Origin of the sequence: Chryseobacterium sp. GVT01B (assembly GCF_019970045.1) — a bacterium.
Taxonomy (GTDB): Bacteria; Bacteroidota; Bacteroidia; order Flavobacteriales; family Weeksellaceae; genus Chryseobacterium.
The window spans coordinates 115,344-230,686 of record NZ_JAHXYI010000003.1 but is presented as its reverse complement, the minus strand read 5'-3'; the positions used below and the strand labels follow the sequence as shown (position 1 = coordinate 230,686).

103 protein-coding genes, 2 tRNA genes and 1 riboswitch (2 of these 106 cut by a window edge) are annotated in these 115,343 nt (G+C 36.4%); of the genes, 41 read left to right on the top strand and 64 right to left on the bottom strand.

Features of this window, described 5'->3' with window-relative positions:
* Positions 1–74, bottom strand: the 5' end (the start) of a protein-coding gene (locus LC457_RS07810; RefSeq protein WP_223599327.1) for a 5-(carboxyamino)imidazole ribonucleotide synthase. The gene continues 1,039 nt to the left of window position 1, outside the view; 74 of the gene's 1,113 nt are visible here — the first part of the coding sequence; the start codon lies at positions 72–74; its stop codon lies off the left edge, out of view.
* 25 nt (positions 75–99) lie between these two features.
* On the bottom strand, positions 100–651 hold the full coding sequence (locus tag LC457_RS07805; protein WP_223599326.1) for a DUF1543 domain-containing protein: 552 nt from the start codon (positions 649–651) through the stop codon (positions 100–102).
* A 97-nt stretch (positions 652–748) separates the two neighbouring features.
* On the opposite strand from LC457_RS07805, the gene LC457_RS07800 reads away from it, so the two are divergent.
* Both LC457_RS07800 and LC457_RS07795 read left to right on the top strand, forming a co-directional pair.
* On the top strand, positions 749–1,579 hold the full coding sequence (locus tag LC457_RS07800; RefSeq protein ID WP_089690192.1) for a sulfite exporter TauE/SafE family protein: 831 nt from the start codon (positions 749–751) through the stop codon (positions 1,577–1,579).
* The gene (locus tag LC457_RS07795; protein WP_223599325.1) at positions 1,579–1,962 is read left to right on the top strand and encodes a DUF1634 domain-containing protein; all 384 of its coding nucleotides are present in this window, start codon (positions 1,579–1,581) and stop codon (positions 1,960–1,962) included. Before LC457_RS07800 ends, LC457_RS07795 begins: the two co-directional genes overlap by 1 nt.
* A gap of 3 nt (positions 1,963–1,965) precedes the next feature.
* Here LC457_RS07795 and LC457_RS07790 read toward each other — a convergent pair whose 3' ends face one another.
* Both LC457_RS07790 and LC457_RS07785 read right to left on the bottom strand, forming a co-directional pair.
* A complete protein-coding gene (locus LC457_RS07790) occupies positions 1,966–2,343 on the bottom strand; it encodes a VOC family protein (RefSeq protein WP_223599324.1) in 378 nt (125 codons plus the stop codon).
* Positions 2,344–2,376: 33 nt separating this feature from the next.
* Entirely contained in the window at positions 2,377–2,817 is a 441-nt protein-coding gene (locus LC457_RS07785; protein ID WP_223599323.1) for a nuclear transport factor 2 family protein, read from the bottom strand.
* Between the two features lie 110 nt (positions 2,818–2,927).
* Here LC457_RS07785 and LC457_RS07780 point away from each other — a divergent pair, with 110 nt between their 5' ends.
* Positions 2,928–4,010, top strand: coding sequence for an endonuclease/exonuclease/phosphatase family protein (locus tag LC457_RS07780; protein ID WP_223599322.1), 1,083 nt, complete (start codon positions 2,928–2,930; stop codon positions 4,008–4,010).
* Between the two features lie 44 nt (positions 4,011–4,054).
* Here LC457_RS07780 and LC457_RS07775 read toward each other — a convergent pair whose 3' ends face one another.
* From LC457_RS07775 to LC457_RS07730, 10 genes are all read right to left on the bottom strand, one after another.
* Positions 4,055–5,113: a diphosphomevalonate/mevalonate 3,5-bisphosphate decarboxylase family protein gene (locus tag LC457_RS07775; protein ID WP_223599321.1), complete on the bottom strand. Its 1,059-nt coding sequence runs from the start codon at positions 5,111–5,113 to the stop codon at positions 4,055–4,057.
* A gap of 123 nt (positions 5,114–5,236) precedes the next feature.
* The gene (locus LC457_RS07770) at positions 5,237–7,006 is read right to left on the bottom strand and encodes a long-chain fatty acid--CoA ligase (RefSeq protein ID WP_223599320.1); all 1,770 of its coding nucleotides are present in this window, start codon (positions 7,004–7,006) and stop codon (positions 5,237–5,239) included.
* Positions 7,003–8,016: an NAD-dependent epimerase/dehydratase family protein gene (locus LC457_RS07765; RefSeq protein ID WP_223599319.1), complete on the bottom strand. Its 1,014-nt coding sequence runs from the start codon at positions 8,014–8,016 to the stop codon at positions 7,003–7,005. The genes LC457_RS07770 and LC457_RS07765 overlap by 4 nt, the downstream gene beginning before the upstream one ends.
* Positions 8,017–8,275: 259 nt before the next feature.
* The gene (locus LC457_RS07760) at positions 8,276–9,280 is read right to left on the bottom strand and encodes an MvdD family ATP-grasp ribosomal peptide maturase (RefSeq protein ID WP_223599318.1); all 1,005 of its coding nucleotides are present in this window, start codon (positions 9,278–9,280) and stop codon (positions 8,276–8,278) included.
* Positions 9,273–10,229: an MvdC family ATP-grasp ribosomal peptide maturase gene (locus LC457_RS07755; RefSeq protein WP_223599317.1), complete on the bottom strand. Its 957-nt coding sequence runs from the start codon at positions 10,227–10,229 to the stop codon at positions 9,273–9,275. Before LC457_RS07755 ends, LC457_RS07760 begins: the two co-directional genes overlap by 8 nt.
* Before the next feature lie 71 nt (positions 10,230–10,300).
* Positions 10,301–10,525 carry a microviridin/marinostatin family tricyclic proteinase inhibitor gene (locus LC457_RS07750; protein WP_223599316.1) on the bottom strand — a complete coding sequence of 75 codons (225 nt, stop codon included), beginning with the start codon at positions 10,523–10,525 and terminating at the stop codon, positions 10,301–10,303.
* Between the two features lie 52 nt (positions 10,526–10,577).
* Positions 10,578–10,814 carry a microviridin/marinostatin family tricyclic proteinase inhibitor gene (locus tag LC457_RS07745; RefSeq protein ID WP_047421157.1) on the bottom strand — a complete coding sequence of 79 codons (237 nt, stop codon included), beginning with the start codon at positions 10,812–10,814 and terminating at the stop codon, positions 10,578–10,580.
* Positions 10,815–10,928: 114 nt separating this feature from the next.
* Positions 10,929–11,708, bottom strand: a complete 780-nt coding sequence (locus LC457_RS07740; protein ID WP_142718625.1) for an alpha/beta fold hydrolase — start codon at positions 11,706–11,708, stop codon at positions 10,929–10,931.
* A 103-nt stretch (positions 11,709–11,811) separates the two neighbouring features.
* Positions 11,812–12,531, bottom strand: a complete 720-nt coding sequence (locus LC457_RS07735) for a pyridoxine 5'-phosphate synthase (protein WP_047421153.1) — start codon at positions 12,529–12,531, stop codon at positions 11,812–11,814.
* Between the two features lie 177 nt (positions 12,532–12,708).
* The gene (locus LC457_RS07730; RefSeq protein ID WP_223599315.1) at positions 12,709–13,977 is read right to left on the bottom strand and encodes a mechanosensitive ion channel family protein; all 1,269 of its coding nucleotides are present in this window, start codon (positions 13,975–13,977) and stop codon (positions 12,709–12,711) included.
* Positions 13,978–14,250: 273 nt separating this feature from the next.
* On the opposite strand from LC457_RS07730, the gene LC457_RS07725 reads away from it, so the two are divergent.
* The 3 genes from LC457_RS07725 (at position 14,251) to LC457_RS07715 (ending at position 16,533) form a co-directional block, all read left to right on the top strand.
* Complete coding sequence (locus LC457_RS07725) at positions 14,251–15,438, top strand: carboxypeptidase-like regulatory domain-containing protein (RefSeq protein ID WP_223599314.1); 1,188 nt, start codon at positions 14,251–14,253, stop codon at positions 15,436–15,438.
* 76 nt (positions 15,439–15,514) lie between these two features.
* Positions 15,515–16,006, top strand: a complete 492-nt coding sequence (locus LC457_RS07720) for a DUF456 domain-containing protein (protein ID WP_213280233.1) — start codon at positions 15,515–15,517, stop codon at positions 16,004–16,006.
* Positions 16,007–16,023: 17 nt separating this feature from the next.
* Entirely contained in the window at positions 16,024–16,533 is a 510-nt protein-coding gene (locus LC457_RS07715) for a hypothetical protein (protein ID WP_223599313.1), read from the top strand.
* Here the strand turns inward: LC457_RS07715 and LC457_RS07710 are convergent.
* From LC457_RS07710 to LC457_RS07695, 4 genes are read right to left on the bottom strand one after another with little or no spacing between them, the layout of a single operon-like run.
* Positions 16,520–17,161 (bottom strand): uracil-DNA glycosylase, encoded by a 642-nt coding sequence (locus LC457_RS07710; RefSeq protein ID WP_047378498.1) that lies wholly within the window; start codon positions 17,159–17,161, stop codon positions 16,520–16,522. The genes LC457_RS07715 and LC457_RS07710 overlap by 14 nt on opposite strands.
* Before the next feature lie 36 nt (positions 17,162–17,197).
* Entirely contained in the window at positions 17,198–18,202 is a 1,005-nt protein-coding gene (locus LC457_RS07705) for an acyltransferase (protein WP_223599312.1), read from the bottom strand.
* A gap of 45 nt (positions 18,203–18,247) precedes the next feature.
* Positions 18,248–18,772 (bottom strand): GNAT family N-acetyltransferase, encoded by a 525-nt coding sequence (locus LC457_RS07700; protein WP_223599311.1) that lies wholly within the window; start codon positions 18,770–18,772, stop codon positions 18,248–18,250.
* Positions 18,773–18,816: 44 nt separating this feature from the next.
* The gene (locus tag LC457_RS07695) at positions 18,817–19,155 is read right to left on the bottom strand and encodes a hypothetical protein (RefSeq protein ID WP_223599310.1); all 339 of its coding nucleotides are present in this window, start codon (positions 19,153–19,155) and stop codon (positions 18,817–18,819) included.
* 235 nt (positions 19,156–19,390) lie between these two features.
* Here LC457_RS07695 and LC457_RS07690 point away from each other — a divergent pair, with 235 nt between their 5' ends.
* Positions 19,391–21,538 carry a DNA mismatch repair protein MutS gene (locus tag LC457_RS07690; RefSeq protein WP_223599309.1) on the top strand — a complete coding sequence of 716 codons (2,148 nt, stop codon included), beginning with the start codon at positions 19,391–19,393 and terminating at the stop codon, positions 21,536–21,538.
* An 83-nt stretch (positions 21,539–21,621) separates the two neighbouring features.
* On the opposite strand, the gene LC457_RS07685 is transcribed toward LC457_RS07690, so the two are convergent.
* Positions 21,622–22,710, bottom strand: coding sequence for a GEVED domain-containing protein (locus LC457_RS07685; RefSeq protein ID WP_223599308.1), 1,089 nt, complete (start codon positions 22,708–22,710; stop codon positions 21,622–21,624).
* Positions 22,711–22,968: 258 nt separating this feature from the next.
* Here LC457_RS07685 and LC457_RS07680 point away from each other — a divergent pair, with 258 nt between their 5' ends.
* Positions 22,969–23,766: a hypothetical protein gene (locus tag LC457_RS07680; RefSeq protein ID WP_223599307.1), complete on the top strand. Its 798-nt coding sequence runs from the start codon at positions 22,969–22,971 to the stop codon at positions 23,764–23,766.
* A 34-nt stretch (positions 23,767–23,800) separates the two neighbouring features.
* A riboswitch (cobalamin riboswitch) is annotated at positions 23,801–23,981 on the top strand.
* A 117-nt stretch (positions 23,982–24,098) separates the two neighbouring features.
* Complete coding sequence (locus tag LC457_RS07675) at positions 24,099–24,482, top strand: acyl-CoA thioesterase (protein WP_002977578.1); 384 nt, start codon at positions 24,099–24,101, stop codon at positions 24,480–24,482.
* A gap of 58 nt (positions 24,483–24,540) precedes the next feature.
* Here LC457_RS07675 and LC457_RS07670 read toward each other — a convergent pair whose 3' ends face one another.
* Positions 24,541–25,131 carry an HD family hydrolase gene (locus LC457_RS07670; RefSeq protein ID WP_142718617.1) on the bottom strand — a complete coding sequence of 197 codons (591 nt, stop codon included), beginning with the start codon at positions 25,129–25,131 and terminating at the stop codon, positions 24,541–24,543.
* A 1-nt stretch (position 25,132) separates the two neighbouring features.
* Positions 25,133–25,834: a hypothetical protein gene (locus LC457_RS07665; RefSeq protein ID WP_223599306.1), complete on the bottom strand. Its 702-nt coding sequence runs from the start codon at positions 25,832–25,834 to the stop codon at positions 25,133–25,135.
* 554 nt (positions 25,835–26,388) lie between these two features.
* Here LC457_RS07665 and LC457_RS07660 point away from each other — a divergent pair.
* The 5 genes from LC457_RS07660 to LC457_RS07640 all read left to right on the top strand — a co-directional run bounded on the left by LC457_RS07660 (position 26,389) and on the right by LC457_RS07640 (position 30,944).
* Complete coding sequence (locus tag LC457_RS07660) at positions 26,389–26,718, top strand: PadR family transcriptional regulator (RefSeq protein WP_047421133.1); 330 nt, start codon at positions 26,389–26,391, stop codon at positions 26,716–26,718.
* Between the two features lie 11 nt (positions 26,719–26,729).
* Positions 26,730–28,451: a PspC domain-containing protein gene (locus LC457_RS07655; protein WP_223599305.1), complete on the top strand. Its 1,722-nt coding sequence runs from the start codon at positions 26,730–26,732 to the stop codon at positions 28,449–28,451.
* A 316-nt stretch (positions 28,452–28,767) separates the two neighbouring features.
* The gene (locus tag LC457_RS07650) at positions 28,768–29,355 is read left to right on the top strand and encodes a 1-acyl-sn-glycerol-3-phosphate acyltransferase (protein ID WP_213280243.1); all 588 of its coding nucleotides are present in this window, start codon (positions 28,768–28,770) and stop codon (positions 29,353–29,355) included.
* Between the two features lie 34 nt (positions 29,356–29,389).
* On the top strand, positions 29,390–29,818 hold the full coding sequence (locus LC457_RS07645) for a PaaI family thioesterase (protein WP_047378514.1): 429 nt from the start codon (positions 29,390–29,392) through the stop codon (positions 29,816–29,818).
* A gap of 157 nt (positions 29,819–29,975) precedes the next feature.
* Positions 29,976–30,944, top strand: a complete 969-nt coding sequence (locus LC457_RS07640) for a chorismate-binding protein (RefSeq protein ID WP_223599304.1) — start codon at positions 29,976–29,978, stop codon at positions 30,942–30,944.
* Positions 30,945–31,298: 354 nt separating this feature from the next.
* Here the strand turns inward: LC457_RS07640 and LC457_RS07635 are convergent, their stop codons facing one another.
* The 11 genes from LC457_RS07635 to LC457_RS07585 all read right to left on the bottom strand — a co-directional run bounded on the left by LC457_RS07635 (position 31,299) and on the right by LC457_RS07585 (position 41,668).
* A complete protein-coding gene (locus LC457_RS07635) occupies positions 31,299–31,499 on the bottom strand; it encodes a hypothetical protein (protein ID WP_223599303.1) in 201 nt (66 codons plus the stop codon).
* A gap of 5 nt (positions 31,500–31,504) precedes the next feature.
* Entirely contained in the window at positions 31,505–32,107 is a 603-nt protein-coding gene (locus LC457_RS07630; RefSeq protein WP_047421122.1) for a MarC family protein, read from the bottom strand.
* Between the two features lie 44 nt (positions 32,108–32,151).
* Entirely contained in the window at positions 32,152–33,891 is a 1,740-nt protein-coding gene (locus tag LC457_RS07625; protein ID WP_223599302.1) for a BatD family protein, read from the bottom strand.
* Positions 33,891–34,634, bottom strand: coding sequence for a tetratricopeptide repeat protein (locus LC457_RS07620; RefSeq protein ID WP_223599301.1), 744 nt, complete (start codon positions 34,632–34,634; stop codon positions 33,891–33,893). The genes LC457_RS07625 and LC457_RS07620 overlap by 1 nt, the downstream gene beginning before the upstream one ends.
* Before the next feature lie 99 nt (positions 34,635–34,733).
* Complete coding sequence (locus tag LC457_RS07615; protein WP_223599300.1) at positions 34,734–35,741, bottom strand: VWA domain-containing protein; 1,008 nt, start codon at positions 35,739–35,741, stop codon at positions 34,734–34,736.
* Positions 35,741–36,733: a VWA domain-containing protein gene (locus LC457_RS07610; RefSeq protein ID WP_223599299.1), complete on the bottom strand. Its 993-nt coding sequence runs from the start codon at positions 36,731–36,733 to the stop codon at positions 35,741–35,743. The genes LC457_RS07615 and LC457_RS07610 overlap by 1 nt, the downstream gene beginning before the upstream one ends.
* Complete coding sequence (locus LC457_RS07605) at positions 36,726–37,622, bottom strand: BatD family protein (protein ID WP_223599298.1); 897 nt, start codon at positions 37,620–37,622, stop codon at positions 36,726–36,728. Before LC457_RS07605 ends, LC457_RS07610 begins: the two co-directional genes overlap by 8 nt.
* 56 nt (positions 37,623–37,678) lie before the next feature.
* A complete protein-coding gene (locus LC457_RS07600; protein ID WP_047421113.1) occupies positions 37,679–38,542 on the bottom strand; it encodes a DUF58 domain-containing protein in 864 nt (287 codons plus the stop codon).
* Positions 38,543–38,610: 68 nt separating this feature from the next.
* On the bottom strand, positions 38,611–39,069 hold the full coding sequence (locus tag LC457_RS07595) for a GNAT family N-acetyltransferase (protein ID WP_223599297.1): 459 nt from the start codon (positions 39,067–39,069) through the stop codon (positions 38,611–38,613).
* Entirely contained in the window at positions 39,069–40,073 is a 1,005-nt protein-coding gene (locus LC457_RS07590) for a MoxR family ATPase (RefSeq protein WP_047378533.1), read from the bottom strand. Before LC457_RS07590 ends, LC457_RS07595 begins: the two co-directional genes overlap by 1 nt.
* 287 nt (positions 40,074–40,360) lie before the next feature.
* Positions 40,361–41,668 (bottom strand): hypothetical protein, encoded by a 1,308-nt coding sequence (locus LC457_RS07585; protein ID WP_223599296.1) that lies wholly within the window; start codon positions 41,666–41,668, stop codon positions 40,361–40,363.
* Positions 41,669–41,904: 236 nt separating this feature from the next.
* Between LC457_RS07585 and LC457_RS07580 the strand changes: the two genes are divergently transcribed.
* The 9 genes from LC457_RS07580 (at position 41,905) to LC457_RS07540 (ending at position 51,589) form a co-directional block, all read left to right on the top strand.
* Positions 41,905–43,239: a peptide-N-glycosidase F-related protein gene (locus tag LC457_RS07580; RefSeq protein ID WP_223599295.1), complete on the top strand. Its 1,335-nt coding sequence runs from the start codon at positions 41,905–41,907 to the stop codon at positions 43,237–43,239.
* A 259-nt stretch (positions 43,240–43,498) separates the two neighbouring features.
* Positions 43,499–43,972, top strand: a complete 474-nt coding sequence (locus LC457_RS07575; protein WP_047421104.1) for a DinB family protein — start codon at positions 43,499–43,501, stop codon at positions 43,970–43,972.
* A 113-nt stretch (positions 43,973–44,085) separates the two neighbouring features.
* On the top strand, positions 44,086–44,835 hold the full coding sequence (rlmB, locus tag LC457_RS07570) for a 23S rRNA (guanosine(2251)-2'-O)-methyltransferase RlmB (protein ID WP_077418341.1): 750 nt from the start codon (positions 44,086–44,088) through the stop codon (positions 44,833–44,835).
* Between the two features lie 2 nt (positions 44,836–44,837).
* A complete protein-coding gene (locus LC457_RS07565) occupies positions 44,838–45,959 on the top strand; it encodes a serine hydrolase (RefSeq protein ID WP_223599294.1) in 1,122 nt (373 codons plus the stop codon).
* Positions 45,960–45,972: 13 nt separating this feature from the next.
* Positions 45,973–47,022 carry a DUF6263 family protein gene (locus LC457_RS07560; RefSeq protein ID WP_223599293.1) on the top strand — a complete coding sequence of 350 codons (1,050 nt, stop codon included), beginning with the start codon at positions 45,973–45,975 and terminating at the stop codon, positions 47,020–47,022.
* A 65-nt stretch (positions 47,023–47,087) separates the two neighbouring features.
* Positions 47,088–47,318, top strand: coding sequence for a hypothetical protein (locus LC457_RS07555; RefSeq protein WP_213280258.1), 231 nt, complete (start codon positions 47,088–47,090; stop codon positions 47,316–47,318).
* A gap of 31 nt (positions 47,319–47,349) precedes the next feature.
* Positions 47,350–49,890 (top strand): YfhO family protein, encoded by a 2,541-nt coding sequence (locus LC457_RS07550; protein ID WP_223599292.1) that lies wholly within the window; start codon positions 47,350–47,352, stop codon positions 49,888–49,890.
* A gap of 54 nt (positions 49,891–49,944) precedes the next feature.
* Positions 49,945–50,253, top strand: a complete 309-nt coding sequence (locus LC457_RS07545) for a GIY-YIG nuclease family protein (protein WP_223599291.1) — start codon at positions 49,945–49,947, stop codon at positions 50,251–50,253.
* 49 nt (positions 50,254–50,302) lie between these two features.
* Positions 50,303–51,589 carry a glycosyl transferase family 1 gene (locus tag LC457_RS07540; RefSeq protein WP_223599290.1) on the top strand — a complete coding sequence of 429 codons (1,287 nt, stop codon included), beginning with the start codon at positions 50,303–50,305 and terminating at the stop codon, positions 51,587–51,589.
* 83 nt (positions 51,590–51,672) lie between these two features.
* On the opposite strand, the gene LC457_RS07535 is transcribed toward LC457_RS07540, so the two are convergent.
* The gene (locus LC457_RS07535) at positions 51,673–52,314 is read right to left on the bottom strand and encodes a hypothetical protein (RefSeq protein WP_223599289.1); all 642 of its coding nucleotides are present in this window, start codon (positions 52,312–52,314) and stop codon (positions 51,673–51,675) included.
* A gap of 131 nt (positions 52,315–52,445) precedes the next feature.
* On the opposite strand from LC457_RS07535, the gene LC457_RS07530 reads away from it, so the two are divergent.
* The gene (locus LC457_RS07530) at positions 52,446–53,414 is read left to right on the top strand and encodes a YpdA family putative bacillithiol disulfide reductase (RefSeq protein WP_223599288.1); all 969 of its coding nucleotides are present in this window, start codon (positions 52,446–52,448) and stop codon (positions 53,412–53,414) included.
* 80 nt (positions 53,415–53,494) lie between these two features.
* On the opposite strand, the gene LC457_RS07525 is transcribed toward LC457_RS07530, so the two are convergent.
* Positions 53,495–54,676 carry an MFS transporter gene (locus LC457_RS07525; protein WP_223599696.1) on the bottom strand — a complete coding sequence of 394 codons (1,182 nt, stop codon included), beginning with the start codon at positions 54,674–54,676 and terminating at the stop codon, positions 53,495–53,497.
* 298 nt (positions 54,677–54,974) lie between these two features.
* Here LC457_RS07525 and LC457_RS07520 point away from each other — a divergent pair, with 298 nt between their 5' ends.
* Both LC457_RS07520 and LC457_RS07515 read left to right on the top strand, forming a co-directional pair.
* Positions 54,975–55,853, top strand: coding sequence for an AraC family transcriptional regulator (locus tag LC457_RS07520; RefSeq protein WP_223599287.1), 879 nt, complete (start codon positions 54,975–54,977; stop codon positions 55,851–55,853).
* An 89-nt stretch (positions 55,854–55,942) separates the two neighbouring features.
* Positions 55,943–57,883, top strand: a complete 1,941-nt coding sequence (locus LC457_RS07515; protein WP_223599286.1) for an oleate hydratase — start codon at positions 55,943–55,945, stop codon at positions 57,881–57,883.
* 140 nt (positions 57,884–58,023) lie between these two features.
* On the opposite strand, the gene LC457_RS07510 is transcribed toward LC457_RS07515, so the two are convergent.
* Entirely contained in the window at positions 58,024–59,694 is a 1,671-nt protein-coding gene (locus LC457_RS07510; protein ID WP_223599285.1) for a glutamine--tRNA ligase/YqeY domain fusion protein, read from the bottom strand.
* A 152-nt stretch (positions 59,695–59,846) separates the two neighbouring features.
* On the opposite strand from LC457_RS07510, the gene LC457_RS07505 reads away from it, so the two are divergent.
* Together LC457_RS07505 and LC457_RS07500 are read left to right on the top strand one after the other, a co-directional pair.
* Positions 59,847–60,977, top strand: a complete 1,131-nt coding sequence (locus LC457_RS07505; RefSeq protein WP_223599284.1) for an alpha/beta hydrolase — start codon at positions 59,847–59,849, stop codon at positions 60,975–60,977.
* 447 nt (positions 60,978–61,424) lie between these two features.
* Positions 61,425–61,592, top strand: coding sequence for a hypothetical protein (locus LC457_RS07500; RefSeq protein ID WP_156118473.1), 168 nt, complete (start codon positions 61,425–61,427; stop codon positions 61,590–61,592).
* Between the two features lie 8 nt (positions 61,593–61,600).
* Here LC457_RS07500 and menC read toward each other — a convergent pair whose 3' ends face one another.
* A complete protein-coding gene (gene menC, locus LC457_RS07495) occupies positions 61,601–62,611 on the bottom strand; it encodes an o-succinylbenzoate synthase (RefSeq protein ID WP_223599283.1) in 1,011 nt (336 codons plus the stop codon).
* Complete coding sequence (gene fbp, locus LC457_RS07490) at positions 62,612–63,628, bottom strand: class 1 fructose-bisphosphatase (RefSeq protein WP_213280267.1); 1,017 nt, start codon at positions 63,626–63,628, stop codon at positions 62,612–62,614.
* A gap of 324 nt (positions 63,629–63,952) precedes the next feature.
* Between fbp and LC457_RS07485 the strand changes: the two genes are divergently transcribed.
* From LC457_RS07485 to LC457_RS07470, 4 genes are all read left to right on the top strand, one after another.
* Positions 63,953–65,191, top strand: coding sequence for an aspartate kinase (locus LC457_RS07485; RefSeq protein WP_223599282.1), 1,239 nt, complete (start codon positions 63,953–63,955; stop codon positions 65,189–65,191).
* A gap of 22 nt (positions 65,192–65,213) precedes the next feature.
* Positions 65,214–67,055, top strand: coding sequence for a lysophospholipid acyltransferase family protein (locus LC457_RS07480; protein WP_142718592.1), 1,842 nt, complete (start codon positions 65,214–65,216; stop codon positions 67,053–67,055).
* Between the two features lie 108 nt (positions 67,056–67,163).
* Positions 67,164–67,236 (top strand) — tRNA-Phe (locus tag LC457_RS07475).
* 225 nt (positions 67,237–67,461) lie between these two features.
* Complete coding sequence (locus LC457_RS07470) at positions 67,462–68,808, top strand: DUF3472 domain-containing protein (protein ID WP_223599281.1); 1,347 nt, start codon at positions 67,462–67,464, stop codon at positions 68,806–68,808.
* Positions 68,809–68,899: 91 nt separating this feature from the next.
* Here the strand turns inward: LC457_RS07470 and LC457_RS07465 are convergent, their stop codons facing one another.
* From LC457_RS07465 to tssD, 7 genes are all read right to left on the bottom strand, one after another.
* On the bottom strand, positions 68,900–70,033 hold the full coding sequence (locus LC457_RS07465; RefSeq protein ID WP_223599280.1) for a hypothetical protein: 1,134 nt from the start codon (positions 70,031–70,033) through the stop codon (positions 68,900–68,902).
* A 126-nt stretch (positions 70,034–70,159) separates the two neighbouring features.
* Positions 70,160–74,392, bottom strand: a complete 4,233-nt coding sequence (locus LC457_RS07460; RefSeq protein ID WP_223599279.1) for a hypothetical protein — start codon at positions 74,390–74,392, stop codon at positions 70,160–70,162.
* An 18-nt stretch (positions 74,393–74,410) separates the two neighbouring features.
* A complete protein-coding gene (locus tag LC457_RS07455; protein ID WP_223599278.1) occupies positions 74,411–75,205 on the bottom strand; it encodes a hypothetical protein in 795 nt (264 codons plus the stop codon).
* A 32-nt stretch (positions 75,206–75,237) separates the two neighbouring features.
* Positions 75,238–75,720 carry a hypothetical protein gene (locus LC457_RS07450; RefSeq protein ID WP_223599277.1) on the bottom strand — a complete coding sequence of 161 codons (483 nt, stop codon included), beginning with the start codon at positions 75,718–75,720 and terminating at the stop codon, positions 75,238–75,240.
* A gap of 45 nt (positions 75,721–75,765) precedes the next feature.
* Entirely contained in the window at positions 75,766–77,124 is a 1,359-nt protein-coding gene (locus LC457_RS07445) for a DUF3289 family protein (RefSeq protein WP_223599276.1), read from the bottom strand.
* A 1-nt stretch (position 77,125) separates the two neighbouring features.
* Positions 77,126–79,006, bottom strand: coding sequence for a type VI secretion system Vgr family protein (locus LC457_RS07440; protein ID WP_223599275.1), 1,881 nt, complete (start codon positions 79,004–79,006; stop codon positions 77,126–77,128).
* 127 nt (positions 79,007–79,133) lie between these two features.
* Complete coding sequence (tssD, locus tag LC457_RS07435) at positions 79,134–79,538, bottom strand: type VI secretion system tube protein TssD (protein WP_223599274.1); 405 nt, start codon at positions 79,536–79,538, stop codon at positions 79,134–79,136.
* 539 nt (positions 79,539–80,077) lie between these two features.
* Here tssD and LC457_RS07430 point away from each other — a divergent pair.
* Positions 80,078–80,150, top strand: a tRNA-Phe gene (locus LC457_RS07430).
* 162 nt (positions 80,151–80,312) lie between these two features.
* Here LC457_RS07430 and LC457_RS07425 read toward each other — a convergent pair.
* The 7 genes from LC457_RS07425 to LC457_RS07390 form a co-directional block, all read right to left on the bottom strand.
* Positions 80,313–81,074: a LytTR family DNA-binding domain-containing protein gene (locus tag LC457_RS07425; RefSeq protein ID WP_223599273.1), complete on the bottom strand. Its 762-nt coding sequence runs from the start codon at positions 81,072–81,074 to the stop codon at positions 80,313–80,315.
* A gap of 79 nt (positions 81,075–81,153) precedes the next feature.
* Positions 81,154–82,473, bottom strand: a complete 1,320-nt coding sequence (locus tag LC457_RS07420; protein WP_223599272.1) for a RagB/SusD family nutrient uptake outer membrane protein — start codon at positions 82,471–82,473, stop codon at positions 81,154–81,156.
* Positions 82,474–82,485: 12 nt separating this feature from the next.
* Entirely contained in the window at positions 82,486–85,818 is a 3,333-nt protein-coding gene (locus LC457_RS07415; RefSeq protein WP_223599271.1) for a SusC/RagA family TonB-linked outer membrane protein, read from the bottom strand.
* Between the two features lie 6 nt (positions 85,819–85,824).
* On the bottom strand, positions 85,825–88,398 hold the full coding sequence (locus LC457_RS07410; protein ID WP_223599270.1) for a zinc-dependent metalloprotease: 2,574 nt from the start codon (positions 88,396–88,398) through the stop codon (positions 85,825–85,827).
* Between the two features lie 130 nt (positions 88,399–88,528).
* A complete protein-coding gene (locus tag LC457_RS23360) occupies positions 88,529–90,112 on the bottom strand; it encodes a histidine kinase (RefSeq protein WP_262904054.1) in 1,584 nt (527 codons plus the stop codon).
* 219 nt (positions 90,113–90,331) lie between these two features.
* Positions 90,332–90,898 (bottom strand): cysteine hydrolase family protein, encoded by a 567-nt coding sequence (locus tag LC457_RS07395; protein WP_223599269.1) that lies wholly within the window; start codon positions 90,896–90,898, stop codon positions 90,332–90,334.
* Between the two features lie 22 nt (positions 90,899–90,920).
* A complete protein-coding gene (locus LC457_RS07390; RefSeq protein ID WP_223599268.1) occupies positions 90,921–91,865 on the bottom strand; it encodes an alpha/beta hydrolase in 945 nt (314 codons plus the stop codon).
* A 143-nt stretch (positions 91,866–92,008) separates the two neighbouring features.
* On the opposite strand from LC457_RS07390, the gene LC457_RS07385 reads away from it, so the two are divergent.
* The 4 genes from LC457_RS07385 (at position 92,009) to LC457_RS07370 (ending at position 94,585) form a co-directional block, all read left to right on the top strand.
* Positions 92,009–92,368, top strand: coding sequence for a helix-turn-helix domain-containing protein (locus LC457_RS07385; RefSeq protein ID WP_223599267.1), 360 nt, complete (start codon positions 92,009–92,011; stop codon positions 92,366–92,368).
* Positions 92,369–92,550: 182 nt separating this feature from the next.
* Entirely contained in the window at positions 92,551–93,726 is a 1,176-nt protein-coding gene (locus LC457_RS07380) for a thioredoxin fold domain-containing protein (RefSeq protein ID WP_223599266.1), read from the top strand.
* 15 nt (positions 93,727–93,741) lie between these two features.
* Positions 93,742–94,374 carry a DUF3575 domain-containing protein gene (locus LC457_RS07375; protein ID WP_223599265.1) on the top strand — a complete coding sequence of 211 codons (633 nt, stop codon included), beginning with the start codon at positions 93,742–93,744 and terminating at the stop codon, positions 94,372–94,374.
* A 4-nt stretch (positions 94,375–94,378) separates the two neighbouring features.
* A complete protein-coding gene (locus tag LC457_RS07370) occupies positions 94,379–94,585 on the top strand; it encodes a hypothetical protein (RefSeq protein WP_047387374.1) in 207 nt (68 codons plus the stop codon).
* On the opposite strand, the gene LC457_RS07365 is transcribed toward LC457_RS07370, so the two are convergent.
* Entirely contained in the window at positions 94,586–95,782 is a 1,197-nt protein-coding gene (locus tag LC457_RS07365; RefSeq protein ID WP_223599264.1) for an exo-beta-N-acetylmuramidase NamZ domain-containing protein, read from the bottom strand. It lies immediately after the preceding gene.
* Positions 95,783–95,786: 4 nt separating this feature from the next.
* Here LC457_RS07365 and LC457_RS07360 point away from each other — a divergent pair, with 4 nt between their 5' ends.
* Complete coding sequence (locus tag LC457_RS07360) at positions 95,787–97,016, top strand: FtsX-like permease family protein (RefSeq protein WP_223599263.1); 1,230 nt, start codon at positions 95,787–95,789, stop codon at positions 97,014–97,016.
* A gap of 160 nt (positions 97,017–97,176) precedes the next feature.
* The gene (locus LC457_RS07355; protein WP_047387369.1) at positions 97,177–98,175 is read left to right on the top strand and encodes a PLP-dependent cysteine synthase family protein; all 999 of its coding nucleotides are present in this window, start codon (positions 97,177–97,179) and stop codon (positions 98,173–98,175) included.
* Between the two features lie 57 nt (positions 98,176–98,232).
* Here the strand turns inward: LC457_RS07355 and LC457_RS07350 are convergent, their stop codons facing one another.
* The 3 genes from LC457_RS07350 to LC457_RS07340 are packed head-to-tail and all read right to left on the bottom strand — an operon-like array spanning position 98,233 to position 100,017.
* Positions 98,233–98,760: a hypothetical protein gene (locus LC457_RS07350; RefSeq protein WP_223599262.1), complete on the bottom strand. Its 528-nt coding sequence runs from the start codon at positions 98,758–98,760 to the stop codon at positions 98,233–98,235.
* Positions 98,761–98,796: 36 nt separating this feature from the next.
* Complete coding sequence (locus tag LC457_RS07345) at positions 98,797–99,099, bottom strand: chaperone modulator CbpM (RefSeq protein ID WP_213280285.1); 303 nt, start codon at positions 99,097–99,099, stop codon at positions 98,797–98,799.
* A gap of 3 nt (positions 99,100–99,102) precedes the next feature.
* Positions 99,103–100,017 (bottom strand): DnaJ C-terminal domain-containing protein, encoded by a 915-nt coding sequence (locus LC457_RS07340; RefSeq protein ID WP_223599261.1) that lies wholly within the window; start codon positions 100,015–100,017, stop codon positions 99,103–99,105.
* Positions 100,018–100,110: 93 nt separating this feature from the next.
* Between LC457_RS07340 and LC457_RS07335 the strand changes: the two genes are divergently transcribed.
* Entirely contained in the window at positions 100,111–101,310 is a 1,200-nt protein-coding gene (locus LC457_RS07335) for a dicarboxylate/amino acid:cation symporter (protein ID WP_223599260.1), read from the top strand.
* Positions 101,311–101,331: 21 nt separating this feature from the next.
* On the opposite strand, the gene LC457_RS07330 is transcribed toward LC457_RS07335, so the two are convergent.
* The 3 genes from LC457_RS07330 to LC457_RS07320 all read right to left on the bottom strand — a co-directional run bounded on the left by LC457_RS07330 (position 101,332) and on the right by LC457_RS07320 (position 104,641).
* Positions 101,332–101,715 (bottom strand): DUF779 domain-containing protein, encoded by a 384-nt coding sequence (locus LC457_RS07330; RefSeq protein ID WP_223599259.1) that lies wholly within the window; start codon positions 101,713–101,715, stop codon positions 101,332–101,334.
* Positions 101,716–101,801: 86 nt separating this feature from the next.
* On the bottom strand, positions 101,802–102,836 hold the full coding sequence (gene adhP / locus LC457_RS07325) for an alcohol dehydrogenase AdhP (RefSeq protein ID WP_223599258.1): 1,035 nt from the start codon (positions 102,834–102,836) through the stop codon (positions 101,802–101,804).
* Between the two features lie 275 nt (positions 102,837–103,111).
* Positions 103,112–104,641 (bottom strand): aldehyde dehydrogenase family protein, encoded by a 1,530-nt coding sequence (locus tag LC457_RS07320; RefSeq protein WP_223599257.1) that lies wholly within the window; start codon positions 104,639–104,641, stop codon positions 103,112–103,114.
* A gap of 182 nt (positions 104,642–104,823) precedes the next feature.
* Here LC457_RS07320 and LC457_RS07315 point away from each other — a divergent pair, with 182 nt between their 5' ends.
* Positions 104,824–105,747 (top strand): AraC family transcriptional regulator, encoded by a 924-nt coding sequence (locus LC457_RS07315; RefSeq protein WP_223599256.1) that lies wholly within the window; start codon positions 104,824–104,826, stop codon positions 105,745–105,747.
* 73 nt (positions 105,748–105,820) lie between these two features.
* Here LC457_RS07315 and LC457_RS07310 read toward each other — a convergent pair whose 3' ends face one another.
* The 6 genes from LC457_RS07310 to LC457_RS07285 form a co-directional block, all read right to left on the bottom strand.
* Complete coding sequence (locus tag LC457_RS07310; RefSeq protein WP_223599255.1) at positions 105,821–107,281, bottom strand: RagB/SusD family nutrient uptake outer membrane protein; 1,461 nt, start codon at positions 107,279–107,281, stop codon at positions 105,821–105,823.
* 14 nt (positions 107,282–107,295) lie between these two features.
* Complete coding sequence (locus LC457_RS07305; RefSeq protein ID WP_223599254.1) at positions 107,296–110,091, bottom strand: SusC/RagA family TonB-linked outer membrane protein; 2,796 nt, start codon at positions 110,089–110,091, stop codon at positions 107,296–107,298.
* 619 nt (positions 110,092–110,710) lie between these two features.
* Positions 110,711–112,039, bottom strand: a complete 1,329-nt coding sequence (locus tag LC457_RS07300; RefSeq protein ID WP_223599253.1) for a hydroxymethylglutaryl-CoA synthase family protein — start codon at positions 112,037–112,039, stop codon at positions 110,711–110,713.
* A 167-nt stretch (positions 112,040–112,206) separates the two neighbouring features.
* Complete coding sequence (locus LC457_RS07295; RefSeq protein WP_223599252.1) at positions 112,207–114,717, bottom strand: M1 family metallopeptidase; 2,511 nt, start codon at positions 114,715–114,717, stop codon at positions 112,207–112,209.
* A gap of 25 nt (positions 114,718–114,742) precedes the next feature.
* Positions 114,743–114,961, bottom strand: a complete 219-nt coding sequence (locus tag LC457_RS07290; protein WP_149833180.1) for a hypothetical protein — start codon at positions 114,959–114,961, stop codon at positions 114,743–114,745.
* A gap of 226 nt (positions 114,962–115,187) precedes the next feature.
* A protein-coding gene (locus tag LC457_RS07285; RefSeq protein ID WP_223599251.1) for a thymidylate synthase crosses the window boundary here: on the bottom strand, positions 115,188–115,343 show its end. It continues 639 nt past the right edge of the window; 156 of the gene's 795 nt are visible here — the last part of the coding sequence; the start codon falls outside the window, past its right edge — the gene reads right to left on this strand; it ends in the stop codon at positions 115,188–115,190.

The following is a 115,343-nucleotide window of genomic DNA, read 5'->3' as shown; positions in this document are numbered from 1 at the left end:
TCATCATCATACTTCAATGCACTTTGTATCAGCATTCTTCCCAGTTGTCCGCCTCCCAGAATTCCTATTTTCATTTTTTATTTTTATTAGATTTACTTCTTATTGAATTTTATCGATTTTTAAATACCCAAGTCCCATCGGGTTTTCCTGATTTTCTGCATCAGATTTTTTAAGAACGATAGAATATTTTTCTTTCATACTGGCAGGAAGAATATCGCTCACATTGAAAATATCATCAATATCTACCCCATGCTTATCATCAATATGGCTTACAGCGCCTTCAAATCCCATGGTCTGATAAAATTCGGTAGCTTTTGCTCTTTTTACAATCTCTCCCATAGACTGTCCCACCATTAAGTGCTGCTCATGGAATTCTTCAAAGAAACCCGGCTTATAACCTCCGAGATTAAGGAAAAACAACTGATTTTCTGATGACTTCTCTCCTTTCTCTACAATTTCCACTTCATAGCCGTCAGCAAATTTAACTTCCTGATAACAATCCAGATGAATTTTACCTTCTGCTTCCTTCCAAAACTCTTTCATATCCGGAATCAAATCTTTCAGATTCTCTGCTATTCCGAAGAAAACATCGTGCTGCTCAATATTTCTTCCTTTAGGAGTTGCCCCAAGGATAACATAAAATAATTTCATTACATTTTTCATGCATGCAAAAATACGTTAAATTTATCTTTTTCAAATGTTTGGCAGACTACTACAATAATTTTATATTTGTAACATTATTTGTAGTATGTCAGAAATCATCATACTCTTCCTTGGCGCAATTTCCGCTGGTCTTTTAGGTTCACTTACGGGTTTAGGAGGAGGAGTTATTATCATTCCTTTATTAACGCTGGGATTCGGCGTTCCAATGCATTATGCTATCGGTGCTTCACTCATTTCTGTGATCGGGACCTCTTCCGGTGCGGCCGTAGCTTTCGTTAAAGAAGGCTTTACCAATATGAGAATCGGGATGTTTCTCGAAATTGCCACCACAGCAGGAGCTATTGTAGGTGCCTTGGTTTCTGGGATGCTTAACCCAAATACGATCGGAATTATTTTCGCTAGTATTCTTCTTTTAACAGTTATTTTAAACCTTAAGGGTAAACCTGATCATCAGGAACCTTTGGTAAAAGGAAGTCTGGAAGAGAAGCTGAAATTATACGGAACATTCCCTGATAAAGGAGTATTGAAAAGCTATTCTGCCAGAAATACAGTTCCTGGATTTTTGATGATGATGTTTGCAGGTGCAATGTCCGGACTTTTAGGAATAGGTTCCGGAGCATTGAAGGTATTGGCAATGGACAATATGATGAAACTGCCTTTCAAGGTATCTACAACAACGAGTAACTTTATGATTGGGGTAACGGCTGTAGCCAGTGCACTGATCTATTTCCAGAGAGGAGAAATTATTCCTGTGATTGTGGCTCCGGTTTTAATTGGAGTTGTTATCGGAAGTTTTATCGGCTCAAAAACGCTGATGGTATCAAAAACCAAAAAATTAAAAGTATTTTTTGCCATTGTAATTACCATTCTGTCAATTTACATGATGTATAACGGTATCAACAAAAGTTTCAGATAATGAGAAAGAATTTTACAGATGTAGATCTGAACCGCTCCGTAGGAAACCTTCTGAGACTGGGTGTTATTCTTTCTGTGGCAACCTCTCTGATTGGTTTTATCAAGTTATTTTTTGAGGGCTTTAAAATGCCTGAAAAATATACAAGCCTTGTAGTAGGTACTTCTTCTGAAAAAGTATGGGGACATTTCTGGGATTCTCTGTGTAAAGGAGAAGGAATGGCTATTATTCAGCTGGGAATTCTTCTGTTGATCTTCACGCCTTTGATGAGGATTGTTTTCGCTTTAATAGGGTATTTAAAAGAAAAAGACTACGTATATGTAGTCATTTCTTCTATTGTTTTAGCGATTATGGCAGTAAGTTTCTTTGCAGGCTACGCCCACTAATTTTTACATTTCATAAAACTCTAACGGCAGTTGATCGGGATCCTGGGTAAAGAAAAACTCTTTTCCGGTGAATTCGTCTATGCGGATTTCTTCGCAATTCAATCCTTTTCCGATTAGCTCATTTCTTTTTTCTGTAACATTTTCTACTGAAAAAGCAAGATGTCTTAAACCACATGCTTCAGGTCGTGACGACCGTTGTGGAGGATTGGGAAAAGAAAACAACTCAATCACATAATGATCCCCGATAGCCAGATCAAGTTTATAAGACTGTCTTTCTTCGCGATATACTTCCCGGATGATATTCAGATCTAAAATTTCTGTATAAAATTTCTTTGAAACGGCGTAATCTGAACATATGATTGCAATATGGTGAATCTTCATTTTATTTTTAAACTAATTTTCAATTGAACTTTATTATTGTATTTCTTTACAGTTATCCTTTCTTCTTGTGTCAATAATATACTGGATTTTCCATTCATTATTCTGCTTTACCAGCTGAAAGCTATTAGCACCGCAATGTGATAATTTTCCTTTTAAATAAAAAGAATAAGGAGTAAATACACTTGCCAGATTTCCGTCTGTATGAACAGCTTCTACTATGATTCTTTCATCCAGATCTCCTTTTGTAAATTTTGAAACCGAAGCAACGAAATCCTGTATGCTGTCACTTTTCACAGTCCCATCTTTAGTAATGGTCTGCAGCATTGCATTCTCTGCAAAAGCTGATTTTACCAGCTCAGAATCTGCATTTTTCATGCCAAGGAACAGGTTACGGATAGGTTTTTCAATATCTTTATTCTGCTGACCGAAGCTTGAAATACTTATAAGAACAAGAAATACAATTATTTTATTCATAGTATAGATTTAGATATTTAAAAATAGATAAAATAAAATTTAAATTGATTAACAAATTTTAAAATTCATTTTCCTTAAATTGTGGTCAAAATTATTTCAGAGCTTTTTATATGTGGATTATCTATCTGACTTTGGCCATACTTCTTCTGGTCATGACAATACTGCCAAAAATTCAGCATTCTCACTGGGTATTCAGGGTTCCGGAATTTGCTAAAATACAGGTTACTTACCTTATATTTTTCACTTTTCTATTAGGTTTTTTTACTGATTCTAAAGAATATTTATGGTATTATCAGGTACTTCTGCTGGTTTTGTTTGTTCATCACAGCCACACCCTTATCAAATACACCCGTTTTTATCCTGTAAAAAAACACAGACAACGCCACAAATCTTCCGATAAACTGCATTTTATTTCTGCCAATGTTTATCAGTTCAATAAAGAATATGAGAAATTCATCAGGCTTGTTAAAAAGCATAACCCTGATTTTTTCATGACTATGGAAAGCAATGGGGATTGGGAAAAAGCAATGATACCTTTAGAAAAAGAATATGGCTTCCAGCATAAAGTGACTCTTGAAAACACCTACGGAATGCATTTCTATTCCAGAGTTGAAATCAAAGAAGCAAAGACTCATTATTTTGTAGCTGATGATATTCCGAGTATTGAGGTACATATGAAAACTGCTGATGGTTTTTCTTTTGTTTTCTTCGGGGTTCATCCACCGCCACCAAGTCCTACGGAAGAGGAAACATCGAAGGAAAGAGACGGTGATCTTTTAAGTACTGCCAAACGTGTAAAGGATATTAAAAAACCTGTTATTGTAGTGGGAGACTTCAATAATGTTGCATGGTCAAGATCATCTGTCCTTTTCAGAAAAACAAGTCATCTGATAGATCCCAGGATCGGACATTCTTTTGTTTCTACCTTCCATGCGAAATACCGTCTTTTAAGGTTTCCTATTGATCTGATGTTTCACAGTGAAGATATTTTTATTAAGCAGCTGAAGACATTGGAAAATTTTGGTTCAGACCACCTTCCGGTATACTGCGAGTTTTTCATAGATCATCACAACAATGAACAGGAAGAATTGATTGAAACAGCGACTTCCGAAGAGAAAGCAGAAGCCGAAATCATGATAGAGGAAGGAAAGAAAGAAGATGGCGAACGGGAAACTGTGGTTACTGAAGATTAATAAAAAAGTGGGCTAAAGCCCACTCCTATTGAATATTTTTAATTTTAGAATTTCATTATATCCTTCACTACCCCGTTTTTCTGGGTGTGCTGTAATAATTCAGCTTCGATGAAGGTTTTAATCTGTTCTTCAGAACCATTATTAGGGAATAGAAGGTGAACATTAGCTCCTGCATCCAGCGTAAAGAATAAAGGCAATCCTGTTTCTCTTCTGAAATCCCAGATTTTGTTGATGACTTCCAAAGTACCTGTTTTCATCAGGATAAAAGCAGGATCACTCATCATCATCATCGCATGCAGTGTAAGTGCTTCATGCTCTACTAATTTGATAAAGCTTTCCATGTCACCGTTTTTCAGGATTTCTTTCATGGGAACAAAGTTCTCTCTTGCTTCCTGAAATCTTCTTTCTGCATAAGGATTCGTATTCATTAGACCGTGTCCTACCGTTGAAGAAACACTTTTCTGTCCTTCATGGATCAATAAAACCCAATCGTTAAAATTTCTGAATACCTCATGAACTTCAGCATTCGGAAACTGTACTCCAAATAAATCTGAGCTCCCTTCTACCTCATCAGTTTTTCCCCACACCACAAGTCCGTTGTATAGACTTCGGCAAGCGCTTCCACTTCCTAATCTTGCTAAAAATGAAGCTTTTCTTAAAGATTCTTCTTCAGAAGTTTTTCCTGTAAATGAAGCATCCAATGCCATCAGACATTTTGCAATAGCTCCAAATCCTGAAGCTGAACTTGCAATCCCTGAGCTGTGCGGAAATGTATTCTCTGTTCTGATGATATATTTCCCTTTTAAAATCCAGGGAAGATACTGTTCTATATTTTTGAAATATTTCTCAATTTTTTCAGCAAATTTCACTTCTTCATTACCAACCAGAAAGGTCTTTACTGAAAAAGCTTCGTTTGCAATAAATTCCATTGAAGTATTGGTTTTACAATGGTTTAAAGTGTAACTGATACTTGGATTGGCAGGAATCTGATCAGCATATTTCCCCCAATATTTAATCAGGGCAATATTAGACGGACAGCTTTCTGAAACCGTTTGAGTATGAATATTGAAATTTTCTTTTCCTATAAAATCTTGTGTTGTCATAGTTTAATTTAAGTCATTATTTTAAACCACCCCGTCAAAAATTCTTTGAATTTTTGCCCCCCTCCAAAAGAGAGGAATTTTCACACCTTCATTGTATTTGACGTGAAAAGGAGGTCAAAATTTTTAATACATCTTCTCTATAATATCCGCATATTTTTTGATCACCACATTTCTTTTGACCTTTAAAGTCGGAGTAATTTCTCCTGTATTGATATCAAATTCTGCCGGCATCAAAGTGAATTTCTTCACTTTTTCATAGTCCGCCAGGTGATCCTGCAATTCTTTAATTTTTTCTTTATAAAGGTTGATTACCTTTTCATTTTTTACAGCATCTTCCCAGTTGGTAAAAGGAATATTATTTTTCTTAATGTAATCCTGTAAAAATTCAAAATTAGGAACAATCAATGCTGAAACAAACTGTCTTCCTTCTGCAATCAGCATAATCTGCTGGATAAAATTATTGTTGGTCAAAAGGTTTTCTATCTGCTGTGGAGCGATATATTTTCCATTGGAAGTCTTCATCAGATCTTTGATTCTGTCTGTGATAATCAGGTTTCCTTTATCATCAAACTTTCCTGCATCACCGGTTTTAAACCAACCGTCTTCTGTGAACACTTTCTGCGTTTCTTCAGGTTTATTGTAATAGCCTTTCATGATTCCGTTTCCTCTCGCCTGAATTTCATCGTTTTCACCGATACGCATTTCTACTCCCGGCAATGGTTTTCCACTGGTACCATGTTCAAAATGAGTTAAAGGGAAAAGAGTCAATGTTGCGGTAGTTTCCGTTAATCCGTATCCTACAGTTACATGGATTCCCACTGATTCAAAGAAACGGGTAACTTCTGGTGACAATGATGCTCCACCACAAGGTAAGAACCACAGTCTGCCGCCCATTTTTTCTTTTATCTTACTGAAAACCAATCTATCTGCAACAGCTTCTTTGAATTTTAATCCAAAAGGAATTGGTTTTTCATTTCTTCTTAATTCTGCAGTTTCCCATCCGGTTTTAAGTGCCCAGTCAAATATTTTCTTCTTCAGTGATGAACCTTCCTCTGCTTTTTCAAGAACTCCTGCATATACTTTCTGGAAAAATCTCGGTACGGCGCACATAGCAGTAGGTTTTACTTCTTCCAGTGCTTTGGCTACATTTTTAGGATCTTCCAGGAAATAAACGCGGGCACCGCCATACAGGCAAAGTAAACTCCAGCTTCTTTCAAAAACGTGGCTCAATGGTAAAAATGCCAGTGAAAGCTCTTCTTCAAAGTTTTTAAACTTAAAAAATTCAAAATGAGAATCAAATGCTTTGATAAAGTTCCCGTGAGTTAACATTACTCCTTTTGGAATTCCGGTAGTTCCTGAAGTATAGATTAATGTGGCTGTATCATCGTTTTCCTTCTTACAAATCTCCAGTTCCGGTGAAGCTTTAGCAATAAAATCTTCAAGATAAAAACTATTGAATTCTTTCTTGATCCACACTGCTTTTTTAGAAACAATAATGGTTTCAAGATTGTTTTCTTCTTTATGTAAAAACTCAAGACAGGCATCATACTGCATCTGATTTCCCACTAAAACAGCTTTAGCTCCGGAATCGTTAATGATATGTTCTGCCTGCTCAGCATTATTGGTTGAATAAATAGGTACCGTAACAGCACCGATGGCCATTGAAGCCAGGTCAACGATCATCCATTCGGACGAGTTATCTGAATAAATAGCGACTCTGTCATTCTCCTGAACTCCAGCTTCCTTTAGGGCATTGGCTGTTTTAAAAATAACCTCACTGAATTTTTTCCAGCTCAGCTCTTTCCAGGCTGCATCTTTCTTTTTAAATCCAATAGCCGCTTTTATAGGATGTTTTTCTACATTTTTAAGGATAATTGCCTCTGCAAGATTCATTTCTTCAGCTTTTTGTCGTTAATATAATTATTCAGGTGAAAGTCGATACTTTCTTTTACAGGAATAAACTGATAGTTCAGTTTTTCTTTGACTTTGTGATTGGAAATGGTGTTGAATGAAGAAATGGCTTCAATATTTGATTTGGTAACCATTTTCAGTTTGGGAATCAGCCATCCGAAAAGGGTGTTGGCTACTCTTCCGATATTTAATACAGATTGTGAAAGAATTCTGGCATCTTTAAGTCCCAGACGGGTTCTTACCTGTTTTGCAAGGTCAGCATATCTGTTATTTTCAGCAACAATGATAAAACGTTCTCCGAAAAGATTATTTTCCATCAGCCCGATTGCTGTATTGGCCACATCTCTTACATCAACGTAAGCAGAACCGCCGGAAAAGGTAAAACTATTGTCCTCAAAAGTAGAGAAAAGTTCGCCGCTGCTTTGACTCCAGTTTCCGCTTCCTACGATCATTCCCGGATTGATAATCACTGCATTCAGGCCTTCTGCTGAAGCTCTCCATACTTCCATTTCAGATAAATGTTTTGAAATAGCATACGCAGAGTGTTCCAGTTTAGGATTAAAGTCAGAATCTTCATCCAGTTCTCCTTTTTCATTGAAATTATCAAGAACGGCAACAGAACTTACATGGAGAAATTTTTTAATGTCTGATCCTTCGCAGGCAAACAGGAGGTTTTCTGTACCTTTAATATTTGTACGGTACATTTCTTTTTCATCTTTGGGATGGAAACTTACTTTTGCAGCACAATGATACACCTCATCTACACCTTGCAGTGCAGTTTTCAAAGAATCGAGATCATCAAAATCTACGTTTACCCATTCGATTTTGTTAAAAAAATCGTCAGGATTCTCCGTATAAAAGCTGTATGAATGCTTTACTTCGTTTAAATTGCTGCCCGGTCTTTTGGAAGCACGTACATTTTTACCTCTTTTAAGAAGTTCCAGTACAATTATTCTTCCCAGAATTCCGGTAGCACCCGTTACAAAAATCATTAATTATTTTACTTGATTGCTGACTAAAATATAACAATATTTTCTATCCGGCAATTCTTCCGGATCCGGCAAAAATTCCTTAGAAAAACTGCTTCTGCAAATTTGCGATTTTTAAAGCATAATTCAACTTTATTTAACCAATATTATCACTCGGAAATCAACAAACCGGAAAAATTCCAACTGCAATAGATCATTATATTTAAAAGTCCTGAAAGAATGTACAACTTTCAGGACTTTTATGATTAAAAATGCTTTGTTCTTAAGCCATTACCTCATTATTTCTTCTTGGAGCTTTATCGCAAAGGACGTCTGCAATACTCCTTGAAATTAGGTTTCCTTCTGTAAGATTATCCAGCCAGAAGAATTCTCCGGCGGCATTGATCTCTATGAAGTAGTATTCGTCTTCAGGGGAAACTATCATGTCTATTGCACCGTAATCTACATTGTAAATATCAAGAAGTTCAAGCAATTTTGCTTCTACGTCTGCCGGAAGTTCTGTTCTGCTCCATTTATCAATCAGGTTAATCCCGTCTTTTCTCCAGTCTATTTTGGCATCTTCGGATTGCTGGGAATCTATTTCAAATGCATAAACATCTCTTCCCACAATGGTAATACGAAGTTCTTTTTTCTTCTGAATCATTTGTTGAAACTGCATCGGGCAGTACAATAATAAATCCAGCTCTTCCAGCTTATTTTCACTGACAACATTTGTAAAGACTACACTTTCCACACCGTCTTCATAGATCGCAAAACCTGTTTGCATTTTTGCCACTACATTCTGATGTTTCAGAATAAATTTTCTGGCTTCATCAGGATTATTGGTAAGGCAGGTTGCCGGAATGGTCAGTCCTAATTTATCTGCAATTTTCAATTGTTCTTCTTTACTGTCCAGTCTTCTGTAAATACTTGGTTTTCCCAAAGAATAAGCATCTACAGATTCAAAGAAACCGAAAAGGGTATTTCTGATTTCGCCCATTGCCGCACCGTAAAACTTAGAGTCCATTTCTTCTTTTAGGCCTTTTCCGATATTGTAAGCTCTTCTGTACCAGATAGCTGAAATATCGTCCAAACGATGTTTTGCTCCAGGTGTTTCAAGAAAACTTACCCATTCTCCATCCTGAAAAATGGTGGAAAGCTTATTTTGTAAAGGATAAACGTCAACATCAAAGCGAATGACTTCACAGTTATTTTTCTCGATATATTCTGTTACTTTTTCAATAGAAAAATTATCTGCGGTATGGGTTATAATTAAAATTTTATTCATGGAAATTGATTCTTTTGATAAGATTATCGGCAATTCTTTCTGCAATAGGAAATCCCAGCTCTTTTTGCAGCATTCCCCACTCTCCTTGTGGATTGACTTCAAGGAAATAATACGCTCCGTCTCTTCCTTTGATCATATCGATAGCTCCTATATAAAGTCCCATTTCATGCATCATGGAAGTGAGACTGGCTTTTACAGGCTCCGGAAGTTCATACGCTGACCAGAAATAGCCTTCGTGTGCTACTCTCCAGTCCGCATTTTCACTGTTATTGATCTTTCCTGTGAAGAAATCACCGTCTACATAGACAATTCTCAATTCGTATTCTTTTTCAATATAAGGCTGAAAAATCATCGGGCAGTATGCAATGTCTGAAAGGTTTTCAAGTGATTCCTCTTCAATAATTGTAGTGGAAATCATGTTTTCACCCGACATTGTTTTCGCCGTTACTCCATGAAGCTTGGCAATTGCTTTTCCCTGACAGTATTGATGGAAAAAATTCGTTATTTTCTCTTCATCGTTGGAAAAAATAGTTTTAGGGATCGTTAAGTTATTTCTTTCTGCAATTTTCAGCTGAAATATCTTATTGCCATCAACTTTTTTTTCATTTTCATAAGGATTGATCCACGGAATATGCTCTAAGGCAGTCATCAGGTTGTAGCGCAGGCTTCCATATTCGTTCAGGAATATTTTTTCATAATCCTGATCCAATTCTTCAGGAGTGCTGATTCTCCATGCTTTTCTATGCCATACTCCTTTGATTGCATCAGAATGGATGGTATTTCCGGATTCATCAGTCAATTCAAATGAATTTTCTTGAATGCTGATTTTCTGAAGGTGATTCAGGCGGTCAGAATTCAGTCTGAAATAAGGAATATTTTTGGAGGTCAGGTATTCGAAAAAGATATCGATATTGTAAAAATCCTGTGAATGGGTGATGCAGAGAATCATTTGCCGGTTTTTATTAAAAAGGGAAACTTAATGTTTAAGTTTCCCCTACTATTTTTATTGTATTCTACTTATTATAGTGGAATAGTGATTGTATCATCATCACCGTCAGATGGATATTTCAGCGTGTGCATCATATCATCTTTCGGAGAGGTTACAACGTCAATTGCCGGTTTTGTAATTACATCTCTTTCAGGAATTGACATATCAGTTCCTCCTTTTACTGTTTCAGGATCTTTAACCTGTTTTTCTAAGAATGATGCGAAAAATGGCTTCTTCTTTGAGTTTTGGTTTTTCATAATGTTTAGTTTTGGTTTGATATATAATTAAGCTTAAGCTGTATGTATATTCTTACACATCTAAAACATCCTCATCTCCGTCAGAAGGATATTTCATCGTTACATTATCATTATCAGGCTTAGTAACATTATCCTTAAGAGGAGTAGTAATCTGGTCCTGAAGGGATGTAGTAATCTGGTCTGCCAGTACAGAAGTAATACCTCCTCCTTTTACTGTTTCAGGGTCTTTAACCTGTTTTTCTAAGAATGTCGCGAAAAATGGCTTCTTTTTTGAATTTTTGTTTTCCATAAGTTAATATTTTTATCGTTTTGGAAATCCAAAGTACAAAAAATTCAAATCATGGAGAAATAATATTACATTTTAATAAAATTTTAACATAATATTGAAAATCAAAGTATAATATTAATTTAATCCAAGAAATTCCTTCACAACATTTGCAAAATCAACCGGATTTTCTGCCTGAACCCAGTGTCCTGCATTTTTTACCGTAACAACTTTAGCTTTAGGAAACTGCTGTCTGATCCCAAATTCATCCTGAGGCAGAATATAATTGGACTTTGCTCCTGCAATAAACAATGTCTCACCTTCAAAAACTCCGAATTTAATAGCATTGGATACAAATTCTGTATATTTCTCAGACAGGGTTTTAAGGTTAAATCTCCAACCAAGTTTTTTGTTATCATCCCAATACAGGTTTTTCGTTAAAAACTGTACGGTAGATCTTTCCGGAATATATTGATTCAGAACTGCTTCCACTTCATTTCTTGAAGTCACCGTATTAAAATCAACGGTTTCCAGTGCCTTGATAATTCCCTGGTGATGTGGCGGATATGCTTTAGGTGAAATATCCACAACAATCAGTTTTTCAACACGTTCAGGGTATTTTATAGCAAACTGCATCACTGCTTTACCTCCTAAAGAATGTCCTAAAACATGAGCTTTCTGAATTCCATAATGATCCATATAACGGGCAATATCATCTGCCAGATCATCATGAGACATACTTTCTGAATGAAAGCTTCTGCCATGGTTTCTAAGGTCGATAAGATGTACAGGAAGATATTCTCCCAGGTCTTTTCCGAAGCTTCCCCAGTTGTCAAGCATTCCAAATAATCCGTGAAATACAAGAAGCGGCGTATGAGTTGAATTTTCGCCGAATATTTTTGAGTTTAAAATTTCCATATTTTTTAGATGTTAGATATGAGAACTTAGAAGTTAGATAACATAAGAGATAGAAAATAAAGTTTCACTCACTTCTAATTTCTAACTTCTAGTTTCTTATTCATTACCATTTTGCCAGTCTCTTCAGATAAGCCTGAACTGTATTTTCCAATCCCATATAAAGTGCTTCAGAAATCAAAGCATGCCCAATAGATACTTCCAGCAGGTTGGGAATGGTGTCTGCAAAATATTTAAGGTTTTCTAAGCTTAGATCATGACCTGCATTGATTCCCAAACCGAAATTGGTAGCCTCAACTGCGGTGTCATAATAAGGTTTTATAGCCTGTTCTTTATTGATCAGATAATTTTTTGCGTAAGCTTCCGTATACAGTTCTATTCTGTCCGCCCCTGTTTTAGCAGCATATTCTACCAATTCCGGCAAAGGATCAAGAAAAACAGAAGTACGGATTCCCGCCTTTTTGAATTCTGCAATAATCTCTGTAAGGAAATCAAGATGCTTTTTGGTGTCCCAGCCTGCATTGGATGTAATTGCATCATCAGCATCCGGCACTAAAGTTACCTGCTCAGGCTTCACCTCCAATACCATATCGATAAAACTCTGATGTGGATTTCCTTCAATATTAAACTCAGTCGTAACCAACGGCTTCAGATCATAGACATCTTTTCTTGTGATATGCCTTTCATCAGGTCTTGGGTGGATGGTAATTCCCTGCCCTCCGAATTCCTGAATTTTTACAGCAGCTTCTGTAACACTTGGGGTTTCACCTCCTCTTGCATTTCTTATCGTCGCAATTTTATTAATGTTTACGCTTAGTTTTGTCATTTTTTATTTTAGATGTTAGATATAAGATGTTAGAAGCTGGAAGCATGGGGCTGGAAGTAAATCCAAACTTTGTACTTCTTTTGGTCTTCTACATTCATTATCATTTAAAAGTTTAATTTAAAATTTGTTTAAAAGGTGTTGAAACTTCCAGCTTCCCTTTTCCGCCTTTCAGCTTTTCTACACTTTAATGCTTACCTGCATCACCTGAAGCTCAAATTCTTTGGATGCCACCAATAAATGGTCAAAAATATCGGCCTGGATCTGCTCAAAACGTTCCCATTTGGAATCATTGGCAAAACAATACACTTCAAGAGGCAATCCTTGTGGAGTAATGTCCAGTTGACGTACCATACGGGTTCCGTTTTTATCTACGTCCGGATCATTTTCAATATATTTTTGAGCATAATATCTGAAAACACCGATATTGGTAAGCTGCCTTCCATTTACGACCTTATCATTATGTTCAAGGCTTTCTTTTTCTTTTTTAATCTCAGAGGCTCTTTCTTCAAGGTAATCTGAAATAAGGTTGATCTCCTTTAAACGCTCTACATCTTCGTCTGTCAGAAATTTAAAAGAATTGATGTTAAAGTAGATTGATTTTTTTATTCTCCTTGTATTGGATTCAGACATCACCTGCATATTCTTGATTTCTGTGGTCATCAAGTCATAAGTAGGAATAGTGGAAACTGTTTTATCAAAGTTGGTGATCTTGGTAGTTAAAAGATTGATTTCCGTAATATTTCCTTCAATAGTATACTTGGGAATGCTTACCCAGTCTCCTACCTTCAGGTTTTTAGAAGTCGCAACGTGAAGTCCTGTTACAAATCCCAAAATCGTATCTCGGAAAACCAATACCAGCACCGCTGTAATTGCTCCAAGACTTCCTACAATAGTGGTTCCTTTGATCCCAAAAATGACACAGAGTCCTACTACGGTAAATATAAAAAGTCCTAAAATCTTTACCGTTTCTGAAATGGCATTAAGCGCCATAATCTTGTAGAAGTCCTGCTTGATGCTGAAATAATTTCTAAAAGCAGTCAGTGATCTGTATAACATCCCCGCCAACATCAATACCAATCCCAGATTGAGACACCGTATAATAAAAATGGTTGTTTTGGGTAACGCGTTTTCCGGAAATATAGAGCCCTGTATGCCTGCAACAGCAATCAGAGCTGCAAAATGGGCTACAGAGTTGGTGATTTTGGCCTGATAAACAGACTTTAAGATGGGAAATTTCTGTTCATTATGAAATAACCTGAAGACAGAATTAATGATGAATTTAAAAACAAAATCAGTGATAAAAAACAGAACGAGAAGTAAGCTTAATTTTACAATAATATGGAAAACCCAGTCCAGCCCGGAAGGTGAAATCTGGGTAATATAAATGTAAAGCTGTTCGCTCAGCTCCTGTATAAAGTTTTTAGTTTCTTGTAACTGGTCATTCATTACAGCAAATTTATGAAATTAAGAATCATGATTTTACTATTCCCAATCAATTTTCATCCCAAAGAGTATTCCTCGGAAAATATTTAGTAAAAATCTTTTTTTGAATAAAGTTATAAAATATCAAATCTTCTAAAACCCTTAACTATAAATGAAAAATTAACCATAAAAACTCAAATAAGATAAATAATATTAAAAATAATTACAATTTTAACGTTTTAATATTAAAAAATTATTAAATTTGATTAAAACTAACCCCATCAAAATCAAATAAATATGAAACAAAATTACTTGTTGATTATGCTATGCAGCCTTGTGCTTCTAGTTAATTGTAAAGGAGACGACTCTGTTACTCCTGAAGAAAATCCTACTAAAGTAGTTTCCACAGGAAAAGTGGAAGGCAGAGTATTTGCAAAAAATGGCACCAAACCAATTGGAGGAGCACTTGTATTCACTACCGACGGCCAGAGCAATATCTACCATACGTATTCCGGTGCTGATGGCAGCTTCAGTTTAACAGCTCCTGAAGGCAGTACAACACTTCACATTCAGACCGGTGACGGTAAAAATTTCAGATCCGAGGTTCCGGTTACGATTAAAAAGAATGAAACGGTTACTGTAGCCGCAACGGATTCAAAGTTGGATCAAATCGCAAAAATGGCTTATATAAAAGGAAGTTATGATGAAATTGAAGCGATCATAAGCTCTCTTGGATATGCCGCTACTGAAATTACTTATCAGGACTTAAAAAATATCAATACTATTTCCCAGTATGATATTATTTTCCTGAACTGCGGATCCCGTACTTATGCCCAAACAGGAACCTCATCGCCAAGCAATGACAATAATGTATATTCCAACCTTTCTACTTTTGTAAGCAATGGCGGAAGTCTTTACAGCTCAGACTGGGCTTCGGCTTATCTGGTAGGGGGGAATACAAATACTGCAAGCTGTAATGCTCCCGGAGGTTTTATCAATGATAATCTTCTTTGCCTGAAAGACATTGGAGCTTCAGGTGCCTATACCGGCTGCAGTGTTTCAAATCCTGCATTGGCAACCGCATTAGGATTTAATACATTAGACATTGACTATGATATGGGTTCATGGGAGAAAATTCAAAACTATGATCCCACATTCTGGGATGTTCTTGTACAGAAAGGCAACGAGCCACTGATGATAAGAACAGGACATTATACGAACCCTTCTGCTCCGCAAACTCCTGTAGGAACTTCTTTAAACAACAATCACATCACGATCTGCCACCATACAGCAAGCGGAAATAATATCACCATTACTATTAATCAGAATGCATGGAATGCACATCAGGCACATGGAGATACCATGGGACCTTGCTCCGGAAATTCCAGCAGCGGAAATATCTACTATACTACATTCCATAACCACGCAAGTGGAAATATCGGTAAAACAGGACCGATTCTGGAATACGTAATCTTAAATTTGTAATAAAATTTTATAACTCAGTTCTCAAGGTGGTCTTTTATAAGGCCACTTTTTTTATATTGCATCTATATTTTAAAGAATGGATACAACAATTATTAATATTTTCTGCCTTATTCTCCTGTTTATAGGAATATTGGGAACATTTCTCCCTGTTTTGCCAGGACTTTTATTAAGCATCTGCGGGCTTCTGATCTACAAATTCGGGACGGATGCGGATCTTCCTATGATCTATATCTGGGCTTTCGGGATTCTTACTATAGCATCTGTGGTATTAAGTTATGTCATTCCTGCAAAAACCAACAGAAAATACGGAGGTACGCGTTGGGGAAGCATCGGGTCTGTAATAGGAACCATTGTTGGTATATTTATTCCGATTCCCTTAGGCTTCCTTATCGGGATGTTTGCGGGTGTATTTATTGGGGAATTACTTCATGACAGTAAGGATATGAATAAAGCCTTACAATCTACCAAAGGAGCACTGATTGGATTTATTTATGGAACCGGATTCAGTTTTGTGGTAGGAGTGGCAATGTTTTTGGTAGTACTTCTTAATATGTTTAACGTTATTTAATTAAAATATAAGAAACTATGTTCCATAAAGTTATCATACTCAGTCTGGGAATATTTGCATTAACCGGATGCGATGCCCAAAAGAAATCTAAGATGAACACAAAAGCTACTGAAATGCCAGCAAGTACAAAAACTACGAGCACAAGTAATCAACAGGATGGCATTCTATACCTGAGTGAAGGAGAAAATAAGTTCTTAAGAGAATACCAGATGAATGTGACATTCAAAGGGGTTTCTGAAGACAGCCGTTGTCCTGAAGGAGCCAATTGTATCTGGGCCGGCGTTGCTCTTGCTCAGGTGGAAGTAATGGGAACTTCTACACGACCAATGATTCTGAACTTGGCCAGCGCAGATTATCCGGGAAGAAATTACCACCAGTCGGCGGAATTCAATGGATATATTCTTACTCTACAAGATGTTACCCCAACCCCAAAATCACAGGATGGCGCAAAAGCACTGTCAGGAAAGTATAAAATCGGGATTACAATAAAAAAAGTAAATCCATCAACAGATTCTACCAAGAAATAGGCTTCTTGCCTTTGGAAACAAGATATTCATTAATTTTTGAGAAAGGCTTGCTTCCAAAAAAACCTCTGTACACGGAAAATGGTGAAGGGTGTGCCGATTTCAGAATAAAATGCTTAGCCGGATCTATGAGTTCGGCTTTTTTTTGTGCAAAAGCGCCCCACAAAACAAACACTACATTCTCTTTTTTGTCTGAAATTTCTTTAATGATAAAGTTGGTAAATTTTTCCCAACCCAGATCTTTATGGGAATTGGGAGAATGAGCGCGAACCGTTAGCGTTGCATTCAAAAGCAAAACGCCTTGTCTTCCCCAATCATCCAGTTCTTTGGAAGTTCTTACAACTCCTAAATCATCTTTTAACTCAATAAAAATATTCTTCAATGATGGCGGTGCGGTAACCTGTTCAGAAACAGAAAAACACAAACCATTTGCCTGAAAATCATTATGGTAAGGATCCTGACCAATAATAACGACCTCAACATCATCAAAAGCTGTCAGCTCCAGCGCTCTGAAAATCTGATTTTTCGGTGGAAAAACTTTAGTCGTTGCATATTCATTCTTTACTTTCTCCCAAAGGGTTGTAAAGTATTCTGTACTCTTTATAGGTGCTAAAATTTCTGTCCACGTCATACTGCAAAAATAATAATATTAAAATAAGAGTCTATATTATACTTTAAATATCTTCAGTTTTCTTTCAATCAGCATATAAGAAAAATAGGACAGCAATATTGAAAGAGATATTAACAACAGATTATTAAGATGATAATTATTTACAATAGCGAAATCCTGCTTCTTCACCATATAATGGATAATATATAATGAATAAGAGATATTCCCCAGGAAATACACTGCTTTGGTTTCTAAAAATGTTTTTACATAGTTTTGCTTTCCTTCATAGAGATATTTTATCATAAATGCCGACAATAAAGGAATAAACAACAATCCTTTTTCCACAAACAACATGGATACAAACAATATAAGAATGATATAAATAATGAGGTTTTCTTTTTTCATTTTAAATTGTGGCAAAAGAGCAACTCCAATTCCAAGAAAATAAGACGAAACTGTTCTTAACAAAGAAACAAGGCCATAAGGAAGATCAAGATATCTTGGTGATTCTCCTACTTCCATAGGATGTTCAGAACCTATGTACAAGTGGCCGGGTAAATAGGGAAGCACAAATCTCAAAACGACACTTGCAATAATTAAAACTTCACTTCTTATCTTATAATACAGAACAAGCCACAGCATAAAAGGGAAAATCAGATAGCAAACCCATTCTGTACTGAGTGACCAGTAAACAACATTCAGCAGATAATCAGGATTAAAAAAACATTGTAATAAAGTGGCATTTATAAAGAATCCGGTGATAATACTTTTCTCTAAAAACAAAACAATAAAAATGACTGATATAATGTATACAGGATAAATTCTATTGATTCTTTTTTTATAAAAAATCTCTATTATTTCATAATTCAGTTCTTTAAATTTTCCTGCATAAGAAACAGTCAATAAAAAAGCACTTAGTACGAAAAAGATATCAACTGCTACATATCCCTTCCCTACTATATCCTGAATGAATTCATTCCTAAAAAAACTAAAATGAAAAAAAGCTACCCATAATGCAACAACCCCTCTAAGTCCCGTTAAAGATTTTATTTCATTTTTCATATATAATTTCAATCGGTGATAAAGATAGAAAAAACCACTTAGATTTTATATTTCCTCATTACCGGGCGGTCTTTTTAAACTAAAAATAATGTTATCCGGAAAACCTTCATCTTTCTTTCCCTCCAACAGAATAAAATCATGCTTTATAAGAAGTCCTTTTGAATTTTTATTGAATGTATTTGTTATTGCTACAATTTCCTGTAAATGCAGTTCATCAAACCCAAAATTTAAAACTGCTTTCAATGCTTCAGACATGATTCCCTGTCTGTGATATTCCGGCAGCAATTCATAACCGACTTCTGCGGTTTTCCGGTCTTCAGAAAAATTCCAAAGACAGATCGTTCCAATAAGATTCGGCTGATCTTTTAGAGAAATTCCCCAATATACAGTTTGATTGTTTTGAACCCTTTGCTTAATCGTTAAAATAAATTGAAGAGCATCATAGTTTGTCTTGGGTGACACCCTTTTCACAAATTTATTGACCTCCGGATTGCTTCGGATTTTTAAAATATCTTCTGTATTATTTTCATTGATTCCTTTTAAAATCAACCTTGTGGTTTCCAGTTTCATTGATCAGATAGAATAAGTAATGGTGTATTGTTACTTTAATTATTTCATAAGCCTCTTAATGCCAAAGTTTCTGAAAACTCATTCTTGTCTGTATTCATAAATAAATACACCCCGTATTTTACAGAATAGCTTCTTTCATAAATGACAATAGACTCATTTTTATCACTGCTTTTTTTCTGTTCTATTTTATAAGGATCAGCTTTTTTATGATGATAGCCTACTTTATTTTTTAATTTTTTGACTGAAGGCTTTTTATTGCCAGTTTTTTTGGTTTTCCTGCTATTAGGTTTTTTCTCAACTTTTTCAGTCTCTTGATTTTGAATTTGGGCCTGAACCTGAGCTCCTACCGAGAGGAAAAGAAGAGCAAGCAGTACATTTTTCATGGTTATAATTTAATTAGTGCAATAAATATACACTATAAGCACTATCCATTCAAACTTTTTTCATTTTAACAATAACTATAACGCTTTTGAAACTGGGTCTGAAAACAAAAGCTTCTTTTCATTTCCTTTCTTTATTTTATTGCAGTAGCTCAAAATACTCATCAATTCAAAGTTAATTTATTCTGTAAATCTCTCAGATATACGTAATAATCAAAATTCTCACTAAATTTGCACTGTGTATATAGATAAAGAAGATTTAGACGAATTAGAGTTTCCGCAATTGCTCGCGGAAATCTCCCCATTTGCGTATTCTCCGAAAACAAGAGAAAAAATTCTTCAACTTCGCCCAATGGAAATAGACGAGGCGGAACTTTCGTTAAAAAAAACGTCGGAATATCTGTCGAGTTTTGAAAGTTCAAATGCGATTCCGTTTGATGAATATGAAGATATTGAAAGTGAGCTGAAATTGATGCTGATTGAAAACTACCGTTTGGAAAATGCTGCTTTCATCAAAATAAAAACCATCACGGAACAGATCGGAAAACTGCAGAAGTTCTTCCCTACCATGCCGGAAACATTCCCAACTTTATTAGAAGAGGTTTCTGTACTGGAATTCAGAAAAGAGATCATTGATAAAGTAGATAAGGTTTTTAACCGTTTTGGTGAGGTAAAAAATGAAGCTTCTCCAGCTTTGAAAGGTATAAGAACTGAAATTCAGCTTGCTAAAAAAGCGATACAGGAAAATTTCAACCGCGCCCTTACCACTTACGGACAGAGTGACTTTTTGGATGACATACGGGAAACAATTATTGATGACCAAAGGGTTTTGGCCGTAAAATCAGGATTCAAAAAAAGAGTACCCGGAAGAACGCTTGGAATTTCCAAAACAGGTTCCATTACTTACATTCAGCCGGACAGTGTTGTAAAGCATTACTTCAAGCTTCGTGAAAGTGAAGAGGAAGAGAAAAAGGAAATCGACAAAGTTCTCCGACAGCTTACTGCAGAACTGGCAGAGTTTCAACCTCAGCTATGGAGATATCAGGTTTATATTTTTGATCTGGATCTTACAAGAGCGAAAGCTAAGTTTGCCGATTTAGTGAACGGAATTCTTCCAAAGATCAACCGTCACAAGACATTGAAACTTAAAGATGCCTACCATCCCTTATTATGGCTGAGAAATAAAGTAGAGAATAAAACGATTTACCCTCAGACTCTTGCTTTAACGGAACATAACAGAATCATTTGTATTTCAGGGCCTAATGCCGGTGGAAAATCAATTACCCTGAAAACGGTAGGACTATTACAGCTGATGATTCAGAGTGGTATTCTGGTTCCGGTTCATCCCAAATCTGAAATGTTTTTCTTTGAGAAGATAATGACTGATATTGGTGATAATCAATCCATTGAAAACCACTTATCGACCTATTCATCAAGATTAAAGAAAATGTCCGGAATCATCCGTGAGGCTGATGCCAATACACTTCTATTGATTGATGAATTTGGTACAGGCTCTGATCCGGAATTGGGAGGTGCTCTGGCAGAGAGTTTCATGGAGTTTTTCTATGATAAAAAGAGTTTCGCCATTATCACGACTCACTACACCAACATTAAACTGGTGATAGAACAGCTTCCCAACGCCCAGAATGCAGCCATGCTCTTCAATGAAGAAACACTGGAGCCGATGTATAAACTGGAAGTAGGCCAGGCAGGAAGTTCATTTACTTTTGAAGTTGCAGAAAAAAATAAAATTCCAAGATTTATAATTCATTCTGCCAAGAAAAAGGTGGAGCACGATATCGTTAACCTTGACAAGACCATTGTAAAGCTGCAGCAGGAAAAATTTGAAGTTGAAAAACTGAAATCCGATCTTGCAGAAAGAAAAGAGTCTGTAGAAGATAAGCGTGACAATCTTCAGAAACTGAATGACCAGCTTCAGCAGAAACTGTTCAATTTCCAGAAATTATATGAAGAGGAACACCGTAAGCTTCAGTTCGGGAATAAGATTGAAACTTTCATCGACAGCTATACAAAGGGAAAATCCAGAAAGGATGTTGTAAAAGACTTTGTAAAACTTCTTGAGCAGGAGAAATTCAGGAAATTAGGTCATGATAAGGATGAAACAAAACGTCTGCAGGTTGTTAAGAGAAAAATTACGCAACAGTTGAAAAAGGAGGAAGTGATTGAAAAAATTGCAGAAACCAATGAAAAACTGGAAGAACAGCGTAAAAGTGACCGTGCTGTTTGGATGAAAATCGGACAGCGTGTTCGTATTACGGGAAGTACCAGTGTGGGAACCATTGAAAAGATTTCCAGAAACAAGGTAATTGTCAACTATGGAACCTTCAAGACAACGATTAATGCGGATGAACTTGAGAGAATTTAATTAATCTTAAATGAGTTAAAAAATAAACTCATTTACGCAAATACTAAGAGAGAGCACCAAAAGGTACTCTCTCTTTTTTATTTTTATTTCTTAATGAATTTTAACCGGATTGCACTGTTTTTATCTTTCAATTGAATAAAATAAATTCCTTCGGATAAATGACTAAGGTTTACTTTATGATCAGAAACTTTTCCTTCACCTGCTTTCTGCCCCAGAACATTATAAATTTCATAATTTGTAGCTTCTGAAATTCCGGAGATATTTAAAATATCAGATGCCGGATTAGGATAAATTTCCGGTTTTACAGACTTCCCCGATTCTTCCACTCCTAGTGTTAAATTTATCAAGTCTACGCCATAATCTTCAACTTCTCCGTAGGTAAATGTGCTACAGGCATCTGCAGGCATTGTTTGATTTGTAACAACCCTCATGGTTACTCCACAAGTTGTCAACGCTGCCAGACTTGGAATCGTAAAAACAGAAACTGCCGGAGCAGCCTGAGTGATATTATTTGCTACCATAACTCTTTCTGTAGATTCAAAAATTCCGTTGGCATTAAGATCTATCCATGCTGTTACAGTTGTCGTACCCGGAGTACCGGTCCAGGTATTGGTTACTGAAAGTTTATTTCCTGTACTTCCGATATAAAACTTTACCCTACGGCTCAGATCACTTCTGTAATCTGTGTAATTGGAAGAGCCGGAATCGCTTATCATTGGAGATGCTATTCCGGAAGAAGTTACTGTAACGTTGGAAATATGCATCATACTTGTATCTGTAGAGGCACTAGAACAGTAATTCAGTGTTGTTGTAAAAAATATAGGGTTTGACCACATTCCCTGAGTAGTGCATATTTTTGCTACCTGCACTTCATAAACTGTACAAGGCTGCAGATTCGTAATAGTAAATGAATTTTGCCCCGGTGTAGGAGTAGCTACCATCCAGGTAGTAGTTCCGGGTAATCTGTATCTGATAAAATTATTTGGGGTATCCGGATCAGCGGTCCATGTAACAGTTCCGGAGGTAAGGGTTATGGCAGACATCTGAACACCGGTGGGAACGTTCGTATCACAGTAAAATAAAGATTCTGATCCTGCTTCTATTTTGTTTTCTGCCTGAAAGCTGGAAATCCCCAAAATAAAAGAGAATACATAAAGTAGTTTTTTTGTCATGTTTATTAGTTTTTAAATTCTCTTGAAAAATAGGGATTTTATAGAACATACCTGATATTTATACCACATATTATTGTATTTTTTTAATACTTTTAAATCATACAAGTAAAAAACATATCCATTCAAGAGAATATCACTGTCAAAACCTATTTCTTATCATTGTTTGAAACAAATACAAGATTTTAAAGAACTGCATCAGTATAATTATGTTCCGAAAAGCATTTAATTTATATATTTGGGGATCAAAAAAATTTCATAATGACTTTCATAAACAAAGCATTCTATATATCCGCCTTGAGTATTTTTTCTTTAGCCCTTGTAAAAGGACAGAATAAAGTTCCTTTCGGAGTGGTAAAAGCTGAAGAAGGATATGCCAATGTACGGGTTCATAAAGACAATTACAGGAAAATTGTAGACAAGATCCGTATGCGTAAAGGAGATGTATTTGTTTATGTAAAACCTGCTCCCGGAGAAACAGAATGGATCTGGATCAAATATCCTGAAAAACAGGATGATGATAAACCGTTTGTACGGTATGAAACACTTGATAAAGAAGGAATGGTCAATAAAGAACGTATTGCTTATATAGATCAGCTTCCGGCCTACACTCCTTCCAAATCTAAAAACGGAAAATCACTTATTTTCACAGATAATTCTGATCCGAAAGTCCCTACTGCCCAAAGAACCAAAGTAGTAATTGATATCTACCCTTCCAACGCCGGCTATCGTAAGAAGGAAAAAGATGCTGAAGGAAAACTTCTGACTATCGATAAAGTAAAGCCCTGGGGAATCGGAAATGATCTTCCTGAAGGAATGACTGAAATCAAATCGATCAGGGTACAACAACCCGGAAGAGGTTCTGTCTTTGTAAGAGAAGCCATCAAAAACATGTTCCAGCCTACAATGGATTTTGAGAACATTGGTGTAACCTCCCTGGATACCGACAATATTTTCTTATACATGATAAATGGTTCAGGAGAAAACAGATACACCACACTGTGGACGATCAAGAAAGGGAGAGTAATCAGCCAGATTATTTACCATAATCCGGAATAAATTCATTATTTTTGCACCCGAAAAGTTTTAACGCTTATTCATCACAGAAATTGGTTCTGCATCACTGCAGATTAAAAGGGAACCGTGTGAAAATCACGGACTGTCGCGCAACTGTAAGTAACTGAAATCTTTATCAAAGATCCACTGTGCGAGGCATGGGAAGGAGATAAAAGATGTTACAAGTCAGGAGACCTGCCTATTTCTTTAAACAAATAACTTTCGCGATTTGAAGTTGTATTGATCTGATGGATTGTTTCAGGGGTTCTCTAAGTTCCTGTCATTATTCTGTTGTTTTAATATCGTTTTCATTTCGCTTTAATTAATAATGATATATGACTACAGAAGAAAGAATTGAAGCATCCGAAACCAGAATCTTTAAAGCGGTTTTCCCTAACACAACCAATCATTACGATACCCTTTTTGGTGGTACGGCCATGCAGCTGATGGACGAAGTAGCTTTTATTACAGCCACCCGATTTGCCAGAAAAAGAGTGGTAACGGTGAGCAGTGACAAGATCGATTTCAAAAAACCTATTCCTGCCGGAACTATTGTAGAACTGATCGGGAAAGTTTCCTACGTGGGAAAAACCAGTATGAAAGTAAATGTTGAGATCTATACCGAGCAGATGTATTCCTACGAAAGAGAAAAAGCCATTGTGGGTGATTTTACTTTTGTAGCGATTGATGAATTCAAGAAACCAATCCAGATACTATAAATAATAAAGCTTCGGGCGGCCTCTGGCCGCCCGAAGCTTATTCTATGTTCTTTACATTTTATTTCACCACTTTTTCCGTTTCCAGACTTCTGTTCAACAGCAGTTCAAAAGCCTCTCCCATTTCGTCGGAAGCTCTATTGATGGCATTTTCAAGCATATTCCGGATTTGTCTTTCTGTTACTCCGGCTTCTGTCCAACTTTTTCCTGAAGTATGAGAATTTAAGATAAATGGCATAATTCTGTCAATCCCACAGGCAAAAATAGCATCAGGGGTTTTCTCCTCTTCAAACTCAAGCCACAGATTGAAAAATTCTGTACGCAAAGGTTCGTCCAGGATTCCGAAAATCTTTTGGGCAGATGCTTTCTCTCTCTCAAACTTTCCTACCATTGCTTTTTCATCAAAAATAAAAGTATCACCAGCTTCTATTTCCACCAGATCATGAATAGAAAGCATTCTTATTACTCTCAACAGATCAATATCCGCGCGGTTTTTAGCATACGGAAAAAGAACCTGAGCCAGAATAATAATCTGCCAGGAGTGTTCTGCCGTGTTCTCTCTTCGGGAATCATCAGCATTATAATTTCTTCTCTGTACATTTTTCAAGGCATCCACTGCCAGGATAAAGTCGATTTCTTTCTGAATTTTCATCTTACTTTTTATTTCTGTTATATTGATCTGCCGGATATACCTTTGTTTTGGTAATCCATTTATTATTGATCTTTTCTTTGGTTATTACTTTCACCTGACCTTCAGTGTTCATGTCCTCTTCCTTTTCAAAGACCTTATCCAGTCCTTTATTCGGAATAACGGCATATTCAGTGGTGAAAACCCTGCAGCATCCGGATTTACCATAGGAAATAAGACGTTTGCGTTTGGCATCTGTTTCAAAAAAATCAAAGCCACTTGAGCCCAGATCTGTAAGTTCTTCACTTTTTACAAATGCCATTCTTGTGCTGTTGAATACATACACATCATAAGAAGCCGAACTGTAATTTCCCATATTTCCGTTCCTTATCGCTACATCTTCGGTTCCGTCAAAATTAAAATCATCTATAATTACTGAACGCTGGTCATTTGTCAGAGGAATCAGTTTCCCCGGAATCAATTTTTGCCCCTGTTCCGGATTTAAAACAAGATTATCAGAAACAAAACTCTGTACCTTGCTGTTATTATTGTCAAACAATTCTACCGTTCCTTTTCCCCCACATTGGCCATCATTACAATTTTCTATATGGATGATTGCGTTATATTTATTTGATACATTTTTTACTTCAAACTGATATTGTCCGAAACATGCAGGCCCAAGTAAAACAAAAGCCGATAAATGCTTATATGTATTTAATAGATTCATGCTAATAGTAGATAGATTTAGGTGTTTTTTTCCTAACAAAAATACGAATCATAATACCGATCTCAAAATCCCGGCCTTATTATCTGTAAGGATCTGAAACAAATTAACAACCATTAAATAAAAGAGTCTTTAGTGATAGAAGCTGTTTCCCGCTATACGCTCATACTCCTCGCACCACCCAGAAGCCAATCTGCTGTGGGGTAACCGCTGCTATCGGGGCTAGATGAGATAGTGATCAATGAAATAATTAATGAATAATGAGCAATTAGTAATGGGGTAATCTGAATTGTTTCTCAATATTTTTCTCAATCACATCAAAAATTTTAACAACTTTTCAACTATTTTTCACTTAAATTCATTTTTCTTAAAATTCTTAATAAAATTATTTAATTGATTATCAATATTTTATATTATTTATTTTAAAAATTTCACTACTTTGTATTGCATAATACCATTTTATTTACATATCTTTGTAATGTAAAATCGAAATAGGTACAACTAGCTAGGTTCCGAACTTCGAAAATTATATAACTAATTAACAAAACTTATCAAAGATGAATACCGAAAATACCAAAGCGCAAATGCGAAAAGGAATTCTGGAATTCTGTATTCTAAGTCTCATCAATAATCGCGAAATGTATGTTTCTGATCTAATTGACGAACTGAAAAAAGGAAAACTGGATGTAGTGGAAGGAACCCTCTACCCTCTTCTTACAAGACTTAAAAACGGAGAGTTTCTCTCTTACAGATGGGAAGAATCTACAGGAGGGCCACCCAGAAAATATTATCAGATCACAGAAAAAGGAAAACTTTTCCTGGATGAACTTCAAAACACATGGAATGAGCTGACAGCCTCAGTAAACCACATCACTCAACAAAATTAAAAAACAAAGCTATGAACAAGACACTCTCAATAGGACTCGCAGGTTTTTCTTTTACAATAGAAGAACACGCATATATAAAGCTCAGCGATTACCTGAACGCACTGAGAAGCTCACTGGATGCTTCTGAGGCAGATGAGGTAATGCATGACATAGAAATAAGAATGGTGGAGATATTCAAAGATTCTCTGGGAAAACGCGAAGTGATCAACGATACCGATGTAGAAAAGGTAATCGCACAGATCGGAAGCCCGGAAAAAATTGAAGAACAGGAAGAGGCTTATTTTTCTGAAAAAACATCTACCAGAAAGAACTATTCAGGAAACAATTATACCGATAAGAAACAACTGTTCCGTGATCCGGAAAAACAAAAAGTAGCAGGTGTTTGCGCAGGTTTAGCTCAATATGTAGGAATGGATATTACTACCATGAGAGCCATCTGGCTGGGAATTTTCGTCTTAGGAATTTTCACGGCAGCAATCTCTTCTTCATTGATCGGTCTTTTATATGTAATCCTTTGGATTGTACTTCCAAAAGCTGAAACAGCGGCAGATTTCCTGAAAATGCAGGGAAAGCCTATGAACTTCGACAATCTTAAGAATGAGTCTAATAAATTGGTTCAGTTTGCCAATGAATCTACTCAGAGGGTCGGAGAAATATACAACGAAAACAAGCCTTACATCAACAACGCAGGAAGCGGAGTTTGGAATGTATTCAAGTATATCGTAGGAGGATTCTTCGTATTGATGGCTGTAGGAAGCATTATCGGAGTATTTGTATTATTCGGTCTTTTCGGGATGGATACAGACTTTCCTGGTGCCAATGAAATCAGATTCTATATGGATGACCAGGGGCTTGATAAAGTATTGGCAGCCATGATGGTCATCGGAAGCTTAATTCCGGCAATCCTTTTCAGCTTATTAAGTATTAAAATATTCTCTCCAAAAACAAAACTGAGAAACATCGGATGGGTAGTAGGAGGTTTATTTCTTCTTCTGATCGGACTGGGAACTTATTTTGGAATAAGCATGGCTAAGAAAGACATGATCTACAGAGGAAGTAAGGAAGATGTAGAGAATGTAGCCATCAATACTACTTCAGATACAGTGTATGTAGATGTAAAGCAAATCAACATCCCTCAAAATTTTAAAGCTTACAATAATGATATTTATTCTGACAAAAGAACAGTTTTCGAAGAAGATTATATCTCAGTAGATGTAACAAGAAAGCCAGATATTAAAACACCTTATCTGATCATTAAAAAAGAAGGAAAAGGATACAATTTCCCAATTCAGCTGACAGTTCCAGTAGAAGTTGTAAACAATAAAATACTCCTTCCAAACTATATCAAATATCCATACGAGCACAGATTCAGAGACTATAGCCTTGACTATGAACTTGTAGTTCCGCAAAAAGCAGTGGTTATTTCAATGAATAAAAACCATATCCACATGGATGGTGACTTAGATGGAGACGGTATCAATGACGATGAACAGGACAGTGATGAAGATAACAACAGTGTAAGAATTGAAAAAAATAAAATCACGGTAAACGGTTCCAGTATTGAGTACAACTCTGATGATAAGGACAGTATCATCGTAAATGGTAAAAAAGTTCCGAACAACCAGGCAAAGAAAGTAATTGATTCTGCAGTGTCCAATATCAAAAAATCAAATAAAGATATGGACATCAAGATCAAAGACGGAAAAAACGAAATTTCCATACAAACTAAATAATTAACTTCAGAGAGTGGTTAGAAGGTGTGAGTGGATGGCAACCGTTTGAAATTCACACCCTTCTTCTCTCAGAAAAGTGAAAATAAAGCTATATTTAGTTTCTTATGTAAAAAAAAAGTTTTAATTTCGTAGAGCTAAAATTTAATAACCAATCAACCAAAAACGCAACCTTATCATGATACAATTTGCAATGGAATTCGTAATGAAAATCGTAGATTTAATTAGCGGTTTGTTTTAAGAGCGATAATATTTCAATATATTTGTAAAGTATAACCAAAATTTGGTTATACTTTTTTGTTTTTAATTCAAGAAATCTATGAAAAAGCTGATAGGCAAAGCAATGTTAAAAATATTAGGCTGGAAAGTCGTTCTGCAGGGCGATGTCAACAACCTGAACAGGTGTATCCTTGTGGTAGCACCGCACACCCATAATATGGAATATATTTTAGGAAATTTCGCCTATTGGTCCCTGGAAAAGCCTTTAAAAATCATTATTAAAGATGCCCACACCAAAGCCTGGTACGGAAGCCTTGTAAAAGGACTTGGAGGTATCGGGATCGACAGAAGCCAGAAAAATGACCTGGTTAATTTCGTAGCCAAGCAGTTTGCTAAAGAAGATTTCAGTCTTGTCATTACCCCGGAAGGAACCAGAAGCTGGGTCCCAAAATGGAGAAAAGGGTTTTATCATATGGCATTGGCAGCAAAAGTTCCTATCGTACTGGCCGCAGGTGATTTCAAAAGAAATATTGTCTATCTGGGTTATACCATTCCGTATGAAAGAATAGCATCCGTTCCTTTTTCAGAAATCATGCAGGAAATTCAGGACTATTATGTGAAAAACGATATTGTTCCAAAAGTTCCGGAAAACTGGAATCCCAATATTATGGGAACCGGTACTGAATAGATGCCAGATGCAAAATTAAAATCAATTATAAGAAATGAAAGGTCAGACAAAAGAAGAAATATTAGCATTCATCAATAACTGGGGCGATGTAACGCTTGCAAAAACTCTTGAAATAAAATTCATAGATATTGATCTGGAAAATGAAACCCTTACTGCCACGATGCCGGTTCTTCCAAGAACACATCAGCCGTTTGGGATCATGCACGGAGGAGCAAGCTGTGTTTTGGCTGAAACCTTAGGGTCAAGCCTGTCCAATATATTTATCGATGGTGAAAAATATTACGGAGTAGGAACCAATATCAATTCCAATCATTTAAGAAGCAAAAAGGACGGAATTGTAACCGCTACAGCACGCTTTATCAGAAAAGGAAAAACCATGCACGTTTCAGAAATTGAAATCCGTGACGAAAAAGGGGTTTTAATCAATCATACTACGATGACAAATAATATCATTAACAGATAAATTACCACAACATAAAAAATAAAGAGCTTAAAATAAATTTAAGCTCTTTTTATTTTGACATCTTTAAGACTAGTAATACCTTTGCAGAAAGGAAAATTACTCCGGGAATTTCCTGTATAATTTCCGGTCATTGATTTTCAAAATTCCTTCATAGCTCATGATTTATTTCAAACTTCCTTTCGACGAAAGACTACTGTCTGCCGATGAAAAAAATATAAAAAATGCAGTCAATTTTTATTCCTATAATGGTTCAGAACACATCAGCTTCCATGGAAATATTGTTGAAGTTAATTCTGAAGAATTTGCTCATACTTCAATCACAAACGAAGGATTGATCAAAGATCCAACAAATACTGCTGCTGAAACAAAGGAAGAATATTGTCAAACATTACGGGAAGTGATTGAAGTAATCAAAGAAAACAATCTTCCCAAAATTGTTTATTCAAGAAGAAAGATCTTTACGGATTTTAATACAATCAATTATAAAACGAGCTTTAAAAACCTCTGCGAATCTTACCCAAATGCTTTCAGGTATCTTTTTAATGACGGCGAAAATGCCTGGATGGGTGCTTTTTCCGAATTATTAGGGAAATTCAATAAATCTACCCATCAATTTGAAACGATGGCCTTAGCTGGTACTCTTCCGGTATCTGAAGAATGGTCTGAAAAGGAAATTGAAGAACAAAAACCCGTTACTACTTATATTCAGGATATTCTTAAAAATTATTCTGACAATGTAAATCAATCGGAAACCTACGATCATATTTCCGGTAATATAAAACATCTAAGAACGGATTTTAAAACTATCATCAAACCGGAGGATCTTGATAAGCTAATTCAGGATCTGCATCCTACTCCGGCTGTCTGTGGAATTCCTAAAGATTTCTGCAATGAAAACATTCGTAAATACGAAAAATTTCCACGCGAATTCTATGCCGGATATATTAAAATCGAAACCGAAGAGAGTATTCTGTACTTTGTGAATCTGCGTTGTGCAAGACTTTATAAAGATGCTGTACATATTTTTGTAGGAGGTGGAATTACAGCGCAAAGCAATCCTGAAAAAGAATGGACGGAAACGGAACTGAAATCTGAGGCTATATTGAAAAATCTGGTTATTTCTTAGAAGATATTGTTTTTTATATGTGAGAATTTTCCCACAAATTGCACAGATATTTGTATATATTTTCTTTGCTGAGTGGCAACGCCTTTGCGAACGATTTTAAAGCCATTTATTCTCCTCTTGCGAACTTTGCGTGATAATATTAAGTTTTGGCTAGAGCCAATTGAATTTTATTCTATTTAAACGGACTAAAGGCCGCTCCTATTGATCCAAAAAACAGTATTGAAATCTAATGGCAACAATTCCCTACTACCTACTACCTGCTACCGCCACCTATAACCTAACCTCTGCTACCTAATAAAAAACAAAAACCTCCTTCCAAAAAAAGAGGCTATATCTATATTAAAAATATTCAATTTATTTCTTTACACCGATTCTGCTCCAGGTATCCATTACAAAAAGCAGGATAAGACCTATTGCAGCTGCTCCGGCTGAGAATGCAAACCTAACGTTATCTTCATCTCCTAAGATATCTGTTGTCTGCCAGTTGATCGCATAAAGATTGATGGCGATGAATACAATAAACAGTACTAAAAATACTTTATAAAACTTCTTCATGACTCTTAAAAATTAATATAATTCTGCACCAGCTGGGCAAAATTTGCGGTGAATAATTTAATTGAAATTGCCAAAAGGATAATTCCGAAAACTTTCTGAAGGATCATCAAAGTAGCATCCCCGATTTTTCTCTCCAACCATTTCGCAGATTTCAGCACCAAATATACGAAAATTGTATTAAGAATAATTCCGAAGATAATATTAATATCATGAAATTCAGCTCTCAGAGATAGTGCTGTAGTTAACGTTCCAGCTCCTGCAACCAGCGGAAATGCGATGGGTACAATAGATGCGGCCTTTGCCTCAGTTGTTTTATTGATTTCAATTCCTAAAATCATTTCCAGGGCTATGACAAAAATCACAAAAGCACCGGCAATGGCAAAAGAATTTACGTCTACTCCAATAAGCTTAAGGATCTTATTTCCTACGAAAAGGAAAACAATCATAATAGCACCGGCAGTAAGTGCTGCCCTTCCGGCCTCAATCTGTCCAAACTTCTGCTGAAGACTTACTATAATGGGAACTGAGCCGATAATATCGATAACGGCAAAAAGAACCATAAAGCTGGTAACGACCTCTTTAAAAGAGAAACCATCAAGAATTTCCATCTCTTTGTAATTAAAAATTTCGCAAAAATATGAAAATAAACTGACTATTTGCTAATTTGTGAATACAAATTAACAATTGTTTTCAAAAGTTCTTCAAGTGCATCAGCAGATTTCACAGGATTATATTTCTCCATCTGAACTCTCTGCTGCAATTTGTTGTAGTCTTCTGCAACTGAAGCGCCTTTGTGTTTTTCAAGAAAAGTCTTAAACTCTACTGCAGAGCCTTGGAAATACTGACTTCTCACTTCCTGATCCAATTCCTCCAGTGTCGTAAAGAACTTTTCGTACTCACCGTTATCTTTAAGATTTTCCAGGTATCCAAAGTAATCATTGATATCTGTTTTCAGTAATTCTCTGATCTCTTTTTCTGTTTCAGCCACTGAACCTAAAGGTTTTGACGGTACATTTTCCCTAACTAATGTACGTTTTTTTTGCCAATTTTTAAATAACAGATAAGCAACAAATAAACTGATCAGAATGGCAATATTCGTTAAAAGTATATTCCAATGGAATTTACTTTTTTCTTTTACTTTAAACGAAGTTGTTTTTAAAACCGGAGTATTTACCGTCTCCAGAAGGTTATTGGTATACTCATTTACCTTTTCTACCGTAGAACGGGCCTCCAGGATCTGATCGTGAGAAAAAGCATTCAGATCAAGTGTTTTTTGTCCCAGATCTACATATTCTTTGTTTTCAGGATTAAAGAAAGCAAATTGTTCAGTTTTAATAGAGATTGCCCCAGATTTTTTGGGAATAATGACATAATTAGCCAGAATCTCACCCTTCATTCCTGCAGCTCCCGGAGAAACTTTAGAGGTAATTTTCGGAGGAAAAACTTCATAATCCGGAGATGCAGCAATTTTAGGAAGTTCCATGTCCGGTAAATTTCCTTCACCTGAAACCTTTACTACAACATTCAGGGGTTTCTTGGCTTCCGGTTTTTCTTTGGAAGCATTATATACGTTGACATTAAAGTTTCCGACAGCATTTTTAAAACATTCAGGCGCTCCTTCAGGAAGCTTCCTTACATTAATTTTTACTTTATTGGAAACAATCTTGGTTTTATTGGAATAAGTACTTACAGAAGCTGACACCCCGGGAACTTCCACATATCCGGCTTCATTAGGAAATACCATAAACATGGCCAAAACCTGTGAAGGCATATTTCCGTATCCGGACGGATCTATCTCAGATTTATCAAAATTGATAGGATGTACGTTGATATTATCCTGCTGCGGAAGATGGATATTCTTCACCTTTCTCAGGTTATCCATATTTCTTGAGTATACTCTAAGAACAGCTACTGTAGGCTGATCCTGATAGACTTCCCGGTCATCAATTTCCATATTCAGATAGACATCATTGGATGTATTGGCAGCTAATGATCTTCTGTCAACAATATCACGGATATTAACGTCGAAAGGTTCTGTTTTATAGATTCTGTTGTTTACCGTAACCAGAACTGAGCCTATTTTTATTTTCCCTTTTTTTTTGGGTTCAAGGGCAATTCTGGATACTTTTTGGGTAATTAAAGTATTGGTTGCTGGATCAATCACGGTATTGGTAACAGATCCGCTTCCTATGATATTAAATTTTGAAAGATCCGGAAGCTGGAAACCGGTCTGCTGTACAAGGTCACTTCCGTTAAGTTCAAGAACAATGGTAAGGTTTACAATATCTTTCCCTCCATACTCGGATTTATCAGCATCCAGAGTAAGATTTACCTGTCCGTAAGTAATTACGGATGCGAGGGTAAGCAATATGTAAATCAATTTGTGCTGCATCACCAATCTTTCTCGTTGCTTTCAGGCATCGAATAAGAATTTTTGTTTAAAATTCTTCTGGCGGTTTCTTTTTCTTTTTCGTTTATTTTATCTAAGATCGCATTTTCAAGATTCTTAGGCATTCTGCCTTCATTATTCTGATTCTGCTTAGGATTATCACCTTGGTCGCTTTTACCTTCGTTTTGCGGGCCATTTCCCTGATCCTGTTTTTTGTCTTTGTCGCCTTTCTGATCGTCACCTTTGTTCTGATCATTTCCGCCGCCGCCTTTTCCTGAGTTATTCTCCTTGTTTTTTTGTTGTTCTTTTTCTTTCTCTTTCAGCTTGGCAATCTCATAATTTTTTCTGGTTACCTCACTGTAGGGATCCTGCTTTAAAGCTTTTTTATAAAAATCAGCAGCTTTTTCCGGCTGATTCATCTGCATATAAGCATTCCCTAAATTATGAAGAGCGGCAGTTTTATCAGGAAGTGTTTGTGAAAGTTTTTCTGCTTTTTCAAACTCCGTCTTTGCCTCTTCGTATTTTTTACTTTTATAGAGTGCGTTCCCCATATTATAATGAGCAGTAAAATCTTTATCATTGGATTTTATGGCTTCCATATATTTTGAGGAGGCTCCGTCATAATCTTTACCGTCAAATTTCTGATTGCCTTCATGAACCAAATTTCTGTAGCTTTCCTGCCCAAACAAGAAGCCTGAGAATGAGATGACAACAATAAACGATAAAAATATGATTTTAGTATTCATCACTTGCAAAATTATTCCTTTATATGTTAAGAAACAGAGTTTTATTTGTTAAAATTCGGTTAAAGTACTTGTAGAATTTCTTCTATATAAAGAGGAAATCTACACATTAAAATCCTTTTTAGGATTAAAAATATAAATTAAAAAGAAAAACAGAATAGATACTGCAAGGAAATATTGATAATAATGAATGGCATTCTGTGATTTCACCATGGTTTCAGCACCTGCGGACTTTTTATTGACTGCATCAACAATTCTGTCCGGCGCTTCATTGATATTATTACCGTCAATGTAAGTTCCGTCTGTAGATTCTGCCATTTTCTTCAAGGCTTCGGTCTGTCTCTTTGAAATAACTGTGCCTCCGTTCACATCTGTTTTGTACCCCATCAGCTGTCCGAATACATATTCCGGAACCGGAGCTCCTTCATCTGTCCCGATTCCTACGGAAGTAATGCTTATCCCTTCTTTATTGGCCAGTCTTATCGCAGCATTATCATTTCCTTCGTTATCTTCACCATCACTCATCAGGATTACTTTTCTGGATCCTTTGCTTACATTTTTAAATTTATCTACGGCAGCCTGCATCCCTTTCAGAAAATCTGTTCCCTGAATCTGCATAGAATTGGTTTCAATCCCGCTGATATAAGTCTCTGCAGAATTATAATCTGTGGTAAGAGGCATGATAGACATTGCGTGCCCTGCAAAGATGACGATACCTACCTTATCATTATTCATTTTCTTCATCGTGGCTGTCATCAGGTTTTTAGCTTCTGTAAGACGGCTTGGGTCTATATCCTCAGCATTCATAGAGTTGGATACATCCAGCATGAAGATTACATTGTTCAGCTTCTGAGTACTTTTCACCTCTTCTGAACCATTCAAAAGATCAATGATGGAAAATATCAGAAACAATGTTCCTAATAAATATAATGCAGGAAAAAACTTCGTAAATCCTGATCTCTTCTCAAATAAGTTATCATGAAACTGGCTGGCTGCAAAAATTTCTCTTTTCTTGTTTCGCCATTTTAAAAAACGGATCAAAAAGGAAGCTAACAGCGGCAGAAGCAACAGTAAAAATAAATACCAATAATTTCCTAAAGACCAACTCATCAGCTTAAAATTTTATAAAACACCCATCTCAACAATGCGTCAAATACCAACATTCCTAAAGCAATCCAAAGAAATATCTTGAAATATTCTTCATAATTGTACAGTTTGGAAACTTTCACATCAGATTTTTCCAGTTGGTTGATCTCGTCATATACTTCTTCAAGACTACTGTTTGAGGTTGCTCTGAAGTATTTCCCTCCCGTAGTCTGTGCAATTTCTTTCAAGGTATTTTCATCAATGGTCACTTCGGTTTCCGTAAAGATAAGATCTCCAAAAATGTCCTGTGATGTCGGCATCAGAGCATATCCATTGGTCCCGATTCCGATTGCATATACCTTTATATTATTATTTTTTGCCAGTTCAGCAGCAACCTGCGGAGGAATAGCATTCTGAATATTGCTTACCCCATCCGTCATCAGGATGACCACCTTACTTTTGGCTTTGCTTTTAACCAAATGATTCACTGCAACGGAAAGACCTTCTCCAATGGCTGTACCTGGTTCAAGGCCCGCAGAATTCAGGTTTTTAATTTCATCAATAACTACCTGATGGTCTGAAGTCACCGGAACTTTCGTAAAAGCTTCAGCAGCATAGGCTACAACTCCTATTCTGTCATTGGGGCGTTTCTGGACAAATTTCACAGCAATATCTTTCAATGCTGTGATTCTGTCGGGATTCAGATCTTTTGCAAGCATACTTAAAGAAACGTCAATAGACAGCATAATATCTACTCCCTTTGTATCATCCCTGTCCTGAGAAATCGTAAACGTTCTCGGTCTGGCCATAGCAATGATCAAAGCAGTAAGAATGATATACTTCGAAATTTTCAGCAAAAAAAGCACGCCCCGGATTCCATCGCTGTGATCCATATTTTTTACGGTAGGCACTTTTATACCTTTTCTTTTCCGTCTTCCGGCATCTTTAATAAAAAGCGGGATAAACAGCAGAAAAAGCAATAAGAACCACGGGCTGTAAAACTCAAAATTAAACATCCTTTCTTAAGTTTTCGAATTCTAAATCTTTGGATGATCTTTTCACAAAATCTCTGATATTGGCAAAATCAGTCTCCATTGTATTCTGATCAGGAAAGGTTTTGGCAAATTTCACCAGATCTCCTCTCAGAAATACATCTTCTATTATTTTTTCATTGTCCTGCGAAATTGTATTGTTCTTTTTCATGACATCAATAAGGTCATCTGTAAGAAGAACATCTGCAGGAAGGTGGTATTGTTTGGTAATGAATGTTCTGGAAATATCGATCAGTTCAACATAGAATGAACGGAAGTTTCCACCTTCAATATATTTTTTCTTTTTAAGAGAGTCAAGTTCTTTCAACGTCTGATTGGTTGCCACAACAGGAGAACTTTTTGATTTCCTTCCCCATTTTACAATCATAATAATTGCAATGATTATAGCAATACCTGCCAATGCTGCCAGAATATAAAACTTATAAAGCTCCCAATAATCTTTAGCTTCCAGTTTCACCTGTTTATTCTTCATGATATCATTGATCTGATCTGCTTTTTGAGCAGTATTAATGACATCTATTTCATAAGGAATGGTTTTAAGAACTTTATCCCCTACTTTGAATTCCAGTTCAGGAATAGTGAATTTTCCTTCATCAAAAACGGCAAATTCAATCTTTCTTTCGTAAGAATTGGCAGTCTGCCCGATACTGTCTTTGATTTCTTCAAAGTGAAAAGGGAGCAATTCATTTTTCGAAGCGGAAGTTACCTGCTGCTCATTAAGGTTATCAATCTTTATGGTGATATGATTGGTTTCTCCAAGAGCGAGGGTTTTCTTTTCTACGTTAGAGGATAATATCTGTGAAAAAGCATTCGCACAGATCAGAAAAGATAATATTAAAAGTATTTTTCTCAATGTTAAAATAATAAAGGCAAGTGCCTCATGTTTTTAGTTACGGGCTGAACCCGGTGTTATTTTTTCTGAAAATAATTATACAACAATTTTGAATAATCTGAGCCGGTATTGATGTTCATAAAACTTGCAGAACTGCTGGCAAAATCTTCTTCCAAAGCTCTCAGTTTTTGTTTTTGAGCTTCTGCAAAGGTATACCGCCATCTTGCACTGGAAGTATTGGCCCATATCTCCTTTCCTGTCTCCACATCGTGCAGAAGAGCATATCCTACATCAGGAATTTCATTATCTTTTTCATCAAAAATCCTCATTCCTAACAGCTGATGTTTCTTTGAAGCCACTCTCAGCATTTTGGAATCATATTCATCTTCAAAGTCTGAAAACAGAAAAACCAGCGATTTCCTTTTGAAAATCCCCATCATATACTCCATCGCTTTATCTATTTTAGATTCTGCAGGAACATAATCTGCGGTCAGAATATTACTGATGATGGAAAGAATATGTTTTCTTCCTTTTTGAGGAGGAATTACTTTATATACTTTATCCGCAAACAGGATCAATCCTACTTTATCATTGTTTCCGGCTGCTGAAAATCCTAAACTCGCTGCTATTTCGGCTACATATTCTCTTTTCAGCTGAACTTTCGTACCGTAATCCATGGAAGCGGAAATATCAACAAGAATCATCATCGTCAACTCCCTTTCTTCCTCCATTACTTTTACAAATGGCTCACGGAATCTTGCCGTTTTATTCCAGTCGATTCTTCTGATCTCATCTCCAAATTGGTAAGGACGGACTTCAGAGAAGGTCATCCCCTGCCCTTTAAAAGCGCTGTGATATTGCCCCATCAAAGCAGCCTCCGTCTTCTTTCTGGTACGGATTTCAATCTGCTTTACTTTTTTTACAATATCTTTTATCTGCATAGACGAATTCAAGGTTCAAGGTTTAAAATTCAAAGTTTAATGTTGAGTTGCGGAATCCGGGTTCCTAGTTAATCTTTTAACTCAATGGATACATTCAACCATTCATTATCAAACTTCGGACTGTATTTTTTATAAAAGTTAATGGCTGGCTCATTCCAGTTCAATACCTGGAACACCATTCCGCTATAGTTGTTGGATTTTCCATATTCCAATGTTGCATCAAACAACATTTTTCCGATCTGCTTTCCTCTGAGTCTTTCTGTCACAACAAGATCTTCAAGATACAATCTTCTTCCTTTCCATGTTGAATACCTGTCATAATACAGTGATATTCCAACGATTTCGCCTTCAAATTCTGCGACAAAAGCACCCCAAACCGGAGAATTTCCAAAACCATCCTGAATAAATTCATCCAGCGTCACCGTTACTTCATGCAGCGCTTTTTCATATTCTGCCAGTTCTTTGATTAAATCCAGCATGGAAGCACAATCTTCCAGAACAGCCTTTCTTATTGTTACCTCACTCATTATGGTGCCTGGATTTTTGCTAAAATTCTATTAACAATTTCTTCTGATGAAACTTCTTCCGCTTCAGCCTCGAAGGTCAAGCCTATTCTGTGTCTCAATACATCTTTTGCCAATGCTTTTACATCTTCAGGAATAACGAATGCTCTTCCTTTTAAGAATGCATATGCTCTTGAAGCGATAGCAAGGTTAATGGATGCTCTTGGAGAAGCACCAAAGCTGATATAATTTTTAAGTTCAGAAAGACCATAATTTTCCGGATAACGTGTTGCAAACACCATATCCAAAATATATTTTTCAATTTTCTCATCCAGATAAATCTGGTTGATCAATTCTTTTGCATCTACAATATCCTGAAGGGAAATCACTGGTTTCACAGCCGGCTGATGTGAAGTAGAAACCATTCTCATTACCTGTCTTTCATCTTCAAAAGAAGGATAATCTATGGTACATTTCAGCATAAAACGGTCACTCTGTGCTTCAGGCAGCAAATAAGTCCCTTCCTGATCAATCGGGTTCTGTGTTGCCAATACCAGGAACGGTTTTGGAAGCTTCATGGTTTCATCACCTATTGTCACCTGTTTTTCCTGCATTACCTCCAAAAGAGCCGACTGTACTTTTGCCGGTGCACGGTTGATCTCATCCGCCAACACAAAGTTCGCGAATACAGGACCTTTTTTTATAGAAAAATCATTGTCTTTGATATTGTAAATCATGGTTCCCACGACATCTGCAGGAAGCAAATCCGGAGTAAACTGAATTCTTGAAAACTCACCATGAACAGCATCTGCCAAGGTTTTTATGGCAAGAGTTTTGGCCAATCCCGGCACCCCTTCCAAAAGAACGTGACCATTTCCCAAAAGCCCTACCAAAAGACGGTCTACCATGTAATCCTGCCCAATAATAACTTTGTTGATTTCCTGTCTCAGAAGAGAAAATAAGTAGTTTTTTTCTTTTACTTTTTCCGTCAATTGGCGGATATCTTCAGCTTGATATATCTCTGACATAGCTTGATTTAAAATAAGTGGTAAATTTCTGATAAATACTTGCATTAATCAACACAATAAATGCCATTTTTGAGTTAAAGTTTGTTAAATATTCCGGGATTAACGCAATATTTAAGGCTATAATGTTGAATTTCTTGCCTATAAAGAAATCCATAGATCCGGGTAATTTTCATATATTCATCATTCTTTTTTTATCATTATTCATATAAAAAAGTGCTGCAAAATACTTCTGCAACACTTTTGATTTATCATCTCAATTTTTGTTCAAAATCTAAACCTCAAATATTTTAAAGTTTGGTTATTGTAATCGTGAAAGTATTTTCAGGAGCATCCGTTGTATCATCATAAGCTCCAACATTTATAAAATAATCAGTCCCTGACACAGTAGTAATAGTAAGCGTTTCTGCGGTACCGCCTCCACCGTTATCCACTGTATCTGTACAGGACAGATTGCTGCAGCTTCCGCTATACACTCCAATTTGAGGGTCAAAGCTGCTTCCTGAAGGCATAGTTACTTTTACAGTATATTGACTTCCGTCTCCAGTAAGTTTGAACCATGTACCGTCATTCATTCCCGTATCGCCATTGCTCGTGCAGACACTTATATTTCCAGAATTATTAGTGGTAGAGACAGCATCATCCTGATTATAGCTGTAAGGAAAGACGGAGGCAAGGAAAGCACCTGAACATGCATCATTAGCAGGTATTGCAGGAACTGTTTTAAACATAAATTCTGAACATCCTGAGGATTCGACATTAGCAGAAACAGCCGTTATCTTTAAATAGTAAGTCGTTCCTGTAGCAAGAGCGGCCGAAGGTGAAAAGGCTGTTCCGGATACTACCTGCTGATTTACAACATTAGCACTTCCCGGACTTGTCCCTATCGAAACCTTATAAGAATCTGCCCCGGAAACAGGGAACCAGGTGACATTAGGGGACAGGGAAACATTCTGGGTATTGTTTGCCGGATACATAATGAAAGGACAGGCAGGGCCGGCACTGGATGTAAGGCCTGAGATTGTAATTGCAGATTTATAGTCCGCTCTTATTCCACCCGGTGGAGCAGAAATATCTACTACACTACGATCTCCTTTATAATAAAGGGTTGAATTGGAAATATGAGAATAGACATGGAAGGCTTCATCAAAATTATTAATATCAATATTCGGAGAATTCTCTTTTGCAGCAACAACCAAATTATCAACATTATTATAAGCAAAAGGGGTGGTAAAAACAACCTGAACTTTATTATTATTCCTGGTTACAGTTCCTGTAAATACTTGTGTCAGCTGTGCGGCAGGAATCCAGTCTGTACCGGAAGAAAATGCCGTTTTGGAGGTATGACCAAGGTAAACAGTCCAGTTTGATGATTCTGTAAGAGTTGAAGAAGGATCTACATAAAATACAAGACCTGTAATATTGCCCGCTGCATTGGCATTTATTTCCTGTTTAGGATAAATCTGCTGCACATAGGAGTAAGAGAAAAAACTGCTTACAGGTGCTGTCCCTACATTCGAAGCTCCAATATTGATATTGATCTGAGCGCTCACTCCTACCACTACAAAAAACAAAATTAAAAGTAAAATTCTTTTCATTATTAATAATATTAATCCAAAATACCATGCTAATTTAATAATAAATACCTGGATCACAACAATAAAAAAATATTTTCCATTATATGATTGAACATAATGAAATTAATTAAACAAAAACATGTTTTAAAATTAAAATAATTAAATATTTATCAATAAAAAAGCACAAATAACAAAAATAAAAGAAATTAAAAGTAATTTTGATACTTAATTAATATATTTACACTAAACATCAATCTATGTATAAAAGGCTATTTTTTTCAAGTATTTTCATAGCAAATCTGGCTTTATCACAAACAACGATGACGAATGTGATTTCAGATGCTGTTTATTACGATGGTTATGCAGCTACAGTATCCAACCCCGTTCCCAGTGGCTTGACACGATTAAATAATGCCAGATATACGAGGAAACTTACTGATGCTGAACTTGATTCTTTCAAAGCCAAAATCGCGATGCGGGTAACAATAGCTGCATTGTGTGACAATTACGACCGCCTGGGAGAAGTCTTTTTAGCGATGGTTCCTAAAAATCAATCTACTTACACAATTAATGATCCGAACGTCAAAAGAATTGAGATAGGAAGGTACATCACACCGTTCATGAATAAAAACAGAACTCCGTCAGAGGTTCCTTATACTTATGATATCAGTAATCTTTACAGTGTTTTTCATGATACAGCATTACGCAACACCTATGATTTCTATATGGAACTGGATGTTTTTGGTGTTCCTTATGCAGCACAAACCCAGGTTTCCGGCTGTTCAGGGAGAATTGATGTTTTTTCCGGAACCCTTACTTTTTTCTCAACGGATACCGGAGCCACTCCTGTAGACACCAATAGTCTCGTACCTATATTAAGCTATAATAAACTTAACAACTATAATAGCACCGATGTTACAGGAGAAACAGTGAGAATTGTCACTTTCAATCTCCCAAACCCTGTGACTAATGCCCACTTTTTTGTAATATCTACCCCTCATGGTGCCAACAGTGGCGGTGAGGAATACATCAGAAGACAAAACTATACTTATATAGATGATGTACAGGTACTCACTTACACTCCTGGAGGAATTTCATGTGAACCTTATAGGGTATATAACACCCAGGGAAACGGAATCTATGGATCTACTCCTAAAACTTTCGCAGACTGGACCTCATGGAATAACTGGTGTCCCGGAAATTCTGTTCCCATCAGAGAATTTACACTTCCAAGCTTAACGGCAGGCAATCACACGTTAAAACATACAATACCGACAGCTGTTTTCAACCAGCAGCAGGGAGATGTTATGTTATCAGTTTATATGCAGGGTAAAAGCAATGCCGTCTTAAATGTAAAAGATATCAAAACAGTAGACGTAAACATATATCCTAATCCTACTTCTGACTTTGTACACATACAATCAAAAACAGATGTAACCTCAATAAGTCTCTTCAATGCAGAAGGAAGAAAACTTATAGAAACTTATAATGAAAATAAAGTAGATCTTTCCCCATACAGCACTGGAATTTATTTTTTAAATATCGTTCTAAAGGATGGAACCATATTTAAACATAAAATCCTCAAAAAATAAAGCTGACTGTAAAAATTATACAGCAAACAGAACAATAAAGCCTTCCTATTTTTTAGGAAGGCTTTATGTAAATATATACCTTATATGTTTTGTAACAATAAACTTAAAAACATCATAATAACAATAAAATCTCTTGGAAAAACAACCTTAATCTATCCTTTTTCTGAATAGTTAAAAAATTTTAACTTCAATCCTTTACCCAAAAAAATTGTCATTTCCAGTTTATTAAACTATTTTTGGTGATTAAAAATTTTGCAAAATGAATTATCATTTTCAAGCGCACAGACAGGTAAGAAAGAACCTTTTAGACCTCCTTCAGAACACATCTCATGAAGATCTGATTCTGATTCCGGATGGTTTCAACAATAATATGTACTGGAATATTGCCCATACTGTTGCTACACAGCAGCTTTTGCACTATTACCTAAGCGGAAATCCTTTCCGTATTGACAAATATTGGATCGAAACCTACAAAAAAGGTACTTTACCGAATTTAAATGTCCAGAAGTCGGAAGTGGAAGATTTAGAATTTTTACTTACGGAAACTTCAAAGATTTTAATGAAGGATTATGACAGTGATTTTTTCTCAGACTACACTCCTTATACAACAAGTTTTGGGATGGATCTGAAAAGCATTCAGGATGCCATTATCTTCAACAATATGCATGAAAGCCTTCACTACGGATATGTGATGGCACAGAAAAGAGCAATTTTAGGAGAGAAAGGAAGATAGTGAATCTTGCTGCGCAAGTCAATGGTCAAATGTGAATATATACACATAACAATTGACTTACAGCGTAAAATTCACAATTGACAATTCACTCTATAACTATATAATAAATTTCAATGAAAGACGATTTTATTTTCGGGCTGCGTCCCGTGATTGAAGCAATTGAAGCGGGAAAAACGATTGACAAGGTCTTTGTGCAGAATGCACTTCAAGGTCCTATTTATGCTGAACTAAAAGCAATTTTAGCGAAAAATAAAATCCGTCCCAATTATGTTCCGGTTGAAAAACTGAACCGTTTTACAAGAAAAAACCACCAGGGTGTGGTTGCTTTTATTTCGGATGTACCGTTTCATAAAGTGGAGGATATTGTTCCACAGTTATTTGAACAGGGAAAAACGCCTTTTCTTTTGATTCTGGACAGACTTACCGATGTAAGAAACTTTGGTGCAATCTGCAGAACGGCAGAATGTGTAGGGGTTGATGCTATAATCATTCCGGAAAAGGGAGCCGCTCCTATTAATTCTGATGCTATAAAAACCTCTGCAGGTGCTATTTACAATATTAAAATATGTAAAGAAAACAATCTGGCTCATGCTGTGGATTTCCTTCAGCAAAGCGGAATTTCGGTGTATGCTGCCAGTGAAAAAGCTCAGAAATTAATTTATGATGTCAACCTTACAGAGCCATGTGCTATTGTTATGGGGAACGAAGAAACCGGAATTTCTAAAGAAGTCCTTCACCATGCTGACGAAAAAATTAAACTTCCTATTGAAGGAAAAACTCAGTCTCTGAATGTTTCTGTAGCATGTGGAGCGATTTTGTATGAAGCGGTGAGACAGAAAATGACTGCTATACCAAATCCTTAAACATGAAAATAAAATTGCTTTTACCATTATTTTTTGTCCCATTTGCATTAGATGCACAGACAAAAAATATTGCAACCGATAATCACCTTACCACTGAGCTTGATAAAATAGTTCAGAAGGAAGCACTCACTTACATGCAGAATCCTGCACGCGTAGGACTTTCGATAGGTGTTTTTAAAGATGGTAAAAGTTATTTTTATAATTATGGAACAACAGAAATCGGAAAATCAGAACTTCCGACCTCTAAAAGCGTTTACGAGATCGCATCCATCAGTAAGACATTTACCGGAACACTTCTGGCTCATGCCTTAACAGATGGTAAGATTAAAATGGATGATGATATCCGGAAATATCTTGACGGGAATTTTCCTAATCTTGAATTTGAAAAGCACCCGATAACAATCGATAATCTTACCAATCATTCATCAGGATTACCTCAATTCTTACCAGATCAGTCTGAAACATTCAAAAAACCAATGGACTCTGTTGCCATGGCATTAGCTGATTTTTATAAAAACTACTCAAAAAAGAAGTTTTATGAAGATCTTCATCAGGCAAAAATAGATTTTGTACCCGGAACAGATTATAAATATTCCAATGTGGGTACGCAGATTGCCGGAGATATCCTGGAAAAAGTGTATCATAAAAGCTATGAAGACTTACTTTCAGAGTATATTACAAAACCTCTGAAAATGAGCCAGACCATTATTGGTACGAATTCTGCACAGCTATTGACTCGCTATAATGAAAAAGGAAAGGTAATGCCCAGAAACTTCACAACCATTATGGCTCCTGCAGGCGGGATTCTCTCTACAACAGGAGATCTGGTGAAATACATACAGTATCATTTGGATGAAAACAATACCTATGTAAAAAGATCACATACTCCTCTTGTAAAAAATGGAGGAGATGCAATCGGACTGTACTGGAGATTGCATACCAATGAAGACGGAACTCAAATGGTTTTTCATACAGGAGGTACATTTGGTTTTTCAAGCGTGCTTCAGGTACATCCGTCAAAAAACATGGGAGTGGTTATATTATCCAATGAATCAGATGGGGAATCCCAAGGGAAATTGTATGATATTGCAGACAATATATTAAGAAATAGTAGTAAAAAATAAAGTTAAAAATCAAATGAAGAACATTGCAGCGCTTGCGCTTATATCATCGATAGCTCTTGTATCTTGTAAAAAAGAAACAGCAAAAATAACGAAAGTAGATCCTAAAACAGGGAAAACGGTAACCGTAGAAGTTCCTGCTGATTCTGTAGCAAAAGTTGCAGAAAATCCGGCTATCAAAGATTCTGCAGGAGTTATTAAACAGACTTTTAAACTTGAAAAAGGGAAAACGTATCCTCTTACCACTTATCAGAGAGATGTAAAAACAATGACGGATCCTCAGGGAAAATCCATCACTGCAACCAGCGAATCTACGGATGAAATGAACTTCGTCGTTAATGATATTAAAGGAGATGTATACGAAATGACCCTTAATCTTGTAGCGAAAAGAAATTCTCAATCTGCACAGGGAAAAACAGTAGTGGTAGATACCAAACTTGCTCTTCCTAAAGAAGATGATCTTAAAATGATCTGGAATGTAAACAAAGCACTTACCGGAAACAAACTTGCCATGAAAATGGATACAAAAGGTAATGTAATCTCTATCACAGGATTTGATGCTGTTTACACAAAAGTTTCCAATGCAGTGGGAACTCTTATCAAAGATGCCAATCAAAAAGCAAGTGTTGTAGCAAGCCTTAAAGAATCATTCAATGAAAAGGTATTAAAAGACCAATTCCATAAAAACCTGATGATTATTCCTAAAAAAGGAGTTAAAATTGGTGAAAAATGGTCTACTTCCGAAAATGCAGACGCTAGCGGGGCTGTAAAAGTAACCTCCAATTATGTAATGAAAAGCTTAGGAAACGGAGCTGCAGAAATTGCGGTAACCGGAGGTATTCCTAAGAAAACTGAAAAGAAAGCTCAGGGACCAATTACACACAGCCTGAGCAGTGAACTGGTTCAGAACGGAACCATTAAGTTTGACGAAAGCACAGGATGGATCACCAATCAGAATATCAACGTAAAAACGACGCAGATAGAAACCATTTCTGATGGAAAACAGTCTCAGTCTATGAAGAGCGTTTCCAATTCTTCGGTAATGGTAAACCCATCTGCTAAATAACTGAATTAAATGCATTCAGGGTTTACCCTTTAAAGAGTAAACCCTGAACTTTAAATTTTAACATTATGAAGTACATTCTTGAGTTAGTACTCACTGCCATTATTATTTTCTTTGTATGGAATATTCTGAAAAGGATTTTCTTTAAGACATTTTATAGTTACCGTTTTAATAACAATAATCAAAACAACGGACAGCAGGACATACACAACTCGAATAAGAATAACAAAAAGAACCTTAAATGGGATGCAGAAACTGTAGACTATGAAGAGGTGAAAGAGAGTAAGGACAAAAGGTAAACATTCCAGGAAATAAAAGATAATAACCAGCATGGCAAAAAATAAAAACTTCATTTATATTGCAGCTTCATTAGTAGTATTTATAGTTTTAGCATTTTTATATTCTACCCCTGTATTTACAGGAAAACAGCTTTTCCAGCACGATATTGTGCAATACAGAGGAGGAGCGAAAGAACTGCTCGACTATAGAGCGAATACCGGAAATGAAACCTATTGGAGTGATTCCATGTTTGGGGGGATGCCGACTTATCAGATGGGAAGCCAGTTCAAAGGGGACATCATCAAGAAAATCGACAGCAATCTGAATTTCCTGCCAAGACCTGTCAATTATCTTTTCCTTCTGTTTGCAGGTTTTTTCCTTTTGGGAATGGTAGTAGTCAGGAACTGGAAGTATGCGCTTTTAGGAGCTACTTTCTTCGGACTTTCCACCTATTTTTATATCATTATTGCAGCCGGGCACAATGGTAAAGTAAACACCATTGAGTATTTTGCGCCGCTTTTAGCCGGAATTTTACTGGTTTATATCAGAAAACAATACATCTGGGGATTCATTGTCACAACTCTTTTTATGGGGCTTCAGATCGCGGCCAATCACCCGCAAATGACGTATTATCTGTTCCTTGCACTAGGATTTTTATTCTTATCTGAACTGATCAGAGCAATACAGAAAAAGACACCGATGAAGCATTTCCTTATTTCATCAGGAATTATTGCAGCATCATGCATTATCGGAGTTGGAATGAATTCACAAAGAATCATGGCTAATTCTGAGTATGTAAAAGAAACAGTTCGTGGAAAACAGATCTTAGATAACGACAGCCATACTTCAGGAAAATCCGGAATGGATAAAGAAAGTATGCTGATGTGGAGCTATGGACAGCTTGAAACTTTAAACCTTTTCATTCCAAGATTGATGGGTGGCGGAAGTCAGGAACCGGAAGGAAAAGAAATGATGAACAGAGTTCAGGAACTGGTTCAGGAAAATGTAGGTTCACAGGCGGAAATGGACAGAATCTCTAAAGGCTTCAGCGGAATGACATACTGGGGAGATCAACCTGGGACTTCAGGACCTGCTTATCAGGGAGCGATTGTATGTTTCCTTGCTTTATTAGGATTTTTCTTTGCCGGAAAAAAATACCGATACTGGATCTTAGGCGCTTCTATCCTGACTATTTTATTGGCTTGGGGAAGCAACTTTATGCCATTATCAGACTTCTTTATCGATTATGTTCCGTTTTATAATAAATTCAGGGCTCCTTCTTCAATTTTAGTTGTCGTGGAATTATTATTCCCTTTAATTGCCATTCTGGGACTATACAGATTCTTCACAGACGAAAAACTGACTGAAGAATATAAGCAGAAAATACTTATGTATGTTGGAGGCGGAACTTTAGGATTTTTATTAATTCTTCTGATCTTCGGAAAATCATTACTAGGTTTTTCTACAGAAGGCGAAAAGACTTACTTCCCTCCCTTCCTACTGGACTATCTTGTAGATGAAAGATATAAACTGTTCAGAATAGACGCCATAAAAGCATTTATTTATGTAGCGATTACGGTTACTGCCTTATTCTTAACGTTAAAGAAAAAGCTTAATCAGAATATTGCTTTGATAGTAATTGGAGTTGTAAGCTTATTTGATCTATGGACTGTAAACAAACGTTATCTGAATGACGAAAACTACGTAGATAAAATCTTTGCTGAAAATCCTTTCCAAACAGAAAGTTCAGATCTGCTGGCTGAAAAAGTTCAGGGAAATCCCAATCTGGAATCCATTCTATCCAATGTCAATATCAACAAAACATTGGAAACAATTGCTGAAAAAGACAAGACACACTACAGAATTTACAACCAGACGCTGGGTGTGACAAGTGAAACCAATACCTCTTATTTTAAAGCATCAATTGGTGGTTACCACGCCGTAAAACTAAGAAGATATGATGATGTTCTGAATGAATACATCAATAATGTAGACAGTGTAAAAACACCTAATATTTTAAACTTATTAAATGCCAAGTATATGGTTTTCGGAGGACCTGAGCAGCCACAGGTTGTTCCTAATCCAAAAGCCAACGGAAATGCATGGTTTGTAAGTGATTTAAAGTTTGTAGATACTCCTAATCAGGAAATAAAATCCATCGGAACTATCGACAACAAAAAAACAGCAGTTATTGCATCATCCGATAAATCATATTTTGATAACAAACCAGTTCAGGCTGACTCCACAGCATTTATCAATCTTACGAAATACCAGCCGAACGAACTTGAATTTAAATCTCAATCGAAGACGCCTCAATTAGCAGTATTCTCCGAAGTTTATTATCCTCACGGATGGAAAGTTCTGGTAGATGAGAAAGAGGTTCCTTATGTGAAAGCAGATTACTTGCTTCGTGCAGTGCATGTACCGGCAGGAAGCCACCATATCAGAATGGTATTTGAGCCTGAAGTAATTGAAAAAGGAAAATGGCTTTCTCTGCTGTCATTCGGTTTATTCATCCTGTTGTCAGCATTTGGAATTTTCTGGATGAACAAAAACAAGAAAAAAGAAATTTTAGCTGAACAAAAACCTTAAAAAATATTGCACAATGTCATTCTGAATGAAGCGAAGCGTAATGAAGAATCTCAAATGAAAACGTTAGGTACTCATAATTACTATGTCTATATACTGACTAATAAAATAAAGACAGTATTGTATACAGGAGTTACCAACGATTTGAAGAACAGATTATACTGGCATAAAAATCCAGAAGCTATTGAAAAGAGTTTCACTTCAAAATACAAATGTTTTTATTTAATATATTTTGAACATTTTGGTGACATTGAGACAGCAATAAATAGAGAGAAACAAATAAAAGGCTGGACCAGACAAAAGAAAGAAAACTTAATTAAAGAATTCAATCCAGATTGGAAATTTCTCAATGAAGATATAGAGTGAGATTCTTCACTGCGCTCCGCTTCATTCAGAATGACATAGAAATTAAAAAATGGAACAGAAGAAAATATTGATTATCACCTATTACTGGCCTCCTGCGGGAGGTCCTGGTGTTCAAAGATGGCTGAAGTTTGCAAAATATCTGCCGGATTTCGGGTGGAAACCTGTCATTTATACTCCGGAAAACCCAAGCTATCCTTTGCTGGATGAAACGCTGATGAAAGATGTTCCTGAAAATATTGAGATGGTAAGAACCAGGATCTGGGAACCTTATCAGCTGGCTGAAAAACTGAATAAAAGCAATAAAAAATTTAAGGCCGGACAATTTGATGTAGGAAAAAATCAAAGCTGGAAATCCAAACTTTCGATCTGGGTAAGGGGTAATTTTTTTATTCCTGATGCCAGAGTTTTTTGGGTAAAACCTTCTATTAAGTTTCTGGAAAAATACCTGAAAGAAAACAAAATAGATACGATTGTAACTTCTGGTCCTCCCCACTCGCTTCATCTGATTGGTTTAGGACTTAAAAATAAAATACCTGATCTGAAATGGATTGCCGATTTCCGTGATCCATGGACAGAAATTTCCTATTACAAACATCTGAAACTAACCAAAAGTTCAGATAAAAAGCACCGTCAGCTTGAAGGTGCTGTATTTAAAAATGCGGATATCACTCTGGCTACAAGTTATACCGATGCAGAAAACTTCCGGAAAGCAGGAGCCAATGCGGTTTGTATTACGAACGGATTTGATGAAAGTGATTCTGATAAAAGTATAAAAGGACAAACAAATCAAGCATTTACTCTAAGTTATATCGGTGTTTTGGAGCAACTCAGAAATCCTGAAAATCTTTGGAAAGCACTTGATGAATTGGTTAAGGAAAATATTGAATTTGCAACTGATTTTAAATTGAAATTTGTAGGAAGAATAGATGATAAAATCCTGCAGTCTATCGAAAATTCAAGCCTGAAAAATCATATCCAGAACCTTGGATATCTTGCACACGGAAAAGCTGTAGAGGAAATGCAGAACTCAGATTTGCTTCTCATTACCAATTTCCCGAATGAATCTTCAAAAGGAATAATTCCCGGAAAAATATTTGAATATCTGGCTTCAGGAAAACAGATTCTGTCATTCGGTCCGGATAAAGCTGATGTAGCGAAAATTCTGGATGAAACCCAGGCAGGAAAACATTTCAGCTATCAGGATACAGAAAACGTCAAGAAGTTTATTCTTGAAAAATTTATCCTTTGGAAAAACGGAAATCTTCTCGAAAACACTCAGCATATTGAACAGTTCTCAAGAAAAAACCTAACCCGTCAACTGACTGAAATTTTATAATATAAAGAAAGGAAGTTAGAGGCTGGAAGCTGGAAGTTTACATGCCACTTCAACTTCTAACTTCTAACTTCTAACTTCTAACTTTAAATTGTCCATTGGTCATTTACCACAGCAATCAGATAATATTTCCCCTGAAATTCTTCAAATACAAAACGGAGTGTTTTCCAATCCATTTCGCCATTTTTTTCGGTTCCTTTGATGTAGTTTTCGGTGAAGTCATCTTTAGGATAAATTTCCTTTAAATTATTCAGAGAATTACCTCCGCCAATGAATTTATTCAGTGAATATTGAGATGCGGTAAAGTCTTTAGAAAAAACCCATTTACCAAGATAATCATTAACCGTTGCCTTATAAGGATCTCCAGAGCCGTCATGTGCTCCCCAGGTAAACAACGTTTTGGTAGGCTGATATTTTTCAAAATCTGCTTTAGAAAAATGCTTGTCTCCTTTTATATCCACAAAAGCATACATCGAAAAACGGATTCCTTTTTCAGGGTGGATCAAGAATGCAAAACTGGTATAATCTTTATTTTTCAGAGCTTTCAAAACTTCATCATTGGTCTGCTTCAAAACTGCTTCTTTATTCACAATATTCTGAACGGTACCTGCACTGTCTGTTTTATTTTGTGCGATGGAATCTATCATATTGGGAACGGGTTTTCCAGCCTCTTTCTTACAGGCTACAACAAAACTTAAAACAACCAATGGAATAAGTAATTTTCTCATATCTTTAATTTTGCAATTCATTAAAAACACCAAAACTGATGCCAAGCAGTAAATGATATAAAGAGATAAAGACTATGAGAGTTGATAGGTTATAGCTTCTCATTTTAAAAATTACATCGTACATTTGTTAGATGGAAATGTTCGATATTCTCATTATCGGGGCCGGACCCATCGGTTTGAACTGTGCCCTTGAAGCAAAAAAAAATAATCTTAGCCATTTAATCATAGAAAAAGGAACCATTGTGAACTCTCTTTACAATTATCCTTTATATATGCATTTTTTCTCCACTGCGGAAAAACTGGAGATTGACGAAATTCCATTTATTTCCACTGCTCCAAAACCGGGAAGACATGAGGCTCTGGAATATTATCAGGGAATTGCCAGACAAAAAAATCTTAACATTAATCTGTATGAAAAAGTGTTGGGTGTTTCCAAAAACAATGAGCTATTTGAGATAAAAACAAGCAAAGCAACTTATCTCGCCAAAAACCTGGTGATTGCTACCGGATTTTATGATATCCCCAACCTTATGAATATTCCCGGCGAAAACCTTCCAAAGGTCAAGCATTATTATACCGAACCTTATCCTTATGCAAAACAGAAAATCGTAGTGGTAGGATCAAGTAATTCTGCGGTAGATGCAGCTTTGGAAACTTATAGAAAAGGAGCTGAAGTAACCATGATTGTTCGTCATTCCGAAATTTCCAAAAGTGTAAAATACTGGGTAAAACCGGATATAGAAAACAGAATTGCAGAAGGCAGTATTAAGGCTCATTTTAATGCTGAAATGATCGAGATTAAAGAAAACACGGTTGTTTTTAAAGATGAGAAAGGAGAAATTCATGAAATTGATAATGATTTTGTGCTGGCCATGACGGGGTATCTTCCTGATTTTAATTTTCTGAGAAACTCAGGTATTGAACTCAACGGAGACTGCCTGAATCCATTCTATAATCCTGAAACGATGGAAACCAATGTTCCGAATCTTTATCTTGCAGGAGTGGTGTGTGGAGGAAAAGATACTCATCTCTGGTTCATTGAAAACTCAAGAATTCATGCCAGTATGATTATCAATACCATTCTTTCCAGATCTAAATAATAACAACTCATATATAGCAAAAACTTCGGGCAATTTCTACGAAATTGCCCGAAGCTTTATTTTTTAAACTGACTCAATACTTACATCATTTCTCCTTCCGCTTTATTCTTATCCTTAAGCATCCATGGAATGATAAAGTAAAAACCGATAGCAATAACCGTTGCCAATACTCCTGTTCCAATCCATAATGTATTAAATCCTAATTTCTCGGCAATCAGTGTTCCGATATAAGGAGTAACGATAAATGCAATGGAGAATGACATTCCATTCAATCCCATATAAGCACCTTTATTATTCTCTCCTGAACGCAATGCTGTAATGGTTGACATAAAAGGCAGTGTCCATATTTCTCCTACACAAAGCAATGTCATAGACAGCACAAGGGTAATCATACTATAATCGAAAGCCAGCATCGCATAAGAAATTCCACAAAGGAAAGTTCCGATAAGCATGGTAAAAGCTAAAGTAAAATACTTCTCCGCAATCTGTACCAGTCCCATTTCAAGCAATACAATCAGAAAACCGCTATATCCGAGAATATATCCGATATTTTGCTGACTCATATGTGCCGTATCTTTATAAAATATGGTCAGCGTACTGAACAACTGGAAAAAACATATTGAAAATAGCATACAGAATATACAGTAAATCAAAAATTTACCATCCCGATATGGAGAACTTTCTTTTTTAATAACAATGGCTTCTTTTACCTTTTTCGCCTGCTGTTTAGCTAATCTTGCACGGTCTTTAAAAAACCAGATATACATCAGCCCTGCCAGCAAAGCAGCCAGTGCATTACTGAAAAATAGAAATTCATATGAAATAGCAGATAAAATACCTCCTAATGCGGGCCCAATAGAAAATCCAAGATTTACAGCCATACGGTTCAGTGAAAAGGCTCTGGTGATATTTTCAGGTTTTGCATATTTGGTAATCGCCACTGAGTTTGCCGGACGAAAAGTTTCACTTACAATACTTTGAGCCAGAATAATTCCTGCCAATCCTGCTTCCGTTGTAAAAAGCGGAATTAAACAGAATAAAGGAACACTGAGGAGTAAGCTCAGACTTTGTACCCTATATTCCCCTATTTTATCAGTAATCATCCCTCCCAGCCATGATCCGATCACCGAACCAATTCCAAAAAAGCTCAGTACAATTCCTGAATTTTCAATACTGAAATGTAAATGATTAGTCATGTAAACTCCCAGAAACGGAAGTACCATAGAACCAGCCCTGTTGATGAGCATTACCAACGCCAGCATCCAACTCTCCTGCGAGAGCCCTTTAAAAGAACTTATATATACGTTAATTAGTCTCACAATAATATTTTGGGGAAATTTGAAAGTGCAAAATTAGATAAAAATAACCCAAAAGCCTTTATTTAGGCCCTTTTTTTATAAATAACCTCCATAAAAACAGACTATCTGCCATATCCTAAAAAAGTTTTTTTTACTACATAAAACTTAAAAGCTTTTATAAAAACCGTAAATTGCAGTAGCAACAGAAGTTTTAAACTAAAACCACTTAAAAACACAATAAAAATTTAACCAATACGTAAGAATGGTAACCTATGAAAATTTACATGATACACTATCCTTTTACAGTATTGACTGCCGGCAATCTTACTATATTTCTTCCGGAAAACCTATTTTTGAGTTTCCTGAAGCTCCTTTCAGAATGGATTATTATGCGCTATGCATCTGTACTGCAGGAGAAATCAATATTGAGATAGACCGTCAGAGATATAAAGTAGATGCACACAGTTTTCTTATGGCTGCCCCTTCCACTATTGTAAAGTTTGGAAAGACCAGTGACGACTTCACTATGAAACTGTTGTTTTTTGACAAAAATTTTCTGATTAAAAATATTTCCAATCCCTTTATCATTGAAAAAATGAATCTGTTCTCCAAAGGGTCTTACAGTATTGTAAAAACTACTTCAAAAAATTCTTCATTACTCCAGAACCTTCTGGATTATCTTGAAAAAAAATCGAAGAAGCAGGGTAAATTTACAGAAGAGATTATCCGGACCATTATTTTCAATCTGCTGTTGGAAACCGCTGAGATTATGGAACAAGAGAATTCTTCAACTCCGGGAAAAGAGGATGGAAAAAAAGACCTTTATCTGAAATTCAGTAAACTGATCAGGGAAAATATCCGACAGGAGAGAACGGTTCAGTTTTATGCGGATCAGCTGCATGTTTCTAATAAATATCTCATAGAAATTATTAAAAAATCAAGTGGAAAAACACCTCATGAGGTTATTGATGAAACATTGCTGAAAGAAGCTTACGTCATGCTTGGGAATTCTGATATTACAATTTCAGAGATCGCATTTGAACTTCAGTTTAATTCAGCTTCTGCGTTCGGACGTTTTTTCAAAAAACATACTGCCCTCTCTCCATCAGAGTATAGAAATAAAGAAAATATTCAGTCATGAGAATTTGGGGATAATAATTCTGAAATTGGGGATATATATCGCTTTTTGAATAGAGCTACCTTTATACTGTTAATTAAAAACAATAAAAGATGAGTACGATCAATTCAAAATTCGACAACGTTTTAAATGCCTCTGACCAATTTGGAAAAGTAAACCACGAACCGGATTCAAGTAAAGAAGTTCAGATTAACACTCCTGAAAAAACAATGCCTTTCTCCGACCAGATCGGAAATTATCAACGTAATAAAGGAATTCCTTTACAGTCTTATGAAAACAGTAAAATCTATATTGTAGGAAGCGGGATTGCCGGAATGTCGGCAGCTTACTATTTCATCCGTGACGGACGTGTTCCGGGCAAAAACATTATTTTCCTCGATCAGCTAAATGTTGAAGGCGGATCTCTGGATGGCGCCGGTAATGCAAAAGACGGCTATATTATCCGTGGGGGAAGGGAAATGGACATGACCTATGAAAATCTGTGGGATATGTTCCAGGATATTCCCGCTCTTGAATTGCCTGCACCTTACAGTGTACTGGATGAATACCGTCTTATTAATGACAACGACCCGAATTATTCTAAAGCAAGGTTAATTCATAACCAGGGGCAGATCAAGGATTTCAGCAAATTCGGACTTGAGAAAAAGGATCAGCTGGCCATTGTAAAACTGCTGTTGAAGAAAAAAGAAGAGCTTGATGATCTTACGATTGAAGATTATTTTGTAGAATCCTTCCTGAACAGTAATTTCTGGTTCTTCTGGCGTTCTATGTTTGCCTTTGAAAACTGGCACAGCTTACTGGAACTGAAACTTTATATGCACAGATTCCTTCATGCGATTGACGGAATGAAAGACTTTTCATGTCTTGTGTTTCCTAAATACAACCAGTACGATACCTATGTAACTCCATTAAAAAACTTCCTGGTTGAAAAAGGAGTGCAAATCCAGTTTAATACTTTGGTAAAAGATCTTGACATCCATATCAATACGGAAGGAAAAACAGTAGAAGGAATTATTACTGAACAAAACGGAGAGGAAGTAAGAATACCGATTGGTAAAGATGATTATGTTATTGTGACAACCGGATCTATGACAGAAAGTACTTTTTACGGAGACAACAATACCGTTCCTGAAGTTACTATAGACAACAGCAGTGCAGGACAAAGCGCAGGCTGGAAACTGTGGAAAAATCTTGCTGCGAAATCTGAAGTTTTCGGGAAACCTGAAAAATTCTGTAGTCACATTGAAAAATCTTCATGGGAATCTGCAACTTTAACGTGCCGTCCTTCCGCATTTACGGAGAAACTGAAAGAAATGTGTGTGAATGATCCTTATTCCGGAAGAACTGCTACAGGAGGAATCATTACGATTACAGACTCTAACTGGGTAATGAGTTTTACCTGCAACAGACAGCCTCACTTCCCAACCCAGCCGGATGATATATTGGTGGTATGGGTATATGCCTTACTGATGGATAAAGAAGGTAATTATATCAAAAAAACAATGCCTCAATGTACCGGAAATGAGATTCTTGCCGAGCTATGTTATCACTTAGGAATAACAGATCAGCTGGATAACGTGATAGAAAATACAATTGTACGTACTGCATTTATGCCTTATATCACTTCTATGTTTATGCCGAGAGCGCAGGGAGACCGTCCGAGAGTAGTTCCTGAAGGATGTACCAACTTAGGTCTTGTAGGACAGTTTGTAGAGACCAATAATGATGTTGTATTCACTATGGAAAGTTCTGTGAGAACAGCAAGAATAGCCGTTTACAAACTTCTGAATCTTAACAAACAGGTTCCGGACATCAATCCGTTACAGTATGATATCCGACATTTACTAAAAGCTACCCAGGCTCTAAATGACTACAAACCTTTCTTAGGAGAAGGTATTATAAGAAAAGTATTAAAAGGAACTTATTTTGAACATATTCTGGTCAACCGTCCTGAAGAGAAAGAAGAACACGAATCTTTCATCATGGAACAGGTAGGCAGATTCCAGGAATGGGTCAAAGGGGTGAAGGGATAGTGAATTTGTTAGAAAATATAAACTAGCAAAAATCCAACATAAGATTGCTGCTCCTTCAGTTTGCGATGATATTATTTACCAATAAAAAAGCAGGACTTAGATTAAGTCCTGCTCTTTTTATGATCTGTTCCTTACAATTATTAAGGTTTAAAAGAATCTTTCAATGTTACTGTACGGTTAAATACCATAGTTTCATCTGTAGAATCCTGATCTTTTGTAAAATATCCTATTCTCTGGAACTGAAGAGGCTCACCCACAGCAACATCTTTAAGGCTTGGCTCAACAAAACCTTTCACGGTAGCCATAGATTCAGGGTTGATGAAGTTTAGGAAATCAACATCTTTCTCAGCATCAGGTTGTTCTACTGTAAACAGTTGATTGTAGATTCTTACTTCTACAGGAATTGCATGTTTAGCAGATACCCAGTGTAGAGTTCCTTTTACTTTTCTTAAACTTTCTTCTGTTCCGCTTCCGGATTTACTCTTCTCATCGTAAGTAGCATAGATGGTCGTGATCTCTCCATTCTCATCTTTCTCTACTCTTTCAGCTTTGATGATATAAGCTGATTTCAAACGAACTTCTCCGCCTAATTTCAGTCTGAAGAATTTATTGTTAGCTTCTTCTTTGAAGTCTTCACGCTCAATATATAATTCTCTTGAGAAAGGAACTTCTCTTGTTCCCGCATTTTCCTGCTCTGGATTATTTTCAGTCTCTAACCATTCTTCTTTGTCTTCAGGATAGTTTTCGATCACTAATTTTACAGGATCCACAACAGCCATTACACGTTTTGCTACCTTATTAAGATCTTCACGTACACAGAAGTCCAGCAATTGAATTTCGATAAGATTTTCTCTTTTCGCAACCCCTACTTTATCAATAAAGTTTCTGATGGAAGTTGGAGTAAATCCTTTTCTTCTCATCCCTGAAATAGTAGGCATTCTAGGATCATCCCATCCGGTTACCACCCCTTCTGCTACCAATCTCTGAAGCTTTCTTTTGGAAGTAATCATATAGGAAACGTTCATTCTCGCAAATTCTCTCTGCTTGTTTTTAACCCTTCCTTCTTCATAAACCTGATCTAAATACCAGTTGTATAAAGGTCTGTGGTTTTCAAACTCCAAAGAACAAAGCGAGTGTGAAATTTGTTCAATATAATCGGATTCACCATGAGCCCAGTCGTACATCGGATAGATTTTCCATGCAGTACCTGTTCTGTGGTGAGGTTTGTTCAAAATTCTGTACATCACAGGGTCACGCATATTCATGTTGGGGGAAACCATATCGATTTTTGCACGAAGAGACATTGAACCACTTTCAAATTCTCCGTTTTTCATCCTTTCGAATAAATCTAATGATTCTTCAACGGGACGGTTTCTGTATGGAGATTCAATTCCCGGTTCTGAAGGATTTTTTCTTTGCTCAGTAATCACTTCAGACGGCTGCTCATCTACATAAGCTTTTCCTTCTTTAATTAACTGAACTGCCCAATCGTAAAGCTGCTGGAAGTAATCGGATGCATACAAAACTTTATCCCATTTGAAACCTAACCATTCAACGTCTTTCATAATAGAATCTACGAATTCCTGCTCTTCTTTCTCAGGGTTCGTATCGTCAAAACGAAGGTTTACAGGAGCATTGTATTTTTCACCCAGGCCGAAGTTAATGCAGATAGCTTTTGTGTGCCCTACATGCAGATAACCATTGGGTTCAGGTGGAAAACGGAAACGGATCTGATCTCTTTTCAGACCGTTTGCCATATCATCTTCTATAATTTGCTCAATAAAATTGAGTGATTTTTTTTCTTCTTCCATTAAAGTAGCTTTTATTTTTTAGCAAAAAAAGTTTCACAAAGTTACGGAAAAATAAGCGTTTGTAAAAGTGATAATTTAAAAGCCTTATCCTTTGTATTTCAGTAATTTTCATTAATTTCGGAAAGCTAAAACCATTTAACCAATTAACAATCATGGCCGTTTATATCTTAAGTAACCGGAAGATCGTTCGTCATAAAGGTGAAAGAGTAGATTCTTTTTCCAATGATGAATATTCAATTCCCAATTTCAGAATCGCGAAATGTGATTTTGACAACTACAAAGAGCCCACTGCTCAAGCCAAAAAGAAAAAAGACTACACCAACAGGAATATTTTAAACTATAAGTTTTTCTCCGAACCCGAAAAACAGGGTTATGAAGAAGTTTTGGATGTTCTTCTGAGTGAAAAAGGGATTAAAAGATCTCCTCTTACAGCCAATAATCTCGGTGGAACTCAAAGAATGTTCTATGAACTGTACAAAAACATGTCTTCCACTAAAGACAGAAGTGATGTTCTGATATTCATCCACGGTTATCTGTATGATTTTGATGATGAATTAAAGGCTATTCTTGATCTTAAGAAAATATTCATTGATAATCCGGCATCTCCTGTAGAGCATATTTTATTCGTAAGCTGGCCTGCCTCAGGAAGTATTATTCCATTGAGTTATTTTGATGATAAGGCTTCCAGTATCAATTCCGGAACATCTCTGATGAGGTTGTTTTATTTCTACACCCAATTTTTAAAAGACATCTTTTCCAACCGGGATCTTGCACCCTGCAATCAAAGAATTCATCTTATGGCTCATTCCCTGGGAAACAGAGTACTTCAAAGCATGTTATATAGTCTTAAAAGGGAAAATATACTCCGTGTTATCGATCAGGTTTTACTGCTGAATGCGGATGTCAGCTATAAAGTATTTGAAGATTCTGAAGATTCTTATAATAAACTGCCATTACTCGCCAACCGAATTTCTATTTACCTGAACAGACAGGACGCGGTTTTGGGAATTTCTCAGTTTACAAAAAATATTCTTACCCCAAGACTTGGTAAAAACGGACCAAGTGATATTAGTGATTACAAAGATATTGTTTCTATTATCGACTGTACATTTGTAAAAGATGACCTTCTGAACAGTTTCAAATATGAAGTGGGAAACCACTGGGGATACCTCTCCAGCTCGCAGGTACAGACCGATATCTTTCAGACTTTAAACGGAATAGACAGAAATCTTATCACCAACCGAACTAGGGATAACGAAAACATTTTCACAATTATTTCTTAATAAGTAATTAAAATAATTCTTAAAAAAAGAACTTTATGTTAAAATTAGCCCGATGCAGCAGTATGGCATAATGATTGCTAATTCATACATTAGGGAATTACAATTTTTAATTATGGGACAGATTAAAAAAAGGTTTTCTGATATATTAAACTATATAAAGAAAGCTATTTTCGTAAAAGATGTGATTTAATTGTGTAACAACCTCTAAATCAACAAAGTATTCGATCCACCACTACCAGGTTTTTCCTACAGACCGGATTAAAAACATTTTAAATATTCTGAACAGGAAGGGATTACTTGTAGAAAAACAGAAACCAACCCAATTCATATTCAATACTATACAAACATTTCAGAGGAATTGTTAAATATTATTAAATAATTCCCCACTTGTTGTATAATTGAAAAAAGTTTTCGACATTTACTTATCAATCAAATAAAATTAATATCATGAAAAATCTAAAGAAAATCAAAAGAGGAGAATTAAAAACGATCAAAGGAGGAAGACCGCCACTTGGGTGTAACAGCTGGAATCCGGTTGCGATGTGCTGCAGATCATGGGGGCCTGACTATTGCGGCCAGACCACATGCCCGGATTCACCTCCACCATTATGTTAATTAACTTTTCAGTTATATTTTTTGAACCATAGCAGCTCATTTCTGAGTTCTAGATCGGATTCAAAATTATTTACAAATAAAGCTCCAGTGCCTAAACCTTGAGGCATTGGATTTTTTTTGGTAAATGTATATTGGGCAATGGCATTCAATCCAATATTGCTTTCCAAAGCTGAAGTGATCCACCAACCTATATTTAGAGTCTCTGCAAGAGAAATCCATTCATCCGAACCGCAAAACCCTCCTACCAATGCAGGTTTCAAAATAATATATTGCGGCTGTATTTTTTCTAAAAGTTTTTTCTTTTCTTCAGGATCAATAATTCCAATGAGTTCTTCGTCCAAAGCTATCGGAGTGGGAGTTTTTGCACACAATTCTGCCATATCATCCCAGTTTCCGGCTTTGATAGGCTGTTCAATGGAATGAATATGAAGATCTGCCAATTGCTGTAAAACAGTAACGGCCTTTTCTTTGCTGAATCCTCCATTGGCATCCACACGAAGCTCCAGCTGATCTTTAGAAAATTTCTCTCTTAATTTCTGGAGAATAATATGCTCAGATTCCCAATCGACCCCGATTTTTAATTTAATACAATGAAATCCTTTTTCCAGTTTCTCCTGAATCTGTTCTTCCATGTACCCAACTTCTCCCATCCAGATCAGGCCGTTGATGGTAATCGCTGATTTACCTTCAGTGAATTCGCTTGGAAAATATATACTATCACCATGTTTCAGGTTCTGGACAGCCTGTTCATACCCAAACCAGATGGATGGAAACTCTTTCAGTTCTTCTTCCAAAAAAGATGCATCCTGATTGATATTTTCGCAAAGCCATTTCAGTTTTTCTTCATAGTCGGCTCTGTCATCAAAACTCAGTCCTCTGAAAATAGCACATTCTCCTACTCCTTTTCTTCCGTTTTCCGAAATAGTGAGGATGAAGGTTTCCTTATCAAGCAAAACGCCGCGAGATGTTCCACTCGGGCGTTTAAATTGTAATAAATATTGTAAATAATTTGCTTCCATTTATTTTACACTGTCGATACGCATGAATTCTTCTGCTTTCTCTACCATGTCTATACTTCCACAGAAGAACGGAATTCTCTGGTGAAGTTCTGTAGGTTCTATTTCAAGAATTCTTCTAAACCCGTCAGTTGCTTTTGCTCCTGCCTGTTCTGCAAGGAATGCCATAGGATTACATTCATATAACAGTCTTAATTTACCATTTGGAGCCTGTGAGTAAGAAGGATAGATGTAAATTCCTCCTTTCAGCATATTTCTATGAAAATCTGCTACTAAAGAACCGATATATCTTGAAGTATAAGGACGGTCTCCTTCTTCCATCTGGCAATATTTAAGGTAATTTTTTACTCCCTGAGGAAATTTGATATAATTTCCTTCGTTGATAGAATAAATTTTACCTGTTTTCGGGAAAGTCATGTTAGGATGAGAAAGATAATATGTTCCTAGAGAAGGATCCAACGTAAATCCGTTTACTCCGTTTCCTGTTGTATAAACAATCATTGTAGAAGAACCGTAAATAACATATCCCGCTGCAATCTGATTGATTCCTTTCTGTAAAAAGTCTTCCAGCTGTACAGGAGTTCCAGGTTCAGTAACTCTTCTGTAGATAGAGAAAATAGTTCCTACTGAAACATTTACATCAATATTGGAAGATCCGTCCAAAGGATCAATCAATACAACATATTTACTTAAATGTCCATTTTCACCACATTTAATATCAATAAAATCATCATTTTCCTCAGACGCAATACCGCAAACAACCTCTCTTTGAGACAAAGCCGTAATAAAAATTTCATTCGCAATCACATCCAGTTTCTGCTGTTCTTCACCCTGAATATTCTGGTTTCCGGCAGCTCCTGTAATATCTACAATTCCGGCTTTATTTACTTCTCTGTTTACCACTTTCGAAGCCAATCTTATTGCGCTCAGAAGACGAGAAAATTCACCTGTAGAATATTGAAAATCGTCCTGTTTATCTATAAGAAATTCTCCTAAAGTCTGTAATGGTTGATTTGACATATTTTTCTTTTTACGTTTTGCCCAAATTTCGGAAAATTTATCGCATTAAGAAAATTTAATTACAAAAGAGCTTATTAACTGTATTCCAACACGATACAAATAAAAACAAGCACAACACAGTGCGGTTATTAAAAATAATGTCTCCGGATTTGTTATACCAGAGACTGGAAAAATTCAAATTATTTCATTAATTGTTGATTTTAAGGAAATCTTAATTCGATCTCCGGGTCAGGCTATTTCATATCTCGTTGTAAATTTATAATTTTGACGTCCGTAAAAAACTCATGTAATTTTTTATCTAACAATTTTATTTTTAACAATTTAATGAAAATTTTCAAGTTTGGTGGAGCATCTGTAAAAGATGCCGAAAGTGTGAAAAACGTGTCTATGGTTCTAAAAAGCCAGGGATTTGCCAAATGTTTGCTGGTGATATCAGCAATGGGCAAGACGACAAACGAGTTGGAAAAAGTTGTAGAACTTTATTTCAAAAAAGATAACTATCAAACTGAGATTGAAAAGATAAAACGAAAACACATGGAGATTGCGGAAGGTCTTTTTCCTGAAAATCATGCGGTTTTTGCAGAAATCAATCTCTTTTTCGATGATATTGATTCTTTTTTAAGAAGAAATAAGTCTCCCAACTACAACTTTGTTTACGATCAGGTAGTAAGCTGCGGAGAAATGATTTCCACGAAAATCCTGAGTGAATATCTGAATGAAATTCAATTTACCAATCAATGGCTTGATGCCAGAGATTATGTGAAAACGGATAATTCATATAGAGAAGGTACGGTAGATTGGGTAAGAACTGAAGAATTTATTTCTAATCTGAATCCTGAGATCTGCTATGTAACCCAGGGATTCATTGGTTCTGACGAAAACAATTTTACGGTAACATTAGGAAGAGAAGGTTCAGACTATTCTGCTGCTATTTTTGCTTATTGCTTAAATGCTGAAGCGATGACGATCTGGAAAGATGTACCGGGAGTAATGACAGGAGATCCAAGAAAATTCAATGACGTTTCTCTTCTTTCCAACATCTCTTATGAAGAAGCGATTGAAATGGCTTATTACGGAGCAAGCGTTATTCACCCGAAAACATTACAGCCATTACAGCAAAAAAGTATTCCTTTTTATGTAAAATCTTTCGTAGATCCTACTAAAGAAGGAACCAAAGTAGGTGCTTCCGACAAAAACCAACAGGAAGAATCTTATATTCTAAAAGAAAATCAGGATCTTCTGAAAATATCAACAAGAGATTTTTCTTTTATTGCAGAAGACCATATGAGCTTAATTTTTGGATATCTGTCTAAATATAAGATCAAGGTTTCTCTGATGCAGAATTCTGCTATCTCACTGGCATTGTGCCTGGAAGATAAATTTAATCATATAGATGAACTCAATCAGGAGCTTCAAAAAATTTTTAAAACCGAAGCAATTAAAAATGTATCTTTATTCACAGTAAGAAATGCGAAGATGGATCACATTGATAAATTTTACCATGAAAAAAATGTATTATTGGAACAAATTTCCAAGAATACTCTTCAAATGGTAACACAATAATATTAATTGCGACTAAACACACATGAGTTTAATTTCGAAAAACGATCTGATCAAAGCTTCCGGCTTAAGTAAACTTGGGTTCCTCAAGAATCCGGTAGCATCTGCTGTGATGAGCATTGCTAAAATAAACGAAGTAAATAAATTATACGACAAACTAAAAGATAAGGAAGGCAAAGACTTTTTCGACTCATTTGTAAGAGAAAGAAACCTAAGCTATGTAGCTTTTGAAGAAGATCTGGCAAAGATTCCGAAAACGGGACCGTTTATTCTGGTTTCAAACCACCCGCTGGGTGCAATTGACGGAATTTTGATGTGCAAGGTCTTATCAGAGGTTCGCCCGGATTTCAAGGTAATGGGAAATTTCCTTTTGGAAAAGATCAAACCAATGGAACCGTTTGTAATCGCTGTAAATCCTTTTGAAAACAGAAAAGAAGCTTACAGCAGCTCTTCAGGAATGCGTGAAACACTCAAGCATTTACAAAACGGAGGCTGTGTAGGCATTTTCCCGGCAGGAGAAGTTTCCAACAAGAACAATCCTTACGGAGAAATTTTAGATAAGGAATGGGAAAAAACGGCACTTAAGCTTATAAGAATGGCTAAAGTGCCGGTAGTTCCTATGTATTTCCATGCTAAGAACAGCCGTCTTTTTTATCAAGTGGCTAAGCTTCATCCGAATTTGCAGACTTTGATGCTTCCCGCAGAAATGATGAATGACAGAGAAAAACCTATCAGAATCAGAATCGGGCGCCCAATCACTGTAAAGGCAATGGATGACATGGAAACAATTGAGGAATTGGGAGAGTTTCTGAAACGTAAGGTTTATATGATGAAATCTTACTATGAAAAAAGAAAATCTCTTGCTCAAAGCATCAATCTTCAGAATTTATCTGTGAAGTTTCCTTTATTGAAAGAAGAAAATATTGTTCAGAATATCATTGATGAAACACCTCTGGAAGACATCATTAAAGATGTTGATAAATTGAGAGGAACTGACAAAATGCTGTTCAGTAACGGAAATTACGAAATCTACTTTACGACTTACGAGGAAATCCCTTCTATTATGAGGGAAATCGGACGTCAGAGAGAGCTTACTTTCCGTGCGGTAGGTGAAGGAAGTAATCTTCCATTTGACCTTGATGAGTATGATAAGCATTACCACCATCTTTTCCTTTGGGACAATGGTGAGAAAAAACTGGCTGGTGCTTACAGAATGGCATTGGGTAGAGAGGTCATGAAGAAATATGGCATCAAAGGCTTCTATACAAGCTCTTTATTTGAGTTTGAACAGGATATTCACCCTTTCTTTAAAAAGGTAATTGAAATGGGCCGTGCTTATATCTGCCAGGAATATCAGCAGAAACCGCTTCCACTCTTCCTTTTATGGAGAGGGATTGTACATGTATGCCTGAGGAATCCTGATCATAAATTCCTTATGGGCGGTGTAAGTATTTCGAATAAATTTTCGGAATTTTCAAAATCTCTGATGATTGAATTTATGCGTTCCAATTATTTTGATTCTGCAGTAGCACAATATATCACTCCAAGGAATGAATATAAGGTAAAGCTTCGTGACAGGGATAAAAATATTTTCTTTGAGGAAATGGAATCTGATCTTAATAAACTGGACAAAATTATTGATGATCTTGAGCCTGAATTGAGACTGCCTGTTCTGATCAAAAAATACATCAAGCAAAATGCAAAAGTAATTGCATTCAACGTAGATCCGAACTTCAATGATGCGATAGACGGATTGATGTATATCCGAATCAGTGATCTTCCGGAAAACACGATCAAACCGGTATTGGAAGAGATGAGTGAGCAGATCAGAAAGGAGCAGGAAAATAATCCGGCTGATAATCAGTAAGTTTTTAACTTTATTCAAAAAAAGTACGATGAATACTTGCTTTGTATACTAAAACTTACTACTTTTGCATCACTTTAAAACAACGAAGTAATAAACAAAAACATAAATGGTTTCTTAGCTCAGTTGGTAGAGCAATGGATTGAAAATCCATGTGTCCCTGGTTCGATTCCTGGAGAAACCACTTGAAAACCTCTAATTCAGTTTAGAGGTTTTTTTGTTTTTATATACCTCTCTTTTCCTCCTAATATTTCCCAAGAATATTGAAAAACGATGATTTAAACCTATTATACTTTTAGACAACGAATCTGTTCAAAAAAATAAAAATTAATCAAAAAGATGGGAATTAATTTTTTATTTGATCGGTAAAACTTAATTTAGTATTGTAAACCAAATTACAAATACTATTATGAGAATAAAATTATTTGCCGATACTTTTCTGGGTGTCGCTCTGCTTGTTTTTCAATCCTGTGCAGAAACACCTATGGTAACAGAGGACACTGCTGCTGCACAAAAAAATGTCTCAGCATTAAAGAACGCATCGTCCTTCAATGTACCTGTTGCCGGGAATTCTTTTTTTACAGTAAAACCTTCGGGAGCCAACGAAGTGATCACTTCCTCCAATTTAGGTAACTGGACCAACTCCTCAACTGTTATCAGCACTTATTTCAGAGTGAGCAATACAGGAACATTAAACATAGGATTAAAAGCTTCTGTTCCTTCAGGTACAAGTGTTGTAAAAGTAACTGTGGGCAGCACATCCAAAAATATTACTTTAACGGGATCGGCCTATACAGATTATACTGTTGGAGATTTTACCGTTTCTACTCCGGGTTATGTAAAAGTTGATCTTCAGGGTATTTCTAAAACCGGTGGATACTTTGCAGATGTTACGGATGTTACTTTCAGCGGTACAGCTTCTACAGGCACCAATGTTTACAGTAATGATCCTTCTTACTATTATTGGTCGCGCAGAGGACCTTCCTGCCATCTGAACTATGTAATTCCAACTACCAATAATGTCAGCTATTATTACAACGAAGTAACAGTTCCTGCAGGAGAAGATAAAATTGGTTCTTATTTTATGGCTAATGGTTTTAGTGCAGGCTATTTTGGAATGCAGGTGAATTCTGATACAGAAAGAAGAATTTTATTCTCTGTGTGGAGCCCATTTGATACTGATGATCCGAATAATATTCCTCCTGACCATAAAATTATTCTGAACAGAGCAGGTGCTGGAGTAACAATTGGAGAATTTGGTAATGAGGGTTCTGGTGGACAAAGCTATTATAAATACAACTGGAGTGCAGGACAAACCTATAAATTCTTATTAAAAGGCGAACCGGACGGAACCGGGAAAACAGATTTTACAGCCTGGTTTTTATCACCTGATACAACAACATGGAAACTGATCGCCAGCTGGAAGCGACCTCAAACCAGTACTTATCTTAAAAGCTTCTATAGCTTCGTTGAAAATTTCAATCCTGAAAATGGATATCAGGGCAGAAAAGCAGAATTCAAAAATCAATGGGTAAGAACTTCAAACGGCGACTGGATCGCTGTTTCGGGAGCAAAGTTTAGTGTAGATAATACCTATAATGCAAAACAAAGAATAGATGCAATGGGAGGAACAGCCGGCAATGCTTTCTTTTTACAAAATGGAGGATTTTTTAATACAACTGTTGCACCCGGCACACAGTTTTCTGTTACAGCACCTTCGCAAGCTCCTAATATCGATTTTTCAACACTTCCTTAAAGTTATAACTTAAAAATAAAAGGCCAGTTCCTAACATATCGGGAACTGGCTTTTTATTTATTCATTGCCAAAATCATTTATTTTTTATAAATTAATCTGGGGCACCTACACTATCAAATCCTTCGGCATAGGTCATAGCTTCTTTTAAATTAGATAAATTATAGTAATTATTCTTTTGCATTTCTTCTTTTAACTGGGACCATTTAATTTTACTTCTTGAATCATCTTCAAAATATGCTCCTAAAATATTCCATCGCGGATCCCAACCATCCTGATGCCTATGATTCTTTTTGAAGAGAAAATCATAGGTATTTGCCAGATAAGCTACCATTTTAATTTTCTCTTTTTCAGAATAATTATCGTATTCATCTGTCTCTAATAGTTTTGAACAGAACTCCATTAATCCAAATAAATCTTTAGGATTTGAACTCCTTTGATAGCTATCAGCCAAACTCTGCAATATTCCATTCCGTATTTCTAATTCTTTATTGCAGTTTTTAGCAAAGATAAGCTCTCCTATTTTATATTGATCTTTAGACTGAATATATTCATTAATAAGCACTTCATTAAACTTAGGCTCTCTATCATAACCAAAATTTTTAACCAATAACTTTATAAAGTTTTTATCATGAGTTACCAACCAAATGATATATGTTTTATTATCATTAAACAAATACATATTTCTGGCGATGATTCTTTGGATATTTACCTTTCTTTGTTCTTTTAAACCAGTAACATCTTTCCAGTGTGGTATTTCAACATCTACTTGTGAACTTGATTTTCTAATAATTTTACTGGACTCACCGTCACTTAATTTGGGATATTCTTTTTGATAATCAAGAATTTCTGGCAGGTAATAAAAGTCAGTGAAAAGTTTTCTTTGTTTATCAATATACCCACCTTCATAATCAACGCTATTATTACTATAGGTAACAAAGTTTCTATCACATCTGTCAAAATAATTTACATATAAAAACGAATTACCTGAATTAGGGTCTACTATTCTTCCAAAAATATTTTTAATTTTATTACTAAATTCACTATCAGACAATTCCTTAAAACCATTAGATTGCAAAATTTTTTTTGCGGTTTCAGCTGATACATCAAGTTCTTCCATCTCAAATGGTATTTTAGCTAGCTCAGCACTTGCTTCATCAATTGATTTACCTGCACCTTCCTGCAATTGTTTTTTTAGGACCTTTAGTGTTATAGTATCATCATTCATACTTATTGTTTTTTGACTATTGTCAGAACTTCGCTTTTTTTCCTGGCAGCTTAAACTGCTCATTATTAATAGTGAATATATTGTTAATCTAATTTTACTTTTTATATTCATAGAAATTATATTTTATTATCTGGAACTTTCTTTAGTGTTTTCAGCATTAACATCATACTTTGGAAGTTCTTTATCTTTTGCAGATATTGTGTATTTTTTAGGTTTAGTAATAGCAACAATTGATTTACTTTCTTTGTCAACAGAACCTAGTATTATTTTTTGATATCCTGCTGTTTTTTCTCCATTCCCTTGATTCCCTCCCAAATATACATATCTTGTACCATCTAAATTTTCACCAGCAATTAATGCCACATGTGAATAATCAAAAACTATTAAAGCTCCAACAAAAGCATTACAATCTTCTCCATTTTCCCATGTACTTCCCTTCCAGCCAAAGGCAGCTGCACTTTTAGGAGTATTAATCCTTTTATAATCTTGAGTCTGATCAAAACACCAAGCTAAAAATGCACCACACCACGGATTTGTATAGTCGTAACCTAATCCAGCAGCAGAGGATACATCAAAATACTCAGTAATTTTTTCCTTTAAAGGACTATCCATTTCTCTTAATCCTTTATATTTTTCATATTCCTTCCATGCAGCCTGAAACCATGGAGCATCTCCTACCAGATTCAACCCTGCACCTTTGCCACATTCTCCTACTCTAAATACAGACTTCATCGAATCATTTGCTTTAACCTCCCAGTTATCCAGCTTACCTCCGCGATACCAGATTTTACGATGCATCCTTGAGGGTGTAAGTTTATTTAAAATATCAACAATAGAGTCAACAACAACGTCATCTGCTAATTTACCTGTATCATCAGCTTTCAAATACATAGAATCCTTATACCAATCTGCCATTCCAGTTATTGCTGCTTCCTTTGGGGTATAGTCCCTATCTACCCCGTCAGAAATCATAACTCCGGAGTCACTGGCTTTTTCATCTATTTTTTTCTGAATTTCTTTGTAATTACCTTTTCCTGTTATTTGTAACAATCCCCTGCCTCTAAAATTCCAGGTATCATCAACAGATTCATTTCCAAGCCTTCCTCCATATGCTATTTCCGCAATTTTCTTTTCATTAGATTTATATCCGTTTTTTGAACTTCTACCATATTCATACGCCAGATCATTAGGTGGACTTTGTTTACCTAGTTCAGGATTTGCTCTAAAATTTTTAAAATGTTTTGGTAAATCTTCGGCTGCATAATCCAAACTTTCACCATGGAGACCTCCTTTTAAACTCGTTCCTGCTTCTTGTAATGACTGTGCAAAAAAATGAGCTTTTCTTGCGCAAGTATTTAATTCGAAAATATTTCTGTATTTGTTTAAAGTTAATGCTAACTCTTGTAAATCTTCATTCTCTGCATTTTTATATACTTTTTTGAGAATATCAACTGTAATTTCAGCTTTACATCGCGGACAACCATTTTCGCCCTCTCTTTTCACCTCCGCCATTTCCACCACCACAGGCATCACATCATTATCAATAGCTTCTGGCGTTTCTTTCTGGGAAACTTTCAGACATCCGCTTTCATAAAAAATATATTGTTTCCTCAACTCCAGCATTTCTTCTTTTGTAAAAGGAGTTCCGTCTTTTTTATAAGCTTTGATCCCCAGTTTTTCCATATCCTCCGTTCTGACCAGATCAGCAGGAAGTGTGTTATTAATGGTAAACTGGCTTTTTTCTATTTTCCAGACTTTCTTTTTGGGATCGGCTGGATCTTGCACTTGCCGGGAAACCTGTGCTATGTAGTAATCAAAGTTTTTTGGTGGATTTTTCCATTCTTCTTTGGCTGTGAAAGAAACTTCGAGCAGGCCGTCTTTTCCTGTTTTTTCTTCGTTGTAGCTTTGTTTGCTCTCGTGAGTATAGGTTATATGATCTTTTTCATTTAATCCTTCTTTAGGAATTTCTTTCAAGACGTCAATCTTCAGAACTTCTTCTGTCATATTGACGGTATGTACCCAAAGTTTATGGGTTTTACCATAGAAAGTCTGTTCCCGCTGAATATCTTTACCGTTTTCTGTGGAGAACATGATAGAAACAATTTTCTGTTCGGAAGTGATTATCAGTTCTTCATTGGAATCCAGAACTTCCAGATAAGTAGTAGTATTGTCTATAACTACGGGACGTGTTCCCAAAATGGTAATATTGCCGGGAAGAACAATATCTGCAGATGAGCTTGCCTGAAGTTCTATTGTAAATACCAGGCGGTAAGATGGGTTCGGATTTTCCGTTGTTTTTGGAATAGCTGCCGCCAGTTTTTTCTTATAATCATCATTGGTGGTAATAAGGAAGGAAGCCTTACCTTCATTGTTAAGGGTAACGGTTTTTTCCTCCAGCATATATTTATCTTTCTCTTTGTAGAAATCATCTCCTTCACCCTTTACCCATACTTTTACTTTTAAAGCCTGGTTCTGAAGGCCATCAATTTCAAGAAAGCCATACGTTTCCTCTCCAAAACCGGTTTCCGTACGTTTCACACCTGTTCCATAGGCCCAGAGCGCTCTTTTTACCGTAGGTTCTGAGACTTTTACTTTCGCTTCAATTTTCTTCCCATCGGTATAATCTCCGGTTAAATAGGCAGAAATAGTATATTCTCCGAGATCATTAAATGTAATAGTTCCGTCCCCGTTATTGGTCACTTTATCCGGAACTTCTATTTTTATAGCTTCATTGCCAGCCAGTGTTGCAATTCTTGCTGTGGCTGTATATTTTATTTTGGTTCCTTTTGGAATATTGGTGGCGGGAAGCGTGAATTTATCGATTACATTTTGGATCACCTCAAAATTAAAACAGTCTGATCCTGAAAATCCGGGCTGCTTTCCTTCTCCAACCGGACTGGCATAGGCTTCCAGTATATATTTTCCGAAATATTGATCACTGCCCAGCTTTGCATCATTATACAGTAATTCAGCTACTTTTTTGCTGATGACACCTGTTTTGAAAGAAGGTGAGTTTTCAAATAAAGCCACTCTGCCAATTCCTTCTTTTTTAAGATACCAATATACTGAGGTCCCGGAAGGCATATAATTGACATTGAATCTGGAAGCCTGTACTTTGATCATATCACTGAATCTTACTAAGCCCGGTTCACCTTTCACTCCCATTACTCCCAGGCTGTTTTCTATTTTAACTTCTATAGACTGCGGTTTGGGATCTGTGGGGTCTGTAAATGCTTCTACAGTATATTTTCCTTCATTTTTAAAAGTTAGAAATATACGATCACCAATCCCTGTTACATCCACAAGATGAGGAGAAGAGACTTCTGAATAACTGCTATAGAGCACTGTAGTTCCTTGTTTCACGGTCCATTGAACGCTATTCACGGGCATAAAGAAACCTCTGTTCAGTATTTTTGACTGATCGGCTGCACTGCTGAGTTTTCGTTCAATAGATACAGGTAGAGGGATTTTAATTAAGGTTGAAGATCCGGGGCTGACAATTTTTTTAACAAAATCCTGAACGACTTCTACATTAATAGAACATTTAGCATCCCCAGCTTTTTTACCATATGCTTCGAGTCTGTACTTCCCTTCTGCAAGACTGTCAAATATTTTACTCATAGATTGACTGAAATTGCTCCCCAATCCGATAAATGTCTTTATTTTATCTTTAGTTCCTTCTCCCTTGAAAAGAGCCCAGATAATTTTCTTCTCATCTCCTTTAAATTGAGCTTTCAAATCAAGGTTATCACCACCAAACGGGTTTGTAATGGGAAATAGAGGACCGTTCATCCCTTTGATATAGTAATAATTTTCGGTAAGCTTATCTGCCGGTATTGGTCTTATCATCGAGATTGATGATACTGAAATGCTTGCTTCAGACGCAGCAGATGAAGGCCATTGAGGTGAAGTATTGGCTACAGAAAACTCATCCGCTTCTTTAACTTCAATCTGGGAAACATTATTAGCCTGCCCGGTAGTTGCAAAAGCAATAGTTCCGGGAACACCATACCCAGGACAATTTCCGGTAGATGCATCCAAAAGTATTTTCATACTCTTGTTGAATTCTACGTTTTCATAATAGTCTTTATATTTAATGCTGCATTTGCCTTTACAAGGATAGGTTTTTCCATCTGAACCTTTGCAGTTTCCAAATCCGTTGCCTCCTCCAAAGCTGTCAGCTTTATCATCAAGGTAAGTTGCTACAGGTTTATTCTGTGCAAAATATTTGTTTTTGCCCAGTTTTTTTTTCTGGCTTTTTACTTCCATCGGAACGGCGGTTCCATTGGAATTGTTGGTTACCGAGCTGCTGCAGTACGCAGTGGCTCCTTCTATAATGATGTATCCTTTATCCGCCATGTCATTTGTTCATAAAGATTAAGTCATTGTGATCGTTTCCCGGTATACTGTTTTTTCTCCATCTGACAATATAAAGTCAGCTTTCTTTTTGGAATACTGTTTTTTACGGGAGTTGTATTCCATTTCTATGCTTAATTTTACCTGATACTGTCCCGCATGATACAGGTATTTCTTATCTAATTCTTCCTGTATGTTGTTTGGAACTTTGATTTCGGAAATAAAAAATGCATTAAAACCATAGTCTCTTTGTTCTGCATTGATGACTCCGGAACATTCTATATCACCAATTCCTTTGATATTCCATACAATGGATTCTTGGTTTTCACCTCCGTTATCTACATAGTAAGGGGCGAATAACAACAGATTCCAGAAGGGTTCTTTCAGTTTGTTTTTATAAAAGACAGCTTCATCTTCCAACGCAAACAGGTATTGGTTTCTGAATACCTCAGCATTCTGGTATTTTTCCTGAAGCACTGCCGTTTTAAGTTTCCAGTTTTCTATATTTTTCTGATGGTCTGCTGCACCCAGGAAACTTCCTTTTTCATCCACTTTTATTTCCAGCGGATAAGAGCTCTGTTCCAGGATATACAGGATTTCCATAAATTTATTTTCAGATGGAAAAGAAGAATCATCTACCTTATTTATCATCCAGTTTTTTGTATGATCTTCATTCTCTTTCTCCTGAAGTGTAATTCTAAAAGATGAATAAAACCCTTTTACTTCTCCAAATTGTATTTCAAGAGCATTCTCCACGTGATAATCATGGGTTCCTGAAGTATATTTCTGAAAAGGTTTTACTCTTGTTTCTACCATATATTTAGAGTTATTTAATAGAATAAAGCGGATTATTCTGCACAATTTTTATCTGATACAATCTCTTCAGGCAGGTTGTAGAGGTATATTTTTTCTACTGTACCGTGCCCGCATTTACTTACCAGATAATTGGCTATATAATCTTGCTGGTAATGAGATATTTCTTCACCCAGCAACTCACCTGCACTTTCCTTGTTCGTTATAAAATATGAGGTATTATCCGTTTTTCTATAAAAAACAAAGTTGAGTGAAGATATTTCGTGTTGTGTAAGAGATTTATTACTTTTCAATCTGTTTTCTACGTACGTTATAATATCTTTCTTCAGTATACTTTCGTTAGGTTCCGGATTATCTATGAGAATATAATATGAAATCTTGACTGCATTTTTATAATAAGCATTGGTAAAAGTCATATGTTCAAGAGGAATAAAGTCATTCTTTTTCCTATCACAGCTCATAGCTATCAACAGAAAATATATAATGGCAATAATTCTTATAGATTGTAAATACTTCATTTTTATATGTATAATAATACCTGTAGTTGTAATGGTTATTCGTTCTTAATATTCTCCCGGCCTTCTCCTTCCCATATTGCGAAGATGATCTTCTCTTTCTTTTTGAGCTCTCCTTTTACTTTGTCGTTCAGCTTTACCAATTGTAATACTTTCTTTAAAAGTCTTCTCAAATTCAACTTTAGTGATAAAAGGTTTATACCCTCTGATATGCTGCAGAATAAACCAATATCTGAAACCAAGTAGATAGTAATATTTCTTTTCTATATCCGGCATATCCAATCCAAAGTGGTCATATAAAACAACTTTATATGTAGCATCGTAAGTGCCATTGCCTGATTTATTGAATTTCGTAAGCTGTACCTCATAAGCCCATGTATCATTCATACAAATGGTAAGACCTCCCATGAAGGTGTCTTTCATCGTTGAAAACTGCGGATGTCCCCATCCTCTTTTTCCAAACTTTCCGATCTCATCATCTGTAAAATGGATTTCATCATCTTCAATAGAGGCTACACTTCCATAGTTTTTCTTAATTCTGTCAGCAATTTCATCTTCCATGCTTAAGCAGAATCGTTGGTTTGAAGGATGCTGCAATACATGTTTTGTAAGCACAGGATTGGTATATTCACCACCTTCGCTTCTTTTAAATTTTTCAATCATATCAAAAGCAACAGTTTCCAGTTCGCCGACTGAAAAAAGTGTTCCTACCATGAGCTTGAACCCAGCCCATAGTTCTTCATCGGTCTTATCTCTTATCTCCGACTTGATCCAAACGCCTTTGCTTTCTACATCCTGAAGCGTATATCTTGAAGGGTATTGATTGGAAACACCCAGACCATAGCACATATCATCCGCCATATTCACTCCTTTCCTGTCTTTTCCTTTAATTTTAAACCTGTCAATGTAAAGAGGTAATGGATTGGTTATTTTGACTTCTACACTAACCTTGTCAATCGGAGTTTTAAAATAGGCGTAAACCCGCATATCATAACAGGGAAGCTTCACCTGTATTGTCTCCGTATTTCCGGTGATCGAAGAATAATCGAAAAAGAAAGGGATAGAAATTCCATTTATTTTTTCCTGCCATTGAAGCTTTTTATACTCACTTTTCGTTGCAGATCTGTTAAAGGTTGCTTTGAACCAATATTTTACGCCTTCTTTAGGTTTATCAATTTTCCCTCCGTTATCATCTAAGGGGCCTTCTACCTTTACAACCAGTAATGTATTGTCTTTTTTCGCCTGATATTCGTCAAATTTCTTCCCTCCTTTTTTCCCATAAAAAGTGTTTTCCTGAGGAGATTTAAAATCCAGAGTTCCTTTGGAAGCATCTTTCATAATATGTTCAGCTTCCTTGTAGGACTTCCCAAAGACATTTCTTACGATATTTCCGCCTTCGCCTGCCATATTACTGCATTTTTACCTGTTTACCACTATTGATAAGTACTTCCTTGGCACTTTCTACATTGATGGCCTCTTTTGTACTGATGTAAGAGCCAGCTTCCATATTTTCCGTAATATTTTTAGCTGTAGATTTTCTGCCGGCTTCAGCCGTTTCAATAATATTACTTGCTGTCAGATTGTAATCATCATTGGCTGTTTCCGTGATATCTTCACCGGCCATAATATTGACATTTCTCTGAGCTGAAGCAATGATATTTTTACCTGCATTAATCTGCACATTTTCCCCGGCAGTGAAGGTTATATTTTTGGGAGCATTAACGATAATATTTCCTTTTCCATCCATTAAATAAGTATTTCCGCTTGGATCCTCTATGAAAATACTTCCTTCCTGGTCATTAAAGATCACTTTATTTCCACTTCTTGTCTGAATAGATTTAAGATGATTGTTGACACTTCCTCCCAATGCCACCTGCCCATGGAACATCCCTCCCATCGCAAACGGAAAATCCGGATGATGGTATTCAAATCCTACCATTACCTGATCTCCTACTTCCGGTATTGCTACAAAACCTCTGTTTTGAGTAATAACATCTGTACCACCTGCATCCGGACTCATCATTCTTATAAAATGAGTTGTATCAGGATTTTTCTGCCAGTCAAATCTCACCTGTATTCTTCCCTGATTAAGTGGGTCTGTATTGGAAATAACGGTAGCAACCTGTGGTTCTGCTTTAGGTTCTATAAATTCAGGTTTTGGCATAAAGCCTGTCCCTTCAGCAATAGCTTCAAAGCTTCCTGTGTAATACCCCCGGGCATTGACTTCATGAGAAACTTCGGTAATCGTAAGTTTTGTAAAATAAGAAGTCTGGCTGGTATCTGGCTTTCTCATTTCTATATCTGCAAGACAACCAGGATATAAAAATGGAACGGTTGTATTTCCTGAAACGGTAAATACTTCTACAGCGGCACTTCCGGCAGCACTTTTCTGAGAATCGCTTACATCCACAAACATATTGGCATTGATGGGCGCCGGAGAGAGTGAACGGGTTTTAAAGATATTGTTGTTCAGCTCATATGCTTTGGAAGGTATTTCCCCTAAATGTCTGATATTATTTTCAGAGCCTTCCATTTTAGTATGGCTGCTGCTGTTATATCCAAAAAACTGAGGATTGGTATGTACAGCATTCAGTTCTACCTGAACATCGCTTGCATTGCTTCCGTATACGAGACGAATCGGTTTTTCTGAGGGTGGAAGTTTTCCGAAATGAAGGACTTCACCATCATAATAAAACTGTTCCCCATAGGCTTCTGCAGTTCTTGCAAGATAATTGTAATGGGTTTCGTTATATTGTGCACTATAATTGATATAGCTTTTATTCTGAGTATCTACTCTGAAATCAAATTTCTCTGACCCCAGTGCTTCTTTACATATTTTATTGGCAATAATTCCTGTATTAACAGCCTGATCTCCTCCAAAACTTTGAGTATGGGGAGCAGCATCCATGAGAATGGTTGGGCTATAACCTCTGAGTACAATATTTCCCAAACTCATTTTTTCCTGGCTGAACGCGGCTTTGGTAATGACCCCTACAAAAGTTCTTTCAGGGCTTTCACTTTCGTAATCTTTGTATTTAAAGACAATCGTAATCCTCTTTCCCAAAAACTGGCGCGCTTGTTCCAGGGTATGGTTTTGGGCTTCTCCAAGGGAATCATGGGCTAGAATAAGTTCAAAATTGTGATGTCTTCTGGCACTTTGCTGTAAACGGAAATGCTTGAAGTGTTTGATAATTTTGCCTTCAATCACAATATCCAGCTTTACCACACGGTTGATTCCGGGAATATGATTCTCAGAAATCTTATCAGAATTCGAGGCATTTTTATTCATAGTGATTAGGTGTTTTTTTCAGAACTTTATTTAAAATAAACAGCTGTTCTATAAGGTTAAAAAAGGCAGAACAACATCCCTTGAACCGGTGTGCCATTCTGCCTGATCGTTTAAATTCTGAATACTATTAAGAAGGCCAAGCTCCGAAATAAGAAGAAGTTCCAAGGTCTATCTGTTCTGCACTTACCACAAAACTGATGTACATACTGTTCTCATCTACAGCATCGAAATCTACTTCATGCTGAATTACATAACCGTTATTCCACTTCAGTGTTGTTAAAGTTCCTTCTTCGTGAGATTTATTGAAAGTGATCTCACCTACAGTAGGCTTATATTTTCCGTTCAATAAACTTTCAAGAATGTCTGATTTTTCAGTAGCTTCTACCGTGATTTTAATAAGAGCATTGGAAGGATCTGATGCTACACGTCCTGATACGTCTGTAGATCTTGATACGCTGTAGTTAAGCTTTAATAACTTTTGTCCTTCACCGTTGTTGAATTTTAAAATTCCTCTTGAATTTCTTTCTGCCATGATTTGTAAATTTTAATGGTTAATATTTTATGATTTGTTTTTCTATATCACCAAATATAGATGTAATTACAAAACGTAAATAAGTTTTATTATTAAATTTTAAAAAGTGTCGTAATAATACGACTAACACTTGTTAGGTAAATTACATCCTACAAATCAGTTGTTTGACATTTACAGCTCTTTAAAATCGCAGTATTTTTTTGCTTGTTTAAGATATTTAAAACAGGGGTTAAAATTTCAAAATTCATCAACAAAATAATATCTTCAGATAAATTGTAAAGAAGAACAGCAATTTTAGAACAGAAAATCAATTTCAGAATTGAAAAAATAGGGACAGAAGGACATGAAAAAATAAAAATCATAAAAAAATGAAAAAAATAAGATGAACAAAACCACTGATGAACAAAGCATTGGAACCTAAAACGAGCTATAGTAAAAGATTTCCTCAAAAAAATAAATCAAAAAACTTGCGCGGTATTATAAAATGTTATACTTTTGCATCACTTTAAAACAACGAAGTAATAAACGAAAACATAAATGGTTTCTTAGCTCAGTTGGTAGAGCAATGGATTGAAAATCCATGTGTCCCTGGTTCGATTCCTGGAGAAACCACTTCAAAACCTCTAATTTATTTTAGAGGTTTTTTTGTTGTTATACTTTACCAGCTAAAAGTAAAATTAACGCAAAGGACTTATTATTTTAAAGCTAAATTTTAAAGGGAGCAAAGATGGGAATCAATCTCATTGATTCTCCTAAGTATACGTCTATCCGGTTTTACCTGTTCAGCCAGCTGAGACATTCTGCAATCTGTGTTTTACTGATAAAAACCTCAGCATTCACTTCCGGCTCCGGAGAAAGTCTAAGTTCTACTTTCTGACTGGAATGTTTGATAATTTCGGAAACAGACTCTTTGTTAATGATAAACTTGCGGTTTATTTTAAAAAAAATATCCGGGTTGAGCTTCTGAATAATATCTTTAATGGTATCATCATAGATATAGGTCTGATGATCTTTTGTAGTAAGGAAAAGGTATTTACCGGAAGCAAAAAAATACGCAGTATTATGCTCGTCAATTGATTTAAGCTTATTGCCTTCTCTCACCATAAAACGTTTCATCACCTCATCTTCTGCCTGATGCAGTGAGGAAATTGATTTAAGCACCGGTTCCGGATCAAAATTGTTACGTATAGAAATAAACTTTTGTAAAGCTTTATGCAGATCCTCTTCTTCAAAAGGTTTCAGAAGGTAATCAATGGTAAAATGCCTGAAGACTCTCATGGCATATTCATCAAATGCAGTAATGAAAATAATCGGGGTAAAAAGCTCTACATGCTCGAAGATTTCAAGGCTCATTCCATCACCAAGATGGATATCCATAAAGATAAGATCTGCCGAATCTTTCTCAAAAAAATCAATCGCCTGTTTTTTGGAACGAAGAATAACAGTCTCTGTAACAGGGACTATGCTCTGTGCATCTAAAAGATTTTTCAGATAATTCACAGCCAGCAGTTCATCTTCTATAATGGCAATTTTCATAACAATGCAAAAGTACAAAAAAACCGCTGAAACAATTAAGTTCAAGCGGTTTCATCTGTATTGAATTTGATATGAAGTTCTATAGATTAGGGTTATTCTTCTTCGCGCTCATTGGATATTCAATGGTATATCGCGGATCATTCTGCTGAAGAATATATTCCTTGCCACTGATGGTGTGGCTTATTTTTTTCTGATTTGCTCTTCTTAAGTCGAACCATCTCTGTCCTTCCAAAGCAAATTCTCTGAATCTTTCATCCAGAATAAAGTTCATAAATGCTGTAGAATCCATTGAGTTTACTGCATTTTGAACTGAAGTATATCCATCCGGAGTGTATCTGTTTTTTAATACTTTCAGAAGTGTTTCTTTAGCTTCAGTCAGTTTATTCAGCTTTAATAACGCTTCAGATTTTATAAAGTACTGCTCTGCAGTTCTGAAAGACACTTTGAACTCTAAGCTTCCTCCTTTAATAACTTTATACTTACTACCATTTTTTTCAAAATACATGCCAAACCTTTTATCGGCAGGAGTATTGTATGAAGAAATCAATTCCGGAGATGCAAAAGATAAGACCTTTATAGAGTTATCCCAGGTATTGTCCAACGCCATGATAGATTCCGGGGAAGCATAATGATTAGGCGGAGTATTTACTGTATTCAAATTGCTCAAATCACCTTTTACTGCCAGTACCTGATCTGCATAGTTTAAAGCTTTATTCCAGTCTCCTTCATACAAAGCTGTTCTTGCTTCAAAAGCCAGCAATGCTGTCTTTGAGAATCTGTAGTTTACTCCCAATGCCTGCGTTTGTTCTACCATCAGACCTTCAGCTTTTTTAATATCTGCATGAACCTGGTTGTAAACTTCTTGTACAGAAGATGGCTTCAATACCTCTTCCAGATCAATTTCAAGATTGATAGGAACTCCCTTGTCTGTAGAAGCTGTTGCACTGTTGTAAGGTTTTCCATATAAATTCACCAAATCAAAATACAGGTAAGCACGCAAAGCATACGCTTCTGCTAAAATCTGGTTCTTTTCAGGAGAATCCTGCATTGTTTTGCTTCCTTCGTTGATGATCTGGTTCAGATAGAAGTTTACGGTATAAAAGCTTAACCAAGGAAGTTCTGCAGATGTAGAATCATAGTTTGAATCCTTCCACATCGCAATTTCACGATAAGAAATAAAATCTACTCCATTGTCATCAAGATTTGTCTCGTCAGTACGAAGGGCTACCAATGATTTGTGAACGGGATATTTTGAATAGGCTGATGTCAGTACTTTTCTATAATCTTCAGAGGTAACAGGAATAATTTTTCCTTCCGGCTGAATATCTAAAAACCTGTCGCATCCGATATTGATAAGGCTGATTGCTGTAAGCGCTATGATTGTTGTAATTTTTCTCATTTTTCTCAAGTTTTAAAAAGAAACATTAAATCCTACGGTCACCGACTTGGTGATAGGCTGTGCATAAATATTACCATACGTTTCCGGATCAAAATATCCGTTATATCCGTTGCTGAATACAAACAGGTTACGCCCTTCAACGCTTAGTCTCAGACTGGAAATCCCCATAGGATTGGTAAATTCTTTAGGCAGTGTATACCCTAAACGAATACTGCTTATTCTTATGTAGCTGATCTCTTTCGCCCATATATCAAGTAAATTGTATGCACTTGAACGGTTTCCGGCAAACCACTTGTTCGCCATCCATCCGTCCGGATTAGCATCCATATCAGGACTTGTAATTCCCGGAAGCGAACCTCCAGCTTCATAGATGTCTCTTGTATAATTTCTTCCTCTATCCAGATCCATCCCCCGGTAAGAAGGCGTTCTCATCACCGTCTGCTTCAGGTTGAATGTTGCAGAGATGGTAAGGTCAAAATTACTTACTTTAAATGTATTGATAATCCCTCCGGTAAACTTCGGGTCTCTGTCTCCTACATAGGTAAACAGGCTTCTAAGCTCAGCGTTTGAAAGTTTAGTATCTACAAGCTGCCCCGGAAGGAAATCTGCATACACATCATATAATTTAAAGAATTCTACTGCTGAAATCTTTTGGTCTCCTTTCCAGAACAATGGGTTTCCATGCTCGTCCATTCCTGCGGTTTTTAATGCAAAAACAGCATTTACAGGCAGACCTTCTCTTGAAGGAAGGAAAGCATTGTCACGAGGCTGCTCACTCAGTACTCTACTCTTGTTGTGAGCAAAGTTGATGGTAGTTGTCCACTTGAAATTATCATGATTAATGTTTCTGGTAGACAACGCCAGTTCAAAACCTTTATTGGTCAAACTTCCCCAGTTCATCATTGTATATTCGAATCCTGTTTCAAGAGGAGTTTCTTTCATACTGATCATATCCGTTCCTTTTCTGCTGTAAACATCAGCGGTAAGGCTTACACGGTTATTGAACAATCCTAAATCAAGACCAACGTTGCTGTTGGTTGTTTTTTCCCATCTCAATTTATCGTTCGGAGGGCTGATAACATTGATAACTCCTTCTTTTACACCTGGAAGAATCGTTGCATCATTGTATTCACCAATAAAGAATGGCGATGTGTTTCTGTCGATATTTCCCTGAAGACCATAAGATGCTCTTAGTCTAAGGTTAGACACCGCAGCAATATTTTTCATGAAGTCTTCCTTCGTCACCAGCCATGATCCTGAAACCGCCCAAATTGGAAGGTATTTATATTTTTTATTCACCCCGAAAAGGTTGGTACCGTCATATCTCACACTTCCGAAGAATGTATATTTCTGATCGTAGGTATAAGATGCTGTAGCAAACATAGAAGCATAAGCATTCTCTATAGGAGCTGCCTCACGGTAGGTTTCATATCTTTTATCTGCTGCAAAACCTGAATTCGGGAAAACGATTGCCGTGGCTCTTCTTGTTTTTGGATCGTATCCGAAAGCTCTGGTAATAGTAGTATTATCTTCTGTTTTACGGATTTCCGTTCCTGCCATCAAATCAATCTCGTGCTTGGAATTGATTTTCGTGCTATATGCAGCCTGTAATTTCCAGTTGTACTGAAAGAAATCGTTATCCCAGTTTTGTTTTACAGCACCCGCCGGTAGAAAGTAATTGTATTTACCATCTTTATAATAACGGGTATTTTCTTTCATTTTTCTGGTGAAGTATGTATTCTCCGCAGCAAATTTCTCTGTTTTATTGGTATCATACTGAAGACCTAACTGAGAGGTAAATCTTAAACTTTTTGAAGCTTTATATTCTAAATCTAAAATCGCTTTCAAAGAGTTATTTTTCAAAGAATAGTTTGTATTTTCTCTTTCTTCAAGGAAATTGAAAGGAATATAACGATCCTCGAAACCGTCTATATCTTTATCATAATTATAGCTTCCATCTGCATTGAAAGGCTTCATGTAAGGATTAGCGTTTCTGGAATAATTAACAGGGTTGATGGAAGCATCAGCATCCGTTACAAAAGATTCACGCTCACTCTGTGTTCCGAAAATAGAGATTCCTGCATTTAACTTATCGCTTAATTTGTAATTGTTTTTTAAAGTAAGGTTATAACGCTTAAAACCCGTACCGATAGTTGTTCCTTCTTCATCATAATATCCCAGGGAGAAATAGTAATCTGCACGGTCACTTCCTCCGGAAACACTTAATCCGTATTGTTTGTTGATGGCATTTCTGTATAACAGTTTACCCCAATCTGTATTGTTGTTTCTTAAACTATTTATTTGTTGGCGTGTGAATGAATTCAGCGCATCAAAACCACCGTTTCTGAAAGCATCAAGCTGGCTATTCTGAGTCAGAATTCTCATCACTTCCCCTTTATCTGCACGGTAAGTAAGATCCGCACGCTTGGCAAGCATCAATTCCAGATCTACTTTTTCGGAAGCATTTAAAAGATTTAGTTTCCCAAAATCAGGACGTGAAGTAACGAAAGTATCTGCTGAGAAGTTCAGTTTTAAACTTCCTTTCTTACCTTTTTTCGTAGTAATGGAAATTACTCCATTTGCCGCTCTTGCCCCGTAAATTGCAGTTGCTGCTGCATCTTTAAGGATCGTAATATCTTCAATATCGTTAGGGTTCAAACCTGCGATAGAGAAGTTCTGAAGCTGGTCAATATTGTCTTTATCGGTAAAGTTCGGGACATCATTTCCTTCTAATGGAAGGCCGTCAATTACCCATAGCGGATCCTGAGGACCGGAAAGAGAAGCTGTACCTCTGATTCTAATCTTTGCAGGACTCCCCGGAGCTCCGGTTTCAGGAGTTACTGCCACACCTGCAATCTGCCCTGCCAGCATCTGGTCTACACTGGCAACACCAGCCTGAGTGATGTTATCCATTTTCACTGTAGAAACCGCTGAGGTCTGCTTACGTTTTTCAATTTTCTGGTAACCGGTGATGATTACTTCCTGGATTTTATTTTTGTCTGTAACTTCAGAAGTCAGCCTTATTGTATAGCTAGTCTGCCCTTCATTCAACTGAATTACTCGGGATTCGTACCCCGGGTAGCTTACTGATACAGATTTGGTATCAGCAGGAATTTCCAATATAAATTTTCCGTCCTTATCGGTCACTGTACCTACTGATACACTTTCAATAATTCCTTCTAATTCTGTTTTTGTAGAGACAGACTGCGTCTCAATTTTTATTGATGCACCAGTAATAACCTGAGAAGTATTTCCGTCTTCTATTTTCCCGGTGATGGTTTTCTTTTGCTGGGCCATTGCTATATTAGCAGCCAAAAGAGGTAAAAGTATTAGAGTTTTTTTCATTGCCGTTTATTTGTTTAAAGCCTCTTCTATACGAATGATTAAATCTGTGTAATGCGCTCTGGAAGCATCATCACCTCTGTATCTTGTTCTGTTCAGTAAGTCCAGAACCTTCTGAAGTTCCGCCCTTTTGTAAGTAGTGACTTCAGATACTCTTTTCATGGATGAATAATTAATATTCCTAAGACCATGATCATCTTCATGGAAATTACAGATGGTCGGGATGTTCAGATTATCATCGACTTTCAATCCTTTTACCGCTGTTTTTTCAAATAATTTATTCACCGAAACAATCAGGGCATCTACATAGTTTTTCTGAGTCATTTTTTCAAGCATCGTCAGGCTTCCTTTTTTGCTAAAAATGGCTGTTCTTACCTGATCAAATAATTTCTCAACGGTGTAGATTTCTTCTTTTGAACCAGACATCTCATGTTTCAGCTCATTTTCAAGTAACCTCAACAATCGGTCATCCATAAACAGGGAATAGATATTCGCATACTGCATTCCTCTTGCCATGGTATACGGTGTCTGCTCGAATGGCCCCATTGGTGAATCTTTAACCGGGTACGTTTTTTCTGTAATCGGATTAAAGAATAACCATTCCGGAAGGTTGATCGCATTTTTAATAAGATAATCAACAGCTCTTGTCTGTATTTCAGCAGGAACGGCTTCGTAAGCTTTCTTTTTGTTGCCAAAAACCGTATTATTCAGATAAATTCCTCCAACATTTGCCATCACATGACCTGTATACAGATCCCACTGTCCGATAGCTCCCATATACAGTTTCCCGGCATCCGTATATTCTTTACCGTCTTCATACGTCCATTTTAAAAGATTGTTGACAACCACTTTCAGGTTTTTCATCCCATACTCGCTGGCTTTCATCGCATCATCTCCTAAATCTTCAGACTGCGAACGCGGATCGATAGTTTCCAGATAGCTCTGCTGCTCACCATAGAAATACATCGGATCATCCTCATGTTTTTCAATTAAGTTTCTCAGTGCTTTTTTCTCAACAAATTCATCAGGATACCAACGGTAACCCCAATCTATAGCATATTTGTCGTAAAGACCAATTTTCGGAGTGATGGCTGTAACCCCATCTTCGGGCTGAGCTACGTAATTGTAACGTGCATAATCCATAATGGAAGGTGCTGTACCACCCATTTTGTCTGTAAATTCTTTTGAACGAAGCGATTCTACAGGGAAGGCAAAGGATGCTCCCATATTGTGCTTCAATCCGAAAGTATGCCCTACCTCATGAGATGAAACAAAACGGATGGCTTCACCCATGTGCTCATCACTGAATTTATTTCCTCTCGCTTTCGGGTCGATAGGTCCTGTCTGGATTCTCATCCAGTCATGAAGAGAAGTCATTACATTGTGCCACCAGATAATATCTGCCTCGATAATTTCTCCACTTCTTGGATCTACCACAGAGGGTCCCATTGCATTTGACTTTGGCGAAGCGGCGTAAGTAATTACAGAATATCTTACATCATCAATATCAAAATCTTCATCTTTTTCATCCGGCATTTTCGCAATCACTGCATTTTTGAATCCTGCCTGCTCAAACGCCGCCTGCCAGTCATGTACTCCGGCAATGATTTTCTCACGCCATTGTTTTGGTGTTGCCGGATCGATATAATAAACGATCGGTTTCTTAGGTTCTACCAGCTCACCTCTTAAATATTTTTCTTTATCCTCGTCCTTTGGTTCAAGGTTCCATTTGGTAATGAAAAACTTTTCATCCATTTTCTGCTGGTTGTCATTAAACGACCAGTGCTTTTCGGAGAAAAATCCTACTCTTGAATCTGCAACTCTCGGTTTCATCGGTATTTTAGAAAGCAGAACCAGATTGGTGGTAACTCCTAATGTTACCGGAAGATCTACCCCGCCTTCATTTACAGAAGTAGACAACTGAGACTTCACCACAAGATTCTTAGGGAAAGTTTTCACTCCTTCTATGTAAGAAAGACTTGATTTCACAGATCCTCCCAATCCTACATTCGCTAAAACATCATTGAAGCTCTTTTGATTACCATCAAAAACTTTATTGACTTTAATGGCTACGGCTGTAGAATCACTGTTTTGTGCTTCAATATCAAAGACTTCAATTACAGATTCTGAAAAGTTGTCTTTCACAGATTTTGTAATCGCATCATTTTTTGGGGATGATACTTTAGGAACCACCGTTTTTACCCATACTTTTTTAGCTACGGGATCACGATGAAAAGAGATGACCTTATTTTCATAATTCATTCCTTTGTTCAAACCTGCCTCATTCACCTGCATGGGTACCTGAGAGAGTTTGTTCACCACCAAAAACTGACGTCCCATCAAGCTGTCAGGAATTTCAAAATAAATATCCGTTTTTACCTGAATCGTATTAAAAAGTCCTTTTTTATAGGTTCCTTTTTTAATCAGATCTTCAATTTTTTTTGTTTTCTTGGAGGAAGAAGTTTCTGTCTTATCCGTTTTTTCTTTGTTGACCTTTACCGTATCTTTATCTTTTTTCTGTGCTATTGCCATTGGTGAAGCCATAGCAAGGCCGAGATACAGAGCAAGTCTGTAATTCTTCATTAAAATAGTCCGATTCATTCCAAATAGTAAATATCTTAGTTTCAGTAAGCAAAGCTATAGGTATCGCGAATCATATATATAATATTAGGGAGTGAATGGTGATTTTTCGGGAGTGAATGGATTTTTATTTTCACTTCAATAAAGGCAAAAAACATATGAAATATTCACCATCTACAGAAATATGAAGAAGATTATTTTTAAAATACTCATAAATTTGATTCAAATAATCAATTCCAAATTTCTCTCCCTGCACCGGTTCACTTTTTGGCTGCCAGGTATTCTTTACAGTGATACCTTCCTCATCCACAACAATGATAATTTCCAGAGGCTGATCTATCGTTGCAATATTATGTTTGGTGGCATTTTCCGTTACAATCTGAAGGGATAAATACGGAATTCTTTTTTCCAGACTTTCCGGAGCATTAATAATCAGTTCAAACTTCATCTCTTCATCAAACCTGCTTTTCAGAAGTTCCATATACTGCTGTATAAATTTGATTTCCTGCGAAACCGGAACTATATTCTCTTTCGGAGGAACTATAAGATACCTGTAAATCTTAGACAGATTCATGGTAAATTTCTGTGCATTCTCTTTATTGATACCAATCAGCATGTAAAGAGAGTTCAGAGAATTAAAAAGAAAGTGTGGATTAATGTTATTCTTAAGCTGCTGAAGCTGGTTGATCACTTCTGCTTTGTGCATCTTTTCGTTTTCTACTAACAGTAAATTCTTTTCAGACTGTATTTTTTCTTTTTCCTGATAAGCCAGATTTGCAGATCGTTGAAATAAAATAAAAACAGTGACAATAAGGAATAAAGCTGCAAGGAAAATATAGACCGTGTAGGTTTTTATCTTGCTGATGTTTTCATCAATAATGAAATTAACATGGTTCACCACTGTGTATCCATCAAAATTATCTGTTTTTAATGGTTTTATGAACCGCGTTACTTCAACTCCAAGATATTCCGAAACCGCTGTTCCTTTGGTATACCCCGCTTCAGTTATACCAGATAATGTATCTTTAGGCTTAATATCTGTAAAATCAAAAATATTCTTTCCGATGTATTTCTTCTCCGGATGGGTAATACAAATTCCTTCTTTAGTAAAAACATAAGCGTAGGTATTGGAGCTTTTGTCTACATTGATAAAGTATTGATGAAGATCATCAAGGCTTACGGTAGAGCCATAATAGAGCTTGTTTTTATCAGGCAGTACCAGAGAATCATAGCTCACCCAATACATACTGTCTTTTTTAGTGATCAAAAGATCCCTGAAATGCCCGGATCCGTTATTTTTTAAAACAATAGTTTTCTCTTGATGACCTGTTTTTTTGAAAATATCGGATAATGGATTATTACTTTCTGTTTTTCCGGAAGCTGTATTTTCGTAATAATACCAGCTGTAAGGCAGCAGATTTCTTTTTTTGTTTAAATCATTTAAAACCAAAGAATAATCTTTGTAATTCTTCAGTCCATCTTTCTGAATCAATGCACGAAGCAGATATTGATAATCCTCAATATTCCTGAATTCATGCTCTATGGATTCATATTTACGAAAGAAGGTTTTCTTTGCAAAATCATCGGTATTTTTACGGCTGTCTTCTGTGATCAAAAGACTCAAAACGGCAAATGCTGCCACTGCAATCAGGCAGGCAGACAGAACAGCGATGTAAATGGATTTTTGGGATAATGCGTGTTTAAAATTAATAGTCAAGTTTCTCTAAATTGTTGTTCTCCTACATATAAATTATTCGTTTGCAAAGGTATAACAAAGATTCCAGTACCGTAAAGTGAATTATTTATATCTTTGAAACTGGTAATGGACCAGCTTATTTGGGAACCCAAACATGTATTTTCAGCTATTTATTTCAAAAACATAAAAAAACTACCAAAAAGATGGTAGTTTCAATATATTCAGATTCTGATTTTTTTTCTACAACTTTCTTAATAATTCTTCGGTATTCAGGATCGTGGCAAATTCTTCACTCAGATTGGCTAATGCCATGAGATGAACCAATTCTGCTTCATATTTTTCTCCATGTATCCCTACCCTATCAAAAGCTGCCGTAGCATCAGAAATCACATAGGTTTCAAATCCAAAATTTTCCGCCATTCTTGCTGTAGTGGAAACACAATGATTGGTCGTAATTCCCAGAATCACCAGTGTATCTAATTTCTGAAAATCTAATTTTTCTTTCAAATCAGTTCCAATAAAAGCACTGTTTACATTTTTTGTAATAATAGATTCATTATTTTGGGGCAAGACATAGTCATTGAATTCAAATCCAGGATCAGACTCATGCAGTTTAGATTGAAGATTTGTTGAGCTGTGTCGGATGTGAAATATTGGCAAATTCAAGCTTCTCCATGCTTCCAGTATTTCTCCGCTTAATTTTTCTGCTTCTTTATTATTTCTGTTTCCTCCCCAATAGCTCTCATCAAGAAATCCTTTTTGAACATCAATAAGAATCAATGCTGGTTTTTTATCTCGTAATTTCATCTGTTTTTATTTTATACATTCATTATTTGAAAAGTCTGTTCATAAGAAACTCATTATATTCATCTTTCATAGGAGAATCAAAGAGATCGAATACATGCAGCGCACCGGGAATTACCCATAATTCTGTTTTCACTCCTGCTTTATATAAGAGCTGAGCATATTCTACATCTTCATCTCTTAAAGGATCCAACTCACAGGCAACAATGGTAGTTTGCGGTAACCCGGAAAAATTATTGAAACACGTAAGATCCGAATATTGAATGCTTTTATCTTTATTTTCTTCGCCCAGAAAATGCAGCCACGCTGTCTCTGCATAGTTTTTATTCCATAATGGAATATCCGTAAACTCTTCCATTGAAGGAGTATTCAGCCTGTTGTGAATCACAGGATATAGTAAGAACTGATGTTCTATATTTTTAATATGATGATCTGCTGCCATTTGGGTTACAGATGCTGCCAGATGCCCACCTGCACTTGCCCCGAAAATAGTAATACGATCAGAATTAATCCCCAGCTCTGACTCACCGTGTCTTATAATCCATTGTAAAGCATCAAAACCATCTAAAACAGGAATAGGAAACCGATATTGAGGAGCCAGCCTGTAATCAACGGAAATAATGATTGCCTTCAGTCTATCTGAAATTTCAAACATCTGGTCATCCACCTGCTCCGGTAATCCGAAAACATACCCTCCTCCATGAAAGTAAAGGAGAACCCTTTCCCGGTTGAAACCTTCAGGTTGATAAACATGAAGTCTTATCTCGTATCCATCTTCTGAACTTGGTATAAAAATATCCCGTACAGCAATATGATCCGGTTTTTTGAAAGGATGGGCTTGCGTAAATTCGTTTCTTTCCTGTTGAATAATTTCCGGAGCACTCAAAAATAAATTTTCATCAATTTCCAACGAATAAGGAACATTTTCAATGCTATTTTTTAAATTACTGTTAATTCTATTAAAATTCATATCATCCTAAATATTTTATTCCACATAAGTGATAAAACCACTTTCCGACAGGATATTTCCTGTTTTTATTTGTAAATTTAACCTATCAACATCCCCCTTTCCAAGTGTACAAATGATTGTCTGGAACGAACAAAAATGTAAGTATGAGTATTAAAGAATCATCCACCAATAATGAAAATAAGAAAACACTGGAATACAGCTGTTCTGAAATATATGCTGTGAATCTCATCAGCGGCCGCTGGATTCTTTCCATCTGTTACCACCTTAAACATGGGAAACTAAGATTTTTTGAACTGAAAGATAAAATCCACAATATTTCTGAAAGAATGCTTACCCTGCAGTTGAAAAAAATGGAGCAGGAAGAGCTCATTACCAAGAAAGTATATGCAGAAGTGCCCATAAAAGTAGAATATGAGCTTACAGAAATTGGTAAAAAACTGATTCCGGTTTTGGATCATCTGGAAGTATGGGGTAACGAGCATAAAAAAGTAAAGAAGAAATAAGCTAAATTCTCACTACTTTTTTAAAGAAAAAACCTAAAGAACAACTCTTATTTTATACACAAACCGAAATGCAGAAAAGCAGGTGTAAGTCTTAAAGTTAGTTAATATCGTTGTTCAGACCACAGATTCAGCATGCTATATTTTTAAAATTAATTATCTTCGCCTACAAATCTTATTTGAAAATGAAGAAGATCATCTCCGGGATATCTATTTTTTGTGCCATCGCTATTTCTGCTCAGGAAGCTATTCAGTTTCAGGAGCTGCCATTCAAAGATATTATTGCCAAAGCCAAGAAAGAAAAGAAATTGGTTTTTATTGATGCATATGCTTCATGGTGTGGTCCATGTAAAATGATGGAGAAAAATGTTTTCACCCAGAAATCTGTGAGTGATTATTACAATACCAATTTCATCAATGCAAGATTTGATATGGAAAAAGGAGAAGGCAGAGACATCGCTTCTAAATTTGGCGTACGTTCCTATCCTACTTATCTTTTCCTGAACGGCGAAGGAGAACTTGTTTCCAGAAATACCGGTTATATGGAAGAGAGCATGTTTGTGGCTATGGCTCAGGATATCAATTCACCAGGAAATAAAAAAGGGTCACTGAAAGATCGTTTTGCCAGTGGTGATAAGGATCCGGAATTCCTGACCAATATTATGAAACTGAACGCCAACACAGATTATGACTTTGCCAAAAAGGCTTCCGAAAGATATTTTCAGAATAAAAAGAAAACTGAGGAACTTACAAAAGATGAAATCGGCTTTCTGCTCTATTTCGTAAAGTCGTCAGAAGATCCCAACTATACTACTTTCGCATCCAGAAAAGCAGAGATCATTAAATTTCTTCCCGAAGAAACCTACAATGAATTTGATGCTCAGCTGAAATTAGGAAAAGTAGTAGAACAGTCTATTGATGATAAAAATAAAAAAATCAATGATGATTATTTTTTAAAGACGGCTGAACCATTGGTAGGAAAAGAAGCTGCTCTTAAAAAACTGAATCAGACCAAACTGAGCTATTATGAGCAGAACAGTAATTTCCCTGAATATGAAAAAGCGGCTTTAGACTATTATAAAAATTCTGATTCATTTGATCCTAATGAACTTTTAAGAGCTGCCTGGATATTTGCAGATCATGTGAAGAACCCATCTTCATTAAAGAAAGCTACTGAATGGGCAGAAAAATCTGTCATGAGAAGTGAAACTTCAGAAAACACTTATATTCTTGCCAAACTTTATAATCTTACAGGAAATAAAGAGATGGCAAAAAACTATGCTGAAATGTCTAAAAATATAGCAGTTCAAGGCAATAAGGATTCTCAATTAGCAGATGAATTATTAAAGCAAATAAAATAAAATATTACATACCGGATGAAATATAAATTATTAGCAGCAGGCATTTTAGCTTTCCTGTCAGCAACTACATTGAGTGCTCAGGAACAGGAACAAGGAGGACAGGATAAAAGTTTATACATAAAAGGAAATGCTTTATTTGCTCCGATAGGAATTTTAAATCTTGGAATAGAAAAACAAATCAGCCCAAAATATACCCTGCAGGGAGATGTTTTCATTTCACCATGGAAGTCTTTCTCAGGACATGAATTACAGTTTTATTCTGTATCTGCAGAAGGAAGATACTATTTTAATGAAGCATTTAAGCACTGGTATGTAGGAGCCAACATAGGTTTTGCGGCCTACAATGCTTCAAAATGGAATTACTGGAATGATGATACTTTTGAAAACTGGAATGGAGAAACTCTCCGCAACTCTAATCTGTATCAAAGAGGATTCTCTGTTATGCTGGGGGTTACAGCAGGATATCAATTCCAGTTATCTGAACGATGGAACCTTGACATTTACGGAACAGTCGGAACATCACAAGGATTTTACAAGGGATATGACCGTACCACAGGAAGACGTTATGATTCTGCTGAGAAATTCAATAAAAGCGGTGAAATCATCCCATACAGAGGAGGGGTAATGATTTCTTATAAATTAAGATAAGACAATGAAGCTATTCGGAAAAAATCATATTATCATTTTAGTGATCACTTTTGTGATCCTTTTTTTAATGAACTATATCGGAAATGATCTTCCTGATAAATTGCAAAGAGCTTTAATGACTGCTTTTGCGGGAGTTGTTGGATTAACGATCGGGCTCTTTATATTGAATAAGGGCAGAAATGATAAAAATCCGCCCCAAAATTTTGATTAATTAATCTTCATACACCACATACCGGGTTCTGATCTTTTCGAAACTTTCCAGATCTGTTTTCCAGGAATTTTTAATTTCCTGAATTGATTTTCCATCAATGATCTGTTTTCTGAAACTATCAGTTCCGGAAAGGGTATCAAACCAAAGATTTTTAAGGAAGAAATCCTGCTGAGGATTTTTATAATTCTGATACGCTTTGATTACCCATTCAAGATTGAGTTCTCTTAAGTCCTTCAGATATTCTGAAAGATTTTCGCCATAACAAAGTTTTCCGTTCAGGAATGGATCTTTAGCACCATAGCTTGGCTTTGGTGTAAACTGGTAAGGAAGATCTTCCGTCCATGGAGAACCATAAATCTGGAAAGGAAGATCCGTACCTCTTCCTACCGAAACCTGAGTTCCTTCAAAAAAACAAAGGCTTGGATATAAATTGATTGCTTTATCATTCGGTAAATTCGGAGAAGGTTTATCAAGCATCGGGTAACGTTGCTTTTTATGATAATTCTTCATCTGAATAAGGGTATATTTAGCCTGAACCCCATTTTTCAGCCATTTTTCTCCATTTACCATTTTTCCATACTCTCCTATTGTAAGCCCGTAAACTACAGGAACTTCATGCATTCCTACAAAACTTGCCCATTTTTTTCTCAATACAGGTCCGTCAGTATATCCGTCATGCGGATTGGGACGATCCAATACCATGATCTCAACATTATTTTCAGCACCTGCTTCCATCAGATAAGACAGAGTGGAAATATAGGTATAGAATCTTACTCCAACATCCTGGATATCAAAAATAACAATATCAATTCCGGCCAGCTGCTCAGGCTTTGGTTTTTTATTATTTCCATACAGGGAAACAATCGGGATCCCTGTTTTTATGTCTACACCATTTTTCACTTTTGCACCCGCATCAGCATCTCCTCTGAAACCATGTTCAGGAGCAAAAATCGATTTGATCTTTATTCCGTTTTTTACCAGAAAATCTACCAGGTGAGTTTTGTCACTCATCAAACCTGTTTGATTGGTTACTACCCCTATCGTTTTATCTTTTAAGAGTGGTAAATACATTTCAGGCTGGTCTGCCCCGGTTTTAAAATCCGATTGAACTTGAGTCTGGGAATAATATTGATTGAATACTCCTAAAAAAATTAGGCAAATCAGAAGTAAATTTTTAATTTTGAAATCTAAATTCATAAGCTTGAAATTTCCTTTATATTTCTCTAGAAAAATAGCATTTTCCAAAGATAACAAAAATAACCTTTCAAGGGTTATCATCTTCATTGGCAGGCTTTCCGTAGCATTGGGGATTATTGTTTCTTTAATTACCGTAGCCACCGGTTTTGGTTCAAAAAAAGCTATCAAAGAGAGGCTGGCAGATTTCAGCGGCCATATTACCGTAAGATCAACGCGTTCAAATTCCTCTTATAACACTTCCGTACTTGATAATCAGGGACTCAATATTGCAAAAATAAAAGAACTTCCCGATGTGGAAAGTACTCAGAAATATGTGACGGTTACCGGAATTATGCGTAATGAACACAATTTTGCGGGAATTATATTTAAGGGAATAGGTAAAGATTTTGACAGTTTACGATTTAAAAAATTCCTTATCGCCGGTACTACGCCGAAAGTTACTGAGAAAGGCTTCAACAATGACGTTGCTATTTCGCAAAAAGTAGCCAATGATCTACATCTTAAAGTAAATGACAGTATTGTTACGGTATTTTTAAAAGCTGATCAAAAACCACTTTACCGTAAATTCAGAGTAATCGGAATTTACAGAACTGATATCAAGCTCATTGACGAACAATTTGTTATTGGCGGTATTAATCATGCAAGAAAAATTCAGGATATGAAGCCTGATGAAATCGGTGGTATAGATATCTTCCTGAAGGATGTAAATGATATCGACAAAGATTTTCCTGACATTGAAAAATTAATCGGCTATAAAAACTACGCTGAAAAAGCTACTGAAAAATTCCCGCAGATCACGGACTGGATCAGTATTTTTGATACTAATATAGCATTGATCATTATCATCATGCTGATTGTAGTGGTTATCAATATCATCATGGTTCTTCTGATCCTTATTATTGAAAGAACAAATTCTATCGGTCTTCTTAAAACATTGGGCGCAAGCAATTCACAGATAAGAGCTACCTTCATCAATTATACCCTGATCATTATGATTCCGGGGCTTTTGTATGGAAATGCTATCGGACTGGGACTTATTTTGATCCAGAAATTCTTTGGAGTCATAAAGCTTAACCCGGAAAACTATTATGTAAGTACAGTTCCGGTAGACCTTAATCCTATCGCAATTATTTCGATCTCGTTGGGAATTCTTCTTATTTCAGGATTGGCTTTAATTATTCCTAGTTACCTGATCAGCAAGATTTCTCCTGTGAAGGTTATTAAGTATAACTAAATTGATAATTGATAATTGATAATTGATAATTAATAATTAATAATTAAAAGTTATTCATTGGCTTTCAAGGGTTTTTGATTTTACCCACAACTTATCCACATATTATCCACAGCGCAGATAATTTTAAAAGCCTTATCTTTGCGCCGCATATAAAACATTTATGAAATACGCAAAAAATATCCTTGAAACTATAGGTAACACGCCGCTGGTAAAGCTTAACAAAGTATTAGGTGAAGATTTCCCGGCATTGGTATTAGCAAAAGTAGAGACCTTCAATCCTGGAAACTCAGTAAAGGACAGAATGGCTCTTAAGATGATAGAAGATGCCGAAAAAGACGGCAGATTAAAACCTGGAGGAACCATTATTGAAGGAACTTCCGGAAATACAGGAATGGGATTGGCACTGGCAGCCATCATCAAAGGCTACAAATGTATTTTTGTAACCAATTCCAAGCAGTCAAAAGAAAAGTGTGATATTCTTCGTGCTGTAGGAGCTGAAGTAATTGTCTGCCCTACTGATGTAAAACCTACTGACCCGCGTTCTTATTATTCAGTATCCAAAAGGCTGGCAAAAGAAACGGAAAACGGATGGTATGTCAACCAATATGACAACTTATCTAACAGAGCGGCTCATTATGAGTCTACAGCTCCGGAGATCTGGGAACAGACTGAAGGAAACCTGACTCATTTTGTAGTAGGAGCCGGAACAGGAGGTACCATCACAGGATGCGGGACTTTTTTCAAAGAAAAAAATCCAAATATTAAAGTAATTGGTGTGGATACCTACGGTTCTATTCTGAAAGAATTCCACGAAACTGGAGAACTGCACTACGACCATGCTTATACTTATATTACAGAAGGTATCGGGGAAGATATCATTCCTGAGAATTATGATATGTCTGTGATTGATCATTTTGAAAAAGTAACGGATAAAGATGGTGCCATCTACGCAAGAAAACTGGCTAAAGAAGAAGGAATTTTCTGTGGATATTCTGCAGGAAGTGCTATTGCTTCTTTGATTCAGATGAAAGATCAGTTCACTAAAGATGATGTGATCGTCGTTTTACTTCATGACCATGGTTCAAGATATGTAGGAAAAATCTACAATGACGAATGGATGAAAGAAATGGGCTGGCTGGAAGAAAATAAAGAAGGGTAATAAACCACTTTACAGATCATAAAAAAACGGAACAAAATTTTGTTCCGTTTTTTATTTTTATTGCTTGATGTTTTCCTTTAATTTACTTTTAAGAATGCTGTATTCTTTCTCACTCATTGCTTTTTTGGGAAACATGTAGCTGTATTTTCCTTCAAGGGAAATAAATTCATTATTGCTGTCAAAATATTCAAAATCTTTCCACTCACTCGTTTCTTTTTCCCCATCAATATTCACAGTGAAAAAATTCTGATCAAATCTGATTTCATATACTTTACATTTTTCCAGAACATTTAAATAATGATTCACCTGTTTTTTCCATCTTGAAACTTTATTAACACTTACCGACAGAAAAACAGCACAAAGCAAAAATATAAAACTCAAAAAATATAAAATACCTTTACTTTCTTTGCTCAGATAATCTTTCAAAAGAAAAACGATGAAAACAATCACTGCAGCAGCAATAGTGGCAATGGTTTTACTTTTCGTTGTAGATGAAAAAAGCAGACTTCCCTGATTACCGCTAAAATAAATATCTTCAAAAATCTTTCTGTCCGGTTTTAGTGTAATCACCTTTTCTTCATTCATAATTATAGAGTTGCTTTAAAAAGCTACAAAACTAAACTAAATATCTTCATATTGATCACTTATTGCCGAAAGTTTATTCATCAGCTCCCTGTTTCTGCGGTTCAGTGCATCCAGTTTTTTCAGCATATTGTGAATCACTTCAAGACCGGGAAGATTGACTTCGAGATCATAATACCAATTGGCAAATTTTTCCAGATCGGGCAGATCATCATACATCAGATAATGGATATTGTCTTCAATCTGTATATTCAGCAGCCCATAGTCTACAAGCTCATCAAAAAAAGTGATTTCTATATTATAGATTCTTACGAGTTCTTCCCGCGATATTCTTTCACTCATAGCTTAGGAATTTTTAAGTTGTTCAAAAAGTTCTTTCTGCTTCTCGGTAAGGTTGGTAGGCAGTTTCACTTCGTAGGTTACAAAAAGATCTCCGTGTTCTCCTTCTTTTTTATAGACAGGAAAGCCTTTTCCTTTCAGTCTTACAGTGATTCCCGTTTGGGTTTCCGGTTTTACTTTAAGTTTTACACTTCCTTCCAGAGTATTTACATTCACTTCTCCGCCTAAAACAGCGGTATACAGATCAATTGTGACCTTGGTTTTCAGATCATCCCCGATTCTTTCAAAATTCGGATCGGCTGGGATATTAAAAGTAATATATAGATCTCCGCTTGGACCTCCATTGACCCCCGGATTTCCATGTCCTTTCAGTTTGATCTGCTGTCCGTCATATACTCCTGCCGGAATTGTGATTCTGACTTTCTTTCCATTAATATCAAAAGTTTGCGGATGGGTTTTCGCGGCATCTCTCAGATTCAGATTCAATTCTGCTTTGATATCATTTCCTTTGAATTTTCCGGAAGCCCTTCCTCGTGAGCTTTTACCAAATCCACCGCCTGCTCCACCGAACATATTCTGGAAGAAATCGGAAAAATCTTCCCCTTCACCAAAATCAGCACCGGAGAATCCGCCGCCATAATTTTGTTGCTGATATTGTCTTTGTTGCTGTTGTTGGGCTTTTTCGTATTCTTCGCCATGTTTCCAGTGTTCTCCGTACTTGTCGTATTTAGATCTGTTTTCCGGATTGCTGAGCACTTCATTGGCTTCATTCAATTCTTTGAACTGTCTTTCTGCTTCCTTATCATCAGGGTTCAGATCGGGATGAAGTTTCCGGGCCTGTTTCCGGTAGGCCTTTTTGATATCATCCTGTGTTGCGTTTTTATCTACGCCTAAAATTTTATAGTAATCTATATAAGCCATAGAAATGAGGTTTACCCAAATTTATGAAATTTAGGTCTGAAAATTGTATAACAAAATGTTAAAAATAAACCTATCTTTGATAAAAAGCACCACATGAAAGAGGTACTGAAAAACTACTCCGGAATCATATTTTTACTTTTGGGAATCACTGTTGGAAGCATCATTGGAATTGTTGCTCCCGGTTTTGTGGAATATATAAAACCTCTGGGGGATATTTTCCTTAATCTTCTTTTTGTGAGTGTAGTTCCTTTGGTATTTTTTGCTGTATCCAATTCTATTTCTTCTTTGGAGCAGCAGTCTAAATTTGGAAAGATCATCCTTGTGATGTCTCTTACCTTTTTATTCTTTATTCTTACGGCAGCTGTTTTTACCATTTGTGCTGTATATCTTTTCCCGGTTTCAGGGGTCTCCGGAAGTTCTGATATAATTTCTGAAGCCGCGAATGATGATACGTGGGGCAATAGAATCGTAAGTTTCTTTACAGTGGGTGAATTTACTGAGCTTTTCTCGAGAAGGAATATGCTTGCTCTATTGGTATTTGCATTTCTAACAGGATTTGCGGCCAGAAAAACAGGTGAAAAAGGGCAGCCATTCAGGGTTTTTATTGCTTCAGGGTATGAAGTGATGAAAGAACTTCTTTTATTGGTCATGAAACTGGCTCCTATTGGTCTGGGTGCTTACTTTGCCTATCAGGTAGCGACTTTAGGTCCCCAGCTTTTTGGATTTTATGCTAAACCTTTAGGATTCTATTATGTTGCAGGAATTATTTACTTTCTGGTCTTCTTTTCTATTTATGCTTTTATGGCGAATGGGCAAAAAGGAGTAAAAAGTTTCTGGACTAACGCAATCTACCCAACTCTTACTGCAATAAGTACCTGCAGTAGTTTTGCAACCATGCCTGCCAATTTACAGGCAGCATCCAAGATCGGAATTCCTAACTCTATTGCCAATCTGGTGATTCCTATTGGGACTACACTGCATAAAAACGGGTCTTCTATGTCATCCATTATCAAGATTTATGTGGCATTTTTAATTATTGGAAAGGATTTCTTTGATCCGGCCAACCTGCTTTTAGCTTTGGGAATTACTGTATTTGTCAGCATTGTGGCTGGTGGTATTCCTAATGGCGGATATATTGGTGAGATGCTGATGATCTCTGTGTATAAATTACCTCAGGAAGCGATCCCTGCTGTAATGATTATCGGGACACTGGTAGATCCTTTAGCCACAGTATTGAATGCTGTAGGAGATATAGTGGCAGCCATGTTTGTCAATCGATTTGTGAAGGTCTGACTTATTTTTTATTTCCTCACATTATTCACTGCGTTTTACGGGCTCCAGGTTTTCATATTCATCGGGAGTGAAAAGTCTGTAATGAACTTTAAACGTCTTACCCAAAGGAGTTTCCAGAGAGAAACCACCAGGTCCGAACCCATCTGTAACATCTAATGTAAAATGTGAATATTTCCAGTATTCAAAAAGGTCACGGTCTATCCAGAACTCGTATCCATTGATCGTTCCTATCATCGCATCGTTCATCCGGGGGAAAAATCCTCCTTTTTCAAAACATTGTGGCTGCGTACCTTCGCAGCATCCTCCTGCCTGATAAAACATTAAAGATCCATATTGTTCTTCCAGTTTTCGGACCACTTCAAGTGCCTGTTCTGTTGCGGAAAGTCTGGATATTTTTGCTTCCATTATTTTTATTTTAGCTTATTAGAAACCTTATTGTTATAAAAAATCCCGGCAGGTAAATTCAGCCGGGATCAGCAACACATCATCAATTAATTTGAGCCGGCAATATCCAAAACGATTCTGCCGTCAATCTGTCCTTTTTTCATTTTATCGAATACATCATTGATATCTTCCAGTTTTGCGGCAGTAACAGTAGCTTTTACCAATCCTTCATTGGCAAAATCCAACGCTTCCTGCATGTCTTTTCGGGTTCCTACAATAGAACCTCTCACGGTGATCCTTTTTAAAACCGTTTCAAAAATCGGAAGTTCAAAAGAGCCGGGAGGAAGACCATTCAGAGCAATGGTTCCTTTTCTTCTTAAAACATCTATTCCCTGTTTGAAGGCAATAGGAGAAACTGCTGTAATCAATGCACCGTGCATTCCGCCAACTTCTTTATGCAAATATTCTCCGGGATCTGTATTTTTCGCATTGACCACAAGATCTGCCCCTAATTTTTTTGCCAATTCCAGCTTGTCATCTGCTACATCAATGGCTGCTACATGCATTCCCATTGCTTTGGCATACTGAACCGCTACATGTCCCAGCCCGCCGATTCCTGAAATGGCAACCCATTCTCCAGGTTTTGTTTCTGTTTCCTTCAATCCTTTATAAACCGTTACTCCGGCGCATAAAATAGGAGCAATCTCCAAAAAATTAACGTCAGACTTCAAATGTCCTACGTATCTTGAGTCTGCGATAACGTATTCTGCAAAACCTCCATCTACACTATAGCCTCCATTTTTCTGGGCCTCACAAAGGGTTTCCCATCCTGTGATACAATAATCGCAGCATCCACATGCACTGTACAGCCACGGAACTCCTACGGCATCACCTTCTTTTACAAAAGATTCAGGTCCGCAGGCTACCACAATACCTACTCCTTCATGTCCGGGAATAAGAGGCATCTTGGGTTTTGCAGGCCAGTCACCATCTACAGCATGTAGGTCTGTATGACAAACCCCGCAGGCTATTACTTTGACAAGAACTTCGTATCTTCCGGGTGCTCTTACGGGTACTTCTTCAATTTTCAGAGGCTGGCCATAGCCTTGGACTACCGCCGCTTTCATTGTTTTTGGGATCATATTTTATTTTTTTGATAGAGTTATTTTGGGTTATTAGTTTTTATCACCAGAGGTAAATTGACAGTTCTCAATTTTTGTACTGTCTTTATAGGTCAATAATAATGTAGAATATGTAGATCAAAAGACTGATATTTCCCTGCGTGAGGGATAGTAAGGGCGGCGAGGAACGAGCCGGTGCGTAATGAAATGGAGCACCGAAACGAAGTGCAGCCCTGCATAGCCCGACCGTTTTGCCCTGGAAAAAGCCAAGGCAATCGGGCACGTCCTAAATAATATTAAAAGAAACCTAACTTATTCTTGTTATAAGAAATCAGCATGTTTTTGGTTTGACGGTAATGATCAAGCATCATTTTATGATTTTCTCTTCCTATTCCTGATTGTTTGTAACCTCCGAAAGGTGCTCCTGCAGGATAAGAGTGATATTGGTTCACCCATACTCTTCCGGCTTCTATCTGACGGGGAATATTGTACAGCTGGTGTGCATCCCTTGTCCAAACGCCTGCACCAAGCCCGTAGATAGTATCATTGGCAATTTTCACTGCATCTTCTTCATCTTTGAATGTGGTAAATGCCAGCACCGGACCGAAAATTTCTTCCTGGAAGATTCTCATTCTGTTATTTCCCTTGAAAATTGTCGGCTGAATGTAGTATCCGTCTTCCAGATCTTCTCCAAGGTGGTTCACTTCTCCTCCTACCAAAACTTCAGCTCCTTCTTCTATTCCCAACTGGATATAGGAAAGGATTTTATCTTTCTGAATCTTTGAAGCCTGCGCTCCCATCATCACGGTTTTGTCCAGTGGATTTCCTACTTTGATGGCTTTTACTCTTTCGACTACCTTTTCAATAAAGGCATCTGCAATATCTTCCTGAACGAGTAATCTTGAAGGGCATGTACAGATTTCTCCCTGGTTAAGGGCAAAAAGAACAGCTCCTTCTATCGCTTTATCTAAAAATTCATCATCGGCATCCATTACAGAGTTGAAAAAAACATTCGGTGATTTTCCTCCTAATTCCAATGTCACAGGAATGATGTTTTCAGTTGCGTACTGCATCACCATACGTCCTGTAGCAGTAGAGCCTGTAAATGCGGCTTTGGCTACTTTCGGATTGGTCACCAAAGCTCTTCCAAGTTCTGCTCCAAATCCGTTCACAATATTAATAACTCCTGCAGGTAAAAGATCACCGATCAATTCCATTAAAACCATGATGGAAACGGGGGTACTTTCTGCGGGTTTCAAAACAACACAGTTTCCAGCTGCCAATGCCGGAGCCAGTTTCCAGACAGCCATGAGGATCGGGAAATTCCATGGGATGATTTGTGCGATTACTCCAAGGGGTTCATGAACGATAAGAGATACAGTGTCTTTATCCAGTTCGTTATGAGATCCTTCGTCTGCACGGATAACAGAAGCAAAATACCTGAAATGGTCAATCGCCAAAGGTAAATCCGCTGCCAGTGTTTCTCTCACTGCTTTTCCGTTATCTATGGTTTCTACGGTAGCAAGGTATTCCAGATTCTGCTCTATTCTGTCGGCAATTTTATTAAGGATGATACTTCTTTCTGTAGATGAAGTATTTTTCCAGGTACGGAATGCTTTTTCTGCGGCATCTACAGCCAATTCCAAATCTTCTTTGGAGGAATGGGCAACCTGGGTAAAGTTCTTCCCATCCACGGGAGAAACTACATCAAAATACTGTCCTTTAACGGGTGGAGTAAATTTCCCGTCAATATAGTTATCATATCTGCTTTTGAACTCCGGACGCTCTAAAAGCGTCGCTGATCTTGGTTCTGTAATAGTGCTCATATTAGTCTTGTTTTTATTTTTCGATAAAGCCAAATTACAGTGAGAAGCTCAAAAGAATATAGCACAATCCTATAAAAAAAGTGTAAAATAGTGCAAAGGGTTCAATTTTAGTATTTTATTAACAGCAACGTACTGTCAAATTTTCTATATTTGAGTTACCTCCTTTTCAAAAAATTTTAGAAATGAATAACAATAGTAAGATTTTATTAAATACTCCTGAATTACGTAAGGAAAGCCAGCTATTGAGTCTTGTTGAACACCAGACGAAATTCAATCTAAACAATTGCGAATTCAGCATTTATGAGACCCATAAGGCTGCTTTTGACGTAAAACTTCATTTTGAAAACATTGCATTTACAGCGATGCTGAGAGGTAAGAAACATATGAAACTGGATAATAAGACCAGTTATTTTGATTATTATCCGGGCGAAAGTATTCTTGTGGCTCCGGGGGAAACAATGGTTATTGACTTTCCTGAAGCTGATGAAACTCCTACCCAATGCATTTCTTTAAGTCTTAATCCTGATTTTATAGAGGATTCTCTTAATTATCTCAACTATAACCTTCCCAAAGTGGATGAGACTTCGCAGTGGAATATTCAGTTAGATGAATATTTTCTGTTTAATAATAAAGCTTTGGCCTCAGCTACCAATAATATTATGAGAATTGCCATGGATGATAATTCGCAAAAGGATATCATGGCCGATTTTGCATTGAAAGAACTTCTGATCAGGCTGATGCAGACCCAGGCAAGAGGTATGGTGGAAAAGAATATTGTTAAGAATAAATCCAGAATAGGCTTTGTAGTAGATTATATTAAACGAAATCTACACCAGAAACTATCCATTGACAGTATTGCCAAGCTGGCGTATGTAAGCAAGTCTAATTTCTTTAAAATGTTCAAAGACGAACTGGGGACTTCTCCAAATGATTTTATTTTACAGGAGAGGATCAACAAGGCAAAAGAACTGCTTGCCAGCCAGATCAGCATCAAAGAAACAGCTTTTCAGACCGGGTTTTCAGATACCAATTATTTCACGAGAGTATTTAAGCAATTAGAAGGAGTAACCCCGAAAAGTTATCAGGACAGAATGATTCTGAGATAATCCATTTGCAATACCTATAAAAAAAGAGCCCCATTTCTGGGACTCTTCTTAAAAAATATATTAGAATTTAATCTTAATATTTGTCGTTCTGCTTAATATTCGGGTTTGCCTGAATAGCAGTAATAGGAATTGGCCATTGCCATTTGAAATTTCCAGCAGGAAGAGTCTGTGCTACAGAAGGTGTACCTGTACCGTCAAAAAGATCTCCTTTACCTGATCTCTGAACCGGAAGGTTTAATCTCTTCAATGTGTACCATCTGTCATTTTCAAATGCAAGCTCCAGTCTTCTTTCTTTCAGGATAGCATCTAAAAGTGCCTGTCCTGTTTCTGTACCAGGAGTAAATGAAGAATATCTTTCTGCTCTTAATTTGTTTAATAAAACAAGAGCTTGTGCACCATTACCTGATCTGTAATAAGCTTCTGCAACGTTTAGCAATACTTCAGCTCCTCTTAAATATCTTACCGGGACTATATTAGATGGTAAACCAGTAATACCTGCATATTTTGTAACATGGTTGTATTTTTGCCCACTATACGTACCCGTAGTAAAGTAAGCCCCTTTTCTAACGTCATCAGATGTATAAGCAGTATATAAATCGTAATCTACAACAAATTCTGATCTTAATGCTGGAACAGATTGATTGTAAGCAACTCCTACAGTATTTTGCTCAGCTGCAGAATTCGATACCTGGAATAAAACTCCATCATTAATATCTCCTTCTTTTTCTTTCCAGATCTTATAAAAATTAGATTTTAGAGTAATACTTGGTGAAATTCCTAATGCCAATTCACCATATTTGATAGTATTAGCATAGTCACCTTTATATAGGTTTACTCTTGATAATAATCCATATATAGCAGCTTTGCTTAATCTTCCTTTATCAACATCATTCTGAGTGATATTATCAACAGCAAATAATAGATCTGCTATAATTTTATCATATACCTGATCAACTGTCAGGTTTCGGGATGATGTATTATTTAAAGGAGCATATGTTTCTGAATAATAAATCCCAATAGAGTTTTTAGCTTCTGCAGATTGAGTTGGAATTTGTGAATATGCTCTTACGATATCGAAATGGGCGATTGCTCTAAGCGCTCTTGCCTCAGCTTCCATGTTCGCTTTCTCTGTTCCAGATAACACACCGTTATTGATATATTTCAAAACAAAGTTAGTTCTGCTGATGACAAGATAAGCAGCACTGTAAAGTCCTGTTGTCTGTGAATTATCTGATGAAAATTCGAAATTTGATGCAGCAAAATTAGTATTTCTTCCCGTAGTTGTACGAACAAGGTTATCCGTGGTAAGATCACCCATGATAAGTTGGTTTCCTGTATCACTAGTATAGTAACCACCTCCTTTAAGAGCTGTATAGGCACCATCCATAGCCTGTCTGAAGGTCTCAGGTCTCGTCATCGCCTGCTCCTGATCTTCATTGATTGATGAGATTTGATCTAAATTTCTGTCGCAAGACGTTAACGAAACAAAGGCAGTTAACGCAGCTAAACTTATTTTTATTATATTCTTTTTCATAAAGCTATTCAATATTAAAATTCTAATTGCAATCCTACCAGGATTGTTCTTACAGCAGGGTAAGTATAAAGATTGTATGATCCAGGAACAAATAGTGATGTTGAATCAGCAGATCCTACAGAAACTTCAGGTTCTCCGTGGAATTTAGTTACTGTAAATAAATTCTGTCCCTGTACATATGCTCTAAGCTTATTGATAGGTGATCCTTCTCCAAGGAATGCTTTATCAAATGTATATCCTAATGTAAGTGATCTTAATCTTAAATAATCTGATTTTTCAATCCACTGATCGGAATCACGCATCCCATTGGAGTCCACTTTTTGGAATACTCCTGTGTCTCCTGGATTTTGCCAAACCTGCGCAGCAGACTGAGCCATATTTCTACCTGCAACAGCCAAAGTTGGATCAACAGCAGCAGCATACATGTTGTTATAAGTATATCCACCTAGCTTGAATGCGAAATCAGCACTGAAATCAAGCCCTTTGTATTGAACTGTAGTTCCGAATCCACCAAAGCTCTTCGGGAAAGGAGATTTATCTGTTAAAGGAACAGCATTTGAAGCACTGTAAACATCAGTAACATTACCTGCTTTATCATAATATAATGCTTTTCCGTTACTTGGATCTACTCCAGCAAATCTAACATTATAGAACACATAAGGAGATTCTCCTACTTTTAAATAAGTATCCCCTAAGTTTCTTTCAGTCTGACCATCTGCTAACTTATCAAGAACTGATTTCTGGAAAGAGATATTAGCATGTAAATTCCACTGGAAATCTTTCTGCTTGATTACATCTACACTAAGTTCAACCTCAAGACCTTTCTGAGACATATCTCCTGCATTGATATACTGATAGTATCCTCCTTCTTGTTTATCCAAAGGTACAAGCTGTACGAAATCTTTTCTCTTATTCTTATATACTTCTACGGATCCACGAACTCTTCTGTTCCACATTGTGAAATCTACCCCTAAGTTGGTAATTGCGTTAGATTCCCATTTCAGATTACTGTTACCAATAATATAATTACCTAGTGAAGATGTTCCAGGGTATGAAGTACCATTAGGACCATATAATCCATAACTGATATTATTAACATTATAATAATCCGGTAAAGTACCATCATTACCTGTTGTACCGTAAGATCCTCTAAGCTTTAAATCATTAATAAAACCACCTTTCATGAAGTCTTCCTTCGCGATATTCCAAGCTGCACTTGCAGACCAGAAAACACCACTTTGGTTATTCACACCAAATCTTGACGAAGCATCTCTTCTCAGTGATCCTGTAACCAAATATCTACCTTCATAGTCGTAGTTTAACATACCTGCTAAACTGAACAAAGTATTTCTTACTTTAACCCCGGTAAATGTATTTCTGTCAGATGGTGTCGTGATAGATGGAACATTTATTACAGGAGACTTCAAACCGTAAGCCCCACCGTTCATTGTTTCGTTGTAGTTATCGTTATATTCGATAAATCCTAAGAAATCAAAGTTGTGGCTTCCGAATGACTTTTTATAATTAATGGAGTTATTCCAAGTATAATTAAATGTGTAGAATGAATTTTTATTCAATGAACCTGTTGGAACTTTGTTAACAGTAATATCAAGGTTTGACCCTTTTTTCAACCACTGAGTTCCCATGTACCAATCATAAAGACCATTGAAATTAGTTTTAAATTTCAGTCCATCAATAATTTTATATTCAGCGAATAGAGTTACCGGAATTCTCAGTCTCTGATCATCTAATCTATAAGTATTGATCTGCTCAACAACGTTAGATCCAGCTCTCATTGTCTGATTATAACTTCCGTCAGCGTTATAAATCGGTTCATATGGAGCATATTTATACATTGCTCCAAATGGGTTCTGAGTATTGTTTCGATCTCTAAAATTCTGCGTAACCTGGTACTGAAATCCAAGATTGATTCCAACGTTCAGTTTTTCACTTAACTTATTGGTAAACCCGAAGTTCCCTGTGTATCTCTTAAGTCCGTCTATATCTCTGATAATCCCATTGTCAGAATCATATCCTAATGAGTAATAGAAAGTACTTTCTCTGGATCCACCCTGAGCACTGAATAAGTAAGACTGGATGCTTGAAGGCTTCAACAGATCTTTTTGCCAATTGTGATCATAGGCAGCAAGTCTGTCCATTTCCTGCTGAGATCTTGGTTTAAACCCAAGGTACCCCAACTGATTCTGAAAGTTCATTAGCTCCCTAGAGTTCATCATGGTGTAGTTGTTGTCCTTCAATCTCTCACTGAAACCGAATTTGGTCTCAAATGAGTAATGAGTTTTTCCGGCTTTTCCAGCCTTAGTAGTTACTACCACTACCCCGTTTGCTCCTCTCGCACCATATTGTGCTGTAGCAGCCGCATCTTTAAGAATTGAAATAGACTCTACGTCTGCAGGGTTAATTGCACTGAACTGTCTTGCAGTCATATACATCCCGTTGACTACATAAGTAGGTTCTGAAGAACCACCAACACCGGCAACCCCTCTTACCTGAATTGTAGCAGCAGCACCTGGCTGCCCGGTAGTACTTTGTACAAATACCCCTGAAGCTCTACCCTGTAAAGAGTTACCGATAGATGTTGTAGGAGAGTTTCTTCTGATTTCATCACCACCAACAACAGCCTGAGCCTGGGTAATTTCATCTGCTTTTTTCTTCTGGTATCCAGTAACGATTACTTCATCGATCTTATTCTCCTTCAGAACAGAATCATTCTTAGATTTTTGCGCAAAAGCAGCTTGTCCTAAAAAAAACAAAGCTCCTGCACTTAATACATGTAACTTCACATTCATATTAACAGATTTTAATATATTCAAGGGACAAATATGTCAATAAATATCTGTAACATCAATTCAATAAACTCTGAAAACAGGCTTCCAGAACGGAGAGATTCACATTGATCTTAAAAAAATGATGGAGAATTATTTTAATTGTATTTAAAAAATTAACAAAAAATAAGTCAATTTAAACATTAACGGAATTTTAATAAATTTTAAAATTAAAATCAATTTACACAGATTTGAAACAAATGGTTAAAAAAATAAACGCAAATATTATTATTTACGAAAATAATAAAACAAATTCATTCTTCATTTTATTGAAAATCGAGAAAAAAACGCCTCATTTTCTTAAATTTTATAAAAAAAATACACCTTCACAAGCAGACAACCCCTATTTTAAGATAGCCTCGCTGAGATTAAGATTAAAAAACTATTAATATATTATATTCCTAAATCGGTTGAAGTCTGTAAAATTTTCATCGATATTCCCTGTCTTTTTCTAACTATTTTACCCTAACATTTAAAAATAAATCAACTATAAAAATGATGAGAACTCAAACCATTTTAAAGTGATAAAAATAAAAAGCATCCCATACTATGAGATGCTATATATATTAAAATTATAATAATCTTACTTCTGATAACTGTAATATCTGGCTCCAATTAATACAGGATTTTCCGTCTCTACAGAAACAAGTCCGAACCCTTTATAATTTCTGTTTACAGATTCTTTCAGTTGCTTTCTGTGAAGTTTTTCGTAAGTTTCAAAATTGACCGCAGTTCTCTGGTTCAAATTTTCGAATACATTCCATTTTTCTACTACTTTTTTCCAGTTCTCAGAAACTTTTCCAGCAAACACTTTTGATTTCGATCCACTTCCATAGCCTACAAAGCCAATTTCTTCCCCTGAAAGTTCTTCATTTTCGTTAAAAGAGGTTTGTAATGCCGAAAGAAACGCCATAAAAATAGAAGCTGTGTACATATTCCCTATTTCTGAAGAAGCTCTCTGAGTCTTTTCTATTTTTTGGCTGATCAATTTTAAATAGCCTTCAGATTTTGCAACGGCTTTCTGTTCCTCTGCTGTTTCATAGGACAGACCATTCTCCAAACTGTAGATTTCAGTAAAAACTCTTTTCCCATGAAAAGCATACGGAAGATGGAAAATAATATACTTCCAGTTTTCATAGGGTTTTTCCTGTCCTGTTATTTCTTTATAATGATGGTAAGCTTCTTTTATTCTGTCCTGATAGCATTGGTTAGAATATTGTCCGTCAAAAACAGGCTCATCCGTAAAAATTTCAACTTTTTCAGGATATGTTTCCGGAGCACCCTTCAGGTCCTCTTTATTATAGGTTCTTCTCGGTTTGAAAAAATCAAAGACACTTTCTGAAGCGACTCCCCAGTTATTTTCAATTTCAAGAAGATCCGGCTTTGAAGAAACCAAGAGGGCTACCGCTCCTCCTCCCTGCGTATATTCACCTGAAGAAGCCAATTCATATTTAGCATAATCACTGGCAATCACTACTGCTTTTTTATCAGGATTCACCCTTACAAAATCAAGGGCGTTGTGCAGTGCATCTACACCTCCTACACACGCAAAAGTCATATCCAGCACATCACAGTTTCTGAAACATCTGGCTCCAAATTCCTCTTCCAACACCTGCTCTACCATTTGTACGGCATAAGATGCCGTAGGTTTGGCTGCATCTACAGCACTTTCTGTTCCCAGATAAACTCTGGCTATTTCCTTAGGATTGATAGTATAATCTTGTATAAGCTTCAGTAATGCTTCTGCTGCAAAAGTTGCTGCGTCTTCGTGAACATCGGAAAGTCCCATTTTATGAAGACCTAAGCCTTTTTCCAATTTCGCCGGTTCTATTCCTCTTTTTTCCGCTAAATCCTTAATCTCCAAATATAAACCAGGCACATAATAGCCCGCTGCTTCAATTCCAAAACTCATAATTGTCTAAATTTTAAACGAATTTATGAAAGATAATGCAAAAAACAACTGTGAAAAATGCCAATTTTTACAATATTATCAAAATGCAGTACGTTTTATAATATATTTCAATCTATTAGCCGAATAAAGAAAAAAATAAAGCCGACAGTTCTGCCGGCTTTATCTACTTATTTATAATTCTCAATAGCTTTATTGAGGACATCAATCTGTTTATTAATGCTCGCTGCATTTTGTGGATTCTTTTTCAGCAGTTCAATTTTTTTGCTTAAGCCATCTTTCAGCATCTGAACCATCATCATTTTAGCCTGTGGATTGTCTGCCATCTGATTCTTGGCATATCCTGCAATTTTCGTGATGCTTTCCGTTGCTTTCAGATTATCGGAAGTCATGATCCAGTTGAAACCATCTTCTGCTGATTTTCCTAATTCCGGATTCTGGAATTTAATAAATGGATAAAAAGTGGCAAGAGGTGCAATATTCTCTATCTGAGAAGTAATTTTGTTCTTTACGATTATTGGAAGCAATTGTGCCCGCAGTTCATCCGATGCACCTTTCATATCAATTTTATCAGCCAGTCCGTTTGCTCTTGAAGGATCAATGGTAAGAAGTGCGCTCATTGAAATTCCTTTCACAGCATTTGAAACCGCATTGATCCCTTTTTCAAATAATGGGAGATATTTTTTATCTTTTGTTTTTCCTAAAGCTGTAATCGCTGCAGCCTGAGTTAATGTTTTAGGATCATTGGAAGCCAGTTTTTCAACTTCGGCTCCTAATGCCTTCATCTGTTCAGGATTGGTAAGATCTATTAAACCTAAAGCTTTTATTCTTACTCTGAAGAAAGGATCTTTCAATGCGGCAGCCAATAATTTTACTGCTGCAGGGCTTTTTCCAGCCTGATCTTTGATTCCTGTTAAAGCAAGATATCTGCTTTTAAACTCTTTAGAGTTTGTAAATTGCACCAGATTCTGTTCAGGAGTTTTTGTATCAGTGATTTCGGCCAATAAAACACCGTCTGCATTAATATTTACCAGATCAGGAGATTTAGAAACATCAAAATTAAATATATTCTTTGCTTCTGCATTTACCCAAACATTATATCTTTTAGGTTTTCCATTGTCATATACATCTATAGCCAGAGGAAATTCAAATGGTTTTTCCTGGGTTTGATTTATCGTAACAGCAACCTGCTTTTTCACAGGTTCAAATGTAGTGGTGTAATTAATCTTCGGGTTTCCGCTTCCAAAATACCATTGGTTAAAGAACCAGTTCAGATCTTTCCCGGATACTTTTTCAAAAGACAGTCTCAGCTGATGAGCTTCTGCATTCTGATATTCATTGGTTTTCAAATAATCATTCATTCCTGCAAAGAAGGCATCATCTCCAAGATAGTTTCTCAGCATATTTAAAATACCTCCTCCTTTCTGATAGGTTACCAGGTCAAAAACATCTTCACGGGATTCATAATTGAACCTTACCAGATTTTTATTAAAGTCAGACGGATTGTGAAGATAATTATTCACATCGGTCATCAGGTGATAATCTGCCTGGTCTTTTCCGTATTTATATTCATTCCAAAGATACTCGGAGTAGTTGGCAAAAGATTCGTTGACTGTAAGGTTACTCCAGCTTTCTGCTGTCACCAAATCTCCAAACCAATGATGGAACAATTCATGAGCGATAGTATCTTCCCATGTATTTTCATCGATAAGCTGCCCCGGTTTCTGAAGGATATCACTTCCGTGAAGGGTTGCCGTGGTATTTTCCATCGCACCGCTTACATAATCTCTGCCTGAAATCTGCGCATATTTTGCCCATGGATAATCATAGTTCAGTTTTTTGGAGAAAAATTCGATCATTTCCGGAGTATTTCCGTAGATCTGCTTAGCGTAAGGCTCATATTCTTTTTCGATGTAATAATCAACCGGAATATTTTTCCATTTGTCTTTTACAATGGCATATTCTCCTACTCCCATGAAGAAAAGATAAGTAGAATGTCTTTTATCCATCACCCAATGATCTGTTCTGAGACCGTTAGATTCCTTTTTAGATTCTTTCAAAAGACCATTGGAAAGGGTTACATATTTATCAGGAACCGTCATATAGATTTCCTGCGTTGTCTTTTGGTTGGGTTTATCAATGGTGGGAAACCATGCGGAAGAAGATTCTGTTTCTCCCTGTGTCCAGATTTGTGTAGGCATATCCGGATCTGTTCCCTGAGGATTGATGAAATAAAGTCCTTTTGCATCATTGATAGCCATACTTCCCTCTTGTTTTACTTCATTCGGACGGGATGTATATTTGATGTAAACTGTATATTCCTGATTTTTCTGGTATGTTTTATCAAGGCTGATTTTAAGAACATCATCTTTGTAATCATATTTCAAAGGAGATTTCTTACCATTATTATCAAGAGCTACTTCATGAATCAGCATTCCTTTTGCATCAAGTGTAAGTTCGTTTGCAGCATAAAAGTAAGGTGAAGCAGTAAGCCATTCTTCTCCATTCATCTGTTCTTTCTGATAATCGAAATTTACTTTCAGCTTTGTGTGTTTAAGTTCCGTTACTTTGGTGGGAGTAGCTCTGTATACTTTTTCCCTTCCTGAAGTTTCGGTTTGTGCTGATACATTGGCGGAAAATAAAATCCCGAGTATAGCAATTGATAAAATGGCCTTTCTCATCTGTCTACTTTATTATTTTTTAGAATTATTTTTTAATGATTATGTCGAAAATATCATTCACTAAGGTTTCATAATCCCCTTTTTGAAGTTGTTCTTTCGTTTTTGCAAAAGCTTTTTTCAGTTCGCTTTCCGGATTTTCATCATCCACTATTTCTGCTGAAGCGACTCCTTTCAATTGAAGTACTGCATTTTTCAGGGCTTCAATGTCTGCATTTTCTTCGATATTTATTTTTAAATACTTCATAATGTACTTTTAAGCATTTGAATTTATGATCTATAACCCGCCATTTCTCTCATTTTTTTAAGGATTAAATGACCGGGAGTTGTTCTTTCAAATGTAAGAAACAATTGCCAAAGAAAGTGTACTAAAGGATTTATATTCTGATTCCCAAACTTATGAGCACAGACAATGCCATCTATTAATGTAAAGTAATAGAAGTAAATAGAAAAATCAAAGTGATATAAGGATATTAAATTGCTACAGGAGCTTTGATTCCCGGGTGTGGATCGTAATTTTCCAGACTGAAGTCTTCAAAATCAAAATCAAATATATTTTTAACTTCCGGATTCAGTTTCATTGCCGGAAGCGCTCTCGGCTCTCGTCCCAGCTGTCTGTTGACCTGCTC

What these genes read in the sequence shown, in the direction of transcription:
- LC457_RS07805 (WP_223599326.1), bottom strand. Translation starts at nt 651, where the DNA reads ATGAAATTATTTTATGTTATCCTTGGGGCAACTCCTAAAGGAAGAAAT.
- LC457_RS07800 (WP_089690192.1), top strand. Translation starts at nt 749, where the DNA reads ATGTCAGAAATCATCATACTCTTCCTTGGCGCAATTTCCGCTGGTCTT.
- LC457_RS07795 (WP_223599325.1), top strand. Translation starts at nt 1,579, where the DNA reads ATGAGAAAGAATTTTACAGATGTAGATCTGAACCGCTCCGTAGGAAAC.
- LC457_RS07790 (WP_223599324.1), bottom strand. Translation starts at nt 2,343, where the DNA reads ATGAAGATTCACCATATTGCAATCATATGTTCAGATTACGCCGTTTCA.
- LC457_RS07785 (WP_223599323.1), bottom strand. Translation starts at nt 2,817, where the DNA reads ATGAATAAAATAATTGTATTTCTTGTTCTTATAAGTATTTCAAGCTTC.
- LC457_RS07780 (WP_223599322.1), top strand. Translation starts at nt 2,928, where the DNA reads ATGTGGATTATCTATCTGACTTTGGCCATACTTCTTCTGGTCATGACA.
- LC457_RS07775 (WP_223599321.1), bottom strand. Translation starts at nt 5,113, where the DNA reads ATGACAACACAAGATTTTATAGGAAAAGAAAATTTCAATATTCATACT.
- LC457_RS07770 (WP_223599320.1), bottom strand. Translation starts at nt 7,006, where the DNA reads ATGAATCTTGCAGAGGCAATTATCCTTAAAAATGTAGAAAAACATCCT.
- LC457_RS07765 (WP_223599319.1), bottom strand. Translation starts at nt 8,016, where the DNA reads ATGATTTTTGTAACGGGTGCTACCGGAATTCTGGGAAGAATAATTGTA.
- LC457_RS07760 (WP_223599318.1), bottom strand. Translation starts at nt 9,280, where the DNA reads ATGAATAAAATTTTAATTATAACCCATACCGCAGATAATTTTTCTATT.
- LC457_RS07755 (WP_223599317.1), bottom strand. Translation starts at nt 10,229, where the DNA reads ATGATTCTCTGCATCACCCATTCACAGGATTTTTACAATATCGATATC.
- LC457_RS07750 (WP_223599316.1), bottom strand. Translation starts at nt 10,525, where the DNA reads ATGAAAAACCAAAACTCAAAGAAGAAGCCATTTTTCGCATCATTCTTA.
- LC457_RS07745 (WP_047421157.1), bottom strand. Translation starts at nt 10,814, where the DNA reads ATGGAAAACAAAAATTCAAAAAAGAAGCCATTTTTCGCGACATTCTTA.
- LC457_RS07740 (WP_142718625.1), bottom strand. Translation starts at nt 11,708, where the DNA reads ATGGAAATTTTAAACTCAAAAATATTCGGCGAAAATTCAACTCATACG.
- LC457_RS07735 (WP_047421153.1), bottom strand. Translation starts at nt 12,531, where the DNA reads ATGACAAAACTAAGCGTAAACATTAATAAAATTGCGACGATAAGAAAT.
- LC457_RS07730 (WP_223599315.1), bottom strand. Translation starts at nt 13,977, where the DNA reads ATGAATGACCAGTTACAAGAAACTAAAAACTTTATACAGGAGCTGAGC.
- LC457_RS07725 (WP_223599314.1), top strand. Translation starts at nt 14,251, where the DNA reads ATGAAACAAAATTACTTGTTGATTATGCTATGCAGCCTTGTGCTTCTA.
- LC457_RS07720 (WP_213280233.1), top strand. Translation starts at nt 15,515, where the DNA reads ATGGATACAACAATTATTAATATTTTCTGCCTTATTCTCCTGTTTATA.
- LC457_RS07715 (WP_223599313.1), top strand. Translation starts at nt 16,024, where the DNA reads ATGTTCCATAAAGTTATCATACTCAGTCTGGGAATATTTGCATTAACC.
- LC457_RS07710 (WP_047378498.1), bottom strand. Translation starts at nt 17,161, where the DNA reads ATGACGTGGACAGAAATTTTAGCACCTATAAAGAGTACAGAATACTTT.
- LC457_RS07705 (WP_223599312.1), bottom strand. Translation starts at nt 18,202, where the DNA reads ATGAAAAATGAAATAAAATCTTTAACGGGACTTAGAGGGGTTGTTGCA.
- LC457_RS07700 (WP_223599311.1), bottom strand. Translation starts at nt 18,772, where the DNA reads ATGAAACTGGAAACCACAAGGTTGATTTTAAAAGGAATCAATGAAAAT.
- LC457_RS07695 (WP_223599310.1), bottom strand. Translation starts at nt 19,155, where the DNA reads ATGAAAAATGTACTGCTTGCTCTTCTTTTCCTCTCGGTAGGAGCTCAG.
- LC457_RS07685 (WP_223599308.1), bottom strand. Translation starts at nt 22,710, where the DNA reads ATGACAAAAAAACTACTTTATGTATTCTCTTTTATTTTGGGGATTTCC.
- LC457_RS07680 (WP_223599307.1), top strand. Translation starts at nt 22,969, where the DNA reads ATGACTTTCATAAACAAAGCATTCTATATATCCGCCTTGAGTATTTTT.
- LC457_RS07675 (WP_002977578.1), top strand. Translation starts at nt 24,099, where the DNA reads ATGACTACAGAAGAAAGAATTGAAGCATCCGAAACCAGAATCTTTAAA.
- LC457_RS07670 (WP_142718617.1), bottom strand. Translation starts at nt 25,131, where the DNA reads ATGAAAATTCAGAAAGAAATCGACTTTATCCTGGCAGTGGATGCCTTG.
- LC457_RS07665 (WP_223599306.1), bottom strand. Translation starts at nt 25,834, where the DNA reads ATGAATCTATTAAATACATATAAGCATTTATCGGCTTTTGTTTTACTT.
- LC457_RS07660 (WP_047421133.1), top strand. Translation starts at nt 26,389, where the DNA reads ATGAATACCGAAAATACCAAAGCGCAAATGCGAAAAGGAATTCTGGAA.
- LC457_RS07655 (WP_223599305.1), top strand. Translation starts at nt 26,730, where the DNA reads ATGAACAAGACACTCTCAATAGGACTCGCAGGTTTTTCTTTTACAATA.
- LC457_RS07650 (WP_213280243.1), top strand. Translation starts at nt 28,768, where the DNA reads ATGAAAAAGCTGATAGGCAAAGCAATGTTAAAAATATTAGGCTGGAAA.
- LC457_RS07645 (WP_047378514.1), top strand. Translation starts at nt 29,390, where the DNA reads ATGAAAGGTCAGACAAAAGAAGAAATATTAGCATTCATCAATAACTGG.
- LC457_RS07640 (WP_223599304.1), top strand. Translation starts at nt 29,976, where the DNA reads ATGATTTATTTCAAACTTCCTTTCGACGAAAGACTACTGTCTGCCGAT.
- LC457_RS07635 (WP_223599303.1), bottom strand. Translation starts at nt 31,499, where the DNA reads ATGAAGAAGTTTTATAAAGTATTTTTAGTACTGTTTATTGTATTCATC.
- LC457_RS07630 (WP_047421122.1), bottom strand. Translation starts at nt 32,107, where the DNA reads ATGGAAATTCTTGATGGTTTCTCTTTTAAAGAGGTCGTTACCAGCTTT.
- LC457_RS07625 (WP_223599302.1), bottom strand. Translation starts at nt 33,891, where the DNA reads ATGCAGCACAAATTGATTTACATATTGCTTACCCTCGCATCCGTAATT.
- LC457_RS07620 (WP_223599301.1), bottom strand. Translation starts at nt 34,634, where the DNA reads ATGAATACTAAAATCATATTTTTATCGTTTATTGTTGTCATCTCATTC.
- LC457_RS07615 (WP_223599300.1), bottom strand. Translation starts at nt 35,741, where the DNA reads ATGAGTTGGTCTTTAGGAAATTATTGGTATTTATTTTTACTGTTGCTT.
- LC457_RS07610 (WP_223599299.1), bottom strand. Translation starts at nt 36,733, where the DNA reads ATGTTTAATTTTGAGTTTTACAGCCCGTGGTTCTTATTGCTTTTTCTG.
- LC457_RS07600 (WP_047421113.1), bottom strand. Translation starts at nt 38,542, where the DNA reads ATGCAGATAAAAGATATTGTAAAAAAAGTAAAGCAGATTGAAATCCGT.
- LC457_RS07595 (WP_223599297.1), bottom strand. Translation starts at nt 39,069, where the DNA reads ATGAGTGAGGTAACAATAAGAAAGGCTGTTCTGGAAGATTGTGCTTCC.
- LC457_RS07590 (WP_047378533.1), bottom strand. Translation starts at nt 40,073, where the DNA reads ATGTCAGAGATATATCAAGCTGAAGATATCCGCCAATTGACGGAAAAA.
- LC457_RS07585 (WP_223599296.1), bottom strand. Translation starts at nt 41,668, where the DNA reads ATGAAAAGAATTTTACTTTTAATTTTGTTTTTTGTAGTGGTAGGAGTG.
- LC457_RS07580 (WP_223599295.1), top strand. Translation starts at nt 41,905, where the DNA reads ATGTATAAAAGGCTATTTTTTTCAAGTATTTTCATAGCAAATCTGGCT.
- LC457_RS07575 (WP_047421104.1), top strand. Translation starts at nt 43,499, where the DNA reads ATGAATTATCATTTTCAAGCGCACAGACAGGTAAGAAAGAACCTTTTA.
- rlmB (WP_077418341.1), top strand. Translation starts at nt 44,086, where the DNA reads ATGAAAGACGATTTTATTTTCGGGCTGCGTCCCGTGATTGAAGCAATT.
- LC457_RS07565 (WP_223599294.1), top strand. Translation starts at nt 44,838, where the DNA reads ATGAAAATAAAATTGCTTTTACCATTATTTTTTGTCCCATTTGCATTA.
- LC457_RS07560 (WP_223599293.1), top strand. Translation starts at nt 45,973, where the DNA reads ATGAAGAACATTGCAGCGCTTGCGCTTATATCATCGATAGCTCTTGTA.
- LC457_RS07555 (WP_213280258.1), top strand. Translation starts at nt 47,088, where the DNA reads ATGAAGTACATTCTTGAGTTAGTACTCACTGCCATTATTATTTTCTTT.
- LC457_RS07550 (WP_223599292.1), top strand. Translation starts at nt 47,350, where the DNA reads ATGGCAAAAAATAAAAACTTCATTTATATTGCAGCTTCATTAGTAGTA.
- LC457_RS07545 (WP_223599291.1), top strand. Translation starts at nt 49,945, where the DNA reads ATGAAAACGTTAGGTACTCATAATTACTATGTCTATATACTGACTAAT.
- LC457_RS07540 (WP_223599290.1), top strand. Translation starts at nt 50,303, where the DNA reads ATGGAACAGAAGAAAATATTGATTATCACCTATTACTGGCCTCCTGCG.
- LC457_RS07535 (WP_223599289.1), bottom strand. Translation starts at nt 52,314, where the DNA reads ATGAGAAAATTACTTATTCCATTGGTTGTTTTAAGTTTTGTTGTAGCC.
- LC457_RS07530 (WP_223599288.1), top strand. Translation starts at nt 52,446, where the DNA reads ATGGAAATGTTCGATATTCTCATTATCGGGGCCGGACCCATCGGTTTG.
- LC457_RS07525 (WP_223599696.1), bottom strand. Translation starts at nt 54,676, where the DNA reads ATGCTGGCGTTGGTAATGCTCATCAACAGGGCTGGTTCTATGGTACTT.
- LC457_RS07520 (WP_223599287.1), top strand. Translation starts at nt 54,975, where the DNA reads ATGGTAACCTATGAAAATTTACATGATACACTATCCTTTTACAGTATT.
- LC457_RS07515 (WP_223599286.1), top strand. Translation starts at nt 55,943, where the DNA reads ATGAGTACGATCAATTCAAAATTCGACAACGTTTTAAATGCCTCTGAC.
- LC457_RS07510 (WP_223599285.1), bottom strand. Translation starts at nt 59,694, where the DNA reads ATGGAAGAAGAAAAAAAATCACTCAATTTTATTGAGCAAATTATAGAA.
- LC457_RS07505 (WP_223599284.1), top strand. Translation starts at nt 59,847, where the DNA reads ATGGCCGTTTATATCTTAAGTAACCGGAAGATCGTTCGTCATAAAGGT.
- LC457_RS07500 (WP_156118473.1), top strand. Translation starts at nt 61,425, where the DNA reads ATGAAAAATCTAAAGAAAATCAAAAGAGGAGAATTAAAAACGATCAAA.
- menC (WP_223599283.1), bottom strand. Translation starts at nt 62,611, where the DNA reads ATGGAAGCAAATTATTTACAATATTTATTACAATTTAAACGCCCGAGT.
- fbp (WP_213280267.1), bottom strand. Translation starts at nt 63,628, where the DNA reads ATGTCAAATCAACCATTACAGACTTTAGGAGAATTTCTTATAGATAAA.
- LC457_RS07485 (WP_223599282.1), top strand. Translation starts at nt 63,953, where the DNA reads ATGAAAATTTTCAAGTTTGGTGGAGCATCTGTAAAAGATGCCGAAAGT.
- LC457_RS07480 (WP_142718592.1), top strand. Translation starts at nt 65,214, where the DNA reads ATGAGTTTAATTTCGAAAAACGATCTGATCAAAGCTTCCGGCTTAAGT.
- LC457_RS07470 (WP_223599281.1), top strand. Translation starts at nt 67,462, where the DNA reads ATGAGAATAAAATTATTTGCCGATACTTTTCTGGGTGTCGCTCTGCTT.
- LC457_RS07465 (WP_223599280.1), bottom strand. Translation starts at nt 70,033, where the DNA reads ATGAATGATGATACTATAACACTAAAGGTCCTAAAAAAACAATTGCAG.
- LC457_RS07460 (WP_223599279.1), bottom strand. Translation starts at nt 74,392, where the DNA reads ATGGCGGATAAAGGATACATCATTATAGAAGGAGCCACTGCGTACTGC.
- LC457_RS07455 (WP_223599278.1), bottom strand. Translation starts at nt 75,205, where the DNA reads ATGGTAGAAACAAGAGTAAAACCTTTTCAGAAATATACTTCAGGAACC.
- LC457_RS07450 (WP_223599277.1), bottom strand. Translation starts at nt 75,720, where the DNA reads ATGAAGTATTTACAATCTATAAGAATTATTGCCATTATATATTTTCTG.
- LC457_RS07445 (WP_223599276.1), bottom strand. Translation starts at nt 77,124, where the DNA reads ATGGCAGGCGAAGGCGGAAATATCGTAAGAAATGTCTTTGGGAAGTCC.
- LC457_RS07440 (WP_223599275.1), bottom strand. Translation starts at nt 79,006, where the DNA reads ATGAATAAAAATGCCTCGAATTCTGATAAGATTTCTGAGAATCATATT.
- tssD (WP_223599274.1), bottom strand. Translation starts at nt 79,538, where the DNA reads ATGGCAGAAAGAAATTCAAGAGGAATTTTAAAATTCAACAACGGTGAA.
- LC457_RS07425 (WP_223599273.1), bottom strand. Translation starts at nt 81,074, where the DNA reads ATGAAAATTGCCATTATAGAAGATGAACTGCTGGCTGTGAATTATCTG.
- LC457_RS07420 (WP_223599272.1), bottom strand. Translation starts at nt 82,473, where the DNA reads ATGAGAAAAATTACAACAATCATAGCGCTTACAGCAATCAGCCTTATC.
- LC457_RS07415 (WP_223599271.1), bottom strand. Translation starts at nt 85,818, where the DNA reads ATGAAAAAAACTCTAATACTTTTACCTCTTTTGGCTGCTAATATAGCA.
- LC457_RS07410 (WP_223599270.1), bottom strand. Translation starts at nt 88,398, where the DNA reads ATGAAGAATTACAGACTTGCTCTGTATCTCGGCCTTGCTATGGCTTCA.
- LC457_RS07395 (WP_223599269.1), bottom strand. Translation starts at nt 90,898, where the DNA reads ATGAAATTACGAGATAAAAAACCAGCATTGATTCTTATTGATGTTCAA.
- LC457_RS07390 (WP_223599268.1), bottom strand. Translation starts at nt 91,865, where the DNA reads ATGAATTTTAATAGAATTAACAGTAATTTAAAAAATAGCATTGAAAAT.
- LC457_RS07385 (WP_223599267.1), top strand. Translation starts at nt 92,009, where the DNA reads ATGAGTATTAAAGAATCATCCACCAATAATGAAAATAAGAAAACACTG.
- LC457_RS07380 (WP_223599266.1), top strand. Translation starts at nt 92,551, where the DNA reads ATGAAGAAGATCATCTCCGGGATATCTATTTTTTGTGCCATCGCTATT.
- LC457_RS07375 (WP_223599265.1), top strand. Translation starts at nt 93,742, where the DNA reads ATGAAATATAAATTATTAGCAGCAGGCATTTTAGCTTTCCTGTCAGCA.
- LC457_RS07370 (WP_047387374.1), top strand. Translation starts at nt 94,379, where the DNA reads ATGAAGCTATTCGGAAAAAATCATATTATCATTTTAGTGATCACTTTT.
- LC457_RS07365 (WP_223599264.1), bottom strand. Translation starts at nt 95,782, where the DNA reads ATGAATTTAGATTTCAAAATTAAAAATTTACTTCTGATTTGCCTAATT.
- LC457_RS07355 (WP_047387369.1), top strand. Translation starts at nt 97,177, where the DNA reads ATGAAATACGCAAAAAATATCCTTGAAACTATAGGTAACACGCCGCTG.
- LC457_RS07350 (WP_223599262.1), bottom strand. Translation starts at nt 98,760, where the DNA reads ATGAATGAAGAAAAGGTGATTACACTAAAACCGGACAGAAAGATTTTT.
- LC457_RS07345 (WP_213280285.1), bottom strand. Translation starts at nt 99,099, where the DNA reads ATGAGTGAAAGAATATCGCGGGAAGAACTCGTAAGAATCTATAATATA.
- LC457_RS07340 (WP_223599261.1), bottom strand. Translation starts at nt 100,017, where the DNA reads ATGGCTTATATAGATTACTATAAAATTTTAGGCGTAGATAAAAACGCA.
- LC457_RS07335 (WP_223599260.1), top strand. Translation starts at nt 100,111, where the DNA reads ATGAAAGAGGTACTGAAAAACTACTCCGGAATCATATTTTTACTTTTG.
- LC457_RS07330 (WP_223599259.1), bottom strand. Translation starts at nt 101,715, where the DNA reads ATGGAAGCAAAAATATCCAGACTTTCCGCAACAGAACAGGCACTTGAA.
- adhP (WP_223599258.1), bottom strand. Translation starts at nt 102,836, where the DNA reads ATGATCCCAAAAACAATGAAAGCGGCGGTAGTCCAAGGCTATGGCCAG.
- LC457_RS07320 (WP_223599257.1), bottom strand. Translation starts at nt 104,641, where the DNA reads ATGAGCACTATTACAGAACCAAGATCAGCGACGCTTTTAGAGCGTCCG.
- LC457_RS07315 (WP_223599256.1), top strand. Translation starts at nt 104,824, where the DNA reads ATGAATAACAATAGTAAGATTTTATTAAATACTCCTGAATTACGTAAG.
- LC457_RS07310 (WP_223599255.1), bottom strand. Translation starts at nt 107,281, where the DNA reads ATGAAAAAGAATATAATAAAAATAAGTTTAGCTGCGTTAACTGCCTTT.
- LC457_RS07305 (WP_223599254.1), bottom strand. Translation starts at nt 110,091, where the DNA reads ATGAATGTGAAGTTACATGTATTAAGTGCAGGAGCTTTGTTTTTTTTA.
- LC457_RS07300 (WP_223599253.1), bottom strand. Translation starts at nt 112,039, where the DNA reads ATGAGTTTTGGAATTGAAGCAGCGGGCTATTATGTGCCTGGTTTATAT.
- LC457_RS07295 (WP_223599252.1), bottom strand. Translation starts at nt 114,717, where the DNA reads ATGAGAAAGGCCATTTTATCAATTGCTATACTCGGGATTTTATTTTCC.
- LC457_RS07290 (WP_149833180.1), bottom strand. Translation starts at nt 114,961, where the DNA reads ATGAAGTATTTAAAAATAAATATCGAAGAAAATGCAGACATTGAAGCC.